The 113,318-nt window shown below is 72.5% G+C and carries 99 protein-coding genes and 2 pseudogenes (2 of these 101 running past the window's edge); 47 read left to right on the forward strand and 54 right to left on the reverse strand.

Features of this window, described 5'->3' with window-relative positions:
- From HYQ63_RS03435 to HYQ63_RS03475, 9 genes are all read right to left on the reverse strand, one after another.
- Window positions 1-679, reverse strand: partial view of an endo alpha-1,4 polygalactosaminidase gene (locus HYQ63_RS03435; protein WP_179932444.1) — the 5' portion only. It extends 140 nt beyond the left edge of the window; the window shows 679 of its 819 coding nt (coding positions 1-679); its start codon is at window positions 677-679; its stop codon lies beyond the left edge, outside the window.
- A complete protein-coding gene (locus HYQ63_RS03440) occupies window positions 676-1,350 on the reverse strand; it encodes a spherulation-specific family 4 protein (protein ID WP_179932445.1) in 675 nt (224 codons plus the stop codon). Before HYQ63_RS03440 ends, HYQ63_RS03435 begins: the two co-directional genes overlap by 4 nt.
- Window positions 1,347-2,369 (reverse strand): NAD(P)-dependent oxidoreductase, encoded by a 1,023-nt coding sequence (locus HYQ63_RS03445; protein ID WP_179939705.1) that lies wholly within the window; start codon window positions 2,367-2,369, stop codon window positions 1,347-1,349. Before HYQ63_RS03445 ends, HYQ63_RS03440 begins: the two co-directional genes overlap by 4 nt.
- Before the next feature lie 8 nt (window positions 2,370-2,377).
- A complete protein-coding gene (locus tag HYQ63_RS03450) occupies window positions 2,378-3,091 on the reverse strand; it encodes a sugar phosphate nucleotidyltransferase (protein WP_179932446.1) in 714 nt (237 codons plus the stop codon).
- Window positions 3,092-3,129: 38 nt separating this feature from the next.
- Window positions 3,130-4,164: a GDP-mannose 4,6-dehydratase gene (locus HYQ63_RS03455; RefSeq protein WP_179932447.1), complete on the reverse strand. Its 1,035-nt coding sequence runs from the start codon at window positions 4,162-4,164 to the stop codon at window positions 3,130-3,132.
- Between the two features lie 63 nt (window positions 4,165-4,227).
- Entirely contained in the window at window positions 4,228-5,709 is a 1,482-nt protein-coding gene (locus HYQ63_RS03460; RefSeq protein WP_179932448.1) for a hypothetical protein, read from the reverse strand.
- The gene (pelF, locus tag HYQ63_RS03465) at window positions 5,706-7,211 is read right to left on the reverse strand and encodes a GT4 family glycosyltransferase PelF (protein WP_179932449.1); all 1,506 of its coding nucleotides are present in this window, start codon (window positions 7,209-7,211) and stop codon (window positions 5,706-5,708) included. Before pelF ends, HYQ63_RS03460 begins: the two co-directional genes overlap by 4 nt.
- A gap of 88 nt (window positions 7,212-7,299) precedes the next feature.
- Window positions 7,300-9,468 (reverse strand): hypothetical protein, encoded by a 2,169-nt coding sequence (locus tag HYQ63_RS03470; RefSeq protein WP_179932450.1) that lies wholly within the window; start codon window positions 9,466-9,468, stop codon window positions 7,300-7,302.
- A gap of 543 nt (window positions 9,469-10,011) precedes the next feature.
- On the reverse strand, window positions 10,012-10,182 hold the full coding sequence (locus tag HYQ63_RS03475; RefSeq protein WP_179932451.1) for a hypothetical protein: 171 nt from the start codon (window positions 10,180-10,182) through the stop codon (window positions 10,012-10,014).
- Between the two features lie 178 nt (window positions 10,183-10,360).
- Here HYQ63_RS03475 and HYQ63_RS03480 point away from each other — a divergent pair, with 178 nt between their 5' ends.
- Entirely contained in the window at window positions 10,361-11,380 is a 1,020-nt protein-coding gene (locus HYQ63_RS03480; protein ID WP_179932452.1) for a DUF3048 domain-containing protein, read from the forward strand.
- Window positions 11,381-11,425: 45 nt separating this feature from the next.
- On the opposite strand, the gene HYQ63_RS03485 is transcribed toward HYQ63_RS03480, so the two are convergent.
- Window positions 11,426-12,913: an FAD-dependent monooxygenase gene (locus tag HYQ63_RS03485; RefSeq protein ID WP_179932453.1), complete on the reverse strand. Its 1,488-nt coding sequence runs from the start codon at window positions 12,911-12,913 to the stop codon at window positions 11,426-11,428.
- Window positions 12,914-13,008: 95 nt separating this feature from the next.
- Between HYQ63_RS03485 and HYQ63_RS03490 the strand changes: the two genes are divergently transcribed.
- The 4 genes from HYQ63_RS03490 to HYQ63_RS03505 all read left to right on the forward strand — a co-directional run bounded on the left by HYQ63_RS03490 (window position 13,009) and on the right by HYQ63_RS03505 (window position 18,925).
- The gene (locus HYQ63_RS03490; protein WP_179932454.1) at window positions 13,009-13,605 is read left to right on the forward strand and encodes a TetR/AcrR family transcriptional regulator C-terminal domain-containing protein; all 597 of its coding nucleotides are present in this window, start codon (window positions 13,009-13,011) and stop codon (window positions 13,603-13,605) included.
- Window positions 13,606-13,745: 140 nt separating this feature from the next.
- The gene (locus HYQ63_RS03495; RefSeq protein ID WP_179932455.1) at window positions 13,746-16,112 is read left to right on the forward strand and encodes a glycoside hydrolase family 95-like protein; all 2,367 of its coding nucleotides are present in this window, start codon (window positions 13,746-13,748) and stop codon (window positions 16,110-16,112) included.
- A gap of 136 nt (window positions 16,113-16,248) precedes the next feature.
- On the forward strand, window positions 16,249-17,832 hold the full coding sequence (locus tag HYQ63_RS03500; protein ID WP_179932456.1) for a bifunctional phosphatase PAP2/diacylglycerol kinase family protein: 1,584 nt from the start codon (window positions 16,249-16,251) through the stop codon (window positions 17,830-17,832).
- Window positions 17,833-17,929: 97 nt separating this feature from the next.
- A complete protein-coding gene (locus HYQ63_RS03505) occupies window positions 17,930-18,925 on the forward strand; it encodes a DMT family transporter (RefSeq protein ID WP_257231579.1) in 996 nt (331 codons plus the stop codon).
- 4 nt (window positions 18,926-18,929) lie between these two features.
- Here HYQ63_RS03505 and HYQ63_RS03510 read toward each other — a convergent pair whose 3' ends face one another.
- Window positions 18,930-19,769 (reverse strand): family 16 glycosylhydrolase, encoded by an 840-nt coding sequence (locus HYQ63_RS03510; RefSeq protein ID WP_179932457.1) that lies wholly within the window; start codon window positions 19,767-19,769, stop codon window positions 18,930-18,932.
- Between the two features lie 251 nt (window positions 19,770-20,020).
- On the opposite strand from HYQ63_RS03510, the gene HYQ63_RS03515 reads away from it, so the two are divergent.
- From HYQ63_RS03515 to HYQ63_RS03525, 3 genes are read left to right on the forward strand one after another with little or no spacing between them, the layout of a single operon-like run.
- A complete protein-coding gene (locus HYQ63_RS03515) occupies window positions 20,021-21,367 on the forward strand; it encodes an MFS transporter (protein WP_179932458.1) in 1,347 nt (448 codons plus the stop codon).
- A 28-nt stretch (window positions 21,368-21,395) separates the two neighbouring features.
- Entirely contained in the window at window positions 21,396-22,067 is a 672-nt protein-coding gene (locus tag HYQ63_RS03520; RefSeq protein ID WP_179932459.1) for a response regulator transcription factor, read from the forward strand.
- Entirely contained in the window at window positions 22,058-23,398 is a 1,341-nt protein-coding gene (locus tag HYQ63_RS03525) for a HAMP domain-containing sensor histidine kinase (protein ID WP_179932460.1), read from the forward strand. The genes HYQ63_RS03520 and HYQ63_RS03525 overlap by 10 nt, the downstream gene beginning before the upstream one ends.
- 57 nt (window positions 23,399-23,455) lie before the next feature.
- On the opposite strand, the gene HYQ63_RS03530 is transcribed toward HYQ63_RS03525, so the two are convergent.
- The gene (locus HYQ63_RS03530; protein WP_179932461.1) at window positions 23,456-24,391 is read right to left on the reverse strand and encodes a TAXI family TRAP transporter solute-binding subunit; all 936 of its coding nucleotides are present in this window, start codon (window positions 24,389-24,391) and stop codon (window positions 23,456-23,458) included.
- Between the two features lie 32 nt (window positions 24,392-24,423).
- The gene (locus HYQ63_RS03535) at window positions 24,424-24,825 is read right to left on the reverse strand and encodes an ATP-binding protein (RefSeq protein ID WP_257231581.1); all 402 of its coding nucleotides are present in this window, start codon (window positions 24,823-24,825) and stop codon (window positions 24,424-24,426) included.
- 291 nt (window positions 24,826-25,116) lie between these two features.
- Between HYQ63_RS03535 and HYQ63_RS03540 the strand changes: the two genes are divergently transcribed.
- From HYQ63_RS03540 to HYQ63_RS03550, 3 genes are read left to right on the forward strand one after another with little or no spacing between them, the layout of a single operon-like run.
- Complete coding sequence (locus HYQ63_RS03540; RefSeq protein WP_179932463.1) at window positions 25,117-25,974, forward strand: helix-turn-helix transcriptional regulator; 858 nt, start codon at window positions 25,117-25,119, stop codon at window positions 25,972-25,974.
- A gap of 2 nt (window positions 25,975-25,976) precedes the next feature.
- A complete protein-coding gene (locus HYQ63_RS03545; protein WP_179932464.1) occupies window positions 25,977-26,282 on the forward strand; it encodes a DUF397 domain-containing protein in 306 nt (101 codons plus the stop codon).
- Window positions 26,279-27,100: an SAM-dependent methyltransferase gene (locus HYQ63_RS03550; RefSeq protein ID WP_179932465.1), complete on the forward strand. Its 822-nt coding sequence runs from the start codon at window positions 26,279-26,281 to the stop codon at window positions 27,098-27,100. The genes HYQ63_RS03545 and HYQ63_RS03550 overlap by 4 nt, the downstream gene beginning before the upstream one ends.
- A 57-nt stretch (window positions 27,101-27,157) precedes the next feature.
- On the opposite strand, the gene HYQ63_RS03555 is transcribed toward HYQ63_RS03550, so the two are convergent.
- Both HYQ63_RS03555 and HYQ63_RS03560 read right to left on the reverse strand, forming a co-directional pair.
- Entirely contained in the window at window positions 27,158-28,558 is a 1,401-nt protein-coding gene (locus HYQ63_RS03555; protein WP_179932466.1) for a HAMP domain-containing sensor histidine kinase, read from the reverse strand.
- A gap of 3 nt (window positions 28,559-28,561) precedes the next feature.
- Window positions 28,562-29,266 carry a response regulator transcription factor gene (locus HYQ63_RS03560; RefSeq protein ID WP_179932467.1) on the reverse strand — a complete coding sequence of 235 codons (705 nt, stop codon included), beginning with the start codon at window positions 29,264-29,266 and terminating at the stop codon, window positions 28,562-28,564.
- A gap of 173 nt (window positions 29,267-29,439) precedes the next feature.
- Between HYQ63_RS03560 and HYQ63_RS03565 the strand changes: the two genes are divergently transcribed.
- Window positions 29,440-30,705: a glycosyltransferase family 4 protein gene (locus HYQ63_RS03565; RefSeq protein WP_179932468.1), complete on the forward strand. Its 1,266-nt coding sequence runs from the start codon at window positions 29,440-29,442 to the stop codon at window positions 30,703-30,705.
- A 43-nt stretch (window positions 30,706-30,748) separates the two neighbouring features.
- Here the strand turns inward: HYQ63_RS03565 and HYQ63_RS03570 are convergent, their stop codons facing one another.
- The 7 genes from HYQ63_RS03570 to HYQ63_RS03600 form a co-directional block, all read right to left on the reverse strand.
- Window positions 30,749-32,257, reverse strand: a complete 1,509-nt coding sequence (locus HYQ63_RS03570) for an SDR family NAD(P)-dependent oxidoreductase (protein ID WP_179932469.1) — start codon at window positions 32,255-32,257, stop codon at window positions 30,749-30,751.
- 87 nt (window positions 32,258-32,344) lie between these two features.
- Entirely contained in the window at window positions 32,345-33,481 is a 1,137-nt protein-coding gene (pqqE, locus tag HYQ63_RS03575) for a pyrroloquinoline quinone biosynthesis protein PqqE (protein ID WP_179932470.1), read from the reverse strand.
- Complete coding sequence (gene pqqD / locus HYQ63_RS03580; RefSeq protein WP_179932471.1) at window positions 33,478-33,744, reverse strand: pyrroloquinoline quinone biosynthesis peptide chaperone PqqD; 267 nt, start codon at window positions 33,742-33,744, stop codon at window positions 33,478-33,480. Before pqqD ends, pqqE begins: the two co-directional genes overlap by 4 nt.
- On the reverse strand, window positions 33,741-34,439 hold the full coding sequence (gene pqqC, locus HYQ63_RS03585) for a pyrroloquinoline-quinone synthase PqqC (protein ID WP_179932472.1): 699 nt from the start codon (window positions 34,437-34,439) through the stop codon (window positions 33,741-33,743). Before pqqC ends, pqqD begins: the two co-directional genes overlap by 4 nt.
- Entirely contained in the window at window positions 34,436-35,335 is a 900-nt protein-coding gene (pqqB, locus tag HYQ63_RS03590; protein WP_179932473.1) for a pyrroloquinoline quinone biosynthesis protein PqqB, read from the reverse strand. Before pqqB ends, pqqC begins: the two co-directional genes overlap by 4 nt.
- 11 nt (window positions 35,336-35,346) lie before the next feature.
- The gene (gene pqqA, locus HYQ63_RS03595; protein WP_009712687.1) at window positions 35,347-35,490 is read right to left on the reverse strand and encodes a pyrroloquinoline quinone precursor peptide PqqA; all 144 of its coding nucleotides are present in this window, start codon (window positions 35,488-35,490) and stop codon (window positions 35,347-35,349) included.
- A gap of 63 nt (window positions 35,491-35,553) precedes the next feature.
- Window positions 35,554-37,053, reverse strand: coding sequence for a glycoside hydrolase family 28 protein (locus HYQ63_RS03600; protein ID WP_179932474.1), 1,500 nt, complete (start codon window positions 37,051-37,053; stop codon window positions 35,554-35,556).
- A 309-nt stretch (window positions 37,054-37,362) separates the two neighbouring features.
- Between HYQ63_RS03600 and HYQ63_RS03605 the strand changes: the two genes are divergently transcribed.
- Together HYQ63_RS03605 and HYQ63_RS03610 are read left to right on the forward strand one after the other, a co-directional pair.
- Window positions 37,363-38,169, forward strand: coding sequence for a hypothetical protein (locus HYQ63_RS03605; protein ID WP_179932475.1), 807 nt, complete (start codon window positions 37,363-37,365; stop codon window positions 38,167-38,169).
- An 11-nt stretch (window positions 38,170-38,180) separates the two neighbouring features.
- Window positions 38,181-39,272, forward strand: a complete 1,092-nt coding sequence (locus HYQ63_RS03610) for a sorbosone dehydrogenase family protein (protein ID WP_179932476.1) — start codon at window positions 38,181-38,183, stop codon at window positions 39,270-39,272.
- Window positions 39,273-39,327: 55 nt separating this feature from the next.
- Here HYQ63_RS03610 and HYQ63_RS03615 read toward each other — a convergent pair whose 3' ends face one another.
- Entirely contained in the window at window positions 39,328-40,479 is a 1,152-nt protein-coding gene (locus HYQ63_RS03615) for a glycoside hydrolase family 105 protein (protein ID WP_179932477.1), read from the reverse strand.
- A gap of 280 nt (window positions 40,480-40,759) precedes the next feature.
- Here HYQ63_RS03615 and HYQ63_RS03620 point away from each other — a divergent pair, with 280 nt between their 5' ends.
- The 6 genes from HYQ63_RS03620 (at window position 40,760) to HYQ63_RS03645 (ending at window position 47,065) form a co-directional block, all read left to right on the forward strand.
- The gene (locus HYQ63_RS03620) at window positions 40,760-41,746 is read left to right on the forward strand and encodes an ABC transporter substrate-binding protein (protein ID WP_179932478.1); all 987 of its coding nucleotides are present in this window, start codon (window positions 40,760-40,762) and stop codon (window positions 41,744-41,746) included.
- A gap of 166 nt (window positions 41,747-41,912) precedes the next feature.
- On the forward strand, window positions 41,913-43,337 hold the full coding sequence (locus HYQ63_RS03625) for a glutamine synthetase family protein (protein ID WP_179932479.1): 1,425 nt from the start codon (window positions 41,913-41,915) through the stop codon (window positions 43,335-43,337).
- Between the two features lie 3 nt (window positions 43,338-43,340).
- Window positions 43,341-44,510 carry an amidohydrolase family protein gene (locus tag HYQ63_RS03630; protein WP_179932480.1) on the forward strand — a complete coding sequence of 390 codons (1,170 nt, stop codon included), beginning with the start codon at window positions 43,341-43,343 and terminating at the stop codon, window positions 44,508-44,510.
- Window positions 44,511-44,572: 62 nt separating this feature from the next.
- Window positions 44,573-44,926, forward strand: a complete 354-nt coding sequence (locus HYQ63_RS03635; RefSeq protein WP_179932481.1) for a hypothetical protein — start codon at window positions 44,573-44,575, stop codon at window positions 44,924-44,926.
- Window positions 44,927-45,143: 217 nt separating this feature from the next.
- A complete protein-coding gene (locus HYQ63_RS03640) occupies window positions 45,144-45,941 on the forward strand; it encodes an SDR family oxidoreductase (RefSeq protein ID WP_179932482.1) in 798 nt (265 codons plus the stop codon).
- Between the two features lie 56 nt (window positions 45,942-45,997).
- Entirely contained in the window at window positions 45,998-47,065 is a 1,068-nt protein-coding gene (locus HYQ63_RS03645) for a zinc-dependent alcohol dehydrogenase family protein (protein WP_179932483.1), read from the forward strand.
- On the opposite strand, the gene HYQ63_RS03650 is transcribed toward HYQ63_RS03645, so the two are convergent.
- The 3 genes from HYQ63_RS03650 to HYQ63_RS03660 all read right to left on the reverse strand — a co-directional run bounded on the left by HYQ63_RS03650 (window position 46,956) and on the right by HYQ63_RS03660 (window position 50,142).
- Window positions 46,956-48,500, reverse strand: a complete 1,545-nt coding sequence (locus tag HYQ63_RS03650) for an MFS transporter (RefSeq protein WP_179932484.1) — start codon at window positions 48,498-48,500, stop codon at window positions 46,956-46,958. The two genes, HYQ63_RS03645 and HYQ63_RS03650, sit on opposite strands and share 110 nt — an antisense overlap.
- Window positions 48,497-49,120 (reverse strand): TetR/AcrR family transcriptional regulator, encoded by a 624-nt coding sequence (locus HYQ63_RS03655; RefSeq protein ID WP_179932485.1) that lies wholly within the window; start codon window positions 49,118-49,120, stop codon window positions 48,497-48,499. Before HYQ63_RS03655 ends, HYQ63_RS03650 begins: the two co-directional genes overlap by 4 nt.
- A gap of 71 nt (window positions 49,121-49,191) precedes the next feature.
- Window positions 49,192-50,142: an SDR family NAD(P)-dependent oxidoreductase gene (locus HYQ63_RS03660; RefSeq protein WP_179932486.1), complete on the reverse strand. Its 951-nt coding sequence runs from the start codon at window positions 50,140-50,142 to the stop codon at window positions 49,192-49,194.
- A 52-nt stretch (window positions 50,143-50,194) separates the two neighbouring features.
- Here HYQ63_RS03660 and HYQ63_RS03665 point away from each other — a divergent pair, with 52 nt between their 5' ends.
- Window positions 50,195-50,623, forward strand: coding sequence for a MerR family transcriptional regulator (locus HYQ63_RS03665; RefSeq protein ID WP_218929542.1), 429 nt, complete (start codon window positions 50,195-50,197; stop codon window positions 50,621-50,623).
- Here HYQ63_RS03665 and HYQ63_RS03670 read toward each other — a convergent pair.
- The 3 genes from HYQ63_RS03670 to HYQ63_RS03680 all read right to left on the reverse strand — a co-directional run bounded on the left by HYQ63_RS03670 (window position 50,557) and on the right by HYQ63_RS03680 (window position 53,789).
- Window positions 50,557-51,801: a serine hydrolase gene (locus HYQ63_RS03670; RefSeq protein ID WP_179932487.1), complete on the reverse strand. Its 1,245-nt coding sequence runs from the start codon at window positions 51,799-51,801 to the stop codon at window positions 50,557-50,559. The genes HYQ63_RS03665 and HYQ63_RS03670 overlap by 67 nt on opposite strands.
- A 96-nt stretch (window positions 51,802-51,897) precedes the next feature.
- Window positions 51,898-52,608 (reverse strand): response regulator transcription factor, encoded by a 711-nt coding sequence (locus HYQ63_RS03675; protein ID WP_179932488.1) that lies wholly within the window; start codon window positions 52,606-52,608, stop codon window positions 51,898-51,900.
- Window positions 52,605-53,789, reverse strand: coding sequence for a sensor histidine kinase (locus HYQ63_RS03680; protein ID WP_373689198.1), 1,185 nt, complete (start codon window positions 53,787-53,789; stop codon window positions 52,605-52,607). The genes HYQ63_RS03675 and HYQ63_RS03680 overlap by 4 nt, the downstream gene beginning before the upstream one ends.
- Before the next feature lie 164 nt (window positions 53,790-53,953).
- Here HYQ63_RS03680 and HYQ63_RS03685 point away from each other — a divergent pair, with 164 nt between their 5' ends.
- Window positions 53,954-54,250, forward strand: coding sequence for an antibiotic biosynthesis monooxygenase (locus HYQ63_RS03685; RefSeq protein WP_179932490.1), 297 nt, complete (start codon window positions 53,954-53,956; stop codon window positions 54,248-54,250).
- Between the two features lie 30 nt (window positions 54,251-54,280).
- Here HYQ63_RS03685 and HYQ63_RS03690 read toward each other — a convergent pair whose 3' ends face one another.
- Together HYQ63_RS03690 and HYQ63_RS03695 are read right to left on the reverse strand one after the other, a co-directional pair.
- Entirely contained in the window at window positions 54,281-56,359 is a 2,079-nt protein-coding gene (locus HYQ63_RS03690) for a 3-hydroxybutyrate oligomer hydrolase family protein (protein WP_179932491.1), read from the reverse strand.
- A 97-nt stretch (window positions 56,360-56,456) separates the two neighbouring features.
- A complete protein-coding gene (locus HYQ63_RS03695; RefSeq protein WP_179932492.1) occupies window positions 56,457-57,773 on the reverse strand; it encodes a CitMHS family transporter in 1,317 nt (438 codons plus the stop codon).
- 145 nt (window positions 57,774-57,918) lie between these two features.
- On the opposite strand from HYQ63_RS03695, the gene HYQ63_RS03700 reads away from it, so the two are divergent.
- The 3 genes from HYQ63_RS03700 (at window position 57,919) to HYQ63_RS03710 (ending at window position 61,087) form a co-directional block, all read left to right on the forward strand.
- The gene (locus tag HYQ63_RS03700) at window positions 57,919-58,863 is read left to right on the forward strand and encodes a LysR family transcriptional regulator (RefSeq protein WP_179932493.1); all 945 of its coding nucleotides are present in this window, start codon (window positions 57,919-57,921) and stop codon (window positions 58,861-58,863) included.
- A 105-nt stretch (window positions 58,864-58,968) separates the two neighbouring features.
- Window positions 58,969-60,180, forward strand: a complete 1,212-nt coding sequence (locus tag HYQ63_RS03705; RefSeq protein ID WP_179932494.1) for a CaiB/BaiF CoA-transferase family protein — start codon at window positions 58,969-58,971, stop codon at window positions 60,178-60,180.
- The gene (locus tag HYQ63_RS03710) at window positions 60,170-61,087 is read left to right on the forward strand and encodes a CoA ester lyase (protein WP_179932495.1); all 918 of its coding nucleotides are present in this window, start codon (window positions 60,170-60,172) and stop codon (window positions 61,085-61,087) included. The genes HYQ63_RS03705 and HYQ63_RS03710 overlap by 11 nt, the downstream gene beginning before the upstream one ends.
- A gap of 472 nt (window positions 61,088-61,559) precedes the next feature.
- On the opposite strand, the gene sigJ is transcribed toward HYQ63_RS03710, so the two are convergent.
- Window positions 61,560-62,450: an RNA polymerase sigma factor SigJ gene (gene sigJ / locus HYQ63_RS03715; protein ID WP_179932496.1), complete on the reverse strand. Its 891-nt coding sequence runs from the start codon at window positions 62,448-62,450 to the stop codon at window positions 61,560-61,562.
- 244 nt (window positions 62,451-62,694) lie between these two features.
- Here sigJ and HYQ63_RS03720 point away from each other — a divergent pair, with 244 nt between their 5' ends.
- Window positions 62,695-63,771 (forward strand): glycoside hydrolase family 5 protein, encoded by a 1,077-nt coding sequence (locus HYQ63_RS03720; protein WP_179932497.1) that lies wholly within the window; start codon window positions 62,695-62,697, stop codon window positions 63,769-63,771.
- 25 nt (window positions 63,772-63,796) lie between these two features.
- Window positions 63,797-65,599, forward strand: coding sequence for a glycoside hydrolase family 9 protein (locus tag HYQ63_RS03725; RefSeq protein WP_179932498.1), 1,803 nt, complete (start codon window positions 63,797-63,799; stop codon window positions 65,597-65,599).
- A gap of 173 nt (window positions 65,600-65,772) precedes the next feature.
- On the opposite strand, the gene HYQ63_RS03730 is transcribed toward HYQ63_RS03725, so the two are convergent.
- Complete coding sequence (locus HYQ63_RS03730) at window positions 65,773-66,261, reverse strand: glutathione peroxidase (RefSeq protein ID WP_179932499.1); 489 nt, start codon at window positions 66,259-66,261, stop codon at window positions 65,773-65,775.
- A gap of 336 nt (window positions 66,262-66,597) precedes the next feature.
- On the opposite strand from HYQ63_RS03730, the gene HYQ63_RS44320 reads away from it, so the two are divergent.
- Window positions 66,598-66,684 (forward strand): DUF3761 domain-containing protein, encoded by an 87-nt coding sequence (locus HYQ63_RS44320; protein WP_257232565.1) that lies wholly within the window; start codon window positions 66,598-66,600, stop codon window positions 66,682-66,684.
- A gap of 44 nt (window positions 66,685-66,728) precedes the next feature.
- Here the strand turns inward: HYQ63_RS44320 and HYQ63_RS03740 are convergent, their stop codons facing one another.
- Entirely contained in the window at window positions 66,729-67,652 is a 924-nt protein-coding gene (locus tag HYQ63_RS03740; RefSeq protein WP_179932500.1) for a YceI family protein, read from the reverse strand.
- A gap of 347 nt (window positions 67,653-67,999) precedes the next feature.
- Complete coding sequence (locus HYQ63_RS03745; protein WP_179932501.1) at window positions 68,000-69,772, reverse strand: FAD-dependent monooxygenase; 1,773 nt, start codon at window positions 69,770-69,772, stop codon at window positions 68,000-68,002.
- A gap of 131 nt (window positions 69,773-69,903) precedes the next feature.
- Between HYQ63_RS03745 and HYQ63_RS03750 the strand changes: the two genes are divergently transcribed.
- The gene (locus HYQ63_RS03750) at window positions 69,904-71,697 is read left to right on the forward strand and encodes a sigma-54-dependent Fis family transcriptional regulator (protein ID WP_179932502.1); all 1,794 of its coding nucleotides are present in this window, start codon (window positions 69,904-69,906) and stop codon (window positions 71,695-71,697) included.
- Here the strand turns inward: HYQ63_RS03750 and HYQ63_RS03755 are convergent.
- From HYQ63_RS03755 to HYQ63_RS03770, 4 genes are all read right to left on the reverse strand, one after another.
- The gene (locus HYQ63_RS03755) at window positions 71,694-72,050 is read right to left on the reverse strand and encodes a hypothetical protein (protein ID WP_179932503.1); all 357 of its coding nucleotides are present in this window, start codon (window positions 72,048-72,050) and stop codon (window positions 71,694-71,696) included. The two genes, HYQ63_RS03750 and HYQ63_RS03755, sit on opposite strands and share 4 nt — an antisense overlap.
- A gap of 80 nt (window positions 72,051-72,130) precedes the next feature.
- Window positions 72,131-73,030: a PfkB family carbohydrate kinase gene (locus tag HYQ63_RS03760; RefSeq protein ID WP_179932504.1), complete on the reverse strand. Its 900-nt coding sequence runs from the start codon at window positions 73,028-73,030 to the stop codon at window positions 72,131-72,133.
- Window positions 73,027-73,404: a hypothetical protein gene (locus HYQ63_RS03765; RefSeq protein WP_179932505.1), complete on the reverse strand. Its 378-nt coding sequence runs from the start codon at window positions 73,402-73,404 to the stop codon at window positions 73,027-73,029. Before HYQ63_RS03765 ends, HYQ63_RS03760 begins: the two co-directional genes overlap by 4 nt.
- A gap of 77 nt (window positions 73,405-73,481) precedes the next feature.
- Complete coding sequence (locus HYQ63_RS03770; RefSeq protein WP_179932506.1) at window positions 73,482-73,826, reverse strand: hypothetical protein; 345 nt, start codon at window positions 73,824-73,826, stop codon at window positions 73,482-73,484.
- Window positions 73,827-73,963: 137 nt separating this feature from the next.
- Here HYQ63_RS03770 and HYQ63_RS03775 point away from each other — a divergent pair, with 137 nt between their 5' ends.
- From HYQ63_RS03775 to fxsT, 4 genes are all read left to right on the forward strand, one after another.
- Window positions 73,964-75,064, forward strand: a complete 1,101-nt coding sequence (locus tag HYQ63_RS03775) for a phosphorylase (protein ID WP_179932507.1) — start codon at window positions 73,964-73,966, stop codon at window positions 75,062-75,064.
- Window positions 75,065-75,226: 162 nt separating this feature from the next.
- Window positions 75,227-76,720 (forward strand): hypothetical protein, encoded by a 1,494-nt coding sequence (locus HYQ63_RS03780; protein WP_179932508.1) that lies wholly within the window; start codon window positions 75,227-75,229, stop codon window positions 76,718-76,720.
- Complete coding sequence (locus tag HYQ63_RS03785; RefSeq protein WP_179932509.1) at window positions 76,717-77,904, forward strand: MoxR family ATPase; 1,188 nt, start codon at window positions 76,717-76,719, stop codon at window positions 77,902-77,904. Before HYQ63_RS03780 ends, HYQ63_RS03785 begins: the two co-directional genes overlap by 4 nt.
- Complete coding sequence (gene fxsT / locus HYQ63_RS03790) at window positions 77,901-82,262, forward strand: FxSxx-COOH system tetratricopeptide repeat protein (protein WP_179932510.1); 4,362 nt, start codon at window positions 77,901-77,903, stop codon at window positions 82,260-82,262. Before HYQ63_RS03785 ends, fxsT begins: the two co-directional genes overlap by 4 nt.
- A gap of 42 nt (window positions 82,263-82,304) precedes the next feature.
- On the opposite strand, the gene HYQ63_RS03795 is transcribed toward fxsT, so the two are convergent.
- From HYQ63_RS03795 to HYQ63_RS03815, 5 genes and pseudogenes are all read right to left on the reverse strand, one after another.
- The gene (locus HYQ63_RS03795; RefSeq protein ID WP_257231583.1) at window positions 82,305-84,092 is read right to left on the reverse strand and encodes an HEXXH motif domain-containing protein; all 1,788 of its coding nucleotides are present in this window, start codon (window positions 84,090-84,092) and stop codon (window positions 82,305-82,307) included.
- Window positions 84,089-84,265: a hypothetical protein gene (locus HYQ63_RS03800; protein WP_179932512.1), complete on the reverse strand. Its 177-nt coding sequence runs from the start codon at window positions 84,263-84,265 to the stop codon at window positions 84,089-84,091. Before HYQ63_RS03800 ends, HYQ63_RS03795 begins: the two co-directional genes overlap by 4 nt.
- Window positions 84,266-84,428: 163 nt before the next feature.
- A complete protein-coding gene (locus HYQ63_RS03805; protein WP_179932513.1) occupies window positions 84,429-85,163 on the reverse strand; it encodes a DUF4232 domain-containing protein in 735 nt (244 codons plus the stop codon).
- A gap of 155 nt (window positions 85,164-85,318) precedes the next feature.
- Entirely contained in the window at window positions 85,319-85,606 is a 288-nt protein-coding gene (locus HYQ63_RS03810) for a DUF1876 domain-containing protein (RefSeq protein ID WP_257231584.1), read from the reverse strand.
- Window positions 85,607-85,626: 20 nt separating this feature from the next.
- A pseudogene (locus tag HYQ63_RS03815) lies at window positions 85,627-86,268 on the reverse strand (phosphoribosyltransferase); the annotation flags it as partial.
- Between the two features lie 90 nt (window positions 86,269-86,358).
- On the opposite strand from HYQ63_RS03815, the gene HYQ63_RS03820 reads away from it, so the two are divergent.
- Window positions 86,359-86,598 carry a hypothetical protein gene (locus tag HYQ63_RS03820; protein ID WP_179932515.1) on the forward strand — a complete coding sequence of 80 codons (240 nt, stop codon included), beginning with the start codon at window positions 86,359-86,361 and terminating at the stop codon, window positions 86,596-86,598.
- Between the two features lie 6 nt (window positions 86,599-86,604).
- Window positions 86,605-87,363, forward strand: coding sequence for a DUF72 domain-containing protein (locus HYQ63_RS03825; RefSeq protein ID WP_179932516.1), 759 nt, complete (start codon window positions 86,605-86,607; stop codon window positions 87,361-87,363).
- Between the two features lie 44 nt (window positions 87,364-87,407).
- On the opposite strand, the gene HYQ63_RS03830 is transcribed toward HYQ63_RS03825, so the two are convergent.
- The 4 genes from HYQ63_RS03830 to HYQ63_RS03845 all read right to left on the reverse strand — a co-directional run bounded on the left by HYQ63_RS03830 (window position 87,408) and on the right by HYQ63_RS03845 (window position 91,759).
- Window positions 87,408-88,232 (reverse strand): carbohydrate ABC transporter permease, encoded by an 825-nt coding sequence (locus HYQ63_RS03830; RefSeq protein WP_179932517.1) that lies wholly within the window; start codon window positions 88,230-88,232, stop codon window positions 87,408-87,410.
- Complete coding sequence (locus HYQ63_RS03835) at window positions 88,229-89,137, reverse strand: carbohydrate ABC transporter permease (RefSeq protein WP_179932518.1); 909 nt, start codon at window positions 89,135-89,137, stop codon at window positions 88,229-88,231. Before HYQ63_RS03835 ends, HYQ63_RS03830 begins: the two co-directional genes overlap by 4 nt.
- Entirely contained in the window at window positions 89,134-90,552 is a 1,419-nt protein-coding gene (locus HYQ63_RS03840; protein ID WP_179932519.1) for an extracellular solute-binding protein, read from the reverse strand. Before HYQ63_RS03840 ends, HYQ63_RS03835 begins: the two co-directional genes overlap by 4 nt.
- Window positions 90,553-90,649: 97 nt before the next feature.
- Window positions 90,650-91,759, reverse strand: coding sequence for a carbohydrate kinase family protein (locus tag HYQ63_RS03845; protein WP_179932520.1), 1,110 nt, complete (start codon window positions 91,757-91,759; stop codon window positions 90,650-90,652).
- 121 nt (window positions 91,760-91,880) lie between these two features.
- Here HYQ63_RS03845 and HYQ63_RS03850 point away from each other — a divergent pair, with 121 nt between their 5' ends.
- From HYQ63_RS03850 to HYQ63_RS03885, 8 genes are all read left to right on the forward strand, one after another.
- The gene (locus HYQ63_RS03850; RefSeq protein ID WP_123098035.1) at window positions 91,881-92,642 is read left to right on the forward strand and encodes a DeoR/GlpR family DNA-binding transcription regulator; all 762 of its coding nucleotides are present in this window, start codon (window positions 91,881-91,883) and stop codon (window positions 92,640-92,642) included.
- Window positions 92,639-94,009 (forward strand): 6-phospho-beta-glucosidase, encoded by a 1,371-nt coding sequence (locus tag HYQ63_RS03855; protein WP_179932521.1) that lies wholly within the window; start codon window positions 92,639-92,641, stop codon window positions 94,007-94,009. The genes HYQ63_RS03850 and HYQ63_RS03855 overlap by 4 nt, the downstream gene beginning before the upstream one ends.
- Before the next feature lie 276 nt (window positions 94,010-94,285).
- Window positions 94,286-95,047 (forward strand): DeoR/GlpR family DNA-binding transcription regulator, encoded by a 762-nt coding sequence (locus HYQ63_RS03860; RefSeq protein ID WP_179932522.1) that lies wholly within the window; start codon window positions 94,286-94,288, stop codon window positions 95,045-95,047.
- A gap of 74 nt (window positions 95,048-95,121) precedes the next feature.
- Window positions 95,122-96,477, forward strand: a complete 1,356-nt coding sequence (locus tag HYQ63_RS03865) for a sugar ABC transporter substrate-binding protein (RefSeq protein ID WP_179932523.1) — start codon at window positions 95,122-95,124, stop codon at window positions 96,475-96,477.
- The gene (locus tag HYQ63_RS03870; RefSeq protein ID WP_257231585.1) at window positions 96,470-97,435 is read left to right on the forward strand and encodes a carbohydrate ABC transporter permease; all 966 of its coding nucleotides are present in this window, start codon (window positions 96,470-96,472) and stop codon (window positions 97,433-97,435) included. Before HYQ63_RS03865 ends, HYQ63_RS03870 begins: the two co-directional genes overlap by 8 nt.
- Window positions 97,432-98,310, forward strand: a complete 879-nt coding sequence (locus HYQ63_RS03875) for a carbohydrate ABC transporter permease (protein ID WP_179932524.1) — start codon at window positions 97,432-97,434, stop codon at window positions 98,308-98,310. The genes HYQ63_RS03870 and HYQ63_RS03875 overlap by 4 nt, the downstream gene beginning before the upstream one ends.
- Window positions 98,307-99,296, forward strand: a complete 990-nt coding sequence (locus tag HYQ63_RS03880; RefSeq protein ID WP_179932525.1) for a zinc-dependent alcohol dehydrogenase family protein — start codon at window positions 98,307-98,309, stop codon at window positions 99,294-99,296. Before HYQ63_RS03875 ends, HYQ63_RS03880 begins: the two co-directional genes overlap by 4 nt.
- A gap of 78 nt (window positions 99,297-99,374) precedes the next feature.
- On the forward strand, window positions 99,375-100,742 hold the full coding sequence (locus tag HYQ63_RS03885; protein WP_179932526.1) for an NAD(P)/FAD-dependent oxidoreductase: 1,368 nt from the start codon (window positions 99,375-99,377) through the stop codon (window positions 100,740-100,742).
- Window positions 100,743-100,754: 12 nt separating this feature from the next.
- Here the strand turns inward: HYQ63_RS03885 and HYQ63_RS03890 are convergent, their stop codons facing one another.
- Window positions 100,755-101,522 carry an HpcH/HpaI aldolase/citrate lyase family protein gene (locus HYQ63_RS03890; protein ID WP_179932527.1) on the reverse strand — a complete coding sequence of 256 codons (768 nt, stop codon included), beginning with the start codon at window positions 101,520-101,522 and terminating at the stop codon, window positions 100,755-100,757.
- Window positions 101,523-101,664: 142 nt separating this feature from the next.
- Here HYQ63_RS03890 and HYQ63_RS03895 point away from each other — a divergent pair, with 142 nt between their 5' ends.
- Window positions 101,665-102,456, forward strand: a complete 792-nt coding sequence (locus tag HYQ63_RS03895) for a DeoR/GlpR family DNA-binding transcription regulator (RefSeq protein ID WP_179932528.1) — start codon at window positions 101,665-101,667, stop codon at window positions 102,454-102,456.
- A 64-nt stretch (window positions 102,457-102,520) separates the two neighbouring features.
- On the opposite strand, the pseudogene HYQ63_RS03900 reads toward HYQ63_RS03895, so the two are convergent.
- Window positions 102,521-103,064, reverse strand: a pseudogene (locus HYQ63_RS03900) (snapalysin family zinc-dependent metalloprotease).
- 177 nt (window positions 103,065-103,241) lie between these two features.
- Here HYQ63_RS03900 and HYQ63_RS03905 point away from each other — a divergent pair.
- Both HYQ63_RS03905 and recQ read left to right on the forward strand, forming a co-directional pair.
- On the forward strand, window positions 103,242-103,787 hold the full coding sequence (locus HYQ63_RS03905; RefSeq protein WP_179939712.1) for a YceI family protein: 546 nt from the start codon (window positions 103,242-103,244) through the stop codon (window positions 103,785-103,787).
- A gap of 34 nt (window positions 103,788-103,821) precedes the next feature.
- Complete coding sequence (gene recQ, locus HYQ63_RS03910) at window positions 103,822-105,696, forward strand: DNA helicase RecQ (protein ID WP_179932529.1); 1,875 nt, start codon at window positions 103,822-103,824, stop codon at window positions 105,694-105,696.
- Between the two features lie 154 nt (window positions 105,697-105,850).
- Here the strand turns inward: recQ and HYQ63_RS03915 are convergent, their stop codons facing one another.
- Both HYQ63_RS03915 and HYQ63_RS03920 read right to left on the reverse strand, forming a co-directional pair.
- A complete protein-coding gene (locus HYQ63_RS03915; RefSeq protein ID WP_257232566.1) occupies window positions 105,851-108,016 on the reverse strand; it encodes an OmpL47-type beta-barrel domain-containing protein in 2,166 nt (721 codons plus the stop codon).
- Window positions 108,017-108,081: 65 nt separating this feature from the next.
- Window positions 108,082-110,469 (reverse strand): ThuA domain-containing protein, encoded by a 2,388-nt coding sequence (locus tag HYQ63_RS03920; RefSeq protein WP_257232567.1) that lies wholly within the window; start codon window positions 110,467-110,469, stop codon window positions 108,082-108,084.
- A gap of 338 nt (window positions 110,470-110,807) precedes the next feature.
- On the opposite strand from HYQ63_RS03920, the gene HYQ63_RS03925 reads away from it, so the two are divergent.
- A complete protein-coding gene (locus HYQ63_RS03925) occupies window positions 110,808-111,815 on the forward strand; it encodes a multicopper oxidase domain-containing protein (protein WP_179939716.1) in 1,008 nt (335 codons plus the stop codon).
- A 21-nt stretch (window positions 111,816-111,836) separates the two neighbouring features.
- Here HYQ63_RS03925 and HYQ63_RS03930 read toward each other — a convergent pair whose 3' ends face one another.
- On the reverse strand, window positions 111,837-112,793 hold the full coding sequence (locus HYQ63_RS03930; protein WP_257231586.1) for a VCBS repeat-containing protein: 957 nt from the start codon (window positions 112,791-112,793) through the stop codon (window positions 111,837-111,839).
- Between the two features lie 171 nt (window positions 112,794-112,964).
- On the reverse strand, window positions 112,965-113,318 hold the end of the coding sequence (locus HYQ63_RS03935; RefSeq protein WP_179932532.1) for a FadR/GntR family transcriptional regulator. The gene runs 357 nt beyond the window's last position; the window shows 354 of its 711 coding nt (coding positions 358-711); its start codon lies off the right edge, out of view; its stop codon occupies window positions 112,965-112,967.

The following is a 113,318-nucleotide window of genomic DNA, read 5'->3' on the forward strand; positions in this document are numbered from 1 at the left end:
GCGTGAGCTTGTCGCACTCGTCGTACTGGGCGCATTCCTCGTTGACCGCGAAATCGAAGTCCCGCACCAGCTGGGGGATCTGGTCGAGGTCGTTCTTCAGGCCGATGGCCAGTCCCCGCTCATGGGCCAGCCGCGCCATCGCGCGGTTGTAGGCGAGCTGGTGGGCGGCGGTGAGCGGGAAGCCGGTGCGGTTGCGGTAACCATCCGTCAGATCGGGCTCCACCGCGTCGAAGCCCTTGGCGCGGCACATGTCCATCCGCTCGGCCATGAGCGGGCGCAGGACGGAGAGCCGGCGGATGTCCAGCCAGCGTTCGCCCCGCCAGCCATTCCCCCGGCCCAGCAGGGACCGGGGGAAGGCGGCGCGATCGGGCCGGAAGTTCTCCCAGGCGCCGACGTTGATGTAGCAGATCACCTTGCGGCCCCGGGCGTGCAGCCGGGCGACGGTGCGGGCGGAGTTCTCGAAGCCGTCGATGTCGTAGACGGGTACGTCGACCGACTCGTCGATCCGGCCCGCCAGCTGCCACTGCCAGGCGGTGCCGGGCCGGGGCTGCCAGCGCGGGGGCCGGTCACCGCCGCGGTCCGCGGACCCGCCGCCCGAGCACCCGGTCAGGATCAGCAGCAGTGCGGCGATCAGCGCCGCCGTCACGCGCCGCGCCGTCAGCGCCGTCCGTACGGTCACCGGGATGCCTCCTCCAGCTCGTCGGGCGCGGACCGCCAGGGGTTGGCGCCCGCTCCGGGCACCGCGCAGTGCACGGCGGCGCCGCGCGCCCGGGCGGTGCGGCCCACCTGTCCGGCCCGCCCGCCGGGCACGTCGTACACCAGATGGCAGAAGCGTCCCGGCGGGTGGGCGGCGGTCCAGTCCGGCACCTCGGCCTGCCGGTAGGTGTCCCACCGGCCCTCGAAGGTGACCAGCAGGTCGGCCAGGGCGGCGTACCGCGGATCGGGGTGGGTGCCGGGGTTGAACACGACCGTACGGGCGCCCAGCACCCGGGACGCCAGCGCCAGCCGCCGGTAGCGGGGCAGCGTCGCGGCGTGCGCCGCGGTCCGGTCGAGGAACACGCCGTCCACGCCGTACCAGCGGCGATGCCGCCGGACGTCGGTGAGCACCGCGCCCACCCGGCGGCGGCCGTACGCGGTGTCGACGTACCCGAGCAGCGGGGCGCCCGCGGCGCGCAGCCGCGCGGCGGCCTCGGCGAACACCGGGTCGGGGCGGATGCCCGGCCCGTCCGCCCGGTTGAGGACGACCCCGTACAGCCGCCCGGCGGCCCGCTCCAGCACCCGCCAGGGGTGCGGATCGGCCGCCGGGTGGACGTACAGGGGTACGAGCAGACGGCGCTGATGGGCCGTCATCGGGCGGGCGTTTCGGCCGGGTCCTTGCTCGCCGCCCACAGACCGGTCAGCGACTCGGCGAAGGAGTACCGGGGCTGCCAGCCGAGCAGCCGCCCGGCGGCCCCGATGTCCGCTTGCTGCCAGCTGACGGCGGCCGAACGGGCCGAGCCGCCGCCGCTCTCCTCGATGCGGCCGCGGAAGCCGCTCTCCCTCACCAGCCCCTCGGCCACCTCCCGCACCGGGCGGGCCGTGCCGCCGCCGATGGTGAGGAGGCGCGGGGCCCGGCCGGGCGCGGTGGCGGCGAGACCGGCGGCCCGGGCGACGTCGCGGACGTCCACGAAGTCGCGGTGGGCGGACAGGTCCCCGACGCGGACGGTGGCGGCCGGCTCGTCGGCGTCGTCAGTGTCGTCGGCGTCGTTGGGGTCACGCCGCATCGCGAGCCGCAGCTCGGCGGCGAGCCGCCCGGGCAGGCTCGCGGCCGGGGAACCGGGGCCGAGCGGGTTGAACACCCTCAAGACCACGGCGTCCAGGCCCGAGTCGAGGACGGCGAGGGTACCGGCCAGCTTGGTCGCGCCGTACACGCCGAGCGGGCGTGCGGGCGCGTTCTCGCCGAGGGGGCGGCCGGGCTCGCCCGCCCCGTACTCGGCCGCCGAGCCGAGGTGGACGAGGCGGGCCGCGGGCGCGGCGGCGGCCAGCGCCTCGCACAGGACGGCCGGGCCGCGCGCGTTGGCCCCGGCGAGCGCGACCGCGCCGCCGCCGACCGCGCCCGCGCAGTTGATCACGGCGTCGGGGGCGAGGGTCCGCAGGGCGTCGGCCAGCTCGGCCGGGTCGGCGGTGGCCAGATCCACGGTCAGATCGGGGGCCGGATCGGCGGTCGGGCCGGGGGTCGGGCCGGGGGTCGGGCCGGGCCGCGGAGCGGTGTTGGGGGCGGGGGCGGCCGGGCGGGCGCCGACCAGCACCCGCACGCCGGACAGGGCGCGCAGATGCCGGACGGTGTGCCCGCCGAGGAAGCCGGTGGCGCCCAGTACGAGGATGCGCACGGGCCCGCTCACGCTCCCTTGATCAGCATGCCGCGGCGGGCGTCGAACTCGGCGTTGGCCCGGTCGTAGTCGTCGGGCCGTCCGATGTCCAGCCAGTAGCCGTCGAACTCGTACGCCTGCGGCGGGGTCCCGGCCTCCAGCAGGTCCAGCACCAGCTCGTCGAAGCCCAGCGGCAGGCCCGGGGTGTAGCGGGCGAGGGCGTCGCGGGAGACGCCGTAGACGCCCATGGAGACGCGGTAGTCCATGCTCGGCTTCTCGGCGAAGCCGACCACCCGGCCCTCGTCGGTGTTGAGGACGCCGAAGTCGATGTTCACCTGGCGAGCGTAGGTCGCGATCGTCAGCGGCGCCTCGGCTTCCTCATGTCTGCGCAGCACGTCGCCGAAGTCGAGGTCGGTGAGGACGTCGCCGTTCATCGCCAGGAAGTGCTCGGGCAGCCGGTCGAGCATGGTGAGCAGCGGGCCCATGGTGCCCAGCGGGCTGTCCTCGGTCGCGTATCCGACGCGCAGGCCCCACTGGGAGCCGTTGCCGACGTACGCCCGGATGATGTGGCCCAGGTGGCCGATGGCCAGCGTGCAGCTGGTGAAACCGGCCGCCGCGAGCTGGCGCATCACGATCTCCAGGATCGCGTGCTGCTCGCCGATCGGGACGAGCGGCTTGGGCAGCGCGGTGGTGTACGGGCGCAGCCGGACGCCTTTGCCGCCGGCCAGGATGACTGCGTGCATGGGGTGGGGTTCCTCTCCGGTACGAAGGGTGGCGGGGGTCAGACGTTGTAGATGTCGGTCTTGTAGCGGGCGAGGTTCGCCGGGTCGCGGAAGAAGGCGATGGTGTGCTCGAGGCCCTCTTCGAGGCTGTGGGCCGGGGCCCAGCCGGTCGCGGCGCGCAGCCGGGAGGCGTCGCAGACCAGCCGCATCACCTCGGAGTCGGCGGGGCGTACGCGCTGGGTGTCCTCGCGGACGTCGAGGTCGGTGTCCATCAGCTTGCCGACGAGGGTGACCAGGTCGCCGACGGAGATCTCCCCGCCGGTGCCCGCGTTGAAGGTGCGGCCGACCACGTCCGCGGCGGGCGCGGTGCCGACGGCGAGGAAGGCGGCCGCGGTGTCCTTGACGTACGTGAAGTCGCGGGTGGGGCGCAGGTCCCCGAGGGTGACGGTGCGCTCCCCGGCGGCCACCTGGCCGATCACGGTCGGGATGACGGCGCGCATGGACTGGCGCGGGCCGAAGGTGTTGAACGGCCGCAGGGTGACCACGGGGGTGCCGAAGCTCGCGTGGTAGCTGTCGGCCAGCCGGTCGCCGCCCGCCTTCGAAGCGGCGTACGGGGACTGGGTGTTGATGGGGTGGTCCTCGGTGATCGGGACGGTCTGCGCGGTGCCGTACGTCTCGCTGGTGGAGGTGTGGACCAGGCGCGGGATCTCCAGGTGGCGCACGGCCTCCAGCACGTTGAGGGTGCCGGTGACATTGGTGTCGACGTACGAGTGCGGGGCGCGGTACGAGTACGGGATCGCGATCAGCGCGGCGAGGTGGTAGACCGCCTCGGCGCCCTTGACCAGGCCGGTGACCGACCCGGGGTCACGGACGTCGCCGAGGACGACCTCGACCTCGGACAGCACGTCCTGGGGCAGGGTCTCCAGCCATCCGAAGTCGGAGAAGGAGTTGTACTGCACCATCGCGCGCACCCGGTGGCCGGTGGCGACCAGCGCCTCGACCAGGTGCGAGCCGATGAACCCCTCCGCGCCGGTGACGGCGACGGGGGTGGTGGCCGAGGTGGTGGCGGCCGGGCTCGGCGTGTTTTCGGACATGCGGGAACTCCACTTCTGTTGCGGGGTGTTGTGGTGGTGCTTCAGGAAGAGGTGAGAGGTGGCTCAGCGGTGGGTGGTGATCCGGCCGAGGAGTGCGGTGGCGAAGGCCAGCAGGACGGCCGACGCCGCGCCGCAGACCGCGAGTTGGACGACCGCCGGGGCGGAGATCTTCAGCGCGAGCGCGGCGGTTTCGGCCCCGGCCGCGGTCAGGCACACCGCGGCGGGGAACCAGGCGCTGCCGAACGCCTGGAGCAGCAGCCCGCTCCACAGCACCGCGCCGAGGGCCAGGACCGCGAGCAGCCGGGCGGCCCCCAGCGGTGGTGGCGCGGTGCCCGGGGACGCGGCGGGCCACAGTGCGTGGGTGGCGAACACGAGCGCGGTCAGGGCGGCGAGGTATCCGGTCAGGCAGAGCCCGAGCACCCGGGCGGCCCGCAGCCGCAGACCGGCCGAGCCGGTGCTGTGGGCGAGCGCGGCGAGCGCGAGCCCCCGGCAGCGGTGGAGCAGCCATTCGGCGGCGCCCATGCTGAGGGTCAGTGCGATCACCACGGCGCCGGCCAGCGCCGCCCCCGCCCCGTACCGCACCATGTCGCCGAGCGCGGCCACGGTGGTGAGCACGGCACACCCGAGCCCGAACAGCCCGTACGGCAGCGAGGCGGTCAGCGGCGGGACCGCGCCTGGAGCGGCCTCGGGATCGACGGCCCGTACGGTGACGCGGGCGGCCGCCGCCAGCACGGCACCGACCGTGGCGAGCAGCGCCGACACCCGCACCCAGGAGGGCAGTTCGACGGCGAGCGACAGTCCCGCGCCCACCGCCGTCGGCAGCAGCGCCAGCGGCAGCAGCCGTTCCCTGCCGAGGACGAGCAGTGCCGTGGCCGCCGCCAGATAGGCCGACTGTCCCGCCGCGAAGGCGAGCGCCGCACCGGGGGCGGGCAGCAGCAGCGCGGCCAGGCACGCGAGCAGCGCGCCCAGCGGGGCGCCGAGGCGCAGGCACCGCCCGGCCGCCGCGCGGCCGCCCGACGCCAGCCGGGTGTACGCACGGTGGGCGAGCGCCTGGTTCCAGGCCCAGCCGACCAGCGCGGAGGCGGTGAGCGCACCGCTTCCGGCGGGCAGCCCGAGGACGTCGGGCGGGCCGCTGAGGAACGGCGCGCCCAGCGCGTAGCCGAGCCCGGGCAGGGCGAACACCAGCCCGCGGAACACGAACCGTCCGGGGCGCGCGGCCCAGGGGTCGGTGCGCGGCGGCGGTCCGGGGTGACGGCGCGGTACGCGTGCGTACAGCTCGGCCGCCAGCTCGAAGGTGTCCCGGCGCCCGAAGCGCTCCTGCGCCTGGTCCCCGGTCAGCCCGTCGGCCTCCAGTACGGCCGCGATCTCGTCGGGGTGGACGGCTTCGGCGATCAACTCGCCCCGGTCGGCGATGAGTTCGTCGATCGGGTCGTCGGCCCAGCGAGGCCGACGACGGCGACCGCCGGACAGGCGCGGCGGCGGTACGGACGTGGCCGGGCCGGACGTGGCCGGGCCGGGCGGTACGAGCCGCAGCGGGCCGCTCATGCCGTACCTCCCGCGACCAGCGCCATCTCCGGAGCCGCGGTGGCGGTGGCCGGGGACGTGGCGTCCAGCTCGTGGTAGATCTCGCGGAAGGCGCTGATGGTCCGGCGCAGGGTGAACTGTTCGATCACCCGCAGCCGGGCCGCCTCCCCCATTCCGGCCCGCAGCGCGGGGTCGCCCAGCAGCGTGAGCGCCGCCCGCGCCATGCGCTCCGGGTCGCGCGGCGGGACGACGAGGCCGCTGTCGCCGACCGCCTCGCGCACACCGCCCACATCGGTCGACACGGTGGCGCGGCCGCAGGACATGGCCTCGATGAGGGTGAAGGGGAAGCCCTCGCTGATGCTGGAGAGCATGACCACGTTCCCCGCCGCGTAGGCGTCCCGGATGTCCTCCACCCGCCCCTCGAAGGTGACGGCGTCGGACACGCCCAGCTCCACGGCGAGCGACTGGCATCCGTCGCGGTAGCCCTCCGCGCCGCGCGGTGTGCCCCCGAAGAGGCGCAGCCGCGCGTCGGGCAGCTCCTTGCGCACGAGGGCGAAGGCGCGGATCAGCGTCTCCAGGTCCTTGATCGGGTCGACGCGGCCCGCCCAGCTCAGGGTGGGGACGCCGGGTTCGGGACCGGCGGGCGGGAAGGCGGCCGGGTCGACGCCGTTGTACACGGTGCGGATGCGGTCCGGCGGGGTGCCGCCGTGCTCCTCCCAGCGCCGGTTGTAGCGGTTGCCGGGGGTCACGAGCGCGGCACGCCGGTAGCTCTCGATCGCCAGCAGCCGGAAGAAGCCGAGCAGCAGCGACTTGACCGGCCAGCTGTACGGTTCGGCGCGGAAGCCGAGGTAGCGCTCGCGCAGATAGACGCCGTGCTCGGTGAGCAGGAAGGGAGTGCCGTACCGCTCCCGGGCCACCAGGCCCGGCAGCGCCGCGAGTCCGCCGCTCACCGCGTGGGCGACGCCCTCGGCCGGGGGCCGGGCGGCGAGCGGGCGCAGGGCGTGTTCCAGCAGGTCGGTCGCGGTCAGGGCGTCGTGCAGGGTGGGGCGGGCGGCGGCGGTGGGCAGATGCGGCCGGGTCCATATTCGGGCCAGGGCGCGGGCCGCGGACTCCGAGGCCATTGCCGCGGAGAGGGTGCCGCGTTGGGCGTACTCCGCGAGCCGGTACAGCTCCGGCGCGAAGGCGTGCTCCTGGGCCGGGTCGAGCAGGGCGAGCAGGAAGCGCTCGTACCCGGCCAGGAACGTCCGCATCGCCCGCCCGCGCGGGGCGCGCACCCGGACCGCCGGGGGCGGTCCCCACAGCGGCAGGCAGTCCACGCCGCGCACCTGGGCGGGCAGCTCCCAGGCGAGCGGTTCCCGTCCGGTGCCGGTCACCGCGATGACCCGGAAGTCGATGTCCGGCATGCCCCGCACGAGTTGGTCGCACCACACGCTGACCCCGCCGTGGCCGTGCGGGTAGGTGCCCTCGGTGAGCAGGGTCACCGAGACGGTGCCGGCCGTGGGCTCGGCAAGCGGTCCTCGCATGTCGGTTCGGTCTCTCCAGGACGGCGCCGTGCGGACGGCGGCGGACGAGGGCAGCGGTGAACGCCGCGGTGAAGGAGGGGGTGGGGACTCAGCCGCGGCTGGTGTCGCCGGGCCCGTACGGCACCGGGTCGCGCACCCCGGCCGGGACGGGCAGCCGGTCGGCGGGCGCCGCGGCGCGCAGGGCGGGGGCCGCGGCGGAGGGGTCGTCCGGGACCGCGTCGCCGGGGAGGGTGAAGGTGATCCGGCCGAGGGTGGGCGTGGCCCAGCCCGAGCGCAGCCCGGCGTAGGCGCCGCCGAAGGCGGTGGCGTTGCCGGTCTGGGTCTGCTGGGTGCCGGCGGGCAGGGTGGCCGGGGCCTGGGTGCCGCCGCGCGCGGTGACGGTGATGGTGTCGCCGATGCGGTACGCGGTGACGCGCCCGGCGGCCAGGGCGTTGTCCCAGGCGCCGCGCTTGTGCAGCTCCTCGCCGACGTCCTTCATCCGCAGGTTGACGAGCGGGGTGTTGTCGGCGAAGAGGCCCTCGTAGGCGCCGAGGGTCTTCTCCAGCACCGGGTAGACGATCCGCTCCTCGGCCAGGTTCGACTGGTGGACGTAGTGCGGCCGCGGGTCGTTGGCCAGCACATGGCCGAGCGCGATCTTGGACTCCAGCGGCACGATGTACGAGGCGTAGCCGGTGGCGGTGTCCAGCGGGGCGTCCAGGCAGGTGGTGGCCGAGGAGGTCTCGCACACCCCGCTGCCCCCGTCGGCCTTCTTCGCGTAGATCCAGTTGTACTCGTCGGCCTGCTCGGCGGCGCGCCCGGCGTTGTAGAAGATGTTCATGGGGTGGCGCGGCACGGTGGTGGCGGGGCCGAGGGTGCGCTGGTCCCGCTCCCGGGAGGCGTCGCTGCCGAGCGAGGTGACACCGGTGAGGGTGAGGGCGGTCGACAGGTTGGGGTTGTCGTTCGGCTGCTGCGGCAGGGTCTTGAGGCCCGAGTGCTCGCCGGTGACCAGTTCGGTCTTGTCGACGGCGAGGTTCTGGCGGCCCGCCCAGGTGAGGTTGTCGCTGATCTGCCCGGTGATGTCGGTCAGCCCGACATAGCGGGTGGTGCCGAGGAGGGTGGTGGCGCACGTCCAGGGGACGACGGTGGTGTCCTGCACACAGCCCAGGAAGGGGTGGTTGTAGGTGTGGTTGATCCAGCGGAAGGAGCCCTGGTCGGTGACGAGTTGCTGGGCGAGCGGGTCGCTGCCGCCGTTCTCGTCCTTGTAGGCCTCGCTGCCGCCGCCGTTGAAGGCGAGGTCCAGGGTGAGGCCGTGGGCGGTGGACCACTCCTTGGCGTAACTCGCGTCGGCCGCGGTCATCCGGATGGGGTCGTTCTCGACGCCGTTGCCCGCGGTGCCGCAGTCGATGTCGCCGGGGGTGCAGTTGAGTTCGGTGTCCCAGCGGTCGTCGGCGGCGAACACGTCGTCCACGTGGACGGCGAGGTAGTTGCGGTCGGCGCCCAGGTGGATGCCCTGGGTCAGCCACTCGACGATGCCGCGGGCCATCAGCCGGAACTGGCTCTGGTACTGGTTGTAGACGAAGGTGACGACCAGTTCGCGACGCCCGTCGTGGGCGTACTCGCCGACCAGCGAGCCCCGCGCCGAGCTGCCGGGGATGGGCGCGTCCACATAGCTGGTGTAGGTGGCGCCCTCGGCCTGCCGCTCCAGCGGGACGGCCAGATAGCCATAACTTTCGGTCACGCCCGGGTCGTTGTCCTCGAACGGAACGGCGCCGTCGAGGTAGCCGAACGGACCCGCCGCGCCGGACGGGGTGACCTTCGCGGTACGGCCGTCGAGCGATCCGGCGTACCCGGGGTTCTGCGGGGGGTTGAGGCCGACGGCCGGGCGGGCGTAGGTGTACGCGTCGACCTGGCGGATGCCGAACTTCTTCTCGTACGCGGTGAGCGCGGCCATCTCCGCCGAACCGTCCCCGAACGGATTGTCGTTGGGGACCACGACCGCCTGGTACTTGGCGCGCGGCCGTCCGTCGACGGTGTCGCTGAGGAACGCGGCGTCGATGCGCGACCGCCCGGAGGCGGTCAGGTCGACCGTGGTGTACGGGGTGCCGGAGCCGTCGAGTTCGGCGGTGATGGCGGCGGTCGCGGGACCGTGGTCGTCCAGGACCAGGACCCGCAGGTCGATTCTCGGCGTCACGGCGGCGCTCGCGGTGAGCGCCGGAGCGAATGCCGTCAGCAGGACCGCAGCGGCGCATGCCGCGGCAGGCCGGGTCATCCGACCCATGGTGAACTCCCCCCAGGGGCAGCCGCGCAGGGCGCGTGGCGCCGACCGGTGAATGACGCGCGTCGGCACACCGATGGCGGTGTGCCGAGGCGAATGAGCGATGAATGATCCTCAGAAACGCGGCTTCACGCGGCCGGGGCTCCCCTCCCCGACGGCTGATGTCCCTCCCCCTGTCGCCGGCTCACGAACAGCGTCGTCCGGACCGGCTGCGCGGCCGAAGCCGAGACCGCGCAGTCCATATAGTGCGCCATCCCGGCGTAGATCGAATCCACGAACGCCGCACAACGCGCCGTCGGCGCCCCCGCGGTGACTGGTTTTCATCGCTCCGGAACGCAGCCTCCCGACCACTGCTTCACACATGTGGAGGAGCCGTGAGGATCGGACACCCTTGTGCCGACTGATCGGTTTTTCAGCCTTGGCCAAAGCCTTCGAATGTCTGTTCCTGCTGCACAGCGGGGGTATCACCCCTCGTGGGCCGCGCCGAAATCGGCTGAATGACGGCCGTCCGAATTGTTCCGCAATGAAACGAATAGGCGGCGGCGCTCAGTCCACACTCTGGAGAATGTGCGGCTCGGCCAGGTCGTCCTCGTAACCGGCGAGGCGGATCGGGGCGGAGCGTGCCCACACCTCCAGACTGCCCACCTCAGGCGGCTCCGCCCGCCGCCCGCCGTACTCCGCGTGTGACTCGTCGCTCGTGGTCTGCTCGGGGGTCACCGCACACTCCTTCGTGGTCGGCTGAACCGGATCTGTCGTCAGGTTAACGAGCGCTTGAAGGCTCCGCCCGTCGATTCCCGAGGACTGGACAAGGAACGAACACCCCGGCCGAATGCTCCGCGCCAAGTGGCCGCAGGCCCCCATCCATGGTGAGCTGGGACGGGAGGGGGTGGGGCATATGTCCGCCGAACGGGTGAGGCCCGGCCCACCGGGTGCCCGGCCCGCGACCCTGCTGCTCACGGCGCTCATCGCGCTCGCCCTGCTGGGCGGCTGCCAGGGCCAGGACGGCGGCCGGGCCCGGCCCACCGAGCACCCCCGGCCCACCGAGCACGCCCGGTCCCCCGTCACCGGGCAGTTCCCCTTCACCGGCGTGTCCGCGAAGCCCGCGCCCGTGCTCGCCGTGAAGATCGACAACGCGAGCCAGGCCCGCCCCCAGACCGGCCTCGGCGCGGCCGACATCGTCTACGTCGAGCAGGTGGAGGGCGGGCTGAGCCGCATGCTCGCGGTCTTCTCCAGCCGACTGCCCGCCGAGGTGGGACCGGTGCGCAGCGCCCGCGAGAGCGACCTCGATCTGCTGCACCAGTTCGGGCGCCCGGCGCTCGCGTACTCGGGCGTCCAGTCCCGGCTGCGGTCCACCGTGGAGGCCGCGCCGCTGTATCCGCTGCCGCCCGCCACGGCGCCCCGCGCCTATGTCCGCGGTACGGAACACCCCGCGCCGCACAACCTGTATGTGCGCCCCGAGGCCGCGCTGCGCCTCGCCCCGCACGCCTCGGACGCCTCGGACATCGGCTTCCGCTTCGGCGCCGCGCCACCGGGCGGAGAGCCCAGGAAGGGGCAGACGGTGCGCTATCCGTCCGCGGGGTTCACCTTCACCTGGTCCGCCGCGGCCAAGCGGTGGCTGGTGGCGATGGACGGCACCCCGGCCCGCACCACGGACGGCGGACGGCTGGGCGCCGCCACGGTGGTGGTGCAGCACACGACGGTCCGCCCGTCGCGTTTCCACGATGTGCTCGGCAGCGTCACCCCCTTCACCGAGACGGTCGGGTCGGGCGGCGCGCTGGTGCTGCGCGACGGCAAGGCGTACGAGTCCCGCTGGTCCCGGCCGGGCGCGGGGGGCGGCACCGCCTTCACCACCGCGGACGGCGACCGGATGACGTTCGCGCCGGGCCCGGTGTGGGTGGTGTTCACGGCCCGGTGAATCCGGCCGTCCCACCCTCCGGACACGCTCACCGTGCGGACACGCTCACCGTGAAGACAGCGCCGGGGCCTCGGAGAACGCCCGGGCGACATGTCCGTCGGGCCGCACCAGCACGGTCCGCACATCCTCCCAGCCCTGATGCGCGGTGGCCGGGCGGGCGGAGACCGTCCGGACCCGGTCCGCTCCCCCGGCGGTCCGCTCGGCGATGCCCATGGCGGTGGCATATGCGCCACCACCGGGTCCGTCCGCGCCGCCCCCGGTCAGGTCCAGCAGGACGAACCGCCCGTCGGACAGCAGCGGATACAGGCTCGACTCGGCCGCCCCCTCCAGGCCGAGGTCGGGGGCGCGGGTGCCCTCCAGCGGGGAGGCGTCGGCGCCGGGCGGGGGCTCGTAGGCCACGTCCAGCGCCGAAATCTGCTCGGCGAGCTGCCGGTTGACCGCCGGATGCCCGGCGAGGAGGCCGCTGAGGACGGCGCGCAGCGCGTGGGTGTCCGCCGTGTGCACAGCCCCGAGCGCGGTCTGCGCCCGGGTGTTCTCCAGCAGTGCGGCCCCGACCGGATGACGCTCGGCGTGATAGCTGTCGAGCAGCCCGCCGGGCGCCCTGCCCTGGCATTCCGCGGCCAGTTTCCAGCCGAGGTTGAAGGCGTCCTGGAGCCCGACGTTCAGCCCCTGACCGCCCATCGGCATGTGCATGTGCGCCGCGTCCCCCGCGAGCAGGATCCGGCCCTCGCGGTAACGGGCGGCCTGCCGGGCGGCGTTGCCGAAGCGGGACAGCCAGCGTGGCGCGCGCATCCCGAAGTCCGTGCCCGCGATGTCGCGCACGACCGTGCGCAACTCGTCGAGGGTGAACGGCTCGGAGGCGGGTGTGGAGGCGGACCGGACGGAGGAGCCCGCGAAGCGGTAGCAGCCCTCGCCCAGCGGGACGATCAGGACGCCCCCGCGCTCATTGGCCACCGACGGGACGGAGGGCAGCTCGTCCAGCAGCACATCGCCGAGGAAGCCGGTCGTGGTGGTCGGGGTGCCGGGGAAGTCGATGCCGCTCGAGGTCCGCACGGTGCTTCCGGCCCCGTCACAGCCCACCACCCATGCCGCGCGCAGCGTGTGGCGGCCGTCCGGCCCCTCCACCTCCACCTCGGCGCCTGCCGCGTCCTGCCGCACCTCCAGCGCCCGGTGCCGCCGCCGGATCTCCCCGCCCAGCGCGCGCAGCCGCTCCTCCAGCAGCTGTTCGGTACGGAGTTGGGGCAGCACCAGCGTGTAGGGGAAGCGGGTGTCCAGTACGGAGAAGTCCAGCCGCGCCGGCAGCCCGGCGTAGTGCCCGGTGGGCAGCGGGGTGCCCGCCCGGACGAAGTGCTCGGCGATACCGCGCATCGCCAGCACCTCCAGGGTGCGCGGATGGAGCGTCAGCGCCTTGGAGTGCGGGCTGCGCTCGGCGGCGCGCTCGATGACGGTGACGGGCACGCCCGCCAGCCGCAGTTCGGCGGCGAGCAGCAGCCCGACGGGTCCGGCCCCCACCACGACGACATCGTTCGGCACAGTGTCCCCTCCACGATTCTCTTGATCCTGGATCAACGCACTGCCCCAGTAGACTTGATCCAGGATCAAGAGGCAAGCGGAGGGAGACGGCGGGTATGGCCCTGGACCGCACGGCCGTGGTGACGGCGGCGCTGGAACTGCTCGACGAGGCGGGGCTCGACAAGCTCACGATGCGCAAGGTGGCCGAGCGGCTGGGCGTCCAGCTCAACACCGTGTACTGGCACGCCTCCTGCAAGCCTCGGCTGCTGGAGCTGATGGCCGAGGCGATGCTCGCCGGCTGCGCGGACCCCCCGCTCCCCGAGCCCTGGGACGAACGGGCGCGCACCCTGGCCCACCGCTATCGCTCGGCGCTGCTCTCCCGGCGCGACGGCGCCCGGGTCATGGCCGGGACGCATGTCGCCGAGGATCACACCCTGCGCTTCGCCGACACCCTGATCGGCGCGTTCCTCGACGGCGGCCACACCCCCGCGGAGGCGGGCTGGCGAACCTGGTCGCTGGTCTACTTCACCCTCGGCCTCACCCAGGAGGAACAGGCCGCCGGGGCGCCCGACGGCATGGACCGGCTGCTGCGCGCGGCCACCGCCGACCGCTATCCCGCGCTCGCCGCGGCCGTCGGACACTTCGGCGACTTCGAGGACCGCTTCCGCCATGGCCTCGGCCTCCTCGTCAACGGACGCGAGACCGAGGGGTAGCCGCGCCCCGTCGAGGACAGGAGATCCGAGGTATTGCCGCTCCGACGGGGCCACCGTGGCATTTCGGCGCACCACCCTGGGCTGCCCATCCGATGTTTATCGTGCGCGAGGGCTTCCGGTTCCTCCGGAAGGGCTGCATCATGCCCAGTGGTTCAGCCCGAGGAACTGGAGGCACGTACGTGACCGCACCCACCAGAAGAACCGTCGTCGGTGGCGCCATGGCCGCCGGAACCATCGGGCTCACCGCGCCGGTCACGGTCGCCCACGCGGCCTCCGGCGCGGCCCCGGACACCGCCCGGCAGACGTCATCCGACGCCGACCCCTGGACCACCGTCCTCGACGACGCCGACATGGTGTGGCAGAAGATGCCCACGACCTGGTACGAGGGTCCGTACCTCGGCAACGCCCGCCTGGGCTCCGGAATCTACGCCGACCCCGACACTCCGGGGGCCGTCCGCTTCAACATCCAGCACACCGAGGTGCAGGACCACCGCCCCGAGTTCGGCTCCCTCTTCGGGCTCGCCCGGCTTCCGATCGGCCACTTCACCCTGGAGCCGGCCGGCACGATCAAGGCCGTCGACTGGCGGCTGCGCCTGCGCGACGCCGAGCTGACCGGCACGATCACCACCGACCGGGGCACGCTGACCCTGCGCGCGCTGGTGCACAACTCCCGCTCGGTCATGGCCGTCGAGGTCACCCCCACCCCCGGCGAGACGGGGTTCCGCTGGGTGTTCCACCCGGCCGAGGCCATCAGCCCGCGCGTCGCGTTCAAGCCCGTCCCCGACGGCTACACCGGCAATCCCCCGGCCACCGTCGAGGACCACCACGGCATGCGGGCCGCCGTACAGCCGCTGCTCGCGGGCGGGCAGCACGTGACGGCCTGGCGCGAGCGCACCCGCTCCCGGCGCCGCACCCTCTATGTCACCGTCGCCCACTCCCACCCCCGCACCACCGCCCGCGACCGCGCGCTGAAGGCCGTCCGGGCCGCGTCGGCGCTGCCGTACGGCGCGCTGGCGGCCACCCACCGCACCTGGTGGCACGCGTACTACCGCAAGAGCTTCCTCTCCCTCCCCGACGCCCGCCTCCAGCGCTTCTACTGGATCCAGCTCTACAAGGTGGCCTCGGCGGCCCGCGCCGACGCGCCCGTGATGGCCACCTGCGGGCCGTGGCTGGAGCCCACCCCGTGGCCCGCCACCTGGTGGAACCTCAATGTGCAGCTGGAGTACTGGCTGATCCACGGCTCCAACCACCTGGAGCTGGACGCGGTGACCCGCGCCCTCGGCGAGTTCCGGGAGAACCTGTCCAACCAGCTCCACGCCCCGTACCGCAAGGACTCGGCGGGCATCCCGCGCACCACCGACATGCGGCTGGTCAACGGCGCCTCGGTGACGAACGGCGGCTTCGCCGTCGGCATACCCGGCCAGGATCCGCCCACCCCCGAGGTCGGCAACCTCACCTGGGCGCTGCACAACGTGTGGCTCAGCTACCGCCACACCATGGACACCGCGATCCTGCGGGACGTGGTCTTCCCCCTGCTGCGCAAGGCCGTCGCGTACTACCTCCACTTCCTCACCCCCGGCAGCGACGGCAAGCTGCATCTGCCCGCCACCTTCTCGCCCGAGTACGGGGTGAACGCCCCGGACTGCAACTACGACCTGATGCTGCTGCGCTGGGGCTGTGCCACGCTCCTCGACTCGGCGAAGATCCTCGGCGTCGACGATCCGTCGGCACCGCGCTGGCGGGAGGTGCTCACGAAGCTCACCCCGTATCCGGTCGACGAGAACGGCTTCATGATCGGCGCGGGCGTTCCGTTCGCCAAGTCGCACCGCCACTACTCCCATATGCTCGCCGTCTATCCCCTGTACGAGGTGACCTGGGAGGACCCGGACCAGCGCGAGCTGATCGAGACGTCGCTCAACCACTGGGTCGGCTTCGAGGGCGCACTCCAGGGCTACACCTTCACCGGCGCCGCCTCGATGTCCGCGCAGATGGGGCGCGGCGAGGACGCGCTGAAGTACCTGGGCGAGCTGATGACCCGCTTCATCCAGCCGAACACCCTGTACAAGGAGTCGGGCCCGGTCATCGAGACCCCGCTGTCGGCCGCCCAGTCGCTGCACGACATGGTGTGCCAGAGCTGGGGCGGGGTGATCCGGGTGTTCCCCGCGCTGCCCGCCGCCTGGCGCGAACTCATGGTGCACGACTTCCGCACCCAGGGCGCGTTCCTGCTGAGCGCGGCGCGCGAGGGCGGGGTGACCCGCTGGGTGCGGCTGCGCAGCGAGGCGGGCGCGCCCTGCGTCGTACGGCATTCCCTGCCCGGCAGCATCGAGGTGCACGACGAGCGCGGGCGGCGGCTGCCGTACGAGCACGTCGGCGCCGGGACGATCCGCATCGCGCTGGGCAGGCGGCACGAGGCCGTGATCACGGCGCGCGGCGATCACCCGGACATGACGGTCAGGCCGGTCGAGCCGAACGAGGCGGCGCCGCGCTGGGGACTCCCCGCGTCCTGACGCCACGTCACGTAGCCCGGGGGCGGGACCGTACGCACGTACGGCCCCGCCCCCGCACCGCGCGGAACCGAGAGGGCATGGATCACACCGCGTGCCGGTGAGGCGTGCCCTGGCCATTCCGGGTTACCCATGAGGCATGGGACCGATCAGTGACATCGACCGGCAGCTGTTCGCGCGGGTCGCGGCCAGCCGGCTGCGCGGCGCTCATCCCCTGCTGCCCCGGCTGAGCCGGGCCGCCGACCACGGCAAGCTGTGGTTCGGCACGGCCGCCGTGCTCGCGACGGCGGGCGGGCGCACCGCGCGGCGGGCGGCGCTGCGGGGCGTCGGCTCGCTCGCGGCCGCCTCGCTGGCGTCGAACCTGGTGGTGAAGTGGACCGTGGAGCGCCGCCGCCCGGTGATGGACGCCGTGCCGCTGGTCCGGCGGCTGCGCCGGCAGCCGTGGACCAGCTCCTTCCCCTCCGGGCACTCCGCCTCCGCGGCCGCCTTCGCGACCGGGGTCGCCATCGAGTCGTCCCGGTACGGCACGCTGGTCGCCCCGCTCGCCGCCGCTGTCGCCGCCTCCCGGGTCTATGTGGGCGTCCACTACCCGAGCGATGTGGTGGCCGGGGTCGCCCTGGGGGCCGGGGCCGCCGCGCTCACCTGCCGCTGGTGGCCGCCGCGCCCGGAGGCCCCGGCGCAGGCCCGGCCGCGGGTCTCGGCACCCGCCATGCCCAAGGGCGAGGGGCTGGTCGTGGTCGTCAACCACGGTGCGGGCAACGGCGCGGCCGCGGGCGGGTTCACCGACGCCGAGCAGCTGGAGCTGCTGCTGCCCGCGGCCGAGATCCTGGACTGCGGGCCCGACGACGACTTCATCGCGCTGCTCGGCCAGGCCGCCCGCCGGGCCGCCGAGCGGGCCGGGGCGCTGGGGATCTGCGGCGGGGACGGCAGCGTCAACGCGGCGGCCGCGCTCGCCGCCGAGCGGGGGCTGCCGCTCGCCGTCTTCCCCGGCGGCACCCTCGACCACTTCGCGCTGGACATCGGCGTGCCGAACTTCGAGGACACCGCGCACGCGGTGACCGAGGGCGACGCGGTCGCCGTGGACCTCGCCCGGGCCACCCCGCTCACCGGAGGAGCCGAACGGGCCGAACGGGCCGAAGGCGAGGGCACCAGCCACTTCGTCAACACCTTCAGCCTCGGCTTCTACCCCGAGCTGGTGCGGATCCGCGAAAGCCTGGAGGGCCGGTTGGGCAAGTGGCCCGCGGCCGCCGTCGCGCTCGGCCGGGTGCTGCGCACGGCCACCCCCATGGAGATCGAGGTCAACGGGCACCCGCGGCGGCTGTGGGTGCTGTTCGTCGGCAACGGCGGCTACTCCCCCGAGGGGTTCGCGCCCGCGTACCGCCAGCAGCTGGACGACGGGCTGCTCGATGTCCGGGCCATCGACGGAGACCAGCCGCTGGCCCGCACCCGGCTGCTGTTCTCGGCGCTCACCGGCACGCTCGGGCGCTCGCGCGTCTATACGACCCGCCGGATGCGGCAACTGCGGCTGACCGGTCTGCACGCCCTGGACACCCGCGCCTACGACGGCGAGGTCGCGGCGGAGCCCGCGGAGGCGCTGCTGATCGACAAGCGGCCCGCCGCGCTCACGGTCTACCGGCCCGCACAGCCGCAGAACGAACTGCTCCAGCGGGCCCGCACAGCCGCCGCCAAGGCGAAATGGTGGCGCGCAGTACTACGCAAGTAGTAGGAGGAAGTCTGTGCTCAAGGACGACGACGGAGCGGGGTCCGACCCTCAAGGATGAGGGCATGGACGATGACGGATCGGCCCAGGGGGCCTCGACGTGACCGCGCTCGCGCTGTCGGTGCTGCTGGCACTGGTCTCCTCGGTGTGCTACGCCGCCGGGGCCATCCTCCAGGAGCACGTCGCGGCGACCATGCCGCCGGGCGCCACCGGCGCGCTGCGGCGCGGGACTTGGTGGGCCGCGGTGACCCTGAACGGGGCCGGGGCCGTCCTCCATGTGATCGCGCTGGCCTACGGACCGCTGAGCGTGGTGCAGCCGCTGGGCGCCCTCACCATCGTCTTCGCGCTGCCGATGGCGGCGGTGTTCGTACGGCGCCCGGTCGGCGCGGCCGGCTGGCGGGGCGCGGTGCTGGCCACCGCGGGGCTGGCGGGACTGCTGTCGCTGACCGGTTCGTCGCGCTCCCAGGCGCTGTCGGACGGGGAGCGGGTCACGCTGGCCGTGGTCACGCTCTCCGCCATCGCGGCGCTGGCGCTGGCCGCGCGGTGGCTGCGGCCGGGCGGGCTGCGCGGGGTGCTGCTGGCCACCGCCGCGGGGACCGCCTTCGGCGTCTCCTCGGTGTTCGTCAAGAACGTCGCGGTGGAGGGCATCTGGGGCTCCTGGGCCGACGCGCTGCCCAGCCTCGTCATGATCGGACTGCTGGCCGGGGGCGGGGTGCTGCTGTCCCAGGCGTCGTACCACGGGGCCGGGCTGGCCTCGCCGCTCGCGACGGCCACGGTGGCCAACCCCGTGGTGGCGACGGCCGTGGGCATCGCCATGCTGGGCGAGCACTTCCGGCACGGCACGCCCGGCACGCTGCTGGCGTTGCTCGCGGCGCTGGTGGCGAGCACGGGGCTGGTGATGCTGATGGTGCACGGCGCGGAGACCGGGGCGGACACCGTGCGGCGGCCGGAGGACGACGGTCCCGACGACCGGCCGCCCGGCCCCGAGGCCCCGGAGGCTCCGCCCCGGCTGACCCGCCGGATCCCCCGGCCCCGGCACCCGGCCCGTAAGCGCACCCCCGACCGCGGCGAGGCGGTGCTCCAGACGCACGGATAACGCGTCAGCGGGTGCGGTTCCGGCCGACGTACACGTTCCGGGCCCGGTAGTACGTGTCGCCGCCCGGGCCGGAGGAGCCCGAGGAGCCCTCCATCTGGAGGTTGATGATGAGCCACAGCGGCTTGCCGACGAAACCGGCGCCGCGGTGGACGGCCTTCCAGGTGCCGTCCAGGTAGTAGTGGATGTCCACGTCGGTGGCGTTCACCTTGGTGATCCAGGCGCGGTAGGTGTGCCAGTTCCCGGGGCCCGAGACCCCGACGATCGTGCTGGACACGTCCGAGGAGCTGCGGAAGGTGTTGAACCAGTTGTTGGAGTTGCCCTTGAACTCCAGGATGTCGCTCTCCGGCGGCCAGCTGTTGACCCCCGTCAGCCAGAAGGCGGGCCAGGTCCCGGCCGCGCTCGGCGCCTGGAACTCGCCCTTGACCTCGTAGTCGGGGAACTGGTCGGTCACCACGATCTGGTTCTTCGCGTGCACCGCGCCCGAGTGGTAACGGATCGGCAGGTGCGGGGACGAGCCGCTGGTGCCCTCGTCCCAGGTGATGCGAGTGGCCTTCAGGGTGAGCACCCCGGAGGCGAGGGTGATGTGGTTGTGGTCGGTGGAGCTGCCGTACATCCGGGCGCTCCCGTTGTGGTCGGAGCCCCAGGGGTAGAGGTAGTTCCATTCCGCCTCGAAGGCGCCGTAGCTCCCGAAGGAGCCGTTGATCACGTCTTCCCAGGTCGCCGCCGGTGCGGCGGCCGCCGGGCGGGACCGCCCGGCCAGGGCCGCCGCCCCGCCGAGGGCGGCTGCTCCGCTGAGGAATCTCCTGCGTCCGTACGACTTGCCCGGTGCTGACACGCCACGCATGGCCGCCTCCCGAAGTCCGAAACTTCGAACACAAGCAAACAGGAGCCACCACAATCCCGCGGCCCCCAGAAGACGTCAACGGTTCGGGACGGAGCCCGGCGGGGAAAGGTCCGGCGCGGGACGGTGTGTTAACCGGACGTTAGCTCTCGGTCCGTGGTCTGTACGCCGCCCCCTGTCCGCACCGACGCTGCGTTGCGCGACGACCGCCTCATCGAGCGGCCGGCCCGCTATCGCACGTATCTGGAGGCCCAGTGAGCGACACCGGCTCAGCACAACACCCTCGTACCCCCTGGCGAGCCGTCCTCGGCGGCTCGATCGGCAATCTCGTCGAATGGTTCGACTGGTTCGTCTACGCCAGCTTCGCCACCTACTTCGCCGGTGCCTTCTTCCCCAAGGGCAATGACACCGCGCAACTCCTCAACACGGCGGGCATCTTCGCCGTGGGGTTCTTCATGCGCCCCATCGGCGGCTGGCTGCTGGGCCGGTACGCCGACCGGCGCGGACGCAAGGCAGCGCTCACCCTCACCGTGACGCTGATGTCGGCCAGCGCGCTGCTCATCGCCATCGCGCCGACGTATGACCAAGTGGGCTACTTCGGCGCGTTCATCCTGCTGGTGGCCCGGCTGCTCCAGGGCCTTTCGGTCGGCGGCGAGTACGCGGCCAGCGCCACCTATCTCACCGAGGCGTCCCAGCCCGGCCGCCGCGGCTTCGTCTCCAGCTTCCAGTACGTCTCCATGACCATGGGCCAGCTCATCGGCCTCGGACTGCTGATCGTGCTCCAGCGCAGCATGTCCGACGACGCGCTGCACTCCTACGGCTGGCGCTTCCCGTTCATCGTGGGTGCCGTGGCCGCCGCGGTGGTCTTCTGGCTGCGGCGCAATCTGCTGGAGACCGAGGCGTACACCGAGGAGGAGGGCGCCCACGAGGGGGCGGCCGAACGCGGGACCCTTCGCCAGCTGCTGCGCCACCGCAAGGAGGCGGCGCTGGTCATCGCGCTGACCATGGGCGGCACGGTCGCGTACTACACGTACACCACCTACCTCACCAAATACCTGTCGAACACCGCCGGGCTGAGCAAGTCCGACGCGTCGCTGGTGAGCTTCTGCGCGCTGTTCCTCTTCATGCTGATCCAGCCGGCGGCCGGAGCGCTGTCCGACCGGATCGGCCGCCGACCGCTGCTGATCACCTTCGGCTTCGGCTCGATGCTCGGCACCGTGCCCATCATGACCGCGCTCGCGAACACCGACACCTTCCTCGGCGCGCTGGTGCTCTCGCTCGCGGCGCTGGTCATCATCACCGGCTACACCTCCATCAACGCGGTGGTGAAGGCCGAGCTGTTCCCCACCCATGTCCGGGCGCTCGGGGTGGCCCTGCCGTACGCGCTGGCCAACGCGCTGTTCGGCGGCACGGCGGAGTATGTGGCGCTGTGGTTCAAGAAGGCCGGTGCGGAGTCCGGTTTCTACTGGTACGTCTCCGGCTGTGCCGCCGTCTCGCTCATCGTCTACCTCACCATGCGCGAGACCCGGGACACCGCCCTCACCCGGGAAGCGGCCGCCGGGGAATCGGCCCGCGAGGGCCTGCGGAAGACCGCTGTCTGAGCCCTCGGGCGGCCGCTTACCCTGAAGCATGCACGTTCTCCTGGTCGAAGACGACGACCGGCTGGCGGCCGCGCTGACCTCGGCGCTCGACCGGCTGGGGCACCAGGTCGTCCGCGCCGGGCGCGCGGACGACGCGCTCCGGCTCAAGGACGGCGCCGACTTCGTCCTGCTCGACCTGGGGCTGCCCGACATGGACGGGCTGGAGGCGCTGCGCAGGCTGCGCCGCGCCTCCGCCGTCCCGGTCATCGTGGTCACCGCCCGGGCCGCCGAGCGGGACGTGCTCCGGTCCCTGCGCGGCGGCGCCGACGACTACCTGGTCAAGCCGTTCCGCACGGCCGAGCTGATCGCGCGCATGGAGGCCGTCGTACGGCGCGGCACCCGGCCGCTCACGGCCGCGGGCCCGGTGGTCGAGGTCGGCGGCGTACGCATCGACCTGGCCACCCGGCAGCTGGAGGTGGACGGCCACCCCGTCGCCCTCACCCGCCGGGAGTTCGACGTGCTGGCGCTGCTCGCCCGCGAACCCGGTGTCGTCCGCAGCCGGGAGGAGATCCTGGACGCGATCTGGGGCGACCTGCTGCTGTCAGCGTCCCGCTCCCTCGACGTCCACATCGCCGGAATCCGTTCCAAGACCGGCCGTCCGGAGCTGGTGGAAACGCTGCGCGGCACCGGATACCGGCTGGGAACCGGCGGATGCACCTGAGGATCCTGACGGTCTACACCGTGCTCATCGCATGCCTGGTGGCCGCGCTCGCGGTGCCCTTCGCCCGCGCGTACTCCTCGCACCGCACCGGGCAGCTGCTGCTGGAGCGCCGCGCCGACGCGACCCGCCTCGCCGAACTCGCCGATCAGGCGATCCGTGACGGGTACACCACCGGGCTCGTCCAGGAGGTCTCCCGCTACCACCGGCTGTACGGCACCGCGGTGGAGATCCGGGGCCGGGACGGCGAGCGGGTGGCGGGCGGCGGGGCCTGGGAGCGCGAGCCCGCCGAGCGGGCGCTGTCCGGCCGTACCACCGGAAGCCTGCCCCTGGTCACCCCGTTCGGCCCGGGGGCGGTGGTGATCGCCGAGCCGGTCGGCCGGGACGCCCAGGTCTCCGGCGTGGTGCTCATGCGGGTGGCCACGGCCACCGCCCGGCGCGAGGTGGCGTTCGTCTGGGCGGCGGTCGCGGGCGGCTCGCTGATCGCGGTGGCCTGCGCCCTGATCGCCGCGCGCCGCCTCGCGCGGTGGATCCTGCGGCCGGTGACCGAACTGGACCTCACCACCCGGGCGATCGCCGAGGGCCGGATGGACGCCCGGGTGCGCGACGGCGGCCACGGCCCCGCCGAGCTGCGGCTGCTGGAGCAGCGGTTCAACGCCATGGCCGACGCGGTCTCCACCGCCCTGGAGCGGCAGCGCGCCTTCGTCGCGGACGCCTCGCACGAACTGCGCACCCCGCTGACCGTCCTGTCCCTGCGGCTGGAGAACCTGGAGCCGCACCTGCGGGACAGCGGGACCGTCGACTACGCCGAAGCGCTCGCGGAGGTCGACCGGCTGGCCGAGCTGCTGGAAGACCTGCTGGAGCTGGCCCGGGTGGAGGCCGGGGCGGCCGACCCCGAGCCGATCCCGCCCGCGGCACTCGCCGCGCGGCTCGGCACCTGGCGCGAGGTGCACGCGGCGCGGGGGCTGACCCTGGTGGTGGACGTCGACCGGGCGGGCCCGGACGCCCCGCCGCTGCCCGCCCCGGCCGCCCGGATCGCGGACATCGCGCTGGACAACTCGGCCAAGTTCGTGCCGTCCGGCGGCACGGTCACCGTCTCGCTCGACGCCGCCGGAGCGCTGCGGATCGCCGACGACGGCCCCGGGCTCGCCCCCGAACAGCTGGCCGCGGCCCCCGGCCGCTTCTGGCGCGCCCCGGACCACGGGAACGTCCCCGGCAGCGGCCTGGGCCTGGCCATCGCCGCCGAGCTGGCCCGCTCCTGCGGCGCCGAGCTGACGCTGCGCTCCGCCGAGCCGCGCGGGCTGGTGGTGGAGCTGCGCCTGCCGGTGGGCTGACGGTGCCTCCCGCGGCAGCGGCATGCGAGCGTGGTGAACCCGCGACGGGCCGGGCCGTCAGCCGTAGGCGGCGCGGTAGTAGGCGGCCGCGCCCGGGTGGAGGGGGACGGTGCCGGTGCCGATGGCGTACCGCTCGTCCAGGCGGCTGCCCGGCGCGTCCGGCACCGCCAGCCTGTCGCGGCGCTCGAAGAGCACATCGGTGAGCGCGCGGGCCGTACCGTCGGCGAGCCCGGAGCGGCAGACGAGATAGCTGGGCGTGCCCACGGTGAGGGTCGGCCCCCGCATCCCGTACGCACCGGCCGGGACGGAGACCTCCTCGTAGACCGGGCCGTGGTCGCGCCGCAGCGCGCGGGCGAGCCCGCCGAGGGGGATCAGGCGGAGCGGGCAGCGGCGGGCGAGCTGGGAGATGGCCCAGGTGGGGGCGCCGCCGGACCAGAAGAAGGCGTCCACCTCCCCGTCGGTGAGCGCGTCGGCGGAGGCGCCGAGCCCGAGGCGTACGGCGCGGACGTCGCGTACCCCGGCGGCGCTGAGCACCCGTCCGGCGGTGGTCGAGGTGCCGGACTCGGCGGCGCCGAGGGAGACCGTGCGCCCGGCCAGCTGGGCGGGGTGCTCGATCGTGGAGTCGGCGGGTACGACCAGGTGCAGATAGTTGAGGTACAGCCGGGCGAGGGCGGCGACCGGCATCTTCCGCCGGAAGAGGCCGCTCCCCGCGGCGGCGTCCGCCGCGCTGTCGGCGAGGGTGAGCGCGAGGTCGGCCCGGCCGTCGCCGAGCATGCGCAGGTTCTCCACGCTCGCCGCGGTGGTGAGCACCCGCACGGTGAGCCCGTGGTGGGCGCGGTGCGCCTCGGTGGCGAGTCTGCTGCCGAAGGTGGCGTAGGGCCCGCCCCGCGGGCCGGTGGCCAGCCGCACCCGGGCGGAGGGCCCGGGGTCCGAACAACCGGCGAGCCCGCCCGCGGCGAGCGCCAGCAGCAGGCGGCGTGGGACGGTGTGCACCCGGCGATGCTAACCGCCGGAGTACGTACTGGTCAGCGGGCCAGCGCGCTGAGCTGGGCCCACACCACGCGGCCGCCGGCCGCCCCCGGCCGGTCGCCCCAGGCCTCGGTCAGGGCGCGGACGAGGGCGAGACCGCGGCCGCTCTCGTCCTCCACGCCCGCTTCCCGGGGCATGGGGCCGAGCGGGCCGCCGCCCTGGTCGGCGACCTCGACGTACAGCGAGCGCCGCTCCTGGGCGCGGAGCACGCAGAGGATCTGGTCGCTCGCGGTGTGCACGAGCGCGTTGGTGAACAGCTCGGACATCACCAGCTCGGCCGCGCCGCACACGTCCTCGTCGAAGCCCCAGTGGGGCACCCGGTTCCGGACGAGCCGTCGCGCCGCGGCGACCGAGGCACCCCGGGCGGGCAGTTGCAGACTCTCCTGGCGGAGAGCCATGTCAACGCCGGCGGAGCTCATGTGAGGGGCCATCGTCGAGCGTTGACGCAGTGCCACGGCCATGTGCCTTCCGTCCGTCTACCTGTGGGGGCGTGAATGCCGCCCGTCCGCGACTGCCGCAAGTGCGCGACAGGACAGCCACGTTGGGACCGGTCACGACGCCACTATCGTTCCTGCGAGCATCAGTTGGCAAGGCGCGTTCTGCAAAATGCAGAATGGCCAACGCAGTCTGTGCCGTCCACACCGAGCATGGCACACTGAGACGCACAACACCGTCGGAGGAGGTATGACGTGGGTGAAGCGCGGTCTGCCCCGACCGTCGGGCAGATGGTCCTCGGCATGCGGCTGCGGCACCTCCGCGAGCGGGCCGGAGTCAGCTATGACGCGGCCGCCAAGGCGCTGCATGTCAACCAGACCACCGTGCGCCGGATGGAGAAGGCCGAAGTCGGCCTGAAGCTCCCGTACGTCGAGAAGCTCCTGCGGACCTACGGCGTCGAACAGGACGAGGTGGAGTCCTTCCTCGGACTCGTCGAGGAGGCCAACAGGCCCGGCTGGTGGCACCGGTTCCGCGATGTGCTGCCCGACTGGTTCAGCCTCTACGTGAGCCTGGAGGGCGCCGCCAGCCGGATCCGCGCGTACGAACCGCACTTCGTCCCCGGTCTGCTCCAGACGGAGGACTACGCCCGCGCGCTGCTGCGCATCGGCTTCCCGCAGGGCACCGAGGAGGAACTCGACCGGCGGGTCGCGCTGCGGATGGAGCGTCAGGAGCTGCTCTCCAGACCCGACGGGCCGCATCTGTGGGCCGTCATGGACGAGACGGTACTCCGTCTGCACATCGGCGGGCCGAAGATCATGCGCGCCCAGATCGATCGCCTCATCGAGGCCGTCCGGATGCCGAATGTGACCCTCCAGGTGGTGCCGTTCGCCGCCGGGCCGCATCCGGGTATGGGCGGCCCCTTCCAACTGTTCCGGTTCCAGATCCCGGAGCTGCCGGACATCGTCTACGCCGAGGGCCTGACCGGCGCCGGCTATCTCGACCAGCGCACCGAGGTGGCCGCCCACCTGGAGGCACTGGACCGGATGGGCACCCAGGCCACATCGGCGCGGCGCACGGAGGGCTTTCTCCGAGAGATTCGCAAGGAGCTGTGACTGTGGATCAGGTAGAAGACGTCTACAACGGCATGCCGGCCACCCGTCTGGCGACGGAGGGCTGGCGCAAGCCCTGGAGCGGCCCCAACGGCGGTGCGTGCGTGGAGGCCCTGAGGCTGCACGACGGGCGGATCGCCCTGCGGCAGTCGACGGACCCCGACGGCCCCGCGCTGATCTACACCCACCATGAGATGGAGAAGTTCATCCAGGGCGCCAAGGCCGGTGCCGCGGACTTCCTCCTCACCCGACCCGACCCCAACAACCTGGCCACCTCGGCGGCTAACGCACCGGAACGGAGGGCGGCGTGACCGACTACGGACTCGCCCCGGACCAGCAGATCGACACCAGCAAGCCGCACTCGGCTCGGATGTACGACTTCTACCTCAACGGCAAGGACCACTACGAGGTCGACGCGGAGGCCGCCGGCAAGGTGCTGTCGGTCTACCCGACCGTCAAGCTCAACGCCACCGTCAACCGCGGCTTCATCCACCGGGCGACGCGCTGGCTGGCGGCCGAGGCGGGCATCCGGCAGTTCCTGGACATCGGCACCGGCATCCCCACCGAGCCGAACCTGCACCAGGTCGCCCAGAGCGTGGCGCCGGAGGCCCGGGTCGTCTACACCGACTACGACCCCATCGTGCTCGCGTACGCCCAGGCCCTGCTGCGCGGCACCCCCGAGGGCCGCACCGCGTACGTCCAGGCCGATGTGCGCGAACCGCAGCGGATCATCACGGCGACCGAGCTGCGGGAGACGTTCGACCTGAGCAAGCCGGTCGCGTTGTCGGTGAACGCGCTCTTCCACTTCATTCCGGAGGAGGAGAAGCCGTACGAGATCGTGGCGGAGCTGATGGGCGCGCTCGCCCCGGGCAGCTATCTGATGCTGACGCACTCCACGGCCGACTTCCACGCGGAGACGTGGCAGAAGGTGATCGCCGTCTACAAGGAGAGCGGCATATCCTTCACGACCCGCAACCGGAGCGAGGTCGCGGCGTTCTTCGACGGTCTGGAGCTGGTCGACCCGGGCGTCTCGGAGCCGCACGCCTGGAAGCCGGACCCCGGCGACCGCCCGGACGAGATCCGCAGCGCGGACATCAACATGTGGGCCGGGGTGGCCCGCAAGCCGTAGTGGCGGGTGGTGCCGTTACGGCTCCTCGGGGCGCCGTTACGGCTCCTCGGGGCGCCGTTACGGCTCCTCGGGGCCGTCCACGGTGAAGCCCAGGACCGCGCCGCCGCCGGGGCGGGAGCGGGCGAAGACCGTGCCGCCGTGCGCGAGGGCCACCTCGCGCACGATGGCCAGGCCCAGCCCGGAGCCGGGCAGGCTGCGGGCGCCGGGGGCGCGGTAGAAGCGGTCGAAGAGCCGCTCGCGGTCCTCCTCCGCGATCCCGGGCCCGCGGTCGCGTACTTCGACGCGGTGCCCGGTCACCACGACCTCGACGGGCCCGGTGCCGTCCCGGTCGAACTTGGCGGCGTTCTCCACCAGGTTGGAGACCGCGCGCAGCAGGGCCGCCGGGTGGCCCTCGACGAGGGTGTCGCCCTCGGCCCGTACCGTGATGTCGCGGCCGGTGCGCCGACGGGCGAGGGTCGCGGCCTTGGTGGCGACCTCGTCCAGGGACACCTCCGTGCGCGGTTCGTCGTCCCGCTGACCGGCCGCCAGGTCCACCAGCTCGTTGACGAGGTCGGTCAGTTCCCGGGTCTCCCCCGCCAGATCGGCCAGCAGCTCGTCGCGCGCGGCGGGCGGCAGCTGCTCGAAACGGCTCAGCAGCGAGATGTTGGTGCGCAGCGAGGTGAGCGGGGTGCGCAGTTCGTGCCCGGCGTCCTGGACGAGGCGCCGCTGGTCGTCCTTGGAGCGGGCGAGCCGGCCGAGCATGCCGTCGAACGCCCGGCCCAGCCGTCCCACTTCGTCGTCCCCGGCGACCGGGACCGCCACCTCCATCCGGCCGGTGACCGCCACGCTCTCGGCGACCCGGGTGAGCCGTACCAGCCGCCGGGTGATGCGTCCGGCGAGCCACCACCCGGCCAGCCCGGCGGCCACGATGATCGCGACGACGAAGAGCGCGGTGCGCTTCTGGAGTTCGCGCAGCAGATCCTCGGTGTCACTGATCTGCTGGGCCACCTGCACGGCGCCGCGGTGGTCGCCGAGCGCGACGGTGGCCATCCGGTAGTCGTCCTCGCCGATGGAGATGTTGCGCTGCCGGGTGGTGCCCGCGGTGGCTGCCGCGGCGGTCTCCCGGTCCTCGTCGCCGACCGGCAGCGCGGGCTTGCCCTTGTCGTAGACGTCGCCCCGGCCGCCCAGCACCTGGACGTCCATGCGGCTGATCCGGCGCAGGTCGTCGCGCAGCCCGTACGGCACCGGGACCTCGGAGGGGTACTGCCGCAGGATCACCTTCTGGCCGCGGACCTGGGTCCGCAGATCGCGGATGACGTCGGTGAACGCGGACTTCTGGTCGACCCGCACCAGCCCGGCCGCGGCGTCGTAGCTGAGGAAGCCCACCAGGAGGGTCACCACGGAGGCCACCGCCGCGAAGGACAGCGCGAAGGTGGTGTGCAGGCTGGGCCGTGGATGACGGCGGAGGGGGAAGCGCACCGTTCACTCCTCCCGCAGGGTGTAGCCGACGCCGCGCACCGTGTGGATGAGCGGGGTGAGCCCGACCTGGTCGACCTTGCGGCGCAAATAGCCGATGTATACAGCCAGGTTCTTCGATCCGGGGCCGAAGTCATAGCCCCAGATGCGAGAGTAGATCGTGCCATGATCAAGAACGATGCCCGCGTTACGGGCCAGCAGCTCCAGCAGGTCGAATTCGGTGCGGGTCAGCTCCAGTTCCGTACCGCCCCGCCACACCCGGCGCGCCGAGGGGTCGAGCCGCAGGTCGGCGACCTCCAGCGTGGCGTCGAAGACGGTGCCCTCCCCCGCGGGCTCCGGTATGGGGGCGGCGCGGCGCAGCAGCGCGCGCAGCCGGGCGAAGACCTCCTCGACGTCGAACGGCTTGGCCACGTAGTCGTCGGCGCCCGCGTCCAGTCCCTCGATCCGGTCGGCGGTCTCCACCCGCGCGGTGAGCATGAGGATGGGGGTGCGGTCGCCCTCGGCGCGCAGCACCCGGCACACCTGGATTCCGTCCACTCCCGGCATCATCACGTCCAGCACGATCACGTCCGGGTGCTCACGGTGGATGGCCGCCAGGGCCTCGACGCCGTCGGACACCGCGGTCACCCGGTATCCCTCCAGCGTCAGGGCGCGCTCCAGCGCATGGCGGATGGCACGGTCGTCCTCGGCGAGCAGCACGGTGTTGGTCACACGACGAGTCTGCCAAGGCCCGTCGGGTGCGGTCCCCCGCATCCCCCCGGAGCTGCGGTTCTTACCCGGCTCTCACCGTATCCACGCGACCGGCTTACCGAGCCGGGACAGGGTACCCAGTACGTTCCGGGGGGATCGCGCCCCGGTGTTGCCACCGGCCGGAGAGACACCGAATGAAGATCGTATTCCTGCTGCACAACGCTTATGGGATCGGCGGAACGATACGCACCACGCTGAACCTCGCCGCGGCGCTCGCCGAGCGCCACGACGTGGAGATCGTCTCGATGATGCGCCACCGAGGGAAGCCGCGCTTCACGATCGACCCGCGGGTACGGCTGGTGCCGCTGGTCGACACCCGGCCCGGCGGCCACGACGCGCGGGATCCGCTGTTCGCGGAGCGCACCCGGGACTTTCCCGTCCACGAGAAGCGGAACCACCAGTACAACCGGCTGATGGACGTGCGGATCGCCCGGTATCTGGAGGGCTCCGACGCCGACGTGATCATCGGCACCCGGCCGGGCGTCAATGTGTACCTCGCCCGCTTCGGCCCGCGCAAGGCCCTGCGCATCGCGCAGGAGCATCTGCGGTACGAGGCGCACAGCAAGAAGCTGCGCGCCGAGCTGGCGCCGTACTACCGCATGCTGGACGCCGTCGTCACCACGACGGAGGCGGACGCGGCGGTGTACCGGGCGAAGATGCCGCTGCCGGGGGCGTGGACCCTCGCGATACCGAACAGCGTCCCCGAGCCCGCGGCCGCGCCCTCCGAGGGCACCGCGCCGGTGATCGCGGCGGCCGGGCGGCTGGTCCGCGGCAAGCGCTTCGATCTGCTGATAGACGCCTTCGCGGAGGTCTCGCCCAAGCATCCGGAGTGGCGGCTGCGGATCTACGGCGGTGGTTCCCAGAAGGATCGGCTCCAGGAGCGCATCGAGGAGCTCGGACTGACCGGGAGCGCCGAGCTGATGGGGCCGTACTCGCCGATCGAGGAGGAGTTCGCGAAGGCGTCGATCGTCGCGGTCGCCTCGGACGCCGAGTCGTTCGGGATGACGATCGTGGAGGCGATGCGCTGCGGGGTGCCGGTGGTGAGCACGGACTGCCCGCTGGGCCCCGCCGAGATCATCGAGGACGGGGTCACCGGACGGCTCGTCCCGGTCGGCGACAAGCAGGCGATGGCGCAGGCGCTGCGGGATCTGATCGACGACGAGCCGGGCCGCCGCGCGATGGCCGCGGCGGCGCTGGAGAGCGCGCGGACGTACGACCCGGAGCCGATCGCCGTGCGCTACGAGCGGCTCTTCGAGGAGCTGGCGTCGAGCCGGTTCGCGCGCTCCTGGGAGCGCACCCGGGTCCGGCTGCGGGCCGGCTACCGCCGTAAGGTCCGCCGCTGGAAGCGCGCCTTCCGCCGTCGTCTGCCCGCGGCGGGCGGGAAGAGCGCCAAGGCGTGACTGCGGGCCGGGCGGTGCCCGCCGCCCGGCCTGCCCGTCGGGATCACCAGGTGGTCGGCGCGTAGTCCTTGAGGAAGCAGCCGAACAGGTCCTCGCCCTGCTCGCCCCGGACGATCGGGTCGTAGACCCGGGCCGCGCCGTCCACCAGGTCGAGCGGGGCGTGGAAGCCGTCGGCCGCGAGCCGCATCTTGTCCGGGTGCGGGCGCTCGTCGGTGATCCACCCGGTGTCGACGCTGGTCATGAGGATGGCGTCGCTTTCGAACATCTCACGGGCGCTGGTGCGGGTGAGCATGTTGAGCGAGGCCTTGGCCATGTTGGTGTGCGGATGGCCCGCGCCCTTGTAGCCGCGGCCGAATTTGCCCTCCATGGCGGAGACGTTGACCACGTACTTCCGCCGGGCAGGCGCGGCGGCCATCGCCGGGCGCAGTCGGCTGACCAGGATGAAGGGCGCCGTCTCGTTGCACAGCTGCACCTCCAGCATCTCGACCGGGTCCACCTCGTGGACCCGCTGGATCCACGTGTTGGTGGGGTCCAGGTCCGGGACGAGCCCGCCCGCGTCGATCGCGGTGCCCGCCTCGATCCGGGCGGGCGAGGCGGAGCCGCGGTTAAGGGCGAGGGCCGTGAGGTCCTGGGGGGTCAGCGCACCGTCCCGCTCCCGGCGCGGCCCGGGCAGCGCGGTCTGGGAGCCGCTGCCGAAGGCGCCGAGGACGACGGCCTCGGGCAGTTCCCCGGCAGGCAGCGGCGCCGACTCGCCCGCTATCAGCTCCGCGTACGCCTGCGGGGTGCGGCGCACGGTCTGCGCGGCGTTGTTGATCAGGATGTCCAGCGGCCCGGCGGCGCTCACCTCGTCGGCCAGCGCGATGACCTGGGCGGGGTCGCGCAGATCGATGCCGACGATCTTCAGCCGGTGCAGCCACTCGGCGCTGTCCGGCATCGCCGTGAAGCGGCGGATCGCGTCGTTGGGGAAGCGGGTGGTGACGGTCGTATGGGCGCCGTCGCGCAGCAGCCGCAGGGCGATGTACATGCCGATCTTGGCACGGCCGCCGGTGAGCAGCGCCCGGCGGCCGGTGAGGTCGGTGCGGGCGTCGCGGCGGGCCCGGTTCTCGGCGGCGCAGCCGCGGCATAGCTGGTGGTAGAACGCGTCGACCTCGACGTACCGGGTCTTGCACACGTAGCAGGAGCGCGGGCGCTCCAGGATGCCCGCGATCTCGGTGGTGACCGAGCTGCTGAGGGCCCGGCCCAGCGTCTCGTCGTCGATGCGGTCGGCGGCGCCGGTGGCGGTGGCCTCGGTCACCGCCTTGTCGTTGGCGGTCTTGGCGGCCCGCCGCTCCGAGCGCCTGCGCTGCTTCACGGTGCGGTAGATGCCTGCGGTGGCCCGGCGCACCGTGATGGCGTCGGGGTGGTCGATGGGCAGCCGGTCCAGCTCCTCGAGGACGCTCAGGCAGGTCGCCAGGCGCTCGGGGTCGATACCGGGCGCCTCGGCCCCCGTGTGCTCAGCCCCCGGCTGCCCGGCTCCCGTCTGCTCGGCCCGGCCGTCGTCAGTCACCGTCATCGCCGCTGCCGCTTTCTGGTTCTGTTCTCCCTGGGTAACGGCCGAACTGTACGGAAGCGGGGACGGTTGCGCCAAACCCGGGCGGTCTCACCCCCTCCCGTACCCGCGGTACGTATAGCCCGGGGGCGGGGGCTCCGCGGCCGGAGCGGGGCCGGTCAGCGAACGGATCAGGCCATGATCGGGCGAGAGGGCACAGGCCGGGTCGGTGCGGGCGGCGTCCCCGGTGAGCGCGTACGCCTGGCAGCGGCAGCCGCCGAAGTCCTCGGCGCGGTGGGAGCAGCTACGACACGGTTCGGCCATCCACTCCTCGCCGCGGTAGCGGTTGAAGGCGGCGGAGTGGTCCCAGATCCACTCCAGCGCGTGGTCGCGGACGTTCGGCGGGTCGAGGCCGGGCAGGGCGGCCGCGGCGGGGCAGGGCAGGACGGTGCCGTCGGGCGCGACGGTGAGCGAGACCGCGCCCCAGCCGCCCATGCAGGGCTTGGCGACGCCCTCGAAGTAGTCCGGGAGGACCCACACCAGCTCGGTGCGGCCGCCGAGCTTCTCGCGCCATCGCGCGACGCCCTCCCGGGCCCGGGCGAGCTGCTCGCGGGTGGGCAGCAGGGCGGCGCGGTTGCGCAGGGCCCAGCCGTAGAACTGGGTGTTGGCGAGTTCGATGCGGTCGGCGCCCCAGGCCACGGCCAGTTCGATCAGGCCGTCCAGGGCGTCGAGGTTGTCACGGTGCAGGACGACGTTGACGCCCAGCGGCAGACCCGCCTCCCGTACCAGGGCGGCGGCCCGCTCCTTGGCGGCGAACGAGCGGTGTCCCGCGATCCGGTCGGAGGCCCCGGGGGAGGCGTGCTGGACGGAGAGCTGGACGCTGTGCAGCCCGGCCCCGGTCAGCGCCGTCAGCCGGGCCTCGTCCAGCCCCACGCCACTGGTGACCAGCTGGGTGTAGAGCCCGGCGGACGCGGCCGCGGCGACGATCGCCTCCAGGTCCCGGCGCAGCAGCGGTTCGCCGCCGGACAGATGGGTGTGGACGACGCCCAGCTCCGCCGCCTGGCGCAGCACCCGCTCCCACTCCTCGCCGGTCAGCTCGCGGGAGCGGCGCACCAGTTGGAGCGGGTTGGAGCAGTAGGGGCAGTGCAGCGGGCAGCCGTGGGTCAGCTCGGCGAGCAGCGCCCACGGGCGGGGGTGGGCGGTCCCCTGGGGGTGCCCTTGGGAGTGCTCTTGGGGGTGGGCGGTCACCGTATCCAGCCCTCCTCGTGCATCCGGCCCAGGAACGCCGGGACGTCGGTGGCCACGGGGGCGCCGGGGAAGCGTTCGGCGAGTTCGGCCACGATGGTGTCGAGGTCGCGGTCGCCGTCGCACAGCCGCAGGACGGTTCCGGCGGTGCCGCGCAGGACCACGACGCGCTCGGGCATCACCAGCAGGTCCACCTCGCGCACCCGGTCGTGGCGCAGGTGCACCGCGGGGGCCAGGGCCGGCCGCCAGGCGGCCGGGGCCGTCATGTCCCCTCCCCCGCCGTGTCCTTGGTGTCGGCGTGGTCCACGGCGTCCAGCAGGGACCACAGCACATCGCATTTGAAGGTCAGCGCCGCGACCGCCCGCTCCTCATCCTCGGGGGTGCAGGCCCAGGTCAGAACGAGGTCGAGGGCTTCGGCGCTGTCCCGGCTGCCCTGGCTCACCCGGTCCCGGAAGTAGCGGAGCCCTTCGCGCTCGATCCACGGGTAGTGGTGTTCGAACGCCTCGATGCGGGTGCGCATGATGCCGGGGGCGGACAGTTCGGTCAGCGAGGCGGCGACGGCCTCCAGCGGGGTGCCCAGACGGCAGAAGTTGACGTAGCCGTCGACCGCGAGCCGCACCCCGGGCAGCACGTCGGCGCCGGTCAGCAGCCGTTCCCGGCCGATGCCCGCGGCCTCGCCGAGCCGCAGCCACCGCTCGATGCCGCCCTCGCCGTCGGCGGCGCCGTCGTGGTCCTGGATGCGGCGCAGCCACATCCGGCGCAGCCGCGGGTTGTCCAGCTTGGCGGTGATGAGCGCGTCCTTGACGGGGATGTGGCGCTGGTAGTGGAAGCGGTTGAGGATCCAGCGGCGCAGTTCGGCGGGGGTGAGTTCGCCCGCGTGCATGCGGAGGTTGAAGGGGTGCCGGTCGTGGTAGCGCTCCTGGGCGACGGCGCGCAGCCGCTCTTCGAGGCTCCGGGTCATAACTCGATCACCATCCCGTCGGCGGCCACCTCGATGCCCCGTCCGGCGAGCACCGCGTGCTGGGGCGCGGCCGGGTCGTTGAGGGGGTTGGTGTTGTTGAGGTGCGTGTACAGGGTGCGGGCGCCGAGTGCGGCGAGCCGCGGTGCCGTGCCGCCGGGTCCTTCGATCGGCAGATGGCCCATGGCGGTGGCGGTGCGGGAGCCGAAGCCGCTGCGCAGGGGCTCCTCGTCGTCCCAGAAGGTGCCGTCGACGATGACGCAGTCGGCGTCCTCGGCGGCCCGCTGGAAGGCGTCGGGCCAGGCGGCGAGGGCGGGGGCGTAGAGGAGGGAGCGGCCGGTGGCGCGGTCCGTCAGGCGCAGGGCGACGACCCAGGCGCCCTCGTCGTGGCCGTCCAACCCGGCGGCGTAGCGGGGGCGTTTGGCGGAGACGGGGACGGCGGCGATGGTGAGGTCCCCGTCCTCGGCGAGGGGCCGGTCGCCGGGCCCGAGGTCGTCCCAGTCCAGTGCGGCGTAGGGGGTCAGGACGTCGCCGAGGCGGAGTCCGGTCAGCAGGGCGTGCCGTACCGGGGCGGTGGCCACGATCCGGATGCGGTCCGCCTCGCGCAGCCGGGCGATGCCGAGGGTGTGGTCGAGTTCGGCGTCGGTGAGGATCACCCCGGCCAGCGGGGTGTGGCGCGGTTCGGGTCCGGGGTGCAGTTCGGGGCAGTCCTCGACCTGGTCGCCGAGGTCGGGGGTGGCGTTGACGAGGTACCAGCGGCCTTCTGCGGCCCGTACGGCGAGCGAGGCGTGGCGGCGGCGCCGCTCCGGGTGGGCGCGTGCCCCGGAGCATCCGGGGCACGCGCAGTTCCACTGGGGTACGCCGCCGCCCGCCGCGGTGCCGAGCACACGCACGCGCATGGCGGCTGCCGTCAGCGGGCGTTGAGTGAGTACGCGGTGACCTCCAGCGCGGTCTCGACGACCACGTAGTCGGGGGTCTGCCAGGCTGTTTCCGGTGCGGGGGTCCGGGTGTGGTCCACCGCCTCGGGAGCCGTCTGCCGCACGGTTTCGTTCATGGCATTGACCTGCCTTCCGGTTTCCGGGTGTCGGGTTGGGCCAGAGGGTGTCTCGGCGGGACGTCAGCCGGTGGTCCTGATCCGCAGCGCCTCGCCGTCGGTGGTGGTGCCGTGCCGGACCACGGGGCCGGTGACGCCGCTGAAGCCCACGTCGTACGGGCTGGCGGTGCCGCGCCGGGCCGTGACCCGGTCGAGAGTGATGCCTACCCCGTCGTCCGCGATGAACGCGGGCCGGTCGTCGTTGGTGTCGGTCGTGACGGCGCTGTTGGTGAAGGTGATGTCCTTGGCATGCCGGATCCACCAGCCGTAGGAGGGGCGTACCCCATAGGTCTTGGGGACGTAGTCGGTGAGGTACTCGCCGGGGACGAGTTCCGCGTCGGAGGCGGGGTGGCCGCCGGGCACGGCCAGCCGCACCCGGTCGAAGGTGATGTCCGTAACGTCCGCGCCGGGCGCTCCGGTGATGGTGCTGGTGTAGTCGACGCCGGTGACCGGGTGGGTCAGCCCGGTGCCGGTGACGTGGCTGAAGCGGATGTCGTGGATCCGGCCGGCGGGCGGGGCGCCCGGGCAGCGCTTACGGTCGCCGATCTTGATGAAGACGGGGGTGGCGCCCTTGGTCATGGTGATGTCCGAGTAGCGGACGTCGCCGATGTCGGCGCCGTCCATGGAGACGATGCCGATGGCCGCCTTGCCCCCGCCGCCGATCCGGAGCCGGTCGAAGCGGATGTCGCGGAAGTCGCCGCAGGTCTCCGAGCCGAACTGGAGGGCGTTGTTCTCGGTGGACAGCACATCGGAGTCATGGACCCGGATGTCATGGCTGGTGTAGGTCCGGCCGAGCGCGTAGTCGCTCTTGAGGACGACGCCGTCGTCCCGGCCCTCGATGCGGGAGTGGCCGATGTCGACGTGGCGGCTGTTGATGAGGTTGACGGCGTCCCGGTCGGTGCTGGTGAGCACCTTGGTGCGGGTCATCCGCACCCCGTCGCAGCCGTTGAGCAGCAGCGCGAAGTGGCCGCCCCGGGTGAAGGTGACGTCCTCGATGTCCAGGTCGGTGCAGCGCTTGAGGGAGAGGATCTTGTCGCCGACGCCCGGTTCCAGGGTGTTGCTGGTGCCCAGCCCCTCGCCGTCGAGGGTGCCGGAGCCGGTGATGGCGAGGTGGTGGATGTTCTCGCCCGTCAGCAGCGCGTTGCGGAAGTGGCTGTGGCCGAAGTCCTGGTAGGCGTCCCAGGGGTTGGGCTCGGCCTCGTCCATGCCCCCGGCGGCGGCGAGCAGCGTCGCACCCTTGGCGAGGTGCAGGGTGATGTCGCTCTTGAGGTGGAGGGTGCGGGACTTGTAGGTGCCGGGCGGGAACAGCACGGTGCCCCGGCCGGGAGCGGCGGCTGCCGCGTCGATCGCCCGGTCGATGGCGTCGTCGTCCAGGGTCGTGCCGTCGCCCGTGGCCCCGTAGTCGCGCACGTCGTACGTCCTGGCGGTTCCCCCGGCCGCGCCTGCGTCCGGGGGAACCGCGGCGAGCACACACGCCGCGGCCGCCGTGGCGGCGGCGAAGCGCAGGCGTGTCCATCGCGTCATGAGGCGCCCTTCGGGTCTCGGGGTGCGGTCAGGTGCCGTTCTGTCGCACAGTCACTTCTGTTGCAGCGTCACTGCCTGTCGGTGTCCGGTCAAGAAGCGCGCAGCTAAAATCCTCCGATCTCTCGCGATGCGCATGGGGTACACAGCTCAAGGAAACAAGCGGAATGTGCAGGTAGCTGTGGGGGCGAGGCGTGAGGAACCCGAGGTGACCACCCTTCCTGGTCCACACCATTCCTTGACTCGTTACGCCATACCTCCTACCTTCACAGCTCCCCCCATGTGAACAAGGATCAGACAGGAGAATCCTTGATGGAGCGCCCACCGCTCTTACCGCGCACCGCCCTCACCCTCGCGGCCACCGCCGCGCTGATCGCTCCGGCCGCGGTCGCCTACGGCACCGAGCGCTCCCCGCAGGCGCCGGCCGCGTCCTGGAGCCTCAAGTGGAACCCCGCCTCGGGCGCGAGTGTCGCCAGCGCCTTCGAGGGCGCCGAGGACGACCGCGCCGACTCCCACCCCGGCACCACCCACATCTACCCCTCCCAGGGCGGTTTCCGGACCGACATGCACTACCCCAGGGACGTGGACACCAGCACCGACCGCCAGCGCAACGAGGTACGGGGCATGAAGCAGGACGGCTCCGCCGTCAAGATCCTCAAGAACGAGACCTGGCGGATCCAGTACCAGATGTACGTGCCGGACACGCTCGACGCGACCACGAGCTTCACCCACATCATGCAGATCAAGGTCGGGGACGTGGCCGCCCCGCTGTTCACCATGTCGCTGCACCAGCACGGCGACGGCCCGAAGGTCGAAATCCGGACCTCGGACGACGACGAGAACCTGACCGAGGCCGGGGCCGCGAACATGTCGCCGCTCCAGGGCGCCTGGAGCGATGTGTCGGTCGAGGTCAAGGCGGCCGACTCGGGCGCGTACGCCGACTGGTCGGTGACCACCGGCGGAAAGAAGGTCGCCGCGCACAAGCGCACCGGCCTGGACCTGTGGCGCGGCAAGAACTACCTGCGGCCCAAGTGGGGCATCTACCGGAGCCTGAACAGCGGCGGCCTCCAGACCACGTACCTGCTCACCCGGAACTTCAAGGCGTACAAGCTCCAGTAGGAGGACACGCGATGAAGAGCTGTCGGAACACCCTGGTGGCCGCGGCCGCCACCACCGCGCTCACTGCCGGGCTGCTGCTCACCCAGGCGGGCACCGGCAACGCCGCACCGGCCGCGGCCGATTCAGCCCGTTCGGCCCCTTCGGCCATCACGACCGTCTCGTCCGGCTGGTCGATCCCCTGGGGGCTGAGCTGGCTGCCGGACGGCTCGGCGCTGATCACCGAGCGGGACTCGTTCAAACTCTTCAAGCTCACCCAGTCGGGCACCAAGACCCAGGTGGGCACGGTGCCCAATGTGGTGACGACCAGCGGCGAGGGCGGGCTGATGGGCCTCGCGGTCTCCCCGAACTGGAACACCGATCACTACGTCTACCTCATGCACACGGCGTCGGACGGCAATCGGATCGCCCGCATGACCTACGACGGTTCCAACGTGAGCGGCTACAAGGCGATCGTCACCGGCATCAAGAAGAACAAGTACCACAACGGCGGGCGCCTCAAGTTCGGCCCGGACGGCTATCTGTACGCCACCACCGGGGACGCACAGACGACCAGCAACGCGCAGGACAAGAACTCGCTCAACGGCAAGATCCTGCGGATGACCACCGACGGCAAGGCCGCCCCCGGCAACCCGTTCGGCACCCTCGTCTACTCCCTCGGCCACCGCAACCCGCAGGGCCTCACCTGGGACGCGCAGGGCAGGCTGTGGGAGGCGGAGCTGGGCAACAGCACGTACGACGAACTCAACCTCATCGAGGCGGGCAAGAACTACGGCTGGCCCACCTGCGAAGGCAGCTGCTCCACCTCCGGGATGACCAACCCCAAGCGCCAGTGGTCCGTCGGCGAGGCATCGCCCAGCGGGGTCACCTACGCCGACGGCGCCCTCTACATGGCGGCGCTCCGGGGCGAGCGGCTGTGGCGGATCCCGGTCGACGGGACGAGCGCGGGCACCCCGAAGGCGTACTACACCAGCTCGTACGGGCGGCTGCGCACCGTCGAGACGGTGCCCGGCAAGAACACGCTGTGGCTGTCCACGACGAACGCCGACAACAACGGCGGGGAGCCGGACGGCGCGGACAAGGTGTTCCAGGTCGAGCTGAAGTAGCACGCGCCGCATGCGTACGGTCGCGCTCCCCGGGGAGCGCGACCGTACGCCCGTGTCAGTACGCCAGCCGCTCGTTCATCAGCAGGAAGGCGCCCAGGCCATGGAGGTCGTTGGTATTGCGCGGGCGGCCGAGGTAGTAGGCCAGATCACCGACGTTGGTGCCCTCGCTGATGTCGGCGATGTTGGTCAGCCCGTCCGCGCCCACCGTCACCTTGTCCAGGACGCCCCGGTAACCGCGGCGCGCCGCCGCCGCGTAGTCGCCACCGCGGATCCAGCCGTGCCCCAGGGCGGCGTGCAGCATCAGGGTGTACATGCTGGAGGCCGAGGTCTCGGTCCAGTTGCCCGGCTCGCCCGCCTTGTCGACGACCTGGAACCAGCGGCCGGTCGCCCGGTCCTGGTAGCGCAGGAACCCCCTGGCCAAGTGCCGTACGTTGGCGATGAGTTCGGCGCGGCGCGGATGGCGGGCGGGCAGCATCTCCAGCACCTCGATGTGCGTCATCGCGGTCCAGCCGATGGCGCGCGCCCAGAAGTGGGCGGAGGTGCCGGTGGTGGCGTCCGGGTTCCAGGGGGCGTCGCCGTCCGCGTCGTAGGCGTGGTAGATCAGCCCGTTCGACGCCTTGAGGTGGCGGAAGTACACCGAGAGGTTCCGGGTGACCTCGTCGTACGCGTAAGCCTTGTCCCCGTACGCGATGCCGTACCGCAGCAGGAACGGCTGGGCCATGAAGACGCCGTCGCCCCACAGTTCGTTGGTCTTGCCGGTGGCGTGCCACATGCCGCCGTCCGCGGTGCGGGGATAGTCGGCGAAGCGGGCGCGGATCTGGCCGGCGGCCGTCCGGTAGCGTGCGTCGCCGGTCTCCCGGTGGAGCATCAGCAGCAGGTTGCCGGACTGCATGGCGTCGAGGTTGTCGAAGGTGCGGCTCATATGGCCGTCGGCATCCACGAATTTGTCCACCCAGCGCTTGATGTACGCCAGGTACGAGGGCTCGCCCACCCGCTGGTAGACGCGGTACGCCCCCAGCAGGAACAGCCCCCGGGTGTAGCCCCAGCCGCCGAGCGAGGCCGGGTCAGGGTAGCGGGCGATGGTGGAGTCCACCACCGCCCGCGACCAGTCGGTCCGGGCTGCCGCGTGGGCCGTCCCGGTCCCCGGCAGCAGAAGGCCGCCGCCGATGCCGAGCGCGCTCGCGAGTACGGTCCTGCGTCTGATCATGGGGAGTTCCCTCTTTTCAGTTCAGGATGCCATGTACACGCCAAGGATAGCGTCGGGCGCACCGTACCGGGGCAAACGCGGAGGAAAGGGCCGGATCCGCATCCCCCGTCAGCAGCCCGGTCACCGGGCGCGCGGCCGCGATGAGGTCCACGCCGAGCCCGCGGACCAGCTCGCGGGACCAGATGCCCGCCGACGCCCCCCAGGCGAACACCGACCCGCGAGGGCACGCCGAACACCCACACAGGCTAAGGTAAGGCTCACCTAAGTCTCTGGAGTCGTCGTGCGCAACCCCCGTCTGTTCCCCCTGCTCACCACCGCCGCCCTGGCCGCGACCGTCCTCACCGGCTGCGGCCCGGCGGAGTCCGCGGACTCGTCGTCGGCGTCCGCACAGCGGCCGGGCGCCCGGCAGGCGGACGGCTCCTTCCCCCGCACCGTCGTCCACGAACTCGGCAGCACACCGGTCAAGGCGAAGCCGAGGCGCATCGCGGTCGTCAGCACCGGCCAGCTCGACGATCTGCTCACCCTCGGCCTCGTGCCCGCCGCCACCACCCGCGCCGACAACGCCGGGCTGGTACCGGACTATCTGCGCGACGCCTTCCCCGGCAAGGCGAAGGCGCTCGCGGCGATGACGGACATCGGCACCCGCTCCTCCCCCGCCCTGGAGAAGCTCGCGGCCGCGGGGCCCGATCTGATCCTGGTCAACAGCACCCAGGGCGACCTGTACCCCACCCTGTCGGCCATCGCCCCGACCGTCGTCACCAAGGGCCGCGGGGTCAACTGGAAGAAGGACCTGCTGACGGTCGCGGACGCGGTCGGCGAGCGCGACCGGGCGCGTACGGTCGTCAGCCGCTTCGAGAAGGACGCCGCGCGGCAGGGCAGGAAGCTGGGCGGGAAGGACACGGAGCTGTCCATGGTGCGGTTCAACCCGGACCGGGTCCGGATGTTCGGCGCGAAGTCCTTCACCGGCACCATCGCCGACGACATGGGGCTCGGCCGCCCGGCGTCGCAGAGGTTCGACGACATCTCCCAGGATCTGAGCGGTGAGCGGATCCCCGAGATGGACGGCGACTGGATCTTCTACTCCATCCAGGGCCGCCCCGGAAAGACGGACGCGGGCGCCTATCTCTCCAACCCGCTGTGGAAGAAGCTCGACGCGGTGCGCGCCGGACACACCGTCACGGTGGACGACGACCCCTGGTACCTCAACGCCGGGCCGACCGCCGCGCGTGTCGTCCTCGACGACATCACCGAGCACCTGGGCCGTTGACGCGGACCCAGCTCGACGAGCTGCGCGGGCCCGGGGACGTTCGCGACGGTTATGGGGAAGGCATATCCCACCGTCACACCCCGTATGCGATCGGGACAATCCGTCACCATAATGCCCCCCACAGGCAATAGTCTCGGCATACAGGCCGCGGCGGAGGAGGTAGCCCATGGGGACGGGCGATCGTGAACAGGCACAGGCACGAGCGCGGCAGGAAGCCGACCGGCTCACCGCGCAGGGCATCCATGGCATCGCCCTGACCTGGGTGGACAACGCGGGCCTCACCCGGGTCAAGTCCGTGCCCACCGGGCGGCTCGCCCACAGCGCACGGCGTGGCGTCGGCATGTCCCCCGTCTTCGACGTGTACCTCGTGGACGACTCCATGACGACGAGCCCTCATATCGGCGGGCCCGACGGCGATCTGCGGCTCTTCCCCGATCTCGACCGGCTCACCGTGCTGGCCGCCCAGCCCGGCTGGGCCTGGGCACCGGCCGACCGCTACGCCCAGTCCGGCCTGGAACACCCCACCTGCCAGCGGCTGTTCGCCCGCCGGATGGCCGAGCGGGCCCACGGGCGCGGCATCGCGCTGCGCATGGGGTTCGAGACGGAGTGGATCGTCACCACGGGCGGCACGGACGCCGCGGGCGGCACCGGCGCGCCGCGCTCCGCGCGCGACACGCCCGGCCCGGTCCCGTACGACGCCACCCCCGGCCCGCGCTACGCCGGTACGGGCCCGGCCTATGGCATGGCGCGCCTGGTCGACCTCTCCGGCTACCTCGCCGACGTGCTCGACACGCTGCACACCCAGGGCGTGGAGGTGCTGCAACTGCATCCGGAGTACGCGGCCGGGCAGTTCGAGGTGTCCGTGGCGCCCGCGGACCCGGTGGGCGCCGCCGATCTCGCCGTCCTCGTCCGCGAAACGATTCGCGGGGTGTCGGCACGGCACGGGCTGACCCCGCTGTTCGGCCCGGTCGCCGAGGCGGGCACGGTCGGCAACGGCGGCCATCTGCACCTGAGTCTGTGGCAGGGCGAGCGCAATCTGTGCCGGGACGGGGACGGACCGCACGGCATGACCGCGACCAGCGAGGCGTTCCTCGCCGGAGTGCTGCGCGCCCTGCCCGCCCTGCTCGCCATCGGCGCCCCCTCCCCGGCGAGCTATCTGCGGCTGGAACCCTCCCGCTGGGCCGGGGCGTACCAGTGCTGGGGGCTGGAGAACCGCGAGGCCGCGCTGCGCTTCATCACCGGCGCCCCGGACGACCCGGGCGGGGCCAACGCCGAGGTCAAGTGCTTCGACCCGGCCGCCAACCCCTATCTGGTGACGGGCGCGGTCATCGCCGCCGGGCTCGCCGGACTCGACGCCGGGCTCACCCTGCCGCCACCGGTCTCCGGCGACCCGGCACGAACGGACCGGGAGCGGCGGCTGCCCACCTCGCTGCCCGCCGCGCTGGAGCACTTCGAGGACTCGGCGGTGCTGCGCGAGGCGCTGGGCGATCCGCTCTTCGAGTCCATCGCCGCCGTACGCCGCGCCGAGGCGGCGCTGTTCGAGAAGGCCGCCCCGCAGGAGATCGCGGCCGCGACCCGGGGACGGTACTGAACGATGCGCACCGCCGAGGGGACGGCGCCGACCGGGCTGTCCCTGCCACCGCTGGTGGACCACCACTGTCATGGGGTGGCCCGCCACGAACTGGACCCCGCCGCTTTCGAGGCGTTCCTGACCGAGTCCGACGCGCCCGCCGCGCTCGGCACCACCTTCTTCGACAGCCAGCTGGGCTTCGCGCTGCGCCGCTGGTGCCCGCCGCTGCTCGACCTGGAACCGCACTGCCCGCCCGCCCGCTACCTCGCCCGGCGGCGGGAGCTGGGGGTACGGGAGGTCAACCGGCGGCTGCTGAGCGCCGCCGGGATCACCGATTTCCTCGTCGACACCGGCCTCCCCGGCGATCTCACCACCCCGGACGAGCTGGCCGCGGCGGCCGGTGGCACCGCGCACGAGATCGTCCGGCTGGAACACCTCGCGGAGCGGACCGCCGACACCTCGCGCAGCGCCGACGACTTCCTGACCGGGCTCGCCGACGGGATCCGGGAGGCCGCCCGTACCGCCGCGGGCTTCAAATCGGTGGCCGCGTACCGCTACGGCCTCCACTTCGAGCCCGATCCGCCCGCGCCCGCCGCCGTGCACACCGCGGCCGAGCGCTGGCTCGCCCACCGCGCCGAGGGCGGCCCGCCCGCCGCCCGGGTGACCGACCCCGTACTGCTGCGCCATCTGCTGTGGTCCGCGGCCCACACCGGGCTGCCGCTCCAACTGCACACCGGCTTCGGCGATCCGGACCTGCGGCTGGACCGCTGCGATCCGCTCGCACTCACCGACTTCATCCGCGCCGTGCGCCCCACCGGCTGCTCGCTGATCCTGCTGCACGGCTATCCGTACCACCGCGGCGCGGCCTACCTCGCCGCCGTCTTCCCGCATGTCTACGCCGACGTCGGCCTGTCCCTGACCCACACCGGGGCGCGGGCCGGGGCCGTGCTCGCAGAGATGCTGGAGCTGGGTCCCTTCGGCAAGGTGCTGTTCTCCACCGACGCCTACGGGCTGCCCGAGCTGTACGTGGTGGGGGCGCGGCTGTTCCGGGAGGCGCTGGCCGGGCTGCTGGACCAGTGGGTGCGCGAGGGCGCGTGGTCGAGCGGCGACGCCGGGCGGGTGGCGGCGCTCCTCGGCGCGGACAACGCGCGCCGAGTGTACGGGCTCGGCAGCACAATCACCCGTGATCATTAGCCTGGACCGCAGAATCCTCGGTTCGCGGGGCGCTCGGCGACGGTTTTCGCCACGATGGTGGGATGGACGAAGAGCAATTCCTGGAGCGCGCCAAGCAGTTCGCACTCCACCTGGCCGACCTTCAGTCGCGCCTCGACCCCGCGTCGTACGATCTGCTGCTGCGCATCCTGCACGGCATCAACGACGCCATCGTGGGCCGGTCCGCGGGCGGCTCCACCGGTATCGACGTACCGTTCACCGCGCTCGACCGGGATCTGTTCACCCCCGCTCTCGGGCGGGAGCTGGCCAAGCTGACCAGTCTGCTGGGACCGCACGGTCTCCAGTTGGTCGTCGAATTCGGCAACCAGCAGGAGAACGACCGGCGCGAGGTCGAGGCGATAGCCCGGGTCAGCGGCATGGATCCCGGAGGCGCGTGATGGTGTACCGGCGGGTGAGCCGAAGGGGCGCGCCGGTGTCGAAAGGGAGTCGCGCGCAGGGAGCGAGGAACGAGCGACCGAGCACGTCGACCGTCGACACCCGCTGAGGCGCCCCGGAGGCGAACCGAGCCTCAAAAAGACGGACGGGTACGGTTCGGCGTGGGGCGGCGGTGCGCATCACCGTCCCCCTCACACCACCGTCCCCGGAGGAGAACGCATGCGGATCAGCGGCACCACCGTCCTGCTCACCGGAGCGACCGGGGGCATCGGGCAGACCCTCGCCCGGGCTCTCGCCGCCAAGGGCGCCAAGCTGCTGCTCACCGGGCGCCGCGAGGAGGTGCTGCGGCCGCTGGCCGAGCGGCTCGGCGCCACTCCGATCGTGGCCGACCTGGCCGAACGGTCCGATGTGGAGCGGCTCGTCGAGGAGGCGGAGGCGGCGGACGCCCGCGTCCTCATCGCCAACGCCGCGCTGCCCTCCAGCGGTGACGTCCTCGGCTACGACACCGATCACCTCGACCGTGCCCTCGACGTCAATCTGCGCGCCCCGCTGCTGCTGTCCCGGCTGATGGCACCGCGGATGGTGGCCGCGGGGTCCGGGCAGCTGGTGATGATCGGCTCGCTGTCGGGCCGTACCGCCTCCCCCGGCGCCGCGCTCTACAACGCCGCCAAGTTCGGGCTGCGCGGCTTCGCGCTCGGGCTGCGGCAGGACCTGCACGGCACGGGCGTCGGGGTCACGCTGGTGCAGCCCGGGTTCGTCGGCGACGCCGGGATGTTCGCCGACTCCGGCGCCTCCACACCCCCTGGGGTGCGCACCATCACCACCCGCCGGGTGGCGGCCGCCACCGTCCGAGCGATCGAACGGAACCGGGCCGAGGTGAACGTGGCCCCGCTGGAGCTGCGCTTCGGCAGCGCCCTCGGCGGCCTCTTCCCCACCCTCGCCGAGCGCGCCCAGCGCCAGGCGGGCGCCGGGAAGACGTCCCGGCAACTCGCCGACGGACAGCGCGACAAGCGCTGAGAGCGGTGGTGTAGGTTCGGGCGACCCCACCGGGAGTGCGAGCGAGGGAGCGGGTTATGCGTGCTGTGGTGTTCGACGACTTCGGGCGCAGGCCCGAGGTACGGACCGTCGACGATCCCACCCCCTCCCCGCGCGGCGTGGTCATCCGCGTCGAGGCCACCGGGCTGTGCCGCAGCGACTGGCACGGCTGGATGGGCCACGACCCGGACATCCGGCTGCCGCACGTCCCCGGCCATGAACTCGCGGGCACGATCGAGGAGACCGGCCCCGACGTCCTGAACTGGCGCCCCGGCCGACGGGTCACGGTGCCCTTCGTCTGCGCCTGCGGGCGCTGCGCCGCGTGTGCGGACGGCGCCCAGCAGGTGTGCGAGCGGCAGACGCAGCCGGGCTTCACCCACTGGGGGTCGTTCGCCGAGTACGTCGCGGTCGAGAACGCCGACGTCAACCTCGTCGGCATCCGCAACGAGCTGCCGTTCACCACCGCCGCCTCGCTCGGCTGCCGCTTCGCGACCGCCTTCCGCGCGGTGGTGACGCAGGGCCGGGTCGCCCCGGGCGAATGGGTCGCGGTGCACGGATGCGGCGGGGTCGGGCTGTCCGCCGTCATGATCGCGGCGGCGTGCGGGGCGCGGGTCGTCGCGGTCGACGTCTCCGCCCGGGCGCTCGCCCTGGCCTCCCGCTTCGGCGCGGCGGTCTGCGTGGACGCGTCCTCCACCCTGGGCTCGGTGGCCGAGGCCGTCGCGGACGCGACGGGCGGCGGCGCCCATGTCTCCGTGGACGCGCTGGGCTCGCCCCGTACCTGCGCGGCCTCGGTGGGCAGCCTCCGCCGCCACGGTCGCCATGTCCAGATCGGCCTGCTGCCGCCCGCCGCCGGAAACCCGATGCTCCCGATGGACCGGGTCATCGCCCTCGAACTCCAGCTGCTGGGCAGCCATGGCATGGCCGCGCACGCGTACGGGCCGATGATGGAGATGGTCGACGCCGGGACGCTGCGGCCGGACCTGCTGGTCACCGACGTCATAGGTCTGGACGCCGTACCCGAGGCCCTGTCCGCGCTGCCGTCGGCGGCGAAGGGCGGGGTGACGGTGATAGAGCCCCACCGCGCCCCGACGGGGTCGGGATGGTGACGTCGCGCATCGCGAAGACCGCCGCGAGGGCGAGGACTCCCGCCGCGGCCCCGCCCCAGGCGACCGTGGAGCCGATCGCCGGGGCACTCGCCGCGACCGCGCCGTGACGACCCATCAGGGACTGCGCGCAGGCCAGCCCGAAGGTGCCGCCGATCTGCTTGGCGAGGGCCGAGCCCGCGGTCGCCGTGCCCATGTCGGCGGCGGGTACGGAGTTCTGGGTCGCGATGGTGATGCCGCCCATCGCGGGCCCCGTACCGAGCCCGGCGATCAGTAGCCATCCGCAGATCAGGGGCGTCGGTGTCGCCGCGTCCAGGGCGAAGAACGCGGCGGTCCCGGCGGTGAGCAGTCCGGCGCCGGTCAGGAGCACCGGTTTGGTGTGGCCGCTGCGCAGGATCGCGGCGGCGGTGAGCCGGTTGCTCAGCGCCATGCCGACCATCAGTGGCAGGAGCAGCAGCCCGGAGGTGGTCGCGGAGTGGCCCCGAACCTGCTGGAAGTAGAGCGGCAGCAGGATGCCGATCGGCATGGCGGCGGCCTGGAAGAAGAACCCGCCGGTCAGCAGGGCGCTGTAGGTGCGGTGCCGGAAGAGGCGGAGCGGCAGCACGGGGACGGACGCGCGGCGCTCGACGGGAACGAGCAGGGCGAGCAGCACCAGACCGCCGAGCAGACACCCCACCACGGTGGGGTCCGTCCAGGGCGGGGTGCGCCCGCCCGCCGGGGTGCCCTTCAGGCTGAGACCGGTCAGGGTCAGTGAGAGACCGGCCGTGAGGAGCAGGACCCCCGCCACGTCGAGCCGCCCGGACGGCGCCTCGGCGGGGCGGCGGTCCGGCAGGGCCAGGATGAGGACGGCCGCGGCGGCCAGGCCGATGGGGAGGTTGAGCCAGAACGCCCAGCGCCATCCGGCGTGGTCGGCCAGCAGACCGCCGACGATCGGGCCGCCGACCAGGCCGAGCACCAGCATCGTGCCCATCGCCGTCTGCATGCGGATCAACCCCTCCGTGCGGGAGGGCGGGTTGAGGTCGCGGATCAGGGCCATGCCGAGGGTGAGCAGGGCCCCGGCGCCCAGTCCCTGCCCGGCGCGGCAGATGATCAGCGCTTCCATGGAACCGGCGAGGCTACAGGCGAGGGAGCCCGCCAGGAACAGGGCGAGCCCGCTCAGCAGCAGTCGGCGGCGGCCGTACAGGTCGGAGAAGCGGCCGTAGACGGGCACACTGATCGAGGAGGTCAGCAGATAGGCGGTGACGAGCCAGACGTACCAGTTGCCACTGCCGTTGCCGTTGCCGCTGCTGCTGCCGCCGATCTGCTCCACGATGCGGGGCAGGGCGGTGCCGACCACGGTGCCGTCGAGCATGGCCAGGAAGGCGCACGCCAGCAGGGCCAGGGTGATCAGGGTCCGGCGGCGGGAGCTGAGCTGCGCATACCCCTCGGATGCGGTCACCGGCCCTCCCCCGGCCCGGTGAGCGCGCCGTGCAGGAAGAGGTCCACCAGTTCGTCGGTGGTCAGCGGGTCGTTCACGCCCGACCGCCCGGCGAACATGAGCAGCAACTGGAAGGAGTCCGCGAGTCGTTCGGGAGCGAGCCGCAGGCTCTCCCGGTCCGGCTCCAGCAGGGCGGCCAGCGCCGCGCGCGGTGCGGCGAGCCCCGCTTCACGGTCCGGCAGCCCACCGCCCTCGGCCGACTCACCGGGCGGCCTGCGCTCCAGTCGGCCGGTCGCGGCGAGGGCCCCGATACGGGTCATGTGCCCGCGCATCACCTCGGCCGCCTCGGTGAGCCGGGTCGTGAGCGGCTGGTCCAGGTCGATCGCCTCCAGGTGGGCGACGGCGTCGTCGGGGCGCGTGGCCTCGGCCACGCAGGCGGCGAGCAGGGTGTCCTTGTCGGGGAAGACACGGAAGATCGTGCCCTCCCCGATGCCCGCGGCCCGGGCGATTTTCGCGGTGGTCACGGCGGCGCCGTATTCGACGACCAGGGGAAGCGCCGCGGCGACGATCATCTTGCGGCGCTGATCGGGGTCCATGGCGGGCGCGCGGCGCCGGGGCGGGGTGGGAGACGTCTCGGTCATGCCTCGAAAGGGTACGGAGTGAGCACTCACTCCGTCAATGAGTGAGCACTCACTCCGCAGCACCACGCACCTCAGAACGCGTTCACGCCCGTGAGTTCGCTGGACAGCTCCCATAGGCGCGAGGCGGCGTGGGGGTCGGTGGCCCAGGGCTTCACCCCGCCGATGAGCATGTCGTCGGTGGTGGCCGCCTCGGCGATGTCGCAGTCCTGGCAGTACGCGCCGCCGTGGGCGTCGAGCAGCGGCGAGGTCGCGGCCCAGACGGCCGTCGCCGCACCCTGCCGCGGCGTCTTGAAGCCGGCGGCAGGCTCGCCGTCCGGCGTCACCCAGCCCAGCCCGGACCACTCCTCGCGCGGGATGTGGCGCTGGAGCGGGGTGAGGATGCTGCCGGGGTGCACGGCGAAGGCGTGCAGGCCGGTGTCGGCGCCGAGGCGGTCGAGGTGCAGGGCGAACAGGGCGTTGGCGGTCTTGGACTGGGCGTAGGCGAGCCAGCGGTCGTAGCCGGTGCGGAAGTGCGGGTCCTGCCAGCGGATGTCGCTCAGGAAGTGGCCGGACGACGCCACCGCCACCACGCGTGCGCCGGGGGCGAGAGCGGGGCGCAGGCGGCCCACGAGCGCGAAGTGCCCGAGGTGGTTGATGGCGAAGTGGGCTTCCCAACCGGGACCGACGCGGGTTTCCGGACACGCCATCACACCGGCGCCGTTGATGACGATGTCGAGCGTGCGGCCGGTGTCGAGGAAGCGGTCGGAGAACGCGCGCACGCTCTCCAGGTCGCCCAGATCGAGCGCTCCGACCTCCACCTCGGGTGTGCCCCGCAGGGCTTCCCCGGCGGTGTCGGGCCGCCGGGCCGGGACGATGACCCGCGCCCCGGCGCTGGCCAGGGCGCGGGTGGTCTCCAGACCGAGCCCGGAGTATCCGCCGGTGACCAGGGCGGTGGCGCCGGTCAGGTCGACCCCGGCGAGAACGTCGTCGGCGGTGCTGTGCGCGCCGAATCCGGAGGGGAGCTTCCGCTGATTCGTGATCATGCGGAGGACGCTAAAACCTAGAGCGCGCGCTAGGTCAAGGTACGGTTCCCCGATGAGCGGTTCTCCGATGAACGACGGCCTGAGCATCGGCATGGTCTCCAAGGCGACCGGAATGAGCGTGCACGCGCTGCGGTTCTTCGAGCGCGAGGGGCTGTTCCTGCGGGAGATCCCCCGTTCCGGCGGCGGGCAGCGGATCTACGCACAGGCCGATGTGGACTGGCTCGCGCTGTGCGACCGGCTGCGCGCCTCCGGTATGCCGATCGCGACGATCCGCACGTTCGCCGAGCTGGTCCGCCGCGGTCCGGGCAATGAGCCCGACCGGCTCGCACTGCTCCGTGAGCACGAGGAGAACGTACGGGCCAGGATCGACGAACTCGGTGCCTGCCTGGAGGTCATCCACACCAAGGTGGTCGTCTACGAACGCCACGTCCGCGACGGGACCGCCGCCGGGGTGTGGTCCCCGATGCCGTCCGACGACTGAGGCGGCGACTCGGGCTTGCCGTAGGCGGCCACCATGATGTTCATGGCCACCTCGTTCATGTCCTGCCCTTTGGCGTCCGTGGAGTTGACGCTGTAGACGAGGGTGCGGGAGCCGTCGCGGGTGGAGGCGATGGCCGTGTTGTAGCCCCAGCGGCCACCGGTCTTCCCCCACACTTCGCGGCCGCCCAGTTTCTGCATCGAGAGGCCGACGGAGTAGGCGGCCGGGGCGCCGCTCACGTCCGGCACCTTCGGCAGCGTGAACATCTCCCGCAGGAGCGGGCCGCGCACCACCCGGCCCCGGAACAGGGCCTTCGTGAACCGCTCCAGGTCCGCCGTGGTCGAGATGATGTCCCCGGCCGCCCAGCCGTCCGTCGCTCCCCACACCGAGACGTCGCGCAGGCCGGTCGTGCCGTCGTCCAGCCTCATCGTCTGGTAGCCGTGGTTATGCGGGCCGACGATGCGCGGATCGGCCCCCGGGGAGTAGGTGTCGCACAGCCCGAGCGGCTTCAGGATCCGGCGGGCCACCTGATGCTCGTAGGAGTCGCCCGTGACACGCTCGATCAGCAGACCGGCGATCGTGTAGCCGATGTTCAGGTAGTGCTGCTTGGTGCCCGGCGCGAACTCGCGCTTCTTCGCCGTCGCCGAGCGGACCATGTCCTCGGGGTCATGGATCCGGAAGCGGTCCGCGTACACCTCCTCGACCGTGTCCCCGGGGAAGTCGGGGGCCGGGATGCCATGCGTGTGGTTGAGCAGTTGCCGGACGGTGACCCTCTTGTACGACGCGGGGATCAGCTCCGGCAGGTAGGAGCGGGCGCTGCGGTTCAGGTCCAGTCTGCCCTCGGCGACCAGTTGCAGGGCGACGGCCGCCGTGAAGACCTTGGTCACGGAACCGGCGCGGAAGCGGGCGGCCGGATCGGCGGGCCGGTTGGTCCTCAGGTCGTGCACGCCCGAACTGCCCCGCCAGACGCCCTCTGTGCCACCGACCCTGACCAGCGCGGCCGTCGCGTCCGATGTCGGCAGGTGCGCGATGGCGGCCTCGAGGGCGGGAACCGTGGGGTCCGCAGGCCGCGCCGAGACCGCGAGCGGCGGGGCGGACGCGAGGGCCGGAAGGGCCCCCGGGCCCGCGGCGACGCCCACGACCAGCGCCGTGGCCAGCAGCGTGCGGGTGGTTCTCTTCATGGTCAACTCCATGGGTGTGAGCCGTTGTTCTCCCTGGCTCCATCCTGCTGACCAGCGGCCTTTCGCGGATCGCCCGCACAGGCGGGTTCCGCCGGGTCACTTCCTCGCCGACGCGGGGGAGGATCCGGTCCTGGACGCTCCCCCGGGCGGGGGATCTCCGGCCGTGACCAGGCCCGTTTCGTACGCGCAGATCACCGCCTGGATCCGGTCCCGCAGACCCAGCTTGGCGAGCACATGGCCGACATGCGTTTTGACCGTGTGCTCGCTGACGACCAGCTCCGCCGCGATCTCGGCGTTCGACAGGCCCCGCGCGAGCAGCAGCAGCGTCTCCCGCTCCCGCCCGGTCAACGCGTCCAGGCGGGAATCGGGCCGCCGTGACCGGGCGGCCGGGCGGGTGTACTGCTCCACCAGGCGCCGGGCCACGGACGGGGCGAGCAACGAGTCGCCCCGCGCCACCACCCGTACGGCGTGCACCAGATCGTCCCGGCGCACGTCCTTCAGCAGGAAGCCGCTCGCGCCCGCGTGCAGCGCGTCGTACACGTACTCGTCCGAGTCGAAGGTCGTCAGCATCACCGTCCGGCAGGTGCCGTCGGCGCTGATCTCGCGGCAGGCCGCGATGCCGTCCATGCCCGGCATCCGGATGTCGAGCAACGCCACATCGGGCGTGTGCCGCCGCACGGCCTCGACCGCCTCGGATCCGTCGCCCGCCTCCGCGACCACCTCGATGTCCGGCTGGGCGTCCAGGATCATCGAGAAGCCGCTGCGCACCAGCTCCTGGTCGTCGGCCACCACCACCCGGATGCTCAACGCGCCGCCTCCGCCGCCTCTGCCGCCTCCGCCGTGGACGGTACGGGGATGCGCACCCGCACCTCGAAGCCCCGGCCGTCCGGGCCCGCCCCGGTGACCGCCGTACCGCCGTGGGCCGCCGCCCGCTCGCGGACCCCGACGAGGCCGTGGCCGACTGCGGAACCGGGCCGGGGACCGCGCCCGTCGTCCGTCACCCGGATGTCCATCTCTCGCTCCGTGTAGGTGAGGTGGACCGAGACGGTGCGGGCGTCCGCGTGCTTGACCGTGTTCGTCAGTGCCTCCTGGACGATACGGAACACCGTCGCCCCGGTCGCGTCCGTCAGCGGCCGCACGGGCCCCGCCGTACCGTAGACGACATCGAGGCCGCTGGTCCGCACCCGGTCGAGGAGACCGGGCAGCCCGGCCAGGCCCGGTTGCGGTGCGCGCGGGGCGCCGCCCGGCTCGTCGCCCTCGCGCAGCACGCCCAGCATGCGGCGCAGCTGCGCCATGGCGTCCCGGCCCGTCTCGGAGATCGCGTCGAAGGCGGCCTCCGCCCGTTCCGGAGCCGTACGCACCGCCACCGGACCCGCCTCGGCCTGCACGATCATCAGGCTCACCGCATGGGAGAGGATGTCGTGCATCTCCCGTGCGATCCGGGCCCGTTCCCGCGCGGCGGCCTGTTCGGCCTCGACCCGGTGGGCCCGCTGGCGGGCGACGGTCAGCCGCCCGAAGACATAGGCCGCCGCGAACACGAAGAAGGAGAAGGTGAGTTCACGCGCCGTCCGGGTGTTGAGCCAGACCGACAACGGCACGGTGACCAGCGCCAGGATCCCGGTGACCAGCCGCTTCCACGGCGGTGAGAGAACGGCGATCGTGTAGACGATGACGAGCCCGGTGTACGGCAGCGGCTGCCCGGGCCCTTCGGGAAGTGCCAGCCCGTACAGCGCGCTGGTCGCCAGGATCGCGAACAGGACGGCGAGGGGAGCCCGCCGACGCCAGATCAGGGGGATCACGGTGAGCGTGGTCAGCCCGTAGGCGGGCCAGGTCGCCGGGGCGACCCCGTCCGGGCGCGGCACCACGAAGGGCATCGTCATCGCCGCCTGGACCAGGAGCGCGACCCCGATGTCGACGGCCGGCGGATTGGCCGCCGCCAACGCCCGGCCCCGCGCCCACCACCCCCGTAAGTGCTCCCGTATGTCGATCACCTCGGAGTGCCTTTCGCGGGTTCGGCGGCGAGGAATGCTGACGCTTCAGATTACCCGCGGGAGGTTGCCCGGCGCTGAGTACTCAGCGTGTTGCAGACCCTGTGGATCTACGCTTCGGTGGACACCGCCCGCGCCCTCCCTCAAGACCAGGAGCCACCACCGTGATCACCGAAATCGCCCAGATCGAGATCCTCCCCGGCAAGGAGGAGGAGTTCGAGCAGGCCGTGGCCGAGGCACGGCCCCTCTTCCTCGCGGCAGACGGCTGCCACGGAATCGACCTGCACCGCAGCGTCGAGCACCCCACGCGCTACCGGCTCATCGTCCAGTGGGAAACGCTCGAGCACCACACCGTCACCTTCCGCGGCTCCGAGGACTTCACCCGGTGGCGTGCCCTCGCCGGGCCCCACTTCGCCGCTCCGTCGCAGGTCGAACACGTATATTCCGTCCTCGCCCCTTGACGCCGACGGCCGGGATCGCCCAGGGCGGCCCTACGGCACGCGCACGCTCCCCCGGGCCACCCGCACCCGGTCCCCCGCCGCCGGATCGGCCGCGATCGGGGGCACGTTGGCCCGCGTCAGCTCGGGGGCGTGCCCCGGCTCGCCGCCCCGTGGCACCGTCCGCACCACCTGGCTGGGCGGCAGCTCGCCGCCCCGCCCCCGCAAGCGCTGCCACATCACGTCCAGCGCCTGCTGGTAGTAGTACCCGAGCGGGACGTACCGGTTGTCCAGGCCCGGCGTCTGCGCGTCGCTGTGGTGGGCGTGGGTGACCTCGACGTAGCTGACCGTGGAATTCCCGTGCTGGGCCCGCGCGTTGAGGCCCAGATACGGCCGCGAACTGTGGTTCACGGGCACCCTCGTGTCGTCCCGGCCGTGCACGATGAGCGCCGGTTTGCCGTGCAGGTCGCCGCTGCGGCGCGTGGCGTCCAGCCCGGCGGCCAGCCGCGCCGCCCAGGTCCGTTCGGCACCCGCCGGGCCGCGGCTCGGATAGGCGAGCCGGTACACACAGCGCTCGCCGCGCAGGTTGTAGTCGTGACGGCCGTCCGCGCCGCGGGACTTGCTGTCGGCGACGGGCCCGCCGGGCGCGTTCTCGTCGATCAGCACCCCCGGGGCGGGCGCCCGTCCGGGGCTGGTGCCGAAGGCGGCGGCCAGCTCGGAGCGGCGGTAGGGCACGGGGGTGCCGGAGTCGTCGGTCCGCGCCCATCCGTAGCCGCACAGCGCGTCGTCCACCGAGGCCCGGGCGTAGCTCATCGCGTACGAGGCGGGGGTCTGCGGATCGTAGTGCGAGAGCTGCAAGTACCCGGACTGCGGCTGGAATCCGGCGCGTACGAGGGCCCGCGCGGCAAGCCGCGGCAGACCGCCCTCCCCCGCGCGCTCCGCGGCGCGGCGCGTGATGAGCCGGGGGTCGTTGCCGACCAGCGCCGCGCACCGGCGGCGCGCGGCGGGGACGTCCAGGGTGGCGTAGCCCGGTGCGGAGGGCTCGGTGAGCGCGGCGCACGGCTGGAGCAGCGAGGCCAGGGAGTTGTACCGGATCAGCGGCAGCCCCGCGACGGGGACGGCGCGCCCGCCCTGGCGCACCCGGATGCCGTTCAGCGGGGCGAGGTTCATCTGCGGTTCGGAGGCGACGACGGCGTCGACGAGGCCCGTACGGTCGTCCTCGCCCGCGGCGACGGCCGCGCCGCCGCCGTTGGAGACGCCGGTGGCCAGGACCGTGGTGGTGGCGGCGGTGTAGCCGCCGTGGGGCGCGCCGCTTCGCCGGTCGCGGTTCAGGACGGCGAGCGCGAGCCGCACCGAGCGCAGCACGTCGCGCCCCCAGGTGGCCTGCGGATCGGTGCGGGAGTGCGCCATCTTGTACGCCACGCGATACGGGCGGGCGGCGTCGAAGCGGGCCCGCTCGGCGTCGGTCAGCCCGGCGTCGAAGGCGCTGCGGTCGCCAAGCGCCGTGCGCGGTCCGGTCGTACCGTCGTAGGCCATGACCGTGCCGGAGTGCAGATCGTCGAAGGCCGGGCCCATGCCCTTGTCGGTGTAGGCGACGGCGCACCGGCGGTGCAGCCCCCAGGCCCCGGCCGTGCCGACCATGCTGTAGACGCCGCCGAGTCCGGTCGCGGGCGCGGCCACCACGCAGGGCCGGGCGCGGTCGAAGGTGTCCGGGACCTGGACGACGAAGCTCACGCTGTCCGCGCCGCGCCCCGCCACCGCCCGGTACTCGGTGCCCGCGATCCGGCCGTCGCCCGGCAGCGGGCGGCCCCGGTCGACGTTGGCGCCGTACAGCCGCCCGAGTCCGCCGCCGGACCCGGCCGCCATTCCGGCGGACGCCCAGATGGCCTGGCGGCGCAGCTCGGCGGCGGTGGGCCGGTCGGGGTCGGCGGGGGTGGGCAGTGGGCCGCGCAGCCCGTCGAAGCCGAGTCCGGCGGTGAGCAGATCGTCGCCCTTGCCATCGTAGTGGACGGAGGTGAGGTGGTGGAACCCGGGAGGCGGCAGGGCCTCCGCCGCCGCGGCGGCCGGGGTGAGGGACGCCGCGGTCAGCGCAACGGTCAGCAGACTCGCGGACGTACGGCGTACGGATGGCATCGCGGGGCTCCTCCTCGGGGCGGCACGGCGTTACGGACGGCGCGTCGGCACGGCGTTACGGACGGCGCGCGGGGTCACAGCGGCACGGCGCGCCGGGTCACAGCGGCACGGCGCCCGTCGCCATGGCGGCCGCGGTCATCACCAGCGTCGTGCCGAACGCCCAGCCGAAGATGAACCGCTGGTGCTCGCCGAGCTGCACACCGCTCATGCCGAGCAGGATGAAGGTCGCGGCCGTGAGCGGGGAGAGCGGGAATCCGGTGGTCATCTGGCCGAGGACGGCGGCGCGGGCGACCTCGGCGGGGTCGGTGCCGAAGGAGTCGGCGGTTCCGGCGAGCACGGGCAGGATGCCGAAGTAGTAGGCGTCGGGAGTGAAGACGAGGCTGAGCGGCATGCTGGTGACGGCGACCAGCGCGGGCAGATGCCCGCCGAGGCTCTCGGGGATGACCTCGACGATCGCGTGCGCCATCTTCCCGATCATGCCGGTGCCGGTGAGGATGCCGGTGAACACACCGGCGGCGAAGATCATGGTGGTGACGAGGACGACGCTGTTGCCGTGCTTCTCCAGCAGGGCCTGCTGGTCCTCCCAGCGCGGGTAGTTGACCAGCAGCGCGATGGCGAACGCCAGCACGAACAGCACCGGCAGCGGCATGACCTCCAACACCAGACCGGTCAGCAGGGCCAGGGTGAGCACCACGTTGAAGACGGTGAGCGCGGTGCCCGCCCGCCGGGCCACGCGCGGCGTACCGGGGCCGTCGCCGACGGCCGCCGCCGGGGCCGGTTCCGGCTCGGCCGTGACCGCACCGCCCAGGCGGGTGCGCTCGCGGCGGCCGATGGCGTACGAGGCGAACAGCACCCAGGCGATGCCCGCGGCGAAGGCGGGCAGCAGCGGGGTGATGATGTCGGAGGTCTCGAGCTTGAGGGTGGCGGCGGCCCGCGCGGTCGGGCCGCCCCACGGGATCATGTTCATCACGCCCGCGCCGAGGGCGACGACCCCGGCGAGCACGAGCCGGCTCATGCCGAGCCGCCGGTAGACGGGCAGCAGCGCGGAGATGGAGATGAGGAAGGTCGAGGCGCCGTCGCCGTCGAGCCCGACGCACATGGTGAGGACGGCGGTGCCGACCGTGACGCGCAGCGGGTCGTTCTTCGCGATGCGCAGGATGGCGCGGATCAGCGGCTCGAAGAGCCCCGCGTCGATCATCAGGCTGAAGTAGAGCACCGCGAAGGCGATCATGATGCCGGTGGGGGCGACCTGGGACAGCCCGTCGAGCGCCATCGGGCCGAGGTCGTCCCCGTAGCCGCCGATGACCGCGGTGACCACCGGCGTCAGCACGAGGGCGACGAGCACCGAGACCCGTTTGAACATGGTGAGCAGCAGGAAGCCGCCGATCGTGCAGAATCCCAGGGCTGCCAGCATGGGCCGCTCGCTTCCTCGTCCGGTCAGGTGTTGCCGAAGAGTGTCGGAGCGGCGAAAGATCCGCGTCCAGCATCGAACACAGATCTATCCATGCGTTCTGCGCAACAGTTCCCCCGGGCGGCGGTCGCGCATACGCTCGCCGACCATGGACGTCACCCTGCGCCAGCTCACGGCGTACACCGCGGTCGCCCGCGCGGTCAGCTTCACCGCGGCGGCCGCCGAACTGCATGTGTCCCAGTCCTCCTTGAGCCGTGCGGTCGCCGATCTGGAACGCACGCTCGGCATGCGGCTGCTGGAGCGCGACACCCGCAACGTCGAACTCACCCCGGCCGGGGCGGAGGCGCTGCGCATCGCCGACCAGATCCTCGCCGCGCACCGGGCGGGCCTCGCCCAGCTGGGCCGCTACGTGGCGGGCGAGCGCGGCGCCGTGTCGCTGGCCACCCTCCCCTCGGTGGCGGCCGTCCTCCTGCCCCCGGTCATCTCCGCCTTCCGCGCCCGGCGCCCCGAGATGACCGTACGGCTCCTGGACGGCCTGGAACGCTCGGTGCTCCAGCGGGTCGTGGACGGCGACGCCGACTTCGCCGTGAGCACGGTCCCCCGCCACCAGGCGACCGGCGGCATACGGCTGCGGCCCCTGGTGCGCGACCGCTTCCACGCGGTCCTCCCCGAACACCATCCGCTCGCCGAGCGGGACGAGGTCACCTGGGAGCAGCTCGGCCGCGAACCGTTCCTCGCGGTCGGTACGGACTCCAGCGTGCGCCGCATGACGGACGCCGCCTTCGCCCGGGCGGGCAGGGACGCCGCCCCGGCGGCCGAGGCGTCGAGCGTGGCCACGGTGGGCGGCCTGGTGGCGGCGGGACTCGGCGTCTCCGCCCTCCCCGCCCTGGTCCACCCCCTGATCCCGCCGGGCCCCCTGGTCCGCCGCCCGCTGGTCGCGCCGGTGCTGGAACGCCGCCTGTACGTGGTCCTCCCGGCACACCGGGCGCTCCCGCCGGGCGCGGGGCGCTTCCTGGAGGAGCTGGAGGCGTTCCGGACGGCGGGCCACCGGCTCCCGGAGGGCGTGGCGTGGGAGGAGACGGACGCGGGCTGACCGGGGCGTGGGGTTTTCGCCTTGGCTTTCCTTTGCGATATCCGCATGAATTGATGTTCGTTCAATGCTGGACCCGCATATCCCCCACCCCGCAGCCTGAACCGCATGGAGGACCACACCAGCACACGGCAGGGACAGCTCGCGGGGCTCAAGGTGGTGGAGTTCGCCCACGTCGTGGCGGGCCCGCTCGCCGGGGGCATGCTCGCCGACCAGGGCGCCGACGTCGTACACGTCGAGCCGCCCGGTGACGGGGACGCCGCCCGGGCCATGGGGCCCCGCCGGGACGGGGTCCCGCTCTGGTTCAAGGTCGCGGGCCGCAACAAGCGCTCCGTGACGCTCGATCTGCACCACGAGACGGGCCGGGAAGTCGCCCGCGAACTGGTCGCCTGGGCCGATGTGGTGATCGTGACGCTGCGCGCCGGACGGCTGCGCGCCTGGGGGCTGGACTGGGAGGCCGTCCACGCGCTCAACCCCCGGGCCATCCTGCTCCAGATCTCCGGCTTCGGCGCCACCTCCTCCCGCGCGGACGCCCCCGGCTTCGGCAAGATGGGCGAGGCCCGCAGCGGGGTCGTCCACCTCACCGGCTTCCCCGAAGGCCCGCCCGTGCACACCGGCTTCTCGCACGGTGACGCCGTCACGGGCCTGATGGGCGCGTTCGCGGTGCTCGCCGCGCTGCACCGCCGCAACACCGACCCGGACTTCGACGGCGAGTGGATCGACCTGGCCCTCTTCGAACCCCTCTACCGCCTCGTGGAGTGGCAGATCATCGCCTACGACCAGCTCGGTACGGCCCCCGAACGGGCGGGCAACCAGCTCGCGGTCGCGCCCGCCGCCGTCATCAACACCTACCGCAGCGGCGACGGCGACTGGCTCACCGTCACCTCCGCCACCACCCGCTCGGTGCGCAACGTGGTACGTCTCCTCGGCCTGCCCGACGCCGAATTCGCCACCGTCGAGCAGCAGCACGCGGGCCGCGACCGGCTCGACGCGGCGCTGCGCGAGTGGGTCGCCGGGCGCCCCTCGGCCGTCTGCCTGGAGGAGTTCGAGCGCGCCGAGGTGGTGGCCTCCCGCGTCTTCACCGCCGCCGACATCGCGGCCGACCCCGTCTACGCCGAGCGTGAGGACATCATCACCGTCGACGACCCCGACCTGGGCCCGGTCCGGATGCAGGCGGTCATCCCGCACTTCCGCCGGGCTCCCGGCGCGGTGTGGCGCACCGGCCCGGCGCTCGGCGAGGACAACGCCCTGGTCTACGGGGAGTGGCTCGGCATCGACGACAAGCGGCTGGCGCGGCTGGAGGACGACGATGTCATCTGAGGCCCGTCCACCATCCGCAGCGGCCCGGGTCCCCCTGCGCTCCCTGCTCTTCGTCCCGGGCAGCAGAACCGACTGGCTGCCCAAGGCCGAGGCGGCGGGCGCCGACGCCGCGATCCTCGACCTGGAGGACGCGGTCCCCGACGACGGCAAAGCGGCGGCGCTCGACGCCGTGACCCGCGCCATCGACCGGGCAACATCGCGCATGCGGCTGTTCGTACGCGTCAACGCGCTCGACCGCGCCGCGGGCTGGCAAGCCGCCGACGAACTGCGCGCCGTGGCCCGCCCCGGCCTCTACGGCATCGTGCTGCCCAAGGTCGCCCACGCCGACGACGTACGCGCCGCCGACCGGATGCTCGCGTGGTGCGAGCGCCACCACGGGCTGCCCGACGGCCACTTCGCGCTCGTCCCCCTTCTGGAGACGGCGCGCGGGCTGCGCGAGGCGTACGCCATCGGCCGCGCCGCCGACCGCGTCGCCCACCTGGGCGCGCTCACCGGCCCCGGCGGCGACGTGGAACGGGCCGTGGGCTACCGCTGGAGCCCGGACGGCGACGAGACGCGCGACCTGCGCGCCCGGGTCCTGCTCGACGCCCGCGCCGCGGACTGCCCCCACCCGGTGGCCGGGCTCTGGACCGACATCGCGGACCTCGACGGACTGCGCCGCTTCGCCGGGCAGAACCGCGCCCTGGGGTACGAGGGGATGGCGGTGATCCACCCGTCCCATGTGCCGGTCGTCAACGAGGCGTTCTCCCCCGGCCCCGACGAACTGGCCCGCTGCGCACGGCTGATCGCGGCGGTGGAGGAGGCCCAGGCGCGGGGCGCCGGGGCCGTGCGGTTCGAGGGGCGGATGGTGGACGAGGCGATGGCGGCCACGGCCCGCCACACGCTCGCCCAGCGGGCCGATATATGAGCCCCGGTTCGCCGCCGGGAGGTCCCCCCGTCGACGGTCGGCCGCGCCCAGGGGGCACCAGCGCGGCATGCTCGGCCGGTCGGCCGGTCGGCCGGGAGCGCCCCGGCGCCGCCGGACACCCCGGCGCCGGAGGGCTTTCCCGGCGCACCGACCCCGGCGTCGGCGGCCGTCGCCACACCACCGTGACCGCCGGGACGACCGCGATCGCCATGCCCGAGGCGGCGCCACGCCCAGCACAGGCTCGCCGGCGGGCCGACCAGTGAGGCGCCTCAGCCCTCTCCCGGCCACCACCGGGAGGTGCCCCGCCCGGTAGGGCGGTTTCCCGCGCCCAAGGCCCTTCCCGCGCGTCGGCCGTCCTCGCCCCACCCACCACGCCCGTCACCGCCGCCCACCTGGGAGCGGAACCGCCGCAACGGGCACCGGCGTGGCGCGCACCCGGCCGGTCGCACGGGGGCGGGGCACCCCGGCCCCCTCAATCCAGCACCGTCAGGTCGAGCCCGGCCAGCCGGTCCGGGTCGGCGAGGATGTCGATCGCGGCGATCTTCCCGTCCGTGACCGTGAAGCCCAGCACCGAGAACGGCCTGCCCGCCCGGGTCCCGACCACCCCGACGGCCCCGTTGACCAGCGCGGGCCGGGGGACGCTGCCCTCGCCCCCGGCGCGGGCGAAGGTGAGCGCCTGGTTGGCCACGCCCTCCGCGCCGCGCACCTCGCGGAACGCGAGCGGGGCGGCGGCGCCGAAGTCGGCACGCAGTACGACGTCCGGGTCGAGCAGGGCGACGAGCCCGTCGAAGTCGCCGTCGCGCGCGGCGGCGAGGAAGGCGTCGACCACCGCGCGCTGCCGGGCCAGGTCCGGGTCGGGGACGGGCGCCGCGCCCCGCACCCGGCGGCGGGCGCGGCTGGCGAGCTGACGGGCCGCGGCCGGGGTGCGGCCGACGATGGGCGCGATCTCGTCGAACGGCACGCCGAACAGATCGTGCAGGACGAACGCCAGCCGCTCGGCGGGAGCCAGCGCTTCGAGGACGACCAGCAGGGCGAGGCCGACCGAGTCGGCGAGCAGCGCCTGGTCTTCCGGGTCGACCCCGCCCGTACCGCTGAGGACCGGGTCCGGCACATGCGCCCCGAGGGGTTCCTCCCGCCGGGCGGTGCGCGAGCGCAGCATGTCCAGGCACACGCGGCCGACGACCGTCGTCAGCCATCCGCCCAGGTTCGTCACCTCGCTGGTGTCGGAGCGGCTGAGCCGCAGCCACGCCTCCTGGACGGCGTCGTCGGCCTCGCTGAGCGAGCCGAGCATGCGGTAGGCCACCGCCCGCAGATGGCCGCGGTGTGCCTCGAAGGTCTCCGCCAGGAACGCGTTTCCGGCCATCGGCCCTCGCCCTCTCTCCTCGTCATGTGTCATCAGAACACTGACGTACGGGCCGCGGCCGATGTGACAGCGCGGGCGGACACCGGCACCGGCCTGTCCGCCCGTTCGGCCCCTCAGCCCTTGACGCACCGCGGCCCCCTCACTACATAACTTGGGAGCGCTCCCAAGACGTTAGCAGTCCAGACTTCATTGTCATGACCCGAGCAAACCACCCGGACCGACCGCTCCCCCACAGGAGTCGCCCATGCGTACGACCGCCCCCACCGGCGCCACTCCCCGCGTCGTGGCCGTCGTGTTCGCGGCCATCGCCGCCCTGCTGCTGTCCCTGCCCTCCCTCGCGCCACCCGCCCGCGCCACCACGGCGGGGTCACACGCCACGGCGGGATTACACGCCGCGGGCGGACTACACGCCGCGGGCGGATTACACGTCGCGGGCGGCAAGCTGGTCGAAGGCAACGGCAGCACCTTCGTGATGCGCGGCGTCAACCACGCCCACACCTGGTACGCCACCCGGACCACCCAGACGCTCTCCGACATCAAGGCGCTGGGCGCCAACACCGTGCGGGTGGTGCTGTCCACCGGAGACCGCTGGACCAAGAACGACACCGCCGATGTGGCGAACGTCGTCGCGCAGTGCAAGCGCAACCGGCTCATCTGCGTCCTCGAAGCCCATGACACCACCGGCTACGGCGAGCAGGGCGGCGCCGTCACCCTCTCCCGCGCCACCGACTACTGGATCAGCGTGCGCACCGCCCTCGCGGGCCAGGAGAGCTACGTCGTCGTCAACCTCGGCAACGAGCCGTACGGAAACACCAACGCCACCGCGTGGACCGCCGACACCAAGGCCGCCATCCAGAAGCTGCGCACCGCCGGAATCCATCACGCCCTGATGGCCGACGCCCCCAACTGGGGCCAGGACTGGAGCTTCACCATGCGCGACAACGCGGCCTCCGTCCTGGCCGCCGACCCGGACCGCAACACCGTGTTCTCCGTCCACATGTACGGAGTCTTCGACACCGCCACCGAGGTCAAGGACTACCTCACCCGCTTCGTCAACGCCAAACTCCCGCTCGTAGTGGGCGAGTTCGGCCACAACCACTCCGACGGCAACCCCGATGAGACCGCCATCATGGCGAACGCCCAGACACTCGGCGTCGGCTATCTGGGCTGGTCCTGGAGCGGCAACAGCGGCGGTGTCGAATACCTCGACATGGCCACCGGGTTCAACGCCGCCTCGCTCACCAGCTGGGGACAGCGGATCTTCAAGGGTGCGAACGGCATCGGGTCGACGTCCAGAGAAGCCACGGTCTACCGCTCCTAGCCCCCCCGACAGGAAGGACTCCACCATGCCCAAGTCCCCTTTCCCTCATACCGCGCGCACCGCCGCAGCCTTACTGGCCGGAGCGCTGCTGTTCGTCACCGCGCCCACCACCCAGGCGGCCGTGGCCGCGCCCTCGGCCGTGCACGTCAACCAGCTCGGCTACCTGCCGGACGGCCCCAAGCGCGCCACCGTCGTCACCGCGAGCACCACCGCCCTGCCGTGGCAACTGCGCGACGCGTCCGGCAGGACGGCCGCCTCCGGCACCACCACCGCCGCGGGTGGCGCCGACGCCGCCTCCGGCGACTCCACCCAGCTGGTGGACTTCTCCTCGTACCGGGGAACGGGCACCCGGTACACCCTCACCGTGGACGGCCGCACCAGCCACCCGTTCGACATCCGCGCGGGCCTGTACGACGGGCTGCGCGCGGACGCGATGTCCTTCTTCTACCAGCAGCGCAGCGGCACACCCATCGAGGCGCGGCTCGCCGGAGCGGCGTACGCGCGCCCGGCCGGCCACCTCGGTGTCGCGCCCAACCAGGGTGACACCAGCGTGCCGTGCCAGCCCGGGGTGTGCGACTACGCGCGCGATGTCCGCGGCGGCTGGTACGACGCCGGTGACCAGGGCAAATACGTGGTCAACGGGGGCATTGCCACCTGGCAGCTGGTGAACTCCTTCGAGCGCGCCGAGCGGGCGGGCCACGCCGCGGCGCTCGGCGACTCCACCCTGCGCGTGCCCGAACGGGGCAACAAGGTGCCCGACGTCCTCGACGAGGCGCGCTGGGAGCTGGACTTCCTGATGCGGATGCAGATCCCGGACGGGAAACCACTCGCGGGCATGGCCTTCCACAAGATCCATGACGCGGCCTGGACCGGTCTGCCGACCCGCCCCGAACAGGACTCCCAGCCACGCGAACTCCACCCCCCGTCCACCGCCGCCACCCTCAACCTGGCGGCCACCGCGGCACAGTGCGCACGGGTCTACGCCCCCTACGACGCGGCCTTCGCCGCCCGCTGCCTCGCCTCCGCACGCCGCGCCTGGACCGCCGCCCAGGCCCACCCCGACCGGCTCGCCCCGGACTCCGACGGCACGGGCGGCGGCGCGTACGGGGACACCCGGGTCGGCGACGAGTTCTACTGGGCGGCCGCCGAGCTGTACGCCACCACCAAGGAGAGCCGCTACCGGGACGCGGTGACCGCCTCGCCCTTCCACACCGCGGACGACGTCTTCACCGCGGCCGGTTTCGCCTGGCACGACACCGCCGCCCTCGGCCGCATCACCCTGGCCACCGTCCCGAACGGCCTGCCCGCCACCGACCGCACCCGCGTCCGCGCCTCCGTGGTGTCCGCCGCCGACCGCTACCTGGCCACCATGGGCCGCCAGGGATACGCCGTCCCCCTGACCACCGACGGTTACGTCTGGGGCTCCAACGGCCAGGTGGCCAACAACGCGAGCGTCATCGCCGTCGCCCACGAACTCACCCGGCAACCCCGCTACCGCACCGGCGCCCTGGAAGCCCTGGACTACCTGCTCGGCCGCAACGCACTCGGCCAGTCCTACGTCACCGGCTACGGCGACCACACCGCCCTCAACCAGCACCACCGCTTCTGGGCGCACCAGTACGACGCCTCCCTCCCGAACCCACCCGCAGGCTCCTTCGCGGGCGGCCCGAACGCGGCCCTCCAGGATCCGGTGGCCCAGGAGAAGCTGGCGGGGTGCAAGCCCGCGAAGTGCTACATCGACGACATCGGCTCGTACTCCACCAACGAGGTGGCGATCAACTGGAACGCCCCGCTGGCGTGGCTGGTGGCCTTCGCCGCCGAACGCTGAGCCCGATCTCCCACCCGTTTCCCGCCCGCCCTGGGCGCCCGGCAATGCGGTCGCCCAGGGTAAACGGCGCGACAACTTTCCTGTGACGGTGCAGACCATCAACGGAGGGCCGTGCCGTGGAGGAGCGCGCCGGGCGGCGCGCTCCTGAAGGCGCACGGAGTCGGCTCCCCCGGTCAGCGGGGCAGCTGGGCCTCGATCGCCTCGACGACCTCCGCCGCCTCCGGCTCGGTCCGCGGCCGGAAGCGTCCGACCACCTGACCCTGGGGCGAGAGCAGGAACTTCTCGAAGTTCCACTGCACATCCCCGGCCTCCCCCGCCGCGTCCGGGGTCCGGGTCAGCTCGGCGTAGAGCGGGTGCCGCTGATCGCCGTTGACGTCGGTCTTCTCCAGCAGCGGAAAGGAGACGCCGTACGTGGTCGAGCAGAAGGTCTCGATCTCCTCCGCCGTCCCCGGCTCCTGCCCCGCGAACTGGTTGCACGGAACCCCCAGCACGGTGAACCCGCGCCCGGCGTACCGCTGCTGCAACCGCTCCAGCCCCTCGTACTGCGGCGTCAGCCCACACTTGGACGCCACGTTGACCACCAGCACCGCGGCGCCCTGATGCGCGCCGAGCGTGGTCGGCTCGCCGGACAGGGTGCGCAGGGGAATGTCGTACAGACTCATCGCGGATCCCACCTTCGTCGTTCGACCGATGCGGCCAATCTATGCGATCACGGAGCCACGGACCCGGATCACAACTTGACCACGCCCCACACACAAACTTTTCACTTTTCAATTACCGCGGTTATGGTCAGCTCCTCGAGTTTCACTCAAAGGGGACTATGTCCTGGAATAACCACCCAACACCGCCGCCTCCGGGCCCGGCGCCCACGCCGAAGCCTCAGGTGACGCGGAGCGCCGAAGCACCCGCCGACGCGTCGTCGTCCGGGTCCGGGGCCTCCGGGTCGGGGGGCCGGGGCCGGGGACTCGTCCTCGGGGGGTACGGGCGGGGCCACGGCGTTGTGTGAGGACGGGACGCTCTCGTACGCCGCGCACCATCAGGGCGCCTGCTCGCATCACGGCGGGGTCGCCGTCTTCTACCGGTGACACGGCGACGGGGCGCGCCGGTGTGGCGCGCCCCGTCGGCGGGGCTACTCCGGCGGGGTCGGGGTGTCGTGGTTGCGGTACATCGCCTGGATGTCGAGTTCCAGCTTGACCGTCGGGCCGACGACGGCGATGCCGCGGGCGAGCATGTTGCGCCAGTTGAGGGTGTAGTCCTCGCGGTGCAGTTCGGCGGTGGCGTGGGCCGCGCAGCGGAGTTCCTGTTCGTAGCCGCCGTTCACGGCGCCGAGGTAGGTGGTGTCGAGGGTGACGGAGCGGCTGACGCCGTGCATCGTCAGGGGGCCCTGGATGCTCCACTTCGAGCCACTGCGCCAGGTGAACTTGTTGCTGGCGAAGTGTATGTCCGGGTAGTTCTCGACGTCGAGGAAGTCCGCCGAGCGCAGGTGGTTGTCCCGGGTGTTGTTGCCGGTGGAGATGCTGGAGGCGTCGATGAGGACCTCGACACGGGAGTCCTCGATGCGCTCGGCCACGTGGATGCCGCCGCGGAAGCGGGTGAAGCGGCCGTGCACGTTGGCCATGCCGACGTGGCGGGCGATGAAGCGGATGGCGGTGTGCGGGGGGTCGAAGAGCCAGGTGCCGGGCGGGGGGAGTTCGAGCTGCTGCGAGGGCTGCATCGGGATGCGCTGGGGTTCGCGGCATTCGCCCGGCCTGACCTCGGTGGTGAGGCGGTGGGGGGTCAGGCCGCTGCCGGTGAGCAGTACGGAGTACTCGCCCGGCTCCAGGGTGGCGACGAACAGCCCGTGCGGGTCCGTGGTGGCCTTGACCGCCTGCTTGCCCGCGCCGCGGGTCGCGGTGATGGTGACCTCGACACCGCCCAGCGGCTCGCCGACGGGGTCCAGGACCTCGCAGCTGAAGGCACCGGCGCCGACGGGCATGGGGAGGCGGAGACCCGATCCACGGTTCGGGCGCTTGGTTCGCATGCGCCGGAGCAGTGCGAGGGGTGTTGCAGTCATCTCTCTAAAGTTTCTCTCGGTAACGGGGTCTCCCCATGATGGAGGGCGCTGGGGGACGTCACCCATCAGGGGTGGTTGTATCAGCCAACGGCCTCGTGTGCGCCACTCATGAGGTGGCGCGCGACAACACGAGAGCGAAGTCGGTGAGACGGAAGGGGGTCCTGACACCGTAACGGGTGGCGAGCCCGGGATCGTCGACCAGGGTGAAGCCCCGCACCGGGCTCCGTTCGACGGCGCTCACCGGTGCCCACGAGGTCAACCGGGGTGCGCGCGGTGTCGCGGACGCAGTTGTGCAGATGTCGGGTCAGGGACGTGAGGGGATTGCGAACAGCCGCGACTCTGGGATGTCAGTCGGCCTCCTCGGATGCCGGGCGCGCGTGTCCGAGAATCTGCCGCAGCGCGCCGGTCAGCAGGTCCGCGGCATCCGGTGAGGCAGCGGCGTGGCGGAAGCCGATGTAGTTGTCGGGGCGGGCCAGCAGGGCACCGCCGTCCGCGGTTTCGCGCAGGTTCGCCCAGTCGCCGTAGGGGTCCTCGTACTCCTGGCCGGGCCCGATGACGACGGTGGCGACCTCGATGCCGAGTTCGCGCCGCGCGGCCTCGGCCGCCTGCCGCCAGCAGTCGCCACCGATGCCGGTGAAGAGGGTGAACCGGCCGTGGCCGCCGAGGTCGAGGGTCGAGAGGCGGTCGCTGCCGCGGGTGACCCAGGCGTGCGGCAGCTTGGCGCCGGGCCGGGTGGAGGGCTGGTGGTACAGCTCCGGGTCGCGGACGAAGCCGGGGTCGGGGGTGCCGTCGGGGACGACGGCGGCCGAGGTGTAGCGCTGGTTCATCTCCACGCCGTGCGCGTTGAACTCGTACACCTTGGCGGCGATGGCCTCGCGCAGCCGCTGCCGCTGCTTCTCGGCCTCGGCGGTGGCGTCCTTGCGGGCGTCGACGTTGCGCCACATCTGCTCGGGGTCGGTGGTGGACAGCAGGTTCAGCGCCTCGAAGACGGGCGCGGTCTCGCCGATGCTCTTGTTGGCGCGTTCGACGGTCTGCCGCCCGACCGGGGCCCGCTCGGCGGAGTAGCTGTCCAGGAGGGCGGGCGCGGCGGTGCCGTCGAGGACGTGGCGGAGCTTCCAGGCGAGGTTGTACGCGTCCTGGATGGAGGTGTTGGAGCCGAGGCCGTTGGACGGCGGGTGGCGGTGGACGGCGTCGCCCGCGCACAGCACCCGCCGGTCGGCGTAGGTCTCGGCGTACAGGTGGTTGACGGTCCAGGCCGACGTGGAGGTGATGCGCACCGGGATCTCGTCGTCGCCGAGCAGCCGCCGCACCACGGACAGCGCGAACTCCTCGGTGAGGTCCGGTGGACCGGCCTCCAGGTCGTACCCCCACACCACCATCCACTCGGTCCAGGGGCGTACGCAGCGCACCAGCCCGGCGCCGATGCCACCGACGGTGGCGCCGGGGGCGAGCACCCAGTAGAGCGTGGACGGGCGGTGGGCGGTCAGGGCGGTCAGGTCCGCCTCGAAGACGATGTTGAGGCTGCCCGCGACGCCCATCCGCCCGACGGTCGGCAGCCCGGCGTTCTCGGCGACGCGGCTGCGCCCGCCGTCCGCGCCGACCAGGTAGCGGGCCCGGATGCGGTAGGTGTCGCCGCGCAGCCGGTCCCGTACGGTCGCGGTGACGCCATCGGCGTCCTGCTCGTGCGCGAGGTATTCGGTGTCGAAGCGCAGCGCGGTGCCCCGGGCGACGGCCGCGTCCACCAGGACGGGCTCCATGAGGTGCTGTGGCATGTCGCACATGGGGCTGGGTCCGGCGAGTTCGTGTTCGGCCTGGACGCGCGGGTCGTTGCCCCAGGAGCGCAGCCGCCCCAGCTCCTCGCCCGCGAGGCTGGTGCAGAAGACGGTGTTCCCCATGAGGTGCTGCGGGGTGGCCCGCGCCCGCACCGGCTCCTCGACGCCGAGGTCGCGCAGCACCTCCATGGTGCGCTGGTTGGTGATGTGCGCGCGGGGCGTGTCCGCGAGGCGGCCGTACCGGGTGACCATGATGTTGGGCACGCCGTAGGTGCTCAGGGCGAGCGCCGTCGCGGCTCCGGCCGGGCCGCTGCCGACGACCAGGACGTCTGTCTCGACGGTGTTCACGTGCGTATGGCTCCTCTCCTGGTGGCCGGTTCGGTTCACAGGGTCCGGCCAGCATTGATGATCTTGATTGAGGAGTGGGTGGTGGAGGTGTCTCAATACGAGACACCCGGGCCGTATACGGTGAGATCCCTGTGACGAGCATCGACGACACCCCGGCCGCCGCGGCTCTCGCCCCGGTCCGGCGGGCCCGTGAGCGATTCCTCGGCGGGCGGCCGCCGGGCGAGGACATCTCCGACGAGCTGGCCGAGGCGTGGCGGCGGGCCCGTTTCCTCGGCGTACGGCGGGATCTGACGCCGCCGCCCGCCCCCGTGCCCGCGCACTCCCCGCTGCTGGCCGCCGCGCGCCCGGTGCTCGACCGCATCCTGCCCACCCTGAGCGGCGGCGACATGGCGCTGGTGCTCGCCGACTCCCGCTGCCGGGTGCTGTGGTCGGGCGGCGCCGGGCCGGGCGGCGGCCCGCCGCCCGCGGCGGGGTGCGATCTGTCGGAGCGGGCGGTGGGACACCACAGCGCGGTGCTGGCGCTGCGCCTCGGGCGCAGGGCGGAGACGCACGGCCCGGAACACGTCCTGGACGTGTGGCAGGAGCTGTCGGCGGTCAGCGTTCCGGTGTACGAGCCGGGGGCGGGCCGCCCCGCCGGGACCGTCACGGCGCTGACCCCGCTGCGCGAGGACCGCGCGCCCCACCCGGGCACGGCGTTCGCCGAGGCCACGGCGCTCGCGGTCGAGTCGGAGCTGCTGGGCCGGGCCCGGCCCCCGGAGCGGCTGCTGCTGGACGCGTATCTGCGCCAGGCGCCGGAGGGGCGTGCGGTGGTGGCGCTCGACGGGAGCAGCCGCATCGTCAGCTCCGGTGCGGCACGGCTGCTGTCGGAGGAGACGCTGACCGGGCTGGAGCGCCGGGCCACGGCGCTGCTGCGGGACGCGGGGGCGGCGGACGGGCGGCAGCCGCGGGAGTTCCCGGTGCCGGACGGTGCCGGGCTCGTCGTCCGTATGACGCCGGTCGTGCACGAGGGCGAAGTCATCGGCGCGGTCGCGGTGGCCCGCCCGGACCCGGCGGACGGTACGGCGGCCGGTCCGGCGCGTACGCCGGGGCGGGGCGGCGGGGAGCGGCTGCCGGGGCTGGCCGGTGCGTCGGGACCGTGGCGGGTGGCCGTCGCCCGGGCCACCGGGCTGGCCCGGACCGCGGAGCCGCTGCTGCTGACCGGGGAGGCGGGCGTCGGCAAGTCCTCGCTCGCCCGCGCCCTGTTCGCCTGGCGCGGCACCACCGCGCCCCTGGTGGTGGACGCCGCCGAGGGCGCGCCCGGTGACGTACCGCGCTGGTGCCATGCCCTGGCGGAGGGGGGCGACGCACCACCGCTGCTCGTGCTCCACGCCGAGCGGCTGGACCAGCCCGATGTCGCCGCGCTGCTCTCGCTGCTGGCGCGGCGGCCCGAGGTGCCGCTGACGGCGACGCACACCCCGGGCACCCGGGTCGGCCCGTGTCTGCGGCGGCTGCTGGATCTGCTCACGGCCCGTTCCGTCGTCCTGCCGCCGCTGCGCGAGCGCGTCGAGGACATCCCCGTACTGCTGCCGGGGCTCGCCGGGCGCTCCTCCCCCGGCCGCCCGCCGCTGTCCTGGAGCCTGGACGCGCGCCGGGCCCTGGAACAGCACAGCTGGCCGGGCAACGTCGCCGAACTGTCCCAGGTGGTACGGGAGGTGGCCGAGCACCGCCGCGCCACCGGCCCGGTCCGGCGCGGGGAACTGCCGCCGGGCCTGCGGGTGCCACCGGCCGCGCGACGGCTCAGCGGGATGGAACGCGCGGAGCGCACCGCGATCCTGGAGGCGCTGCGCCGCCACGGCGGCAACAAGGCACGCGCGGCCGAGTCCCTGGGCATCGGCCGCGCCACCCTGTACCGCAAACTGCGCGCCCTGGGCGCGGATCAGCCCTAGCTGTACGCCCCGGGCTCGGCGACCTTGATGTGCCGGGCGTCCATCGGGACCGCGCCACCGCGGAAGGGCACGCGGCCCCAGTGGTGTGCGGCGTCGTACGAGACCGTCGCGCCCGCCGCGGCCTGCGCGACCTCGACGCTGTGTGCCCCGTCGTCGGCCCCCAGCCGCACTGAGCTTGAGCATCCAGAAGTCACCGGCGCTGTGGAGGTCGGGCAGGTCAGCACCGTGATGGCGGACGGGGTGGTGTCGGGCCACGTCAGCGGCTCGCGCGCGTAGGCGTGGGCGAAGGATCTCAGGCGGGTGCCCACCTGGTGGCCGAACCCGTCCGGATCGCAGCCGCACAGGTCGAGCACTCCGGCCGCGAGGGTGACGTAGCCGCCGGCCGGGATGGTTTCCTCGACCGGTGGCAGCGGGACGGTGAGTGTCCGGCTGGTCAGTCTTCTTTCGTGATCGTGACGCCGGGCAGCGGCGCGGTGAGCGGGGGGTGTCCGGGCAGGGCGCGGTGGCCGATGCCGGAGAGGGCGATCCGGGCCGCGCTGACGCCGAGGGCGGTGGCGGTCGCGGCGTCGGCACCGGCGGCCAGCGCGGCGACGAGGGCGCCCGCCATGGTGTCGCCCGCGCCGGTGGTGTCGACGACGCGGACGACCGCGTCGCGTACGGTCCAGGACGGCCCGGCCGGGTCCGCCACGTAGGCGCCGTCGGCGTCGAGACGGGCCAAGACGAGGGTGTTCAGGCGTGTCGCGAGCCAGGTGGCCGCGGTGCGCGGCTGCGGGTGCACGGTGGCGAGTTGCACACGGCTCGGCAGGAGGACACCGGAGGTGGCGCGGATGGCCTGCCAGTACTCCCATCCGCGGGTGCGTGCCAGGCTCTGATCCGGGTCCACTCCGACGACGGTCCCGCTGCCGAACCGGCGGTCGAGACGGGCGGGTGAGCAGAACAGCAGGCCGTTCAGGCCGGTGAAGAATTCCGGGAATTCCGGGCCGGGCGGTGCGGGGGCCTCGATGGCGTCGTCGGCTTCGGCGATCTCCGCTCCAGGCGGCGGCGTGGTCTCCACCAGGCGGCGGCCCTGCGGGGAGTCCAGCAGCCAGACCCGCACCGGCTCCGGGACCGCCGTACAGGCGCCGAGATCGGCCCCGGCCGCCGCGAGGGTGTGACGGAACTCCGGTACGGACGTGGGGAGTTCGCACCGCAGCCGCACCCGGGTGCCGGGCACGAGGCGCGCGCCCAGCGCGGCGTAGAGGCCGGGGCCACCGAGGCAGTCATAGTGTGCCGGGTGTCCGACCCGCACGATGTGGTCGACCGATACGCCACCGATCACACCGGTCAGGGTCACCGGGCCTCCTCGCACGCGTCGTGCCGCGGCAGCCACATGGGCAGCCCTTCCGCTTCCGCCGCGCGGTCGAGCCGGTGCAGCAGCGCGGTGCCCTCCAGGGCGACGTCGATGGCGGCGATGTGCCCGGCGCCGGTTTCGAAGGGCGCGCCGGTGCTGATGTTGTCGGCGACGCAGCAGATCGCGCCGCCGCGGCGGCCGAAGAGCCGGGCGAGCGTGACGATCGCGGCGGACTCGCGGTCGCCCGCGAGGACTCCGGCCCGGGCCCAGTCGTCGACGAGCGTGGTGTGCCAGGACTGGAGGTAGCCGCAGACTTCCCGCGCTTCCTCGACCGACTCGTGGGGACCCTTGCGTAAGTCCGCCCGAACCCTCGTCATCGGGCGTCCGGACCGCGGCGCTCAGGCGCTCAGGCGCTCAGGCGCTCAGGCGCTCAGGCACTCAGGCACTCAGGCACTCAGCAGGTGTCGCCCACCGCGTCGATCTTCGCGCCGAACCGGCCGCTGTAGTTGCTGGCGTAGTCGCCCTTGCGGACCGAGCGGCACTCCTTGCCGGTGGCCCAATCGATGAAGGCGCCGGTCCTGTTGGCCCGGAAGGAACCCACGTGGTCCACGAACCGACTGGGCAGGTCCACGTAGCCGCCCCGCCACGTGTAGAGCTCGCCCGTCCCGTCCTGGAACCGCCACAGGCAGATCGCGTTGCTCGCGCACGCGGGCAGCGCCTGGGCCTGCACGGAGGGGCCCAGCGTGGTCACGACGACCGTCCCGGCAACCAGCGCGCAGCGCATGAAGCGTGCGTTCATCCCGTCCTCCTCGATGCGGAAGCGAATGCCCCGATTGTCCACCGCTCAAGAGAGGGCGGACAGAGAGCTCTTGTGTTCGACGTAGGGTTTTCAGCACGGTCATGTTCACGCCGTTCAAGGTCGTTCAAGGGGGAACCGTGGGGGCTGGCGACACCGGGGGCACGGGGCGGGCGGACGTCGTCGTCCTGACCGCGCTGGAGATCGAGTACCGGGCCGTACGAGCGCATCTGGAGGATCCGCGCCCCGTCCGGGCGGAGCGCGGCTCACTGTTCGAGACGGGCGTCTTCCGCTCCGGGACCCGGCCCGGCGGCCGACGGGTGGCGATCCATATGACGGGTCCGGGAAACCCGGGCGCTGCGGCGCTGGTCGAGCGGGCGGCGGCGCTCTTCGCGCCGCAGGCCGTGCTGTTCGTCGGGGTGGCGGGCGGCGTCAAGGATGTGGCGCTCGGCGATGTGGTGGCGGCCGACGCGGTGTACGACTACGAGACCGGCAAGGACACCGAGTCCGGGTTCCTTCCCCGGCACAAGACCCATCAGTCCGCCTACGGGCTGGTGCAGCTGGCCCGTAACGTCGCCGCGGCCGACGACTGGCAGCGGCGGATCCTGCCCGACGCCACCGCGCCGCGCCCGCGCGCCCTGGTCAAGCCGATCGCGGCAGGCGGCCGGGTGGTGGGGCACGAACGCTCCGACGTCGGCCTGCGGCTCGCGGCCGTCGCCGGGGACGCGATCGCGGTGGACATGGAGGGCTTCGGTTTCCTCGCGGGCGCGTACGTCAACCAACAGCTCGACGCGCTGGTGATCCGGGGCGTCTCCGATCTGCTGGGCGACAAGGGCGAGGCGCACGACGAGCGCTGGCAGCCGGTCGCCTCCCGGCACGCGGCCGCCTTCGCCTTCGAGCTGATCGGGCGGTTCCTGGGCGCGGAGGCGGCACCCGGCGCGCCCGCCCGGCGCCGCCGCAGGCTCGGCGTCCAGGAACTCGGCGGTCTCGTGGACCTGTTGCTGGAGGTCCCCGGTCTGTCCTCCCCCGCCCGCTGGCAGCAGCTGCTCGACGAGCTGCCCACCGTCGGCACCGCGGTCGGCCGCCAGTCGGCGAGCCGCGCGGAGGCCCTGGCCCTGCTGCGCACCTGCGAGGCGCACCGGGCCCTGGGCGAGCTGGTGTCCGTGCTGGACGTCCTGGCCCCCGACGACCCGGCGGTGGCCGAACTCGCCCGCCGCGTCGAGGAATTGGGCCTGGGCTGACAACGGGGCCCGGGGCGCCCGGGCGCGGGAAGGGTGTCGCCGGGGGCGTGCGGGGCATACAAGTTGTCCGGAGTCCGCGCGGGCGGCGCTCGCCTGTGGCAGGGTCTCCGGCGGGATCATCGGCGGCGGGGACCGGTGATGCGGGTACGGGGGAGGCACAGCATGGCGGCCATGCGGGAGGGCGGCCTCAGATCGGTCAACAGTTTGGTGTCGGCGTTGAAGGAGTTCCGCTGTCTGACGGATCCGGATTCCCGCGCACTGTGTCTGGACCTGGTCGCCATGGAAATGGAGACGACGTCCGTCCCGGTGCGCGGCCATCGCGTCACCGACTACTTCCTGGTGGAGCTGGCCCGGGAGTGTCTGGAGAACGTGCGGATGATGCGCGCGCTGCGCGCCTCGCTCGCGGTGATGGCGCCGGACACGGACGCCATGGAGCACCTCGATTCGGTAGTGGAGCAGATGACGGCCCGTCCGGTGCTTCCGGCACCGGCCGCCGGAGGGCTGCGGTCGCTGCTGGAGGATCTGGAGTTCGGGCATCTGGGCCTGCTGTGCCGGGCCGCGGCGGGTCCGCTCCAGGACGTCCCGGCGGTCACCGGCCCCTGGCACGCCTTCGAGGAGCTGAGCCGGATGAACGCGCGGCCGGACGGGCTGCCGCCGGGGCTGGCCCTGGTGGAGTACCTGGCGGCGTCGGCCCAGCCGCTGCGGAGGGCCGACGCGCTGCGGGCGTGGGCCGATGAGCAGGCGCGGGAGCTGGACCTGACCTCGCAGCTGAGATCCCTGCGCCAGCAGGTGGGGCACGCCGCCCCCGCCGAGCCGGACGACGCGTATCTGGTGATCCGGCTGCTGCCGCAGGAGGAGCCGGGCCGTTACGAGCTGTCGTCCTGGCATCAGTACGACCCGAGCGGCTGGCATCCGGCCCGCGGCCCGGTCACCCAGGTCACGGCCGCCACCGCCGAACGGGCCGTGCAGGAGCTGGTGTTCGCGGCGGAGGAGGAGTGGAAGGACGCCCGGTGCATCCATCTGGAGTTCCTGCTGGGCCCCGAGGACCTGAATCTGCCGGTGCACCTGTGGCGCAAGGAGCTGGACAGCACGATGGCCACACCGCTGTGCATGGACTATCCGGTGGTGGTGCGGAGCCTGGAGCGGAGCCAGACCCGACGCTGGCACCGCCCGTGGAACCAGCGCTGGCAGCTCTTCACCGGACGGCCCGAACTCGCCAGACAGCTGGTCGTCGAGGGCCAGGATCCGGACAGTCCGCGCTCCGGCGACCCGGCCGCGCTGCTGGCCCGGCTCCAGGCGGATCCGCACGTCGTCGCGCTGATCCTCAACTCGCCGCCGGGCGGCGCCGGTGAGGGCGCGTACGAGGCGCTGGCGGCCTGGCGGGCGGGAATCCCGCTGGTGGCATGGGATCGCCGGCCCAGCCGGGATCCGGCGTTGGTCCAGCACTTGAGACAAAAATCGGACGAGGCCAGCGGGGACCTGGCACGGCTCCGCGAAGCCGTGACAAAGTTACGTCTGGACGCCCATACGATCGACTCCGCGGAGCGGGAGCATCACCCGGGGCAGCATGTGGTGCTCGTCTGGGACGACCCGACCCGCCCCGTGGAGACGCAAGGACGCATGACGGGGCCGGACGAGGGGGTGGGCAGTCGATGAGCGACGCAGAGCCTGCACGGCGGCACAACGGACGGATCCCGGGTGGCGACGGCTCCTCCTCCGGTCCCCTGCCGTCCGGCATTCCGCGCCCCTGGTGGATCTACCAGGGCACCGGGCGCCCGCTGCACGACGTCAGCCTGGAGGACATCCTTCCGCCCCCGCCGCCCTGGCGCACCTTCGGCGGGGTCTCGGCCTGCCCGCCGGACGGCTACGACGGTGACGGCGCCGACGGCGCGTTATCCGACCCGGACGAGCCGCCGACCGAGCCCCCGGCGCCGCCGGAGGACGTCCAGGACACCGCCCGCCGGCTCGGCGCGACCCCGCTCGGCCTGCGGTCGGAGGCCGAGGAGGCGGACGTGGTGAACGCCGCGCTCATCCTGCGGCGCCCGCTGCTGGTCACCGGCCGCCCGGGCACGGGCAAGTCGACGCTGGCGTACCGCATCAGCCGGGAGCTGGGCCTGGGCCGGGTGCTGCGCTGGCCGATCACCACTCGTTCCACCCTGCGGTCCGGTCTCTACGGCTACGATGCCGTCGGCCGTGTGCACGCCGCGGCGGCCGGACAGGCGGCTGAGGAGGACGGTCACGAACCCGGACCGGAGGACATCGGCGACTTCCTCCAACTCGGCCCGCTGGGCACGGCGATGCTGCCGCACCGCCTCCCCCGCGTCCTGCTCATCGACGAATTCGACAAGAGCGACATCGATCTGCCCAATGACCTCCTCGACATCTTCGAGGCCGGCGAGTACTCCATTCCCGAACTGGTGCGCATCCGCAGGCGGCGCCCGGCCGTATCGGTCCTCACCGACGACCCCGACCGCAGCACCGTCATCGACTCGGGCCGGGTGCGCTGCCGCGCCTTCCCCGTGGTCGTCATCACCAGCAACGGGGAGCGGGAGTTCCCGCCCGCGTTCCTGCGCCGCTGTCTCCAGCTGCGGCTGCCCGACCCGGACGCCGACCGGCTCGCCGCGATCGTGGCCGCGCACCTGGGCAGAGCGGACGACCCGCGCGCCCGGGAGCTCATCGACATGTTCCTGGAGCGCAGCCGTCACGAAGGCGGGCTCGCCGCCGACCAGTTGCTCAACGCGGTGTATCTGGTGACGGCCCGTTCCGAGGCTCCGGGACCCGAGTGGGAGGAGCTACTGCGCGCCGTCTGGCACCGCCTGGACGCCGCAGGCTCGACATGACACAGGACCCAGGCGGCAGGTCCGGCGAGCACGGCCCGCGGGACCTCGACTGGCAGCAGATCGCCGATGCCTTCTGGCTGGCCGTCTGCAAGGCCGAAACGGACCGCGGACCCGGCCGCCCGGCGCCCGGCCCGCTCCCCGCGCCCCCGCACGGCGACGCCCCGCCGCCCACCGGCGACCGGTCCCCCGAGCCGCCGCCGGAGGACGACGGCGGGCAGCGGCCCGCGCCCGCGCCCGAACCGGCCGTCTCGGCACCGCAGCCCGTGGAACTCGTCGCCGTACCCGAGGCGCCGGAGGACCCGGCCGGGACGGAACCGGCGCTGGTCACCGACGTCATGGTGCCCGCGCCCAGGCCGACCGCCGCCGGACCGCTGGTCGCCGAGCGCGCCGTCTCCCGGGCGCTGCGCCCCCTCAAGCGCACCGCGCCCTCGCCGGTCGAGGTGGAGGTCGACGAGGAGGCCACGGCCGAGCGCGCGGCGCGCGAGGGGCTGTGGGTGCCGGAGTGCGCGCCCGTCCAGGAGCGCTGGATGGACGCGGTCCTGGTGCTGGACTGCGGCAGCTCCATGGTGGTGTGGCGGCGTACGGCGGCGCGGCTGGTCACCGTGCTGGAGCGGACGGGTGCCTTCCGGGACGTCCGGGTGCACCGGATGAACACCGATCACCCGTTGCCCGCGGACCGCCACGACTCCCCGGTGGACGGCATGGCACCGCGCGGGAAGCGGGCGGTGCTGGTGCTCACCGACGGCATCGGCGCGGCCTGGGGCGACGAGAGCGCGCAGCGCGCGCTGGGGCGCTGGGCCCGGCGCGCGTCGGTCGCCGTGCTCCACGTACTGCGTCAGGGCCGCTGGCAGCACACGGGGATCGCGCCGGAGCGGGTCCGGGTGCGGGTCCCCGAACCCGGCGCGCCCAACGGCGCCTGGCGGCGGGGCGACGGCGGCTCCTGGCCGGGCGGTGAACCACCGGTGCCAGTGCTGGAGCTGGACGCGCGCTGGCTGGGCAACTGGGCGCGGCTGGTGGCCCGTCCGTCGGACCGCGGCCATGACACGCTGGCGCTGCTGCCCGGGGCGGCGCCCGAGCCGTGGGATCCGGAACCGGAACCCAGCGCCTGGGACCGGGTCTTCCGCTTCCGCTCCACCGCCTCGCCGAGCGCCTTCCGGCTGGCGGCACGGCTGGCGGCGGCGCCGCTGAACATTCCGGTGATGGAATTCGTCCAGGGGATCCACCAGCCGGAGGGCAGCCCCGGCGATCTGGCCGAAATCCTGCTGGGCGGGCTATTACGCAAGGTGGGCACCGCCGATCCGCTGGACGAGACCGGAATCGGCTACGAATTCCACGACGGGGTACGGGAACTGCTGCTGTCCGCCGGATTACGTGACGAGTCGCTGTACACCCTGCGCAGCGTCCTGGACCGGCTGGGCCGCCGCTGGAAGCCGCTGCATCTGCTGCGCGATCTGCTCAACCATCCCTCGGGGCCGGTGCGGGACCTGCCCGACACCGACCGCCTGATGCCGTACATACGCCTTCAGGAACAGGTTTACCAGGCACTTTCCGGGCCTTATCTCGAAGGCGCGCGCTCCTTTCGCGCCCTTGTCCTCGCGCGCCAAGCGCTCCCCCGCACGGGCGAAAGCCGCCCGGATCCCTTTGAAGACGTACCCAACTGGGGAAATGTGGTCCCCGAGGTTGCCGTGACTGACTCCATGACTCCCCGAACCCGTCCGTCGTCCCAAGCCGACGATTCACCATCCCCGCCGGCGCACGGCACGCCGGGTACGGCGGGGGAGCATTCGAGAGGAACCTTCGTGTCCGTGACCGCTGCCCGGTCCCTGCCCGCCGTGGAGGAGCGCCGCGCCGGGGAACCCCCGGCCATCTGGGGCAATGTGCCACCCCGGAACAACAACTTCACCGGACGGCGAGCGCTGCTCGACACGCTCCACGAGCGGCTGCGCAGCGAGGGAACGGCCGCCGTGCTCCCGGAAGCACTGCACGGTTTGGGCGGCGTCGGCAAGTCCCAGATCGCGCTGGAGTACGTGCATCAGCACGCCGCGGACTACGACGCGGTGTGGTGGATCCCGGCGGAGCGGCCGGAGCAGATCCGCCAGGCGCTGGTGCAGCTCGCCGACCGGCTCGGCCTTCAGGCGGGCATGGAGGCGAACACGGCCGTGCCCAGCGTGCTCGACGCGCTGCGCACCGGGCGCCCCTGCCGCAACTGGCTCCTGGTCTTCGACAACGCGGAGGAGCTGGAGACGGTCCGGCCGTTCTTCCCCGCGGGCGGGCCCGGCCGGATCCTGGTGACGTCGCGGAACGCCCAGTGGTCGCGGGCCGCCCGTACCGTCGAGGTGGACGTCTTCGAGCGCGAGGAGAGCATCCAACTGCTGCTGCGGCGGGGGCCGGAGCTGCCGAACGAGCAGGCCGACCGGATCGCCCGGACCCTGGGGGACCTGCCGCTGGCGATCGAGCAGGCGGCGGCGTGGCTCACCGAGACGGGGATGCCGGTCGACGAGTACCTCCAGGTCTTCGAGGACGAGCGGGCCGACGTCAGCACCCGCCGCAACGAGCTGCTGGCCGCCGGAGTTCCGGTCGACTATCCCGAACCGGTCGCCGCCGCCTGGAACATGTCGCTGCGCCGCCTCGCCGAGCACCATCCGGGCGCGCTGCAACTGCTCCAGATGTGCTCCTTCTTCGCTCCCGAGCCCATTTCCCGGCGGCTCTTCTCGGGCATCCGGGGTGTCTCCCTCTCCCCCGAGCTGTCGGAGGTGCTCCAGGATCCGATCAAGCTCGGCCATGCGATCCGGGAGATCAACCGCTACGCCCTGATCAAGATCAATCACCGCAGCAACACCATCGAGCTGCACCGGCTGGTGCAGGCGGTGCTGATCGGCCAGATGTCCCCGCAGCAGCAGGCCGACATGCGGCACAGCGCCCATGTGCTCCTCGCCTATGGCGACCCCAATGACGTCTCGCCCGCCAACTGGGGGCGTTACGCGGACCTGCTGTCGCACGTCCGGGCGTCCCGCGCGATGGACTGCGATGACAAGTGGGTGCGCCAGATGGTGCGGAACCTGGTCCGGTTCCTCCATGTCTGGGGCGACCACGAGGGCGCGCTCGAACTCGGCAGCCGGGTACGGGAGAAGTGGCTGGACTCGCTCGGCGAGGACAACCCCGAGACGCTCGCCATCTCCCGCACGCTCGGCCATGTCCTCACCCTGCTCGGCCACTTCGGGCAGGCCCGGGAGCTGAACAGCCGCACGCTCGAACTCCTGCGGGCGAACGAGGGCGACGACCACGAGAACACGCTGGTCACCCTCGGGGCGGTCGCCAGCGACGCCCGCTACCAGGGCGATTACGCGCGTTCGGTGCAGCTGGAGGAGGACCGCTGGCGGCGTACCCTGCGGCTGTTCGGCGACGAGGACCCGTACACGATCGCCGCCGCCAACGACTACGCCCTGGCGCTGCGCTCGGCCGGTGAGTACGCGCGCGCCCGCGAGGTGGACCAGAACGCCCGTGACCTCGCCGAGGTCGTCCTCGGCGAGGACTCGCTGCTGACGATCCTGCTGGAGGCCAACCTCTCGATCGACGTCCGGGAGAGCGGTGACTACATCGCCGCCCGCACCATGCTGGAGCAGACCTGCTCCCGGGTCCGCCGGCTGCTTCCGCAGAACGCGCCGATCGGGGTGTACGCCCTGCGCAACCTCGCCGTGGCGCGCCGCAAGGCGGGGGACCACGAGGGCGCGCTGGAGGTCACCCGGGAGGTCCTGGAGCGGTACCGGCTGCGCTACAGCGAGCCCAATCTCCACATCGCGGCGACCTCGCTGAACCTGTCCATGGACCTGCGCCAGACCGCCGACCTCGACGGCGCCCGCGAGCTGGGCCGCAAGTGCGTGGACGACATGCGGTCCGCTCTCGGTCCGCGGCACCCGGTGACGTTGAGCGCGGCCATCGACCTGGCCGTCACCCTGCGGCTGCTGGGCGAGACCGAGGCGGCGCTCGCGCTCAACAAGGAGACGCTGCCCGTGCTGGTCGACGCGCTGGGGGCGGACCATCCGATCACCCTGGCCTGTGCGATCAATCTGGCCAGCGACCACTACACGCTGGCGGACTACCAGGAGGCCCGGGAGCTGGACACCGCGACGCTCGCGGCCTGCCGGTCACGGCTGGGCGAGGACCACCCCACCACACTGGCCTGCGCGGTCAACCTGTCCGGGGATCTGCGCGCGCTGGGCGAGGGACGGTCGGCCGAGGAGCTGCACAACGACTCCCTGACCCGGATGCGCACCGTCCTGACCCCCGGCCACCCGGCCACGGTGGCGGCGGCCCGGGGCATCCGCGCGGACTGCGATGTGGAGGCGATCCCCTTCTAGGCGCGCCCGACCGGTCCTCTTCCAGGCGCGCCCGACCGGTCCTCACAGGGCTGTCCCGATCCAGGTCGCGAGGGAGACGGGATCGGGGACCGCGCCGTCGGCGTCCCGTAGCGCGCGGTGGACGGCGAGGACCGCTTCGGGGGCGCGGAGCAGCGCCGTCCTGGCCGCGCCATCCGGCAGGGTGAGGGCCAGCCCCGCCCAGGCCGCGACGTCGTCCGGGGCCCGGGCCACCCGGCCGCGGTAGCCGCGCAGCGCGGCCGCCCGGTCGCCCGTGGCCCAGGCGAGGTCGGCTCCATCCGGGGCGTCGTCGCCGTGGCGCGGCTGTCCCCGGAGCCGCTCCGGGTCGGCGAACCGGAGCCTGGCGAGCGCCGCCCGTGGCACGGTCTCCGCGGGGGCGGGCTCGACCGAGGTGCGCGGCAGCTCCCGGGGAGGCGTACCGCGCGTCCGCCAGGCCCGCGCCCACCCGGCCAACTGCTCGGGGTCGGGCCGCAGATGGCGCATGCGGTACACCAGCCGGTGGTCGAGGACGAGGTCCGCCGCCAGCCGGCGCGGTGCGGACGGGACGGGCTCCGCGAGCCAGTCGGCCAGCCGCTCCGCCACCTGGTCGAGAAAGCTCCGCCCCAGCGGCGTCAGCTCGGCGTGGGTGCGCAGCGTCTTCAGCCCGTGGGCGGTCTGCTCCCGGCGGAGGGCGAACTCGAACGCGGCGGTGTCCCTGGCGGGCCCGTCCTCGGCGCGGTGCCGGCGGTCCTGCCAGAAGCCGGTCATGCCCAGGAACGCGTACACCCCCTGGAGCAGTCCGCGCAGCGGCCGCGGGTCCAGCCGCCACGGCGCGTGGTGGGCCTCCTCCCGTCCCCCTTCGATCAGGGGCACCAGGTCCATCAGGGCGCTGAGCTTGATGTGCTGGGCCTCGTGCACCAGCGCGGCGGCCAGGTCCGGCTCGTCGACGGGGCCGTTCATCAGGACGCAGCCGTGGGCCTCCGGGGACGAGGCGCTGAACGGTTCGGGCTGCGCCGCGTACGGTACGGGGACCACGGAGGCGACGCAGGCGGCGACCCCCGACGGGTCCACGTTGCGCTGCTCGGCGACCAGCCGCCAGGCGCCCGCGAAACGTTCCTGCCAGCGCTTCCACGCGTCGTCGCCGAGCCGGTCCGGCGGTCTGCGGCGGAAGAAGTCGCGATAGGGGTCGACATCGTCGAGGAACGGCGAGCAGACGTGCCCCCGGTGTTCACCGTGCAGCCGCCTGAGCCCGCGCCACCCCGGGTGGTCCTCCGCGAAGCCGGAAGCGGGCAGCGGCACCGTGTGCGGCCCGGCCACCACGGCCGCCGTCCCCTCCGCCGTGCGCACGACCTCGGCGAGGTCCGTGGCGGGGTCCGGCAGGAGCGCGAATCCCAGCGCGGGCAGCATCACCCCGCCGTCGCACACCACGACCGCGATGCGGAAGTCGATGCCCGCGAGGAGGGCGGCCGAGGCCGCCACCGCGTACAGATAGCCGGTCTCGCTCCACAGCGGCGCGTCCGCCGGTTCCTGGCCGCGCAGCTGCCGCAGGCACCGGCTCAGCCACACCCCCGTCTGCGGGTGCAGCAACAGCCGCTCCACGGCGGCCGGGGAACGGCGCTCGGCCCGGATCAGCAGCCGCCATGCCTCCCCGGCGGGGGGCAGGGGGCCCGGGAGGGCGGGATGCGCGGCCGCCACGTCGACCAGCGCCCGCAACAGCAGCATCGCGCGGCTGCGCTGACCGGATGTCAGCTCGGCGACCGATGACGCGCTTCCCGATCCCGCGGCCAGCTCGGTGAAGCACTCCGCCGATAAGTGATGGCGGGAGTCCGTCAACCCCCGCAATTCTGCCCCGTATTGGAGGAGCTGGCCGCCGTCGCCGGGTTTCGGACCGCGCCGATCAGCCGCAGCGCCACCGCGGCGATCCCTTCGTCCCGGTCGAGGTCTTCCAGTGTCGCTCCCGAAAGGTCCAGCAGCTCCGTCTCGACCTCGGTCGCGACTCGCTCCATGACACCGCCCTCCTCCGGACGTTCCACACCGACTCACGTGAGGCATCCCTATGGTGACCCACCCCTATTGATTGCGAAAGGGTGAACACGGCCAGCGGACGCCCGGCTTGTCAAGATTTTCGGACACATTCGGGGTGTCCGGAAGAGGGTCCGTATGCCGCTGTCAGGCGCCCTTTCCGGAGTGGACCGACTCGACCTCGAACACGCCGCCGCAGACGCGGAAGGAGCGCGCCGGGACCGTCATGGAGGTGTAGGAGTCCGGCGGATAGGCCCGGATCCGGGCGGGGGTGCGCCGGCACGGCTCGTCCGTGGTGCCCTCGTTGAGGGTGTGCAGCATCGCGGAGGCGCTGCCGCCCGGCGGCAGGGAGACCGTGGAGCGCGACGCGCCGCGCCGGGTGGCGGGGTCGCCGATCGCGGAGCCCGCGGAGTCCAGCAGCGAGACCCCCGGGAAGCCGGTGAGCGTGCAGGTCGCGGTGGAGGTGTTGGTGAGCACCAGCGGCATGTAGACATTGCCCGCGCCCACGTCCTTGCGGCCGAGGGAGAGGCGAAGCTGCTCGGTGGAGCAGACGCGCCGGGCGCCCGGACGCGACGCGGTGGTGTGCGCCGCCGCGGCGGAGGAGACGGACGCTGACGCGGAGTGCGTGACGGGGTGCGTCGCGGAGCGCGAGGACGCGGGGCGCGATGCGGGCGGCACCGTGCGCCCGGTGTGCGCCGCCGACCGTGTGACGGACGAGGCGGCCGCGTCACCGCCGTCCGACGCGCCGGGCGGCGCGGGCTGAGCCCCGGTGTCGGCGCCGCAGGCCGTCACCACGGCCAGCGCGCCGACGAACAGCGCGCATAATGGCCACGGCCGGGACCGCCGGGACCTGGGCGTCGTGGTCTCGTTCCGTTGCGCCATGAGCGACCTCCCGGGGTCGTGTCCGCTCTCTTTTGGCTCCCCCTTCCCCGCATGGACGCCCTTATGTCTCCGGGGACATTGATCGCATACCCCGGCAATTCCTGATACGGAAATCCCCCGCTCCCCGGTGGCCCGGGAGCCACCGGGGCCGCCGGTCACATCACCAGGTGTGCCTTGCTGTGGGTGACTTCCTCGATGTCGCCGCCCGCCTTGCCGATCAGCCGGTGGGCCAGGTTGCTCAGCGCCCTCGCCGCCGCGATCTCCTCGCCGACCCGCGGCTGTGCCGGGTCCTCGGGGTTGCGGTTCGCGCGGCCCTGGGCCAGCATCTCGGTGCCGTCGTGCATCCGCAGCCGGACGACCGCTTCGGTCAGCGGACCGATCTCACGGAATTCCATCTGGATGTCGCATCCCACGATCGTCTCCATCACGATCACCTCCTGCATCACCTTCCAGGATGCGCCTCCCCCCGCTGTCCGGTCGACCTGGTCAGCAGCTCCATCACCTCGGCGTCGCCGGTCTGGGAGAAATCCTCGTACCACTCGCCGACCGCGGAGAAGTCCGGGGGCGTGGACAGGCACACCACCTCGTCCGCGTCCTCGCGCAGCGACGCGACCGCGTCGGGCGGCGCCACCGGGACGGCCAGGACGGAGCAGGCCGCCCCCTGGGCCCGGGCGACGCGACAGGCGGCGCGGGCCGTGGCTCCGGTCGCGATCCCGTCGTCCACGATGATCGCCGTACGGCCCTCCACCGGGATCCGCGGCCGGTCGCCGCGGAACCGCCGCGCCTGACGGGTCAGCTCGGCCTGCTCGGTCCGCTCCACCTCGGCGATCTCTTCCTCGTCCGCCCGGCTCATCCGGATGATCGCCTCGTGGACGACCCGGACCCCGCCTTCGCCGATGGCGCCGAAGCCCAGTTCCCGGTGGAAGGGGACGCCGAGCTTACGGACGATGATCACGTCCAGCGGTGCGTTCAGCGCCCGGGCCACCTCGAAGGCCACCGGCACCCCGCCCCGCGGCAGCCCCAGCACCACGGGCTTCTCCTCGGCCAGCGGCCTCAGCCGCTCGGCGAGGCGCCGTCCGGCGTCCACCCGGTCAGTGAAGATCATCGCTCACCCCCGGCACGGGTTCCTCTTCTTCGAATCAAGCCGACATTTCTCCCGGCCGCAAACCGGCGACGGCTCCGGCACCCTGGAGGTATGGAGCACGCCACAAACCGGGACGATTCCGGTTACCCCGTCTACGTCGAATCATTCGACTCCGACAGCCGTTACCGGCGGGTGCGGCTTCGGGGGGTGGGGTGCGAACCCCTCGAAAAGGAGGAGTTCGCGCCGCGCGTCCGGCAGGTCTTCCCCGGCATCGACCTCGACGACCCGGATCAGGTCCACTGGGCCGACCGGCCCGGGCAGTGGCCGCAGTGGCATCCGGGTGAGGCATGAGCGCCCATGGGCGTCCTGGTCGGCACCTCGGGGTGGCAGTACAAGGACTGGCGCGGTGTCCTCTACCCCGCCGACTGCCCGCAGCGGCTGTGGCTGGAGGAGTACGCCAGGGGCTTCACCACGGTCGAGAGCAATAACGCGTTCTATCGACTTCCCGATCACGATCAGTTCGCCGTCTGGCGGGACCGCACGCCCGGCGGGTTCGTGATGGCGCTCAAGGCCAGCCGCTATCTCACCCACATCAAGCGGCTGCGCGACCCGAAGGAGCCGGTGGCGCGGCTGATGTCCCACGCGGAGGGGCTCGGCGACCGGCTGGGCCCGGTCCTGCTCCAGCTCCCGCCGACGCTGCGGGCCGACCCCCGCCTGCTGGACACCTGTCTGGCCTGCTTCCCGGCCGGTACCCGGGTGGCGGTCGAGCCGCGCCATGACTCCTGGTGGACCGGGGAGGTCCGGGCGCTGCTGGAGGACCACGGCGCCGCGCTGTGCTGGGCCGACGTGGGCTCGCGCCCGGCCGCCCCGCTGTGGCGGACCGCCGGGTGGGGGTACGTACGGTTCCACGGCGGCCGGGCCGAGCCCGCGCCGCGCTACGGCCGCCAAGCGCTCGCCACCTGGGCGCGCCGGGTCCATGACACCTGGCCCGGCGAGGCCGACGTCTACGCGTACTTCAACAACGACACGGGCGGGGCGGCGGTCCATGACGCCGTCGTCTTCGCGCGTGCCGTCGCCCGGCTGGGCCGCACGGTCAGCCGTACGCCCGCGCTCTGAGCGGCCCGCCCTCCGCTGCGGCTACTCCTTGACCGCCGCTGCGGCTATTCCTTGACCGCGCCGCCCAGCATGCCCTCGATGAAGCGGCGCTGGAGTGCCACGTAGACGACCACCACCGGCAGTGCGATCAGCACGGACGCCGCCGCGAGCAGCGCCGCGTCCGAGCTGTGCTGCCCCTGGAAGAAGGCGAGGCCGAGGGGGACGGTGCGATGGGCCTCGTCGCTGACCATCACCAGCGCCATCAGGAACTCGTTCCACGTCCACATGAAGGTGATGACGACCATGGTGGAGATCGCCGGACGGCCCATCGGGACCAGCACCCGCCACAGCGTGGTCCAGCTGTCCGCCCCGTCGAGCCGGGCCGCCTCGATCACCGCCCGGGCGCTGCCCCGGAAGTACGTCCGCATCCAGAACACGCCGAACGCCAGCGACTGGGCGGTCTGCGGAAGGATCAACGCCCAGTAGGTGTCGGTGAGTCCGGCGTACCGCAGATCGAAGTAGAGCGGGACGACCAGGGCCTCCTGCGGCAGGGTCAGCCCGATCACGAAGAGGTAGAACAGCACGGTGGAGCCGGGGAAGCGCATCACCCCGAAGGCGTACGCGGCGAGCACGGCCAGCACGGTGGTGGCCGCGACCACGACCGTGGTGACCAGGACCGAGTTGCCGAGGTAGGTGCCGAAGTGGCCGCGGCTCCAGGCGTCGGCGAAGTTGCCCCAGTGCAGCCCGCCGCGCGGCAGCGAGAACCCGGTGTCCAGCGAGCCCTGCGAGCCGAACGCGGTGGAGAGGATGCCGACGACGGGGACGAGCGACAGGACGGCGAACAGGGTGAGGAGGGCGTAGGTGACGCCGCGTTCCAGGCGTGTGGTCATGCCCGCCGCCCTTCCACGAGCCGGGAGACCGTGACGGTCAGGGCGAAGATCAGGACCGTGAGGGCCACGCCGACGGCGGCGGCCGAGCCGACCTGGTTGGTCTCGAAGGCCCGGTGGTACACCTCGTAGGCGGGTACGGAGGTGGCGTTCCCGGGGCCGCCGCTGGTCGTGACGTAGATCAGGTCGAAGTTGCGCAGGCCCGCGACGATGGTCAGGGTCAGCGCCACCGCGATGTGCGGCCTTAAGGCCGGGAGGGTGACGGCGAGGAACTCCCGGACCGGCCCGGCGCCGTCGATCCGCGCCGCCTCGTACAGCTCGCGCGGGATGCGCTGGACCCCGGCGAGGAAGAGGACCATGCACAGCCCGGTGCCCACCCACGTGCCGATGACCCCGACGGCGGGCAGCGCCCAGGTGTAGTCGCCGAGCCAGGGGCGGGCGAGGGAGCCGAGACCGACCGCGCGCAGGGTGTCGTTGAGCAGTCCGTCGGGGGCGAGGATGGACCGCCAGGCCACGGCGACCACGATGAGCGCCAGGACCTGCGGCAGGAACAGGACGGTACGGAAGAAGGTCATGCCGTGGATCCGGACCCGGGACATCGCGGCCGCCAGCAGCAGCCCGATGGCCACCGGCAGGGCCGAGTAGAACACGAGCAGCAGCAGGGCGTGGGCGAACGGGGCGCGCAGCGCGGGGTCGCCGAACAGGTCGCGGTAGTTGTCGAAACCGGCCGGGGTGGCGGCGGTCAGCCCGTCCCAGTGGACGAACGACAGCCACACCGACTGCCCGAAGGGGTAGAGCAGGAACACCGCGTACACGAGCAGCGCGGGCAGGATGTAGAGGTAGCCGACGGCACGCGGCTCACCGGGCGCCCGGCGGCGGTATGCCCTGATCAGGGCGGTGGGCCTCATCGTGACTCCGCCGCGGCGTGGCGCTGCCGCTGTGTGCGCAGGAAGGCGCCGTAGTCCTGTTGCAGGGTGGCGGCCAGCTTCTGCGGGGAGGTCTTGCCGCTGACGACGCCCTGGAGGGCGGCCGAGAGGGTGTCGTAGAAGGTGGGGGTGGCGTAGTCGAGGTACGGGACGAGGCCGTCGGCGTCGCTGAGCCGCTTCCAGCCGTCGATCATCTGGCCGTCCACGGTGTCCGGGGCGACCCGGGCCGCGGCCGGGCCGGGGACGGCGGGCAGCACTCCGTGCCGGGTCATGACGTCGGAGGCGTGGGCGCTGGTGATGAAGTCGAGGTAGGCGGCGGCCACTTCGGGGTGGCGGGAGCGGGAGGTGATGGACCACGCGAGGCCCTGGCCGCCGGTGGTGACGGGGGCGCCGCCGGGCTTCGCGGGCGGCGGGGGTATGAGGCCGAGCTTGTCGCCCATCGTCTTCTTGAGGTCGGCCAGCAGCCAGGTGCCGGTCATCAGGTACGCGCCGTCGCCGGAGGCGAACTTCTTGGCCGCGTCGTCGTATCCGAGGCCGTTGGCGCCCTTCGGCAGATAGCCGCGCTCCATCCAGTCGGTGAGGGTCGCGGCGGCGTCCTTGGTGGCCGCGGTGTCGAAGCCGGAACCGCGGCCGAGGACGGTGTCACGGGTCGCGGCGGCCGCGTACTGGTCCTGGAGCACCCCGAAGGTGTGGATCGCCGGGTACTTGTCGAGGTTGCCGAACTGGACGGGCAGTTCGCCGCGCTCCTCGAGGCGGGCGAGCCCCGCGGTGAACTCGCCCCAGGTCTTCGGTGGTTCCAGGCCCGCCTTCCGCAGGAGGTCCTTGTTGTAGTAGAGGCCGACGAACTCGCCGGTCTGGGAGATGCCGTAGAGCCGTCCGCGGCCGAAGACGGTGCCGTCGACGGAGACGCGGTTCAGGTTGAGGAGCGTGTTCGGGTAGCGGGTGTTCCAGTCGTAGATCCCGGCGTAGTTGTCCAGCGGGGCGAGCAGCCCGGCCCGGACGAAGGAGACCATGTCCGGGTAACCCTGGTTGGCCTGGATGACATCGGGCGGGTTGTTGCCGGAGACGGCGAGCTTGAGCGTGGTCTTCAGGTCGGTGAAGCTCCGCGCCACCCGCTTGATCCGCACATTGGGGTACTTCCGCTCGAACTCCCGGTTCAGCTGGGTGATTTCGCCGTTCGTGCCACCGCGGATCTCCTGGTCCCACACGGTCAGCGTGGTCTTTCCGGCCGCTTTCGGGTCGGGCACGGCGGTGGACACGCCGGTCCCGGATCCGGCTGCCCCCGAGCCGTCGGTGCCGGGCACACAGCCCGCGGCGAGCAGGGTGGCGCCGAGAGCGAGGACGGCCGGAAAGGCACGTGCGGGCCGGTGGCGCGCCCCGCTGCGGGGACATCCCATGCGGTTCTCCTTCATGCGGGCGTCGTCGTGCGGGCATCGTGCTGCGGGCGTCGTGCCGCGGGTGTCAGGTCCCGCGGGTGGCGGCGTCGTACGGGCGTCAGGCCCCGCGGGCGTCGGCGGCCCGGAAGCCGATGGTGGGCAGGGCCCTCAGCCGCGGCCATTCGCGCGCCCCGGCCGGGATCAGGCCGTCCAGGAAGCGGTGGCGCGCCACCAGCTCGCGGTCCCCGGAGCGGGCCGTACGGTCCCACCACGCGGCCACCTCGGCCCAGCCGGGCGCGGCGAGCGAGCCGCCGAAGTGCTGGACGGAGAGGGCGGCGGTGAGGTTGGCGAAGGCGAGCCGGTCGGCGAGCGGCCAGCCCGCCAGCGTTCCGGTCATGAAACCGGCGACGAACACGTCGCCCGCCCCGGTGGGGTCGAGCGCCTCCACGGCGAGGCCCGGCACCTCGGCGCTCTCCCCGGTGTGGGAGTCGATGCCGATGGCGCCCTCGGCGCCCCTGGTGACCACCGCGATCGGCACCAGCCCGGCGAGGGCGCGCACCGCCCGCTCGGGCGTGTCGGTGCGGGTGTAGCGCTGTGCCTCGGTGGCGTTGGGCAGGAACGCGTGGGTGTACGGCAGGTCGGGGAGGGTGGCCAGGTCCCAGCGGCCGGACTCGTCCCAGCCCACATCGGCGAAGATCTCGGCTCCCTGGGCGTGGGCCTGGCGCACCCAGTCCTCCTGGCGGCCCGGCTCGTAGGCGGTCACACAGGCCCGGGAGCGCGGTGGCACGGGCCGGGTGGCGGGCGGCGGTGCGGGGTGCTCGTGCGTGACCATGGTGCGTTCGCCCTCGTACGCCATGGACACGGTGACCGGTGAGTGCCAGCCGGGGACGCGCCGGGAGTGGGTGAGGTCGACGCCCTCGTCGTGCGCCAGGCTCTCCCAGCAGTAGTCCCCGTAGACGTCGGCGCCGAAGGCCGCGGCGAGGGTGGTGTGCAGGCCGAGCCGGGCGAGGGCGGTGGCCATGTTGGCGATGCCGCCGGGGCTGGAGCCCATGCCGCGGGCCCAGGACTCGGTGCCGCGCACGGGGGCGTGGTCGAGGCCGGTGAAGATGATGTCCAGGAAGACGGTGCCGGTGAGGTAGACGTCGTGTTCGGGGTCGGCGGGGGTGCGCAGCGCGGCGAGCGGGTCGATCGGCTGTATCGGACCGGGGGCTGCGGACGTGGGGCTCACCGGCGCGCCTCTCCTCGTTCGTCATGACGTCGGATGAGCGACACCATGCACCTCGGAGGGGCGTTGTGCAAGAGGTCGGTCATAGTCGCGCAGAGTCGCTCAGGTGGAGTACGTTGCCCCCATGCTGCGAGAGACCCGCCACGCGAAGCTGCTGAGCATCCTCGGCGAGGAGGGCGTGCTGCCGATCGGGGAGATCGCCAAGCGCCTGGAGATCAGCGAGGCCACGGCCCGCCGGGACCTCGCCGAGCTGGGCCGGGCCGGGCGGCTGACCCGGGTCTACGGCGGCGCGGTGGCCGCACCCACCCCGGACGAGGAGCGGCCGTTCGGCGAGGTGGCGGTCGACGAGCCGGAGGAGAAGGCGGACGTGGCCCGGCGGGCGGCGGAGCTGGTCGCGGACGGCGATGTGCTGCTGCTGGACATCGGCACCACCACGCTCCATCTCGCCCGGCTGCTGCGTGGCCGTCCGGTCACCATCGTGACCAGCAATCTGGCGATCTACGACGAGCTGCGCGACGACCCCGAGGTGACGCTGATCCTGCTCGGCGGGCAGGTGCGCGCCAACTACCGTTCCGTGGTCGGCTTCCTCACCGAGTCCAACATCCGCCAGCTGCGGGTGGGCCGGCTCTTCCTCGGCGCGAGCGGGGTGCTGTCCGACGGCAGCGTGCTGGACAGCACGCATGTGGAGGTGCCCGTGAAGCGGGCCATGCTCGCCTCGGCCCGGCAGGTGGTGCTGCTGGTCACCGCGGGCAAGTTCCCGGGCGACACCGGGCTGGCCCGGATCTGCGGCCCCCGGGAGATCGACACCCTGATCACCAACAAGACGTCCGATCCGGCGACGCTCGATGTGTTCCGTGAGGCCGATGTGGAGGTAGTGACCGTATGAGGCTGACCGTGCTGGGCGGCGGCGGTTTCCGTATGCCGCTGGTGTACCGGGCCCTGCTGGAGGACGCCGGGGACGACGCCGGGCGCTGCACCGAGCTGGTGCTGTACGACACCGACCGGCACCGGCTGGACGCGATCGGCGCGGTCCTGGCCGAGCAGGCGAAGGACCGCCCCGCGGGCCTGCCCGCCGCGCCCTCGGTGCGGGCCACCACCGACCTCGACGACGCGCTGCGCGGCACCGACTTCGTGTTCTCGGCGATCCGGGTCGGCGGTCTGGAGGGCCGCGCCAAGGATGAGCGGATCCCGCTCGGCGAGGGCGTCCTCGGGCAGGAGACGGTCGGCGCGGGCGGGGTCCTGTACGGGCTGCGCACCCTGCCGGTGGCGACGCGGATCGCCGAGCGGATCGCCGCCGTGGCCCCGGACGCCTGGGTCATCAACTTCACCAACCCCGCGGGCATGGTCACCGAGGCGATGCGGCGGGTGCTGGGCGACCGGGTGATCGGCATCTGTGACTCGCCGGTCGGGCTGTGCCGCCGGGCGGCGCGGGCGCTGGGCGCGGACCCGGACCGGGCGGTCTACGACTACGTGGGCCTCAACCACCTCGGCTGGCTGCGGCGCGTGATGGTGGACGGCCGGGACCGGATGCCGGAGCTGCTGGCCGACGCCGGGGCGCTGGAGTCCTTCGAGGAGGGCAAGCTGTTCGGGGCGGAGTGGCTCCAGACCCTGGGCGCGCTGCCCAACGAATATCTGCATTACTACTACTTCAACCGCGAGGCGGTGGCCGCCATCCAGCAGGCCACGGCCACCCGGGGGGAGTTCCTGCGGGAGCAGCAGGCCCGGTTCTACGAGACGGCCCGCACCGCCGACGGCGGGGCGCTCGCGGCCTGGGAGCGGACCCGGCTGGAGCGCGAGACCACGTACCTGGCCGCGAGCCGGGAGGCCAGCGGCGGCTGGGAGCGCGACTCCTGCGATCTGGACGGCGGAGGCTACGACCGGATCGCGCTGGCCATCATGCGGGCCATCGCCCGCGACGAGCGCACCACGCTGATCCTCAACGTCGGCAACCGCACGGCCGTCCCCGGGCTGGACGCGGACGCGGTGGTGGAGGTGCCCTGCCTGGTGGACGCGGGCGGGGCGCGCCCCATGGCCACCGGCGCGGTGGCCCCGGACCAGCTCGGGCTGATGCTGTCGCTGAAGGCGGTCGAACGCTCGACGATCGAGGCGGCCGGGGCGGCCGGGCCGGTCGGGGCGTCCGGGGCCGGTGGCGGCGCCCGGGGCGCGGCCCTGCGCGCCCTCGCGCTGCATCCGCTGGTGGACTCGGTCAACGTGGCGAGCCGCATCCTCGACGCCTCGGGCTACCGGCGGTAGCACATGTCCGAACGGGCTTTCCCTAGACCTTGATCACGCCCGAACGGGCCGCGTTTCGGCCAGCTTTTCGGAAGCGGGCACGATACGGGCACGACCCGCGCCGCCCCGGGCGTCCGCGATCCTCGCAGCGCTTCCACTGACCGATGCTGACCTGCTGAGATAACGTTCGTGAAACGGGCACATCCGGTCATGATCCGTCCCGTGCCAAGCCTGGCCACTCCGGTTGCGTGCTTGTAAAACTTCTCGCCAAGCCCGAAGAGAAGCAGGTGATGCGGTGTGGACGCGGAGGAACGCCGTCGGGAGATCCTCGACATGGCGCGGCGTGCCGGGGTCGTCGACGTCGGCAAGCTCGCCGCGGACCTCGGGGTGTCCAAGGAGACGGTGCGCCGCGATCTGCGGGTGCTGGAGCAGCACGGTCTGGTCCGGCGCACCCATGGCGGGGCGTACCCCGTGGAGAGCGCCGGTTTCGAGACCACCCTCGCCTTCCGCACCACCATGCACGTCCCGGAGAAGTCACGGATCGCGACCGCGGCCGCCGAGCTGCTGGGCGACGCCGAGACGGTCTACATCGACGAGGGCTTCACCCCACAGCTGATCGCCGAGGCCCTGCCCCGGGACCGGCCGCTCACCGTGATCACCACGTCCCTCGCGACCGCGAGCGGGCTCGCCGGGCGTGAGAACACCACGGTGCTGCTGCTCGGCGGCCGGGTCCGCGGCGGCACGATGGCCACCGTCGACCACTGGGCGACCCACATGCTCTCCGGCTTCGTCATCGACCTGGCGTTCATCGGCGCCAACGGCATCTCCCGGCAGTACGGGCTCACCACCCCCGACCCGGCGGTCAGCGAGGTCAAGGCGCAGGTGGTGCGGGTGTCCCGGCGCAAGGTGTTCTCCGGGGTGCACACCAAGTTCGGGGCCGTCAGCTTCTGCCGGTTCGCGGACGTGTCCGACTTCGAAACGATCGTGACCGACACCGGGCTCCCCGTGACCGAAGCCCATCGGTATTCGCTGCTGGGCCCGCAGATCCTCCGGGTCTGACCCCCACCGTTCCCCCTCCTCTCCCCCGCGTCCCCCTCCCCTCCCTTCCCCACGTCCCTCCGATTGGACCCGTTATGCCAGTCCTGACACTTCGTGCTGCCCGGATACCGGTCGTGGCCCTGACCGCGGGTGCGCTCCTCGCGGGGTGCGCCGGTATGGGCGGCGGCAGCTCCGGTGGCAACACCATCAACGTGCTGATGGTGAACAACCCGCAGATGATGGAATTGCAGAAGCTGACCGCGAAGCATTTCACCAAGGAGACGGGCATCAAGGTCAAGTTCACGGTGCTGCCGGAGAACGATGTCCGCGACAAGATCAGTCAGGACTTCTCCAATCAGGCCGGGCAGTACGACGTCGCCACCATCAGCAATTTCGAGGTGCCGTTCTACGCCGAGAACAGCTGGCTGATGCCCCTGGACGACCATGTCGCCAAGGACAAGGCATTCGACCAGAAGGACATTCTTCCGCCGATGCGCCAGTCGCTGACCGCCGGTGACGGTCAGCTGTACGCGGAGCCCTTCTACGGCGAGTCGTCGTTTCTGATGTACCGCAAGGACGTCTTCGCCGAGAAGAATCTGAAGATGCCCAAGCGGCCCACCTGGAACCAGGTGGCGGATCTCGCGGCCAAGGCCGACGGCGCCCGCAAGGGGATGAAGGGCATCTGTCTGCGCGGGCTGCCCGGCTGGGGTGAGCTGATGGCCCCGCTCACCACGGTCGTCAACACCTTCGGCGGCACCTGGTTCACCAAGGACTGGAAGGCGCAGCTGACCTCGCCCGAGTTCGTCAAGGCGACCAAGTTCTATGTCGACTTGGTGCGCAAGCACGGCGAGGCCGGTGCCTCCCAGTCCGGCTTCGCCGAGTGCCTCAACAACCTCACCCAGGGCAAGAGCGCCATGTGGTACGACGCCACGTCGGCAGCCGGTTCGCTGGAGGCCGCCAAGTCCCCCGTCAAGGGCAAGATCGGCTATGTCCAGGCCCCGGTGGAGAAGACCGACAGCTCGGGCTGGCTCTACACCTGGGCCTGGGGCATCCAGAAGGCGTCGCGCAACTCCGACAAGGCGTGGAAGTTCATCTCCTGGGCCTCCAGCAAGGAGTACGAGAAGCTGGTCGGCAAGACCTTCGGCTGGTCCAACGTGCCCGCGGGCAAACGGGCCTCCACCTACGCCAACGAGGAATACCGCAAGTCCGCGGGCGCGTTCTCCGAGGTCACCCGACAGGCCATCACCAGCGCCAAGCCGCGCGATCCCGGCGTCCAGGAGCGGCCGACCATCGGCATCCAGTTCGTCGACATCCCCGAATTCGCCGATCTCGGCACCAAGGTCGCCCAGGAGATCAGCGCCGCCATCGCCGGGAAGCAGTCCGTCGAGCAGGCATTGAAGACATCGCAGAAGCTGGCCGAGAAGGTGGGCGAGGAGTACCGAGATGAGTAATCCGACAACCGCGGTCCCCGTCCGCGGCGAGCGCCCGCCGACCGTGGCCGCCGCCTCCCGGAACACCTCCCGGCCGCCGAGGAACCGGGCACGGGAATGGGCCACCCGGGCACCGCTGATGCCCGCCCTGATCTTCCTGATCGTCGTCACCCAGCTGCCGTTCGTGGCGACGCTGGTGATCTCCCTCTTCGACTGGAACTCGTTCCGCCCCGACAACCGTGAATTCGCGGGGCTGGAGAACTACGCGACGGTCGCGAGCGACCCGGCGCTGCGCGAGTCGATCCTCACCACGGTGCTGCTGACCGCCACCGTGGTCATCGCCAGCGTGGTGCTGGGGCTGGCGCTGGCGCTGCTGCTGGACCGCAAGTTCCGCGGCCGGGGGCTCGTCCGTACGATGCTCATCGCGCCGTTCCTCCTGGTGCCGGTGGCCTCGGCGCTGCTGTGGAAGCATGCGCTGTACAACCCCGAGTACGGGCTGTTCAACGGCGTCCTCAACTGGCTGGGCGGACCCCAGCCGGAATGGCTCAGCGACATGCCGCTGATGGCCGTGGAGGCGTCGCTGATCTGGCAGTGGACACCGTTCATGATGCTCATCCTGCTGGCCGGGCTCCAGAGCCGGCCGCTGGACATGATCGAGGCGGCCCGGCTGGACGGCGCGGGCAACTGGCAGATCTTCCGCTTTCTGACCCTGCCCCATCTGCGGCGCTATCTGGAGCTGGGGACCCTCCTCGGGTCGATCTACATCGTGCAGAACTTCGACGCGGTGTTCACCCTCACCCGTGGCGGCCTCGACACCGCCAACCTCCCCTACACCATCTACGAAACCTTCTACAACGCCCACGAGTACGGGCTGGCATCGGCGGCGGGTGTGCTGGTCGTGATCGGCACGATCATCATCGCCACCTTCGCGCTGCGCGTGGTGTCGTCCCTCTTCCGTGAGGAGGCGTCCCGCGCATGACCACACTGACCGCCCCCGCCACCATCACCGCGGTTCCGCCGTCCGCCCGGCGGGCCCGGCGCCGCGGCGCCGCGCTCGGCCTGCTGGCCTGGTTCATCGGCATCCTGTTCGTCCTGCCGGTGCTGTGGATGCTGCTCACCTCGTTCCACTCCGAGAGCGACGCCGCCACCAACCCGCCCTCCCTGGCCGCCCCGTTGACCCTCGACGGCTACAAGGCGTTCTTCGGCGTGGACGGCGGGGCCAGCCCCTGGCCCGCGCTGCTCAACTCGATGGGCACGTCCCTCTTCTCCACCCTCTTCGTGCTGGTGCTGGCGCTCCCGGCCGCGTACGCGCTGTCGATCCGGCGGGTGCGCAAGTGGACCGACGTGATGTTCTTCTTCCTGTCCACCAAGATGCTGCCGGTGGTGGCCGGGCTGCTGCCGGTGTACCTGTTCGCGAAGGACATCAACTTCCTGGACAACGTCTGGCTGCTCGTCATCCTCTACACGTCGATGAACCTGCCGATCGCCGTGTGGATGATGCAGTCCTTCCTCGCCGACATCCCCGTGTCCATCATCGAGGCCGCCCAGATGGACGGGGCGCGGCTGACGACCATCCTGTGGCGGGTCGTCGCCCCGATCGCCGGTCCCGGCATCGCCGCCACCTCGCTGATCTGCTTCATCTTCAGCTGGAACGAAATGCTGTTCGCGCAGGTGCTCACCGGCGTGGTCGCCCAGACCGCACCGGCCTTCCTGACCGGCTTCGTCACCAGCCAGGGGCTGTTCCTGGCCCAGGTGTGCGCCGCGTCGATCGTCATCTCCCTGCCGGTGCTCGCCGCGGGGTTCGCCGCCCAGGACAAACTCGTCCAGGGCCTGTCGCTAGGAGCAGTCAAATGAGGGCCGCCGTCATCGAAGCACCCGGCAAGGTCACCGTCGCCACGGTCGCGGACCCGGCCCCGGGGCCCCGCGATGTCGTCGTCGACGTGGCGGCCTGCGGGCTGTGCGGAACCGATCTGCACATCCTCCAGGGGGAGTTCGCGCCCACCCTGCCGATCGTGCCCGGCCATGAGTTCGCCGGAGAGGTCGTGGGCGTCGGCAAGGACGTCACCGAGGTGGCGGTCGGCGACCGGGTCGCGGTCGACCCGTCCCTGCACTGCCACGAATGCCGCTACTGCCGCATCGGCCGGGGCAACCTGTGCGACAACTGGAACGCCATCGGGGTCAGCGTCCCCGGCGGCGCCGCCGAGTTCGCCGTCGCGCCGGTGGCCAACTGCGTCAAGCTGCCCGAGCACGTGGACGTCGGCGACGCGGCCCTGATCGAGCCGCTGTCCTGCGCGGTGCGCGGCTATGACGTCCTCAGCGGCAACCTGGGCGCCGAAGTGCTCATCTACGGCTCCGGCACCATGGGGCTGATGATGCTGGAGCTGGCCAAGCGGACCGGCGCCACCAGCGTCGACGTCCTCGACGTCAACCCCGAGCGGCTGTCCACCGCCAAGACCCTCGGCTGCTCCCGGGCCGCGGGCTCGGCCGACGAACTCGACCAGCCGCGCGGCTGGGACGTGGTCATCGACGCCACCGGCAACCAGGCCGCCATCCAGGACGGTCTTGGCCGGGTCGCCAAGGCGGGCACCTTCCTCCAGTTCGGGGTCTCCGACTACGCGACCCGGGCCACCATCGAGCCGTACAAGATCTACAACCAGGAGATCACCATCACCGGCTCCATGGCGGTCCTGCACAGCTACGAACGCGCCGCCGGGCTCTTCGCCTCCGGTGTCCTCGACCCGAAGATCTTCATCAGCCACCGGATGCCGCTCGCCGAATACCCCGAGGCGCTGGAGCAGTTCCGGTCCGGCCAGGGCCGCAAGATCGTGGTCGAGCCGTAACCGTGTGTGGTTGACGGCCCAGGTCTGCCGGCAGCAGGCTTGGGCCGTACCGATCACGGTGGAGGGGGAGGCGGCGGGATGGGTGGCGCGGTAGTGGTGGGCGGCGGGCTCGCGGGAACGCTGGCGGCGGCCGCGCTCCTCGGGCACGTGGAGACGGTCACCGTCGTGGAGCGCGACCGCTACCCGGAGCAGCCCGCCTTCCGCAAGGGCGTCCCCCAGGGCCGCCACCTGCACGTCCTCCTCAGCGGCGGCCGCCGCGCCCTGGAGAAGATGCTCCCCGGGATCAACGCCGAACTGGAGGCGGCGGGCGCGCACCGTCTGGAGGCGCCGCGCGATGTCATCACCAAGGCCGCGAACGGCTGGCAGCGCCGCTTCCACGAGGGCCGCCACGCCACGCTGAGCTGCACCCGGGCGCTGCTGGACGCCACCGTACGAGCCCGGGTGCTGGCCGGGGCCGAGCGCTCCGGGACCCGGGTGGAGGTGCTCCAGGCGGCCGAGGTCACCGGGCTGCTCGGCGGGGCGGACCGGGTGACCGGTGTGCGGCTGCGGTCGCGCGCCGCCGAACGCGCGGAGCGCGAGCTGCCCGCCGACCTGGTGATCGACGCTTCGGGGCGGGGCTCGCGCGCCCCGAAGTGGCTGGACGACCTCGGCCACCGGGCGCCGCGCGAGGAGGTCGTCGACGCGGGGATCGGCTACTGCACCCAGATGTTCCGGCCCGCCGCGCCGTGGGACATGGTCATGGTCATCCAGCCGCGCCCCGACTGCCCGCGCGGCGCGGCCTGGTCGCCCGTCGAGGGCGGCAACTGGCTGCTGACGCTCGCCGGGGTCCGCGGCCACCATCCGCCGACGGACGGTTCGGCGGTGCCGGACTTCGTACGCTCCCTGGGCGAACCGGCGTTGGACGACCACCTGCGCTCCTGTGAGCCGGTGTCCCCGCCGTACGGCTTCCGCGACACCGCCAACCGCCGCCGCCACTACGACGCCCGGGGCGGAGTGCCCGAAGGGTTCCTCGCGGTCTCGGACGCCGCCTGCACGTTCAACCCGATCTACGGGCAGGGCATGTCGGTCGCCGCCCTCAGCGGGCTGGCCCTCCGTCGGTGCCTGTCCGACGGCGGCCCCCTGCGGCCCGGCTTCACGGCCCGCGCGCAGCACGCCGTGGCCCGGGCGAGCGACACCGCCTGGCTCACCGCGGTCGGCGCGGACCGCCCGTACGCGACCGCCTCGGACGCCACGCCGCCGGGCGTCGCCGAGCGGGTGCAGAGCTGGTACTTCGAACGGCTGGCGGCCCGTGCGGCGATCGACCCGGTGGTCGGCGCGGCATTCCGCGACGTCACCTACCTGGCCGCGCCGTCGTCCCGTCTGCTCTCCCCCGCCGTCGCCCTGCGAACGGTGCTGCTTCCCCGGGCCCAGGGCCTGCCGACCCCGCCCCTGCGCGTGGAGGCATAGCCCCGGGTCCGGCTAGCCGCCTGCGTCGCGGAGGTGGGCCGCCGCGGCCTGTTCCAGGTGGACCAGGTCGCTGCTGACCGTGGCGAACGTGAAGCCCTGGGCCAGTCGTTCGGCGGCCGTGGCGCCGTCCGGGCAGTGGATCCCGGCCGCGATCCCGGCCGCCTCCGCGGCCTGCGCGACCTTCGTCAGGGCCGCGTCGAACCGCTCCGCCACCGACGGGTCCGTGGAGGTCCGTCCGCCGAGGGCGATCGTGAGGTCGGACGGGCCGATGTAGACGCCGTCCAGCCCCTCCGTCGCGCAGATCTCCGCCGTGTTGCCCAGCGCCTCCGCCGTTTCGATCATCACGATGCAGGCGACCTGCTCGTTCGCCTCGGCCGGGGTGGGGCCGACGCGCAGGCCGGAGCGCATCGGTCCGTAGCTGCGGACGCCGAGCGGGGGATAGCGGCAGGCACGCACCGCGGCGGCGGCCTGCTCGGCGGTGTCGACCAGGGGGACGATGACGCCCCGGGCGCCCGCGTCCAGGGCCTGGCCGATCCGGAAGCCGTCATTGGCGGGGACGCGCACCATCCCGGCGGCGCTGCCGCGGGCGTCGATGGCGGTCATCGCGCCGAGGGTGCCCTTGTAGTCGAGCAGACCGTGCTGGGCGTCGACGCAGACGTAGTCGTACCCCAGCCCGGCCAGCCGCTCGGTGCCGACGGGGTTGTCGAGGACGACCCAGTAGCCGAGGATCCGCCGCCGGGCGCGGAGCCGGGACGCGAAGTCGGCGGGGGAAGTGTTCATGCTCCCAAGCTTCTCTCGTTTTCTCCCGTCGGGTCGATAGGCGGCGTACGGAGCGGGCGCACGGAAGATAGTGTTCTCTCCCAGTCACGCAGAGTTGCGAAAGAGTCTCGGAAGAGTCGCGGAGAGGATGGGGCAGGCGCAGATGACATCCAACGGGGAAGGTCAGCGGCGACTGCGCGCCGCGGACCGCCGGGACCTGATCGCCCGCACGATCCGGACCGATGGCGCGGTCGTCGTCGAGGAGTTGGCGCGCTCACTGGAGGTGACCCCCTCCACCATCCGCCGGGACCTCGCCCTGCTCACCGAGCAGGGCGCCATCGCCCGTACCTACGGCGGCGCGATGAGCGCGGGGCACACCCCCGAGCCGACGCTCGGGCAGCGCAGCGGGCTCGCGGTCGCCGAGAAGGACCGCATCGGTCGGTGGGCGGCCGCGCGGATCGCGCAGGGCGACACCGTCATCCTGGACGCGGGCACCACCACCGGCCGGCTCGCCCACCATCTGCGTGCCCGCACCGAACTCACCGTGATCACCAGCGGATTGACCGCGCTGCGCGCGCTGGCCGAGGTGGACGGCATCGAGCTGATCACGCTCGCCGGGACGCTGCGCCATGTCAGCCAGGGCCTCGTCGGCCCGCTCGCCGAACTCACCCTGTCCCGGCTCACCGCGGACAAGGTCTTCCTGGGCGCCGACGGGCTCGACGCGCGGCGCGGCATCTGTGAGGCCAGTCTTCAGCAGACCTCGCTGAAGGAGATGATGGCCGACCGCGGCCGGGAGGTGTTCGTGCTCGCCGACAGCAGCAAGCTCGGCGAGTCCCCGTTCACCGCGTGGGCCCCGCTGGACCGGCCCTGGACGCTGGTCACCGACAGCGGCGCAACCGATGACCAGCTCGCACCGTTCCGCGCCCTCCCCGACACCGAGGTCATCACGGTGTGAGGACGGAAGCGGGCGGGCCGGGAGTCTCCCCCGGCCCGCCCGCCTCTCTTCCGGTGAGCCCCGGTCAGTCCTTGTACGTACCTGCCGTCGCGGTGGACGACTCGAGCAGTGCGAAGGCGTCCTCGACCTCGGCCTTCTCCGCCGCGTTGGGGTTGGCGTTGGTGCAGGACGTACCGGCGCTGGCCCCGGACATCAGGCTGGAGCAGGGGCCCCGGCTTCACATCGGGCAGGCCCAGGATGTGGCCCATCTCGTGCGAAGCGATCCGTACGGTGTTGTGGCCCTCGTTCACGGCCTGCCGTCCGAAGTAGATCGTGCCGCTGCCGAGCGCGGTGACCTGGGCACGGGGCCAGCCGTTGTCCGCGACGACGCGGAGGTTGGCCCGCTGGCCGGAGGTGACCGGCTTGAGCTGTACGTTCTTCACGCTCTGGTTCCAGACCGCCGCGCCCTTGGTCACCGCGTCCTTGAACTCGGCGGCCCCGCTGGCGTCATACGTGACCACGCGCGCGGCGGCATCGGGTGCCGGTGCCGCCACCGCCTGACCACCCGCCAGGGCGAGCACCGCCGCGATCGCGACCGGTAGAGCGCGGACGAGTCTGCTGGATGTCACATTGGCCTCCTCGTGGGGAAAGGATCCATCTGGACGTGCACATGACGAACCGTCATGTCCCAACGGCCACTGTGCCCACGTCCGCCCCCATCCAACCCGCTCCCCTCTCGCCACATCACACCGGGTCTCCCTAAGCTGCTGGGGAACGTGTCCCACGCCGAGGAGGACGTGATCGCCATGGCGGACGCCGCCGACACCGCCCGTACCCCCGTCTCGCCGTCCGCGATCAAGGCGGGCCGCTGGGTCCTGGATCCGGCCGGATCCATGGTCCGCGTCCGGCACAAGACGTTCTGGGGACTGGCCACCGTCAGCGGTGAATTCACGGCCGTCAGCGGGGAGGGCGAGGTGCTGGCGGACGGCTCCGCGCGGGGCTCCCTGACCATCGACGCCGCCTCGCTGGACACCCGGAACCCCAAGCGCGATGCCCATCTGCGCAGCGCGGACCTCCTCGATACGGACCGCCACCCCGAGATCGTGGTCGCGGTCTCGGGCGCGGTGCCCGGCGAGGGCGCCGCCGTCGCGGTCGACGGCGAGCTGACCGTCCTCGGCCGTACTCGACCCCTGTCCTTCACGGCGCGGCTCACCGAGGCCACCGCCGACACCGCCACCCTCACCGCCGACGTCGAGATCGACCGCACCGGCTTCGGCATGACCTGGAACCGGCTGGGGATGATGAAGGGCGCCGCCGCGCTGACCGTCACCGCGCGGTTCATCCGCCGTTGACCAGCGCACCTCTCGATCCCACTAGAATCGCCGGATGGCTCTTCCCGAAAACGGACCCGATGTCGTCAACGGCCCCGATGGCAGCGAAGCCCTGCGCGTGCTGCACCGCGTCTTCGGCTATGACGCCTTCCGGGGAGGCCAGCAGGAGATCATCGAGCACGTCATAACCGGTGGTGACGCCCTGGTCCTCATGCCGACCGGCGGCGGCAAATCGCTGTGCTACCAGATCCCCGCGCTCGTGCGGAAGGGCGTCGGGGTCGTCATCTCGCCACTGATCGCGCTGATGCAGGACCAGGTCGACGCCCTGCGGAACCTCGGGGTGCGGGCCGGGTTCCTCAACTCCACCCAGGATCTGGACGAGCGGCGGATGGTGGAGGCCGAGTTCCTCGCGGGCGAGCTGGATCTGCTCTATCTCGCGCCCGAGCGGCTGCGCGTGGAGTCCACGCTGCGGCTGCTGGACCGCGGCACGGTCTCGCTGTTCGCCATCGACGAGGCGCACTGCGTGGCCCAGTGGGGGCACGACTTCCGGCCCGACTACCTGGCCCTGTCCGAGCTGCACGAGCGCTGGCCCACCGTGCCCCGGATCGCGCTGACCGCGACCGCCACCGAGGCCACCCACGCGGAGATCGCGTCCCGGCTGAAGCTCCAGGACGCCCACCACTTCGTGGCGAGCTTCGACCGCCCCAACATCCAGTACCGGATCGCCCCGAAGAACGAGCCGAAGAAGCAGCTGCTGGAGCTGCTGCGCACCGAGCACCCGGGCGACGCCGGAATCGTCTACTGCCTGTCCCGCGCCTCGGTGGAGAAGACGGCCGAGTTCCTGGTGAGCAACGGGATCGACGCGGTCCCGTACCACGCGGGCCTGGACGCCCCGGTCCGCGCCGAGCACCAGGCGCGCTTCCTGCGGGAGGACGGGCTGGTCGTGGTGGCGACGATCGCGTTCGGCATGGGCATCGACAAACCGGACGTGCGGTTCGTGGCCCATCTGGATCTGCCGAAGTCCGTCGAGGGCTACTACCAGGAGACGGGCCGCGCCGGGCGGGACGGGCTGCCGTCCACCGCATGGCTGGCGTACGGGCTCCAGGACGTGATCCAGCAGCGGAAGATGATCGACACCTCGGAGGGCGACGACGCCCACCGGCGCAAGCTGGGTGCGCATCTGGAGGCGATGCTGGCCCTGTGCGAGACCGTCGCATGCCGCCGGGTCCAGCTGCTCGCGTACTTCGGCCAGCAGAGCACCGCGTGCGGCAACTGCGATACGTGTCTGACGCCCCCGGAGTCCTGGGACGGCACCGTCCCCGCGCAGAAGCTGCTGTCGACGGTGGTCCGGCTCAAGCGGGAGCGGAACCAGAAGTTCGGCGCCGGACAGGTGATCGACATCCTGCTCGGCAAGAAGACGGCCAAGGTCATCCAGTTCGACCATGACGCGCTGTCGGTGTTCGGCATCGGCACCGAGCTGCGCGAGGCCGAATGGCGCGGCGTGGTACGGCAGTTGCTGGCCCAGGGGCTGCTGGGCGTCGAGGGCGACTACGGCACGCTGGTGCTCACCGACGCGAGCGCCGAGGTGCTGGGGCGGCAGCGCGAGGTCAGGCTGCGGCGCGAGCCCGAGAAGGTACGCGCCGGGAAGTCGGCGAAGTCGGGTGCGTCCGGGTCGTCGTCGAAGTCCCGCAAGGCCGCGGCCGATCTGCCGGAGGAGGCGGTGCCGGTCTTCGAGCGGCTGCGCGCCTGGCGGGCGGCGACCGCGAAGGAGCAGGGTGTGCCCGCGTATGTGATCTTCCACGACGCGACGCTGCGCGAGATCGCGACCGTCGTTCCCTCGACGCTGGACGAGCTGGGCGCGGTGAGCGGGGTCGGCGAGAACAAGCTGGTCAAGTACGGGCAGCAGATCCTGGGCACGCTGGCGTCCTGACGGCGGCTGCCGAAGCCTCGCCCCGCTGGTCGGGGCGGGGCTTTGGCATGTGGTGAGCAGAGGGGTTACCGCTGAGTATTACCTCGGGTAACCTCGAGGGTGACGGTGGCCGCCGGGGACTGGGGTACTCCGGCGGCCACTCACTCCCCTCTTGCTACAGCTCCTGGATCCGGATGTTGCGGTACGAGACCACATCGCTGGTGCTGTGGGTCTGGAGACCGATGTATCCGGAGGCGAACCGGCGGCCGTCGGTGCCCGGGTCGTCCGCGCGCGGCGGGGTGAAGTCCTGGCCCCCGGCGTTCTCGAACTCATTGATCAGCACACCGTTGCGGTAGATCGAGTAGTGCTGGCCGACCACCCGGATCTCGTAGTCGTTCCAGCTGCCCTTGGGCGTCACACCCGCACCGCCCAGCCCGACGCGGTCGAAACCGTAGATCGAGCCCGTCTTGTACATGTCGCCGTCGGGGCGGTCGTTGATCTGCACCTCGTGCCCGTACTTGATGGCGACCCACTCCGGGCGGGACTCCTCGGGGTGGTCGTGCACATTCGGGAAGCGGACGAAGACGCCGCTGTTGGCGTTGCCCGTCCCCGGGGCGTCGTCACGGAACTGGAGCTTCAGCGAGAAGTCGTCATAGGTGCGCCGCGGGAACCACAGCATGCCCATGCCGGCGACCGTGGAGCTGCTGGTCATGGTGGCGTCGTCGTTCAGCCCGAAGGCGCCGCCGCCCACGTGCTGCCACGCGTCGAACGACTTCTTCGTACCGTCGAAGAGGTCGCGGTAGCCCTCGCTCTGGCCGGGCTTGCCGATCCCGGACTCGTCGGCGGCCTTGGCGATCGCCTCGTTCTCGCGCTGGTCGATGACGCCGTCGGAGAGCAGCTTGCCGGTCACCGAGGTGACGTGCTTCAGGAAGAGGGCGTGCGAGGACCAGTCCTTCTCGTCCTCGATCAGCTCGTTGATGGTGCAGCGGCTGCGGGTGATGCGGTTGGGGACGCCGGTGTCGACCGTACCGACGATCACGGTGAGCCGCTCGTCCCACTCGGGGCACGCGGGGGCGGGCACGCCGCCGCCCTCGTCCACGGTGAACGCGAGCGTCCTGGCCGATGAGGTGTTGCCCGCCTTGTCGGTGGCACGGTGGGCGACGGTGTGGCGGCCGACCCGGTCGACGACGACGGGGGTGGTGTACGCGAGGTACGGGCCGCCGTCGAGGGAGTACTCGGTCTTCGCCACGCCCGACTCGGCATCGGTGGCGGTGATGGTCACCTTGGCGCTGCCGAGGTAGTTGCCGTCCGAGTTCTTGGTGCCCTCCGCCTTCGCGGCGCTCTCGGGCGGGGTGGTGTCCGTGCTCGGCGGCGCGACCACGGAGAACGCCACCGATTTGGCCTCGGAGGTGTTCCCGGCCCGGTCGGTCGCGCGGTAGCGCACCGTGTGGGGACCGTAGGTGTTCACCGTCACCGGTCCGGTGTACTTCGTGAAGTCGCCGTCGTCCAGGGCGTATTCGATGGTGTTGACGCCGGATCCGGTGTCGGAGGCCGTGAGGGTGACGGTGGCCGTGTCGTAGTAGTCACCGCCCGGGCCCTGCTTGCCGGACACCGTCGCGGAGGTCTCGGGCGGGGTGGTGTCGTCCGTCGGCGGGGCCATGACGCGGAACTCCGCCGACTTCACCTCGGAGGTGTTCCCCGCCTTGTCGGTGGCCCGGTAGCGGATGGTGTGCGTGCCCACCTCGTGCACCATCACCGGGGCGGTGTACGGCTGGAACGCCCCGTCGCCCACCGCGTACTCGATCCGGTCCACGCCCGAACCCGCGTCGGTGGCGGACACCGTGACCGTGGCCATGCCGATGTACGCGCCGTCCGCGTCCTGTTCGCCCTCGACCTTCGCCGAGGTCTCGGGCGCGGTGGTGTCCTCGCCCCCGCCGTCCTCGGTGACCACGAGGATGCCCTGCATCTGGCCGTGGCCGGGGATGGTGCAGTAGTAGCGGTAGCGGCCCGGGGCGAGGGTGACCTCGACGGAGTGCTTGCCGCCGCTGTCGTCCGCGGGGTTGGCGAGGATGTTCAGCGGGACGTCGTTGTTGTACTCGGGGTCCGACACGTCGAACGTGAGGGTGTGCGGCATGCCCATGGTGTTGCCGGTGGCGGTGCTGTTCTCGAAGACGATGGTGGTCTTCCCGGCGACCGCCGTGGTGGGCGCCGAGACGTACTTGCTGATGTCGTCGCCCGCGGTCCAGGTCAGCGTCTGCTGGACCGCCCGCTTGCCGGTGTCCTTGCCGTACGCGGCCGTGGCCGTGGCCGAGGACAGTCCCGTGGTCAGTCCGAGCACCATGAGCAGCGCGGCGAGCAGCGCCGTCAGAGGTCTCGGAGTCCTGGGGGCTTTCAGCCGCCGTCGTCTCACCGCTGCTCCGCCTTCCTGACCACGTCCTTGGCGAGCGGAGTGGGCTCGCCGCCCTTGTAGGTGATGTGCCACAGCGCCGACTTGGCGTCGGAGGTGAAGAAGCCGCGCCCGTAGTCGAGGACGTAGAGCGAGCCGTCCGGGGCGAACTTCCAGTCCATGAGGTTGCGGATGCCGTTGGCGCCCACCGGGATGATCTTCTTGAGGGATTCGGCGTGCACGGGCAGTCCGCCCTTGCCGACGGTCTTGGGGTCGGTCACCACGGCGTGGCGCGGCTGGTCGGCGTCGTAGAAGTCGCCGACGAACCACTTGCCGTCCCAGTACGCGGGCCACTTGGTGGCGCTGTTGCTGGTGTCGTCATACCGGTACACCGGGCCGTTCATGGTGGCCTGGCCGCCGCCCTTGAGCCACGGCAGCAGGAACGTCGCCTCCGACGCCTTGTAGCTCGGGATGCCGTCGGCGTTGCGCGGATAGTCGGGGGCGCCGCCCTGGGGCGAGTACCAGATGGTGTTCCCGGTGACCGGCGGCAGGTTCACCAGGCCGTTGTTGTTGGGCGACTCGTTCTTGGGGGCGTCGCAGTCGTACCAGCCCAGCGGCTTGCTCGGGTCGGGCAGGTTGCGGTCGCGGTACGGCTGCTTGTTGCCCATGCAGAACGGCCAGCCGTGGTTGCCCGCCTTGGTGATGGCGGCGAACGTGTCGTACTTGGCGGGGCCCCAGGTGGTGCTGGGCTCGCCCGCGTCGGGGCCGACCCAGCCCGCGTACAGCGTGTCGGTCTTCTTGTCGACGAAGATCCGGGCCGGGTTGCGCACGCCCATCACATAGATCTCGCCACGGGTCTTGCCACCGCCCTCGTCGGGCTCCTTGCCGGTGAACAGATTGCCCTCGGGAAGGGTGTACGTACCGTCGGCCTCGGGGTGGATCCGCAGGATCTTGCCGTTGAGGTTGTTGGTGTTCCCGGCGGTGCGGCGGGCGTCGGCGAAGGACACGCCCTTGTAGTTCGGCTGTGGGTTGTTGCCCGAGTAACCGTCGCTGAACTGGGAGGAGTTGTTGTCACCGGTGGCGATGTAGAGATTGCGCTTCGAGTCCCAGGCCATGCCTCCGCCCGCGTGGCAGCAGCTGTGGATCTGCACCGGCCAGGACAGCAGCACCTTCTCCGAGCCGAGGTCAAGTTTGTCGGTCTTGAGGTTCAGGGTGAAGCGGGAGACCCGGCGCTCGGCCATGCGGGTGTCGCGGTTGATCCGGGAGTGCGGGGTGTAGTGCAGATACACCCAGCCGTTGGTGAGGAAGTCCGGGTCCAGCTCGATGCCGAGCAGCCCCTCCTCGTTCTTGATCAGCTCATCGCCGCCGCCCTTGTTGCCGAACACGGTGAGCGCACCGGCGAGCGTGACCTTGCCGGTCTTGGGGTCGTAGACGTGGATCTGGCCCTGGCCCTTGCCGATGTCGGGGTCGTTCCAGTCGGTGACGACGGGCGCGCTGTTGTCGCTGCCGCCGCGGCCGATGTACAGCACCCGGCCGTCCGGGGCGGTGACCAGGCCGTGCGGCTCGCCGATCTGGTCCGACTGGCCGGGCTGGTTGGGCTTGGTGACCCGCTCGGCCTTGTAGTTGGCGGTGAGGGTGGCCTGGCAGTCGGCGCGGGCGAGCCGGGTGGTCCATAACAGCGCGCCGCGCAGATGGGTGCGGAAGTCCGTCTCCCGGAAACCGGCCGCCGTGCCGCCCATGCCGGTGTAGAAGGACCGGCCGCCGTCGTAGTCGCGGCACCAGGAGATGGGGTGGTCCCAGCCGTTGGCCCCCGTACCGGGCTGGTAGCTGCTCTCCCGGACCCGGGCCACGGTGTGCACCTGGCCGGAGGGGTTCGTCTTCCAGTTGAGCCAGGTGTCGGGGCGCTTCCACTCCAGCGGCAGGTCCTTGGTGGCCGGATGGCTGCGGTCGCCGACCTCGACGACGGCCCGCTGCACGGTGGCGGGGCCGGTGGCGGGGCGGGCGCCGATCAGACCGGTGAACCAGTCCGAGTACGGCTCGTTGCGGGCCGCGTCATGGATGCCGAGGAAGCCGCCGCCCGCCTCCATGTACGTTTCGAGCCCGGCTTCCTGTTCCGGGTCGAGCACGTCGCCCGCGCCGGTCAGGAAGACGACCGCGTTGTACGTGCCGAGCTTCGGCGTGGTGAAGACGGAGGCGTCGGCGGTGGCGTCGACCGTGAAGCGGGTCGCCGCCGGGCCTTGGTTGCCGATGCGTTCGATGGCCTCGATACCGGCGTCCACGGTTGGCGCCTCGTCCCCGGCCGAGCCGTGGAAGACCAGCACCTTGACGTCGTCACCGCCCGGCGGGGACGGCAGCGCCAGCCGGGGGCGCTCCTCGGGGCGGGCGGCGGCAGGAGTGCCGCCGAGCATGGTCGCGGTGACGGCCCCGAACAGCAGTACCGCCAACGCCGCGCGTCTCCTCCGCGGCCGACGCTTCGTCAGCCGATGCCTTTCCGAGGGCTTTTGGTACGGTTCATCCCGCATGAGTAACCCATCCCTCTCCGGTACCGGATACACCGCTGAAGGAAGCTAGACGCCTTTTCGCACTCCGCCAATAGCTATGACCGCAACTCGACGAACTTTGTCCTGAGTGTGGATGAACGGGCGTCCTCCGGCTACCGTGATGCCATCCCCGGGGCACGTGCGCATCGGCAACATCGAGACAGCCGCACCGAGTTGGGAGAGCGATGAGCGACGCACCCGGCACCATGCCCAGACGCGGCTTCAGCCGCCGGCTTCTCGCCGGTGGCGCGGCCGCCGCCGCGATCGGCGGCCCGCTGCCCCTCGCCTCCCCCGCCGCCTCCGCCACGTCTGCCACGTCTGCCACGTCTGCCGAAGGCCCGAAGCGCCGCGTGGCCACGGCGGCGGCCGGTGGCGCGGTCCGCCGCATCAAGATGTACGCGGAGAAGCTGCCGGACGGGCAGATGGGCTACGGCCTGGAGAAGGGCAAGGCGTCCATCCCCGGTCCGCTGATCGAGCTGACCGAGGGCGACACCCTGCACATCGAGTTCGAGAACACCATGGACGTCACCGCCAGCCTCCATGTGCACGGCCTGGACTACGACACCGCCAGCGACGGCACCCAGCTCAACCGGAGCGCCGTGGAACCGGGCGGGACGCGTACGTACACCTGGCGCACCCACGCCCCGGGCACCCGCGCGGACGGCACCTGGCGGCCGGGCAGCGCGGGCTACTGGCACTACCACGACCACGCGGTCGGCACCCCGCACGGCACCGGTGGTCTCCGCAAGGGGCTGTACGGGCCGGTGGTGGTGCGCCGCGCGGGAGACATACTGCCGCAGAAGCAGTTCACCATCGTCTTCAACGACATGACGATCAACAACAAGTCAGGCCATGACGCGCCCGAGTTCAGGGCGACGGTGGGCGAACGCGTCGAGATCATCATGATCACGCACGGCGAGTACTACCACACCTTCCATATGCACGGTCATCGCTGGGCGGACAACCGCACGGGCATCCTGGAGGGGCCGGACGACCCGAGCCGGGTCATCGACAACAAGATCACCGGCCCGGCCGACTCGTTCGGCTTCCAGGTGATCGCCGGGGAGAACACCGGCGCGGGCGCGTGGATGTACCACTGCCACGTCCAGAGCCACTCCGACATGGGGATGGCGGGACTCTTCCTGGTCGCCAAGCCCGACGGCACGATCCCGGGCTACGACCCGCACCATCTGGCCGCGGGGCGCGGGTCATAGCTCGCGCGCCGGTGCGTTGCGTCAGCCGCCGAGGACGTGTACTTCGGTGGAGTGGGTGCCGGTGTTGCTCTTCTTCACCGCGACCAGGTCGGAGGTGCCGTCGCGGTTCCAGTCCGCCACCCCGAAGTCGAAGGTGGCGTCGGTCTCGTGCAGCGCCGTACCGGTCTGGAGCACGAACCGCTGGAAGGTGCTCGCGGCCGACAGCACGTGCACCTCGGTGGAGTTCGTCCCCGTGTTGCCCTTCTTGATGGCCACGAGGTCCTGACGGCCGTCCTTGTCCCAGTCCGCCACCCCGAAGTCGAAGGTGGCATCGGTCTCGTGCAGCGCCGTACCGGTCTGGAGCACGAACCGCTGGAAGGTGCTGGCGCCCGAGAGGATGTGCACCTCGGTCGAGTTGGTACCCGTGCCGCTCTTCTTGATCGCGACCAGGTCCGGACGGCCGTCCCGGTCCCAGTCCGCCACCGCGAAATCAAACGACCCATCGGTCTCATGCAGCGCCGTACCCGTCTGCACGATGAACCGCTGGAAATTGCTCGCACCGGACAGGATGTGCACCTCGGTCGAGTTGGTACCCGTGCCGCTCTTCTTGATCGCGACCAGGTCCGGACGGCCATCGCGGTCCCAGTCCGTCACCGCGAAATCAAACGACCCATCGGTCTCATGCAGCGCCGTACCCGTCTGAAGCACAAACCGCTGGAAATTACTCGCACCCGAGAGGATGTGCACCTCGGTCGAGTTCGTACCCGTGCCGCTCTTCTTGACCTCGATGAGATCCGGACGGCCGTCGCGGTCCCAGTCGGCGACCAGGCTCGCGAACGTGCTGTCGGTCTCGTGGAGGGCCGTGCCGGTCTGGAGGACGAACCCGCTGAACGGATTGGCGCGCACGCCCGAGTCGGCGGCGGACGCGCTTCCGGGGAAGGCGAGGATCATGCCCAGTAGTGCGGGGGCGACGACACCAATGGCTCTCTTGACGCGCATAGAAACGTCTCCCTGCCTCATGCCCTCGGGGGCTCCCGAGAGCCGGGTTGATGCTATGGGCGGGTGTTGTGCCGTGCGCGTCGCGTGGTGCGCCATAGGCCGGAAAACACGGCTGAGCGACCGATTCCGGTCGGGGAGGTGTCGCGGACGCCGTGTGAAGGCGGCCCACGCTCAGGAGGATCCGTCCGGGTCCCAGTTCAGCAGGCGCACCTGGGCGACCGTACGGACGTGGCGGCGCATGGCGGCGGCCGCGGCCTTGGAGCGGCCCTCGGCGATGGCGTCCAGGATCTTCCGGTGCTGGGCGAACGACCGCTTGGGGCGGCCCGGCTGACGCAGCGACTCCGCACGGCTCTCCGCGATCTGCTCGGAGATGGAGCGCATGAACTCGGCCAGCAGCGGGCTGTGGGCGGCCGCGGTGACCGCGGCGTGGAAGCGGCGGTCGCCCTCGATGCCGTGGCGGCCCGTCGCGATCTCGTCCTCCATCCAGTGGAGCGCCTGCTCCAGGGCTGCGAGGTCGTCGTCGGT

Origin of the sequence: Streptomyces sp. Rer75 (assembly GCF_013414305.1) — a bacterium.
Taxonomy (GTDB): Bacteria; Actinomycetota; Actinomycetes; order Streptomycetales; family Streptomycetaceae; genus Streptomyces; species Streptomyces himastatinicus.

Bases quoted from the DNA above. Each gene is read 5' to 3' on its own strand.
- HYQ63_RS03690 (WP_179932491.1), bottom strand. From the start codon at position 56,359: ATGCCATCCGTACGCCGTACGTCCGCGAGTCTGCTGACCGTTGCGCTG.
- HYQ63_RS03850 (WP_123098035.1), top strand. From the start codon at position 91,881: ATGCTGCGAGAGACCCGCCACGCGAAGCTGCTGAGCATCCTCGGCGAG.
- HYQ63_RS03740 (WP_179932500.1), bottom strand. From the start codon at position 67,652: ATGACTGCAACACCCCTCGCACTGCTCCGGCGCATGCGAACCAAGCGC.
- HYQ63_RS03810 (WP_257231584.1), bottom strand. From the start codon at position 85,606: ATGCAGGAGGTGATCGTGATGGAGACGATCGTGGGATGCGACATCCAG.
- HYQ63_RS03875 (WP_179932524.1), top strand. From the start codon at position 97,432: ATGACCACACTGACCGCCCCCGCCACCATCACCGCGGTTCCGCCGTCC.
- HYQ63_RS03835 (WP_179932518.1), bottom strand. From the start codon at position 89,137: ATGAGGCCCACCGCCCTGATCAGGGCATACCGCCGCCGGGCGCCCGGT.
- HYQ63_RS03480 (WP_179932452.1), top strand. From the start codon at position 10,361: ATGTCCGCCGAACGGGTGAGGCCCGGCCCACCGGGTGCCCGGCCCGCG.
- HYQ63_RS03825 (WP_179932516.1), top strand. From the start codon at position 86,605: ATGGGCGTCCTGGTCGGCACCTCGGGGTGGCAGTACAAGGACTGGCGC.
- HYQ63_RS03930 (WP_257231586.1), bottom strand. From the start codon at position 112,793: ATGCGCGTCAAGAGAGCCATTGGTGTCGTCGCCCCCGCACTACTGGGC.
- HYQ63_RS03460 (WP_179932448.1), bottom strand. From the start codon at position 5,709: ATGAGCGGCCCGCTGCGGCTCGTACCGCCCGGCCCGGCCACGTCCGGC.
- HYQ63_RS03565 (WP_179932468.1), top strand. From the start codon at position 29,440: ATGAAGATCGTATTCCTGCTGCACAACGCTTATGGGATCGGCGGAACG.
- HYQ63_RS03510 (WP_179932457.1), bottom strand. From the start codon at position 19,769: ATGCGTGGCGTGTCAGCACCGGGCAAGTCGTACGGACGCAGGAGATTC.
- pelF (WP_179932449.1), bottom strand. From the start codon at position 7,211: ATGCGAGGACCGCTTGCCGAGCCCACGGCCGGCACCGTCTCGGTGACC.
- HYQ63_RS03720 (WP_179932497.1), top strand. From the start codon at position 62,695: ATGCGTACGACCGCCCCCACCGGCGCCACTCCCCGCGTCGTGGCCGTC.
- HYQ63_RS03920 (WP_257232567.1), bottom strand. From the start codon at position 110,469: ATGCTCGGCGGCACTCCTGCCGCCGCCCGCCCCGAGGAGCGCCCCCGG.
- HYQ63_RS03905 (WP_179939712.1), top strand. From the start codon at position 103,242: ATGGCGGACGCCGCCGACACCGCCCGTACCCCCGTCTCGCCGTCCGCG.
- HYQ63_RS03520 (WP_179932459.1), top strand. From the start codon at position 21,396: ATGCACGTTCTCCTGGTCGAAGACGACGACCGGCTGGCGGCCGCGCTG.
- HYQ63_RS03605 (WP_179932475.1), top strand. From the start codon at position 37,363: ATGGAGCGCCCACCGCTCTTACCGCGCACCGCCCTCACCCTCGCGGCC.
- sigJ (WP_179932496.1), bottom strand. From the start codon at position 62,450: ATGGCCGGAAACGCGTTCCTGGCGGAGACCTTCGAGGCACACCGCGGC.
- HYQ63_RS03765 (WP_179932505.1), bottom strand. From the start codon at position 73,404: ATGACGAGGGTTCGGGCGGACTTACGCAAGGGTCCCCACGAGTCGGTC.
- HYQ63_RS03600 (WP_179932474.1), bottom strand. From the start codon at position 37,053: ATGACGCGATGGACACGCCTGCGCTTCGCCGCCGCCACGGCGGCCGCG.
- HYQ63_RS03805 (WP_179932513.1), bottom strand. From the start codon at position 85,163: ATGGCGCAACGGAACGAGACCACGACGCCCAGGTCCCGGCGGTCCCGG.
- HYQ63_RS03665 (WP_218929542.1), top strand. From the start codon at position 50,195: ATGAGCGGTTCTCCGATGAACGACGGCCTGAGCATCGGCATGGTCTCC.
- HYQ63_RS03660 (WP_179932486.1), bottom strand. From the start codon at position 50,142: ATGATCACGAATCAGCGGAAGCTCCCCTCCGGATTCGGCGCGCACAGC.
- HYQ63_RS03840 (WP_179932519.1), bottom strand. From the start codon at position 90,552: ATGGGATGTCCCCGCAGCGGGGCGCGCCACCGGCCCGCACGTGCCTTT.
- HYQ63_RS03635 (WP_179932481.1), top strand. From the start codon at position 44,573: ATGGACGAAGAGCAATTCCTGGAGCGCGCCAAGCAGTTCGCACTCCAC.
- HYQ63_RS03495 (WP_179932455.1), top strand. From the start codon at position 13,746: ATGCCCAGTGGTTCAGCCCGAGGAACTGGAGGCACGTACGTGACCGCA.
- HYQ63_RS03670 (WP_179932487.1), bottom strand. From the start codon at position 51,801: ATGAAGAGAACCACCCGCACGCTGCTGGCCACGGCGCTGGTCGTGGGC.
- HYQ63_RS03645 (WP_179932483.1), top strand. From the start codon at position 45,998: ATGCGTGCTGTGGTGTTCGACGACTTCGGGCGCAGGCCCGAGGTACGG.
- HYQ63_RS03830 (WP_179932517.1), bottom strand. From the start codon at position 88,232: ATGACCACACGCCTGGAACGCGGCGTCACCTACGCCCTCCTCACCCTG.
- recQ (WP_179932529.1), top strand. From the start codon at position 103,822: ATGGCTCTTCCCGAAAACGGACCCGATGTCGTCAACGGCCCCGATGGC.
- HYQ63_RS03785 (WP_179932509.1), top strand. From the start codon at position 76,717: ATGAGCGACGCAGAGCCTGCACGGCGGCACAACGGACGGATCCCGGGT.
- HYQ63_RS03925 (WP_179939716.1), top strand. From the start codon at position 110,808: ATGCCCAGACGCGGCTTCAGCCGCCGGCTTCTCGCCGGTGGCGCGGCC.
- HYQ63_RS03570 (WP_179932469.1), bottom strand. From the start codon at position 32,257: ATGACGGTGACTGACGACGGCCGGGCCGAGCAGACGGGAGCCGGGCAG.
- HYQ63_RS03455 (WP_179932447.1), bottom strand. From the start codon at position 4,164: ATGTCCGAAAACACGCCGAGCCCGGCCGCCACCACCTCGGCCACCACC.
- HYQ63_RS03450 (WP_179932446.1), bottom strand. From the start codon at position 3,091: ATGCACGCAGTCATCCTGGCCGGCGGCAAAGGCGTCCGGCTGCGCCCG.
- HYQ63_RS03610 (WP_179932476.1), top strand. From the start codon at position 38,181: ATGAAGAGCTGTCGGAACACCCTGGTGGCCGCGGCCGCCACCACCGCG.
- HYQ63_RS03640 (WP_179932482.1), top strand. From the start codon at position 45,144: ATGCGGATCAGCGGCACCACCGTCCTGCTCACCGGAGCGACCGGGGGC.
- HYQ63_RS03710 (WP_179932495.1), top strand. From the start codon at position 60,170: ATGTCATCTGAGGCCCGTCCACCATCCGCAGCGGCCCGGGTCCCCCTG.
- HYQ63_RS03895 (WP_179932528.1), top strand. From the start codon at position 101,665: ATGACATCCAACGGGGAAGGTCAGCGGCGACTGCGCGCCGCGGACCGC.
- HYQ63_RS03615 (WP_179932477.1), bottom strand. From the start codon at position 40,479: ATGATCAGACGCAGGACCGTACTCGCGAGCGCGCTCGGCATCGGCGGC.
- HYQ63_RS03470 (WP_179932450.1), bottom strand. From the start codon at position 9,468: ATGGGTCGGATGACCCGGCCTGCCGCGGCATGCGCCGCTGCGGTCCTG.
- HYQ63_RS03885 (WP_179932526.1), top strand. From the start codon at position 99,375: ATGGGTGGCGCGGTAGTGGTGGGCGGCGGGCTCGCGGGAACGCTGGCG.
- HYQ63_RS03695 (WP_179932492.1), bottom strand. From the start codon at position 57,773: ATGCTGGCAGCCCTGGGATTCTGCACGATCGGCGGCTTCCTGCTGCTC.
- pqqB (WP_179932473.1), bottom strand. From the start codon at position 35,335: ATGCGCGTGCGTGTGCTCGGCACCGCGGCGGGCGGCGGCGTACCCCAG.
- HYQ63_RS03865 (WP_179932523.1), top strand. From the start codon at position 95,122: ATGCCAGTCCTGACACTTCGTGCTGCCCGGATACCGGTCGTGGCCCTG.
- HYQ63_RS03655 (WP_179932485.1), bottom strand. From the start codon at position 49,120: ATGACCGAGACGTCTCCCACCCCGCCCCGGCGCCGCGCGCCCGCCATG.
- HYQ63_RS03700 (WP_179932493.1), top strand. From the start codon at position 57,919: ATGGACGTCACCCTGCGCCAGCTCACGGCGTACACCGCGGTCGCCCGC.
- HYQ63_RS03915 (WP_257232566.1), bottom strand. From the start codon at position 108,016: ATGGTGCTCGGACTGACCACGGGACTGTCCTCGGCCACGGCCACGGCC.
- pqqA (WP_009712687.1), bottom strand. From the start codon at position 35,490: ATGAACGAAACCGTGCGGCAGACGGCTCCCGAGGCGGTGGACCACACC.
- HYQ63_RS03890 (WP_179932527.1), bottom strand. From the start codon at position 101,522: ATGAACACTTCCCCCGCCGACTTCGCGTCCCGGCTCCGCGCCCGGCGG.
- HYQ63_RS03535 (WP_257231581.1), bottom strand. From the start codon at position 24,825: ATGGCTCTCCGCCAGGAGAGTCTGCAACTGCCCGCCCGGGGTGCCTCG.
- HYQ63_RS03855 (WP_179932521.1), top strand. From the start codon at position 92,639: ATGAGGCTGACCGTGCTGGGCGGCGGCGGTTTCCGTATGCCGCTGGTG.
- HYQ63_RS03870 (WP_257231585.1), top strand. From the start codon at position 96,470: ATGAGTAATCCGACAACCGCGGTCCCCGTCCGCGGCGAGCGCCCGCCG.
- HYQ63_RS03780 (WP_179932508.1), top strand. From the start codon at position 75,227: ATGGCGGCCATGCGGGAGGGCGGCCTCAGATCGGTCAACAGTTTGGTG.
- HYQ63_RS03730 (WP_179932499.1), bottom strand. From the start codon at position 66,261: ATGAGTCTGTACGACATTCCCCTGCGCACCCTGTCCGGCGAGCCGACC.
- HYQ63_RS03490 (WP_179932454.1), top strand. From the start codon at position 13,009: ATGGCCCTGGACCGCACGGCCGTGGTGACGGCGGCGCTGGAACTGCTC.
- HYQ63_RS03820 (WP_179932515.1), top strand. From the start codon at position 86,359: ATGGAGCACGCCACAAACCGGGACGATTCCGGTTACCCCGTCTACGTC.
- fxsT (WP_179932510.1), top strand. From the start codon at position 77,901: ATGACACAGGACCCAGGCGGCAGGTCCGGCGAGCACGGCCCGCGGGAC.
- HYQ63_RS03440 (WP_179932445.1), bottom strand. From the start codon at position 1,350: ATGACGGCCCATCAGCGCCGTCTGCTCGTACCCCTGTACGTCCACCCG.
- HYQ63_RS03880 (WP_179932525.1), top strand. From the start codon at position 98,307: ATGAGGGCCGCCGTCATCGAAGCACCCGGCAAGGTCACCGTCGCCACG.
- HYQ63_RS03725 (WP_179932498.1), top strand. From the start codon at position 63,797: ATGCCCAAGTCCCCTTTCCCTCATACCGCGCGCACCGCCGCAGCCTTA.
- HYQ63_RS03500 (WP_179932456.1), top strand. From the start codon at position 16,249: ATGGGACCGATCAGTGACATCGACCGGCAGCTGTTCGCGCGGGTCGCG.
- HYQ63_RS03625 (WP_179932479.1), top strand. From the start codon at position 41,913: ATGGGGACGGGCGATCGTGAACAGGCACAGGCACGAGCGCGGCAGGAA.
- pqqD (WP_179932471.1), bottom strand. From the start codon at position 33,744: ATGACGGCCCCGGCCGCCTGGCGGCCGGCCCTGGCCCCCGCGGTGCAC.
- HYQ63_RS03770 (WP_179932506.1), bottom strand. From the start codon at position 73,826: ATGAACGCACGCTTCATGCGCTGCGCGCTGGTTGCCGGGACGGTCGTC.
- pqqC (WP_179932472.1), bottom strand. From the start codon at position 34,439: ATGACCCGGAGCCTCGAAGAGCGGCTGCGCGCCGTCGCCCAGGAGCGC.
- HYQ63_RS03800 (WP_179932512.1), bottom strand. From the start codon at position 84,265: ATGGAGCGAGTCGCGACCGAGGTCGAGACGGAGCTGCTGGACCTTTCG.
- HYQ63_RS03705 (WP_179932494.1), top strand. From the start codon at position 58,969: ATGGAGGACCACACCAGCACACGGCAGGGACAGCTCGCGGGGCTCAAG.
- HYQ63_RS03630 (WP_179932480.1), top strand. From the start codon at position 43,341: ATGCGCACCGCCGAGGGGACGGCGCCGACCGGGCTGTCCCTGCCACCG.
- HYQ63_RS03525 (WP_179932460.1), top strand. From the start codon at position 22,058: ATGCACCTGAGGATCCTGACGGTCTACACCGTGCTCATCGCATGCCTG.